Below are 114390 nucleotides of genomic sequence, written 5' to 3' on the forward strand. Positions count from 1 at the left end.
AACAGGCTTGTTAACAATAATTGGTGGTATTCTATTTTAAATATTGAAAAGTAAGGTCACCCTCAGGAGTCAAGATTTTATTTTTCTAAATCTGGTTTTATGCATTTTCGATGATCTAGAACTATGTAAGTGAATACGCTAAAATCTCTTATGCCATAGTTAAGAAATAATAATGATTTGGCGTCGATTTTACAGATTAGGTGATTACATGTTCGCAGCGCTTCCAAAATCCAAAGAGTATGGTGACAAGCTTGTAGATATCCTAACTTCTGGGCAAAAGCTCGAAGAATGGGAGATGCACAGCTGGATTCGCGATATTAAGAAGCTGCACGATCGTAGGGAAGAGTCCTATTTACTGGCTTTAGCGTATGCAGCAGGTGGTAAGAAAGAAAAGGCTATCGTACACTTTGAAGAGTCACTCTATAACGATGATGATGGAGTTAATGCAAGTAATTACATCATTTACATCGGAACAGAAGGCAATGTAGAAGAATATCTTAAGGTTTCTTCTAAACTTGCCGATATGTATGTCTCTAGAGAGATGTATGCCTTTGCATTCTATATGCATCTTCATTGCGGTAAGCTTGAAGATGCTTTGGAGTATGCAAAGAACTACATTAAAGTAAGCCCAGATGGCGAGGATAAGATTATGCAAAACCAGTTAGCATATCTTGAATCGAACTATAAAAAATTTATGGAAGTTTCAAAAATCGGCAAAGCGCAATTCGATATTTTGGCGACTTCAATGGCTCAGGTAATGCGAAAGCATAAGGCGTCATCAGCGCTTCATCATTTCCATAACATTACTGAGGAATCAGTAAATGCATACGTCATTACCATTCCTAATGCCGATTTAGATAAAGTATCACAAATGAATTATGACTTAGCTTTTGAATTAGCCGATCATGATGAGTTATTAGGAGTTCATGTCAGTGCTTGGTTTGAGGTAGGTCCGTCTTCGCAGATGGATGAAGCTTCACTAACTTATATGGATAAAAAATAATGGCCGTTACTAGTCAGGACTTTATAAGTTTTGCCGATGGTTGCATTTTACGCAATGATGAAATCGGATTTCGTAATGCAATCGGTAGAGCTTATTATGGTGCTTACCATCATGCCATTGCAAAGTTAGCTAATGGGCCGAAAGATAGTCACTCAGGTCTAATAAATTATTTGCAGGGTGACGCATGGCGCGTCCCTGCAGAAATTTTTGAAAAAAGAAAAATGGTTGCTTTAAGCCATGTACTGTTAGCGATGAAAGCACAGCGGACACTGAGTGATTACGCACTTAAAGAAGACATTAATAAAAGCAACGCTGACGGTGCCATGAAAAATGCAACGAACGCATTTAGAATCATAGATTCTTTTTAAATTCATTTGACTTCACTAAAGCGCTCATACTAGAGCGCTTTTATAATTTTTATCGTTTGCTATAGATGATAGTACTAGTGATGCGCCTATCACCTAATCTTCAATTAGAAAACACAAACTCTAAGCATTTTTTACCATTACTGATGTTGCTTTTAACTTAAAATTAATTTTTATTTATTTAACTCCGCGAACATAAGTTGCATCTATTAAACTATAATTTAAATCTGAATGGATGACGGCTGAATTAATTAAACTCTTCTATTAACTGGTATGTTTATAATGGGAAAGCTCAATTTTCAACTATAATCTTTCGTGATTAATAATTATTTAAGAACACTTGGTGGTCAAATTCCACTTTAAAAAAATGAATCATTACATTAAGTTCCGCACTAAATTGGCAAAAGCAGCTTTAGAAGCATCTCCAGCAAACACTCAATTATCCAGAGTAGAAGATCTACCTATGGGTGTTAAAAGGTCAATTGAAGGTCTAGCCGATACAAATCAGGCAGCAGCAAAATTTAAGTAAAAAGCAGAACCGCTCTCGGGCGTTTTTTTATTGGAGCAACCATTGATCATAATACCCGATGCCATTGTCATTGGTGGGACCAATATGCCGGGGATATCAGTACCCGGCGCTATCGTGATTGGCGGTCAGGCTAAACAGCCAGCCGACACGATATTCATCCAGAACGACGGTGACAAAACTCCCACGTCGCCATGGTACGTCACTCAGGTAGACGCAACGCATTACACCATGCTGAACGCGACCGCCCCTAAAGGCTGGCAGTATCTGGGGGCGTTTATTGTCAGCGGTGAAACCGGCGCTCAAATCGGGCGCGCGGAGGGTGCCGCCTGGACGATATCCGATCCCGGCGTAGTAAAACATATCAGCACCTCCGCTGGTGGTCAGGCGGCTGTTAGCATCCTCACTGCCGGAACCTGCGCGCTGACGGTAACGCTGCGCGATATGGTTTCTACGCTGGTGATAACCGCAGTCGATGCATCCTGATTGAGAGAGAAAAATGGCTACTGAAAATAAAACGGTGGGAACGTCCTGGACGCTCATTGCGAGTGGTGCCGATTCTATGCTGATCACAGCTATTGCCGGTTACGGGGATATCTGTGAATCAGATGGTGTTCCGCCTGAATCCCTGCTGGGCCACCCGATATTTGCCGGTGGTGAAAAAAATAACTCCTATACAGCGACCGGGGAGATTTACGGGCGGGCAGCGGCGGGATCGTCACAGCTGCAACTGGCACTTACGCCATAAAGAAATATGAAGGTGGGCGACTGCTGGCAGCGGTAACGTTAGCCGACGGTCATAATTACCAGTAAGGACTGATAGTGAGCAAACCCGACTGGAGGGCGCTGCAGTCTCAGTTTGCTGCTGCTCATGCCAGTACGGGTATATCACCCAAAGCGTGGTGTGAGCAGGAGGGATTAAACTATAGCAGCGCTCGCCGCTACATAAAAAAGCCGGTAAGAAAAACTGCGCAAAAAAGCTTTGAGGGAACTGCGCAAAAAACTGCGCAAAAGAAATCTGCGCAAAAATCCTCAAATGCCTCAACCAGCCAGAAGGCCGAGCCTCCAAGGGCTGCGCAGAAGAAAAGTGCGCAGGATCCGAGTACTTCCTCATTTTGCGCAGATTTAAATGCGCAGGAACAAACATTCGTGACCGAGTTTTTAAAGACCCGTGACAAATATGCGGCCTATAAAAAAGCGGGTTACACCGGAGGGGATCGCGCCGCCAGAATGCTCCATCGAAAGCCCAACATAACGCGGGCTATCAATCGCGGCCTGGAGCAGCTGCACAAAGATGCAGTGTTGAGCGGGCAGGAGGTATTGCGGCACTGGCATGAAATCGCTATTGCCGATCCCGGTGAGATTTCACAGATGCGCCGATGCTGTTGCAGGCATTGCTGGGGTGAGCGATTTCTCTATCAGTGGCGCGATATTGATGAATATGACCGCGCCGCAGAAAAAGCCATTGCCGATGGTAAGCCGCAGCCTGAATACGGCGGCCTGGGATTTATTGAGAACGATGATCCCAATCCCGATTGTCCACGTTGTGCCGGTGAAGGGGTGGCAGATGTTTATCTTGCTGATACCCGCGATATAACTGGCCCATCACGCCGCCTGATAGCCGGGGTGAAAAAATCCAAATTCGGCATTGAGATAATGATGCGCGATCAGGACGCAGCACTGAAAAATCTGGCGGCATTTCATCAACTGGCTGTCAGTGAGCAGGAGCGTGAGCTGCGCTTACTCAGGGCAGAACAGACACGTTTGGCGAATGAAAAACTCCAGGCCGAAATTGAGGCTCTGAGAAAACAACTTGCCGCAAAAAATGAGGAGGATGAGGAGCCGTTGCCGGTAGCGATAAACATTAACGTCGTGGATGCACGCGTGAGGGATGACGATGACGGGGATTTCACCGCAACTTAATATTCCTCAGGCGCGATTCCTCGCAATGCCACATAAATTCAAAGCGTATGTCGCCGGATTCGGTTCCGGTAAAACGTGGGTCGGCTGCGGCGGGCTGTGCAAGGGCGCCTGGGAACATCCGAAAATCAATCAGGGGTATTTTGCCCCGACCTATCCGCAGATACGCGACATTTTTTATCCCACGATTGAAGAAGTAGCGTTCGATTGGGGATTGAAGACCAAAATCAACGAGGGCAACAAAGAGGTCCATTTTTATGCTGGACGGCAGTACCGGGGAACCACGCTCTGCCGGTCGATGGAAAAACCGCAGACGATAGTCGGTTTTAAAATCGGTAAAGCGTTGATCGATGAGCTGGACGTTCTGCCGACAAAAAAGGCGCAAATGGCCTGGCGAAAAATAATCGCCCGTATGCGTTATAAAGTTCCAGGACTGCTCAACGGCATAGACGTGACAACGACCCCAGAGGGGTTCAAGTTCGTTTACCAGCAATTTGTTAAGGCTATGAGGGAAAAGCCCTCACTGGCTGGCATGTATGGTCTCATACAGGCGTCCACGTTTGATAATGAGAAAAATCTCCCGGATGACTATATCCCATCCCTGATGGCCAGCTATCCACCTGAGCTGATCAAAGCCTACCTCAAAGGGCAATTTACCAACCTCGTTAGCGGCACCATTTATCACCAGTTTGATCGCGTTCTGAATAACTGCGAGGAGGAAGAGCAGCCAGGGGAGCCGATCTATATCGGGATGGATTTCAACGTGGGGAAAATGACGGGGATCGTTCACGTTCTCCGCCTGGGCCTGCCGTGTGCGGTTACTGAGATAACAAAGGGAATGGATACGCCGGACATGATTCGCATGATCAAAGAGCGTTTCTGGCTGTATGACGGCAATAATTATCGCAAAACGCGCGAAATTTACATCTATCCCGACGCCTCCGGTGATTCCCGAAAATCAGTCAATGCCAGTGCAACGGACATAGCCCAGTTAAAACAGGCTGGGTTTACCGTTGTCGTTAATGCTGCCAATCCGCCCGTAAAAGATCGCGTTAACTCAATGAATGCCATGTTCTGCAACGGGAATGGCGTGCGGCGCTACAAGGTCAACGTTAAACGCTGCCCAGTTTACGCTGAGGCGCTGGAACAGCAAGTATGGGGCGACAACGGCGAGCCTGATAAATCAGATGACAATGACCACCCGAACGATGCTGGTGGCTATTTCATCATTAAACAATTCCCAATAGTTAAACCGACCGGAAAAGTCACAAAATTGCGGATGTAATTTATGCCTGATATTTCTACCCCGAATCTCGACTATAACGACATGCTGGACGCGTGGGATCTTAATGACGCGCTGATGGGCGGCACATTTTATATCCGGCAGCTTGGTGAGATTTATATGCCGCGCTGGATTAATGAGGATAAAGAGGACTACCAGCGGCGCCTGGCTATTTCAACATTACTCCCCGCCTACGAGGAAACGATCAAGCAAAACTGCGGGCGGGTTTTTGCTGACGTTGTTCAACTGAGTGAAAACACACCTGAGCGAATAGTGGAGTATTCAAAAAATATTGATTTGGTCGGGAATCGCCTGGATGTATGGGCACAGGAGTTTTTTAGCCTGGGCTTACAATATGGCCTCGTTCACGCGCTGGTTGATCATCCTCGTATTGATAAAACTGTGGTGCGCACACGAGCAGATGAAATTGCTTCAGGCGCACGTCCCTACGTGACGATGCTTAATCCTAAACAGGTTATCGGCTGGAAGTCGAAGCCGTTAAACGGTCGGGTGGTGCTGACTGAGTTACGTATCCGCGAGGTAGTGGTTATTGATGGCGAGAATTTTGGTCAGAAAAAGATAGAGCAAATCCGCTACATCCTGCCTGGTAAAGTAGAAATCTGGCGCAAAGGTGTTGGGGTAGAGGATAAAAACGTCTGGCTGCTACATGAGGCGTGGGAGACCAGCAGACAGGATATTCCGCTTGTCACTTTCTACACCAAAAGCACTGGATTTATGCGCGGTAAACCGCCGCTGCTTGAACTAGCCCACCTGAATATCAAACACTGGCAGAGTCAGAGCGAGCAGGACAACATCCTGCACGTTGCTCGTGTACCGCTTTTGGTGACGTTCGGGCTTGCTGAGGGTGAAACTTTAAAAATCGGGGCATCCAGTGCAACGAATTTCACAGATCGGGAGCAGCAGGGCGTTGAGTACGTTGAGCATACCGGCACCGCCATCGGTGCGGGGCAAACCTCTCTCGACACCCTGGAGGATCAGATGCGCATGGCGGGTGCAAAATTGCTGCGTGCTGAAAATACCTCAACCAAATCCGTAGACCAGACAGAGCAGGAAACAATGCAGGAAAACTCGCCCCTGTTCACGATGGCGAATTCCCTGGAGGACGCGCTGGATAACATACTGCAGATCATGGCCGAGTACATTGGCGAGCGTGATGGCGGTAATGTCAATGTGCGTACCGAGCTGGACGTTGCAGACCAGTCATTTAACGCCCCTTCAGCGCTGGCTATTCAGAGTCTGCGGCAGGGTGGCGATATACGTCCGATTGATGCGGTACGAGCCTATCAGCGTCTTAAAATCATCGACCCTGACGCTACGCCTGAGAACGTGCTGGATGAGTTACAGAATCTGCCCGTGGTTCTGAGCGGGGGTTAAGGTGGCGACCATTAACGAAACTCTGCGCGATGAGTCGATAGCTCACGCACTATGGATTAGCCGGTACAGCACCGGCGTAGCAAGTCGGATGGTGAAGGTGCTCAATGAAAGTGACGCTGAATTATCTGCACGGCTTATTGTAGCGCTTGAAACACTGGACCCGGTGAGTTTCACAGTTCAGCGCCTTGAAACGATGCTGGTGGGCGTGCGTGAGATTAACAGGCAGGCCACCGCTGCCTATCTCAACGGCATGACGACAGAACTCCGTGATTTTGCAGAGCATGAGGCAGGATTTCAGTTGAGCCTGTTTGATGCCCTGCTGCCTGATGAGGTCAAAACCCGCTATCCACTGCAATCAGTAACGCCTGAAATGGTTTATGCCGCGGCTATGTCGAAACCATTCCAGGGGAAGCTACTCAGGGAATGGGCCTCCGGTCTGGAGGCAGACAGGATGGCTCGCATATCCAACACCATCAGGCAGGGTTTTTTACTCGGCGACACGACAACGCAACTGGCAAAAAAAATACGCGGACACGCGAGCCGGGGTTATCAGGATGGCGCGCTGCAGATGAGCCGCAGCAACGCAGCCAGCATCGCTAAAACTGCGGTCGGCCACGTTGCAGCCACTGCCAGAGAGGAGTTCGCCAGCGTTAACGACGACCTGCTGAGCGGCAAGCAATGGCTCTCTACCCTGGATAATCACACCACGCCAATGTGTCGCATCCGGGATCGCCTGCGCTTTACGCTCGCAAACAAACCTATCGGCCACAAAACCCCTTATCTGCAGGGACCGGGAAAAATCCATTTCTGTTGTCGATCGACGGAAACTTTGATCCTCAAATCTGCTGTAGAGCTGGGGCTGGATATTCGGGAGATTTCAGGCGCAACACGCGCCAGCATGGATGGTCAGGTTCCGGCTGATACTGATTACAGTGGTTGGTTCGCTCGCCAGCCGTATGAGCGTCAAAAGCAGATAGTCGGGCAGCAGCGCGCCAGACTGATGAGAGATGGCGGAATGTCACCGGACCAGTTCTACACCGACAGGGGGGAATGGCTGACGCTGGCGCAGTTACGGGAACGGGATGAACAGGCGTTTATAAGGGCAGGGATCTGATATGCATAATTCAATGAAGCGAAACGGAGCTGAAAGCAATTTTCACTATGTTGGTGACGGGCGGGGCCAGCGAAATGTTTTTGTTAATGGCAATAAAATAAAAAATTGTATATGGGCGGATATTGATCGAGGCGTAGTCGCTTTTTGCCCGTACCCCTTCCGGGCGCATAAAACAAAGAGGGATGAGATTTATTCTCGAAAAATTCGCGGAAAATTAATTATCGAATTTATTTATTTTTTATTTTTTATTTTTCTCATGAGCTGCCTAAGGGCGGCTTTTTTAATGCCGCAATTCGGATGATGCGTGGCGCAACGGTCGGATGACCAGCTAACCAGGTAAAAACATGAAACTCAAAACAGTTGAAGTAAACGGCAAAAGCTATGCAGAAGTAGACGCAAACGGCCTGCCGGTTTACGTGCATGACGATGGCAAAGAAATCGGCTTCGATGCTGCGCAGGCGGTCAATAAAATCTCATCGCTGAACGGAGAAGCAAAAACTCATCGTGAGGGAAAAGAGGCAGCAGAAACCAAGCTGGCTGCATTCGCCAAAATCAGCGACCCGGCAAAAGCGATTGAAGCGCTGGAGCTAATGACGAAAATCGACCAGAAAAAGCTGATCGATGCGGGTGCAGTGGATCAGGTCAGAGCGGAGATCACGAAGACGTTTCAGACCCAGCTCGATGAGGCTACAGCCCAAAGCAAAGCGCTTGAGGGCCAACTATACGAAGCAAAAATTGGGGGCAGCTTTGCCGCATCCAAATTCATCACCGACAAACTGGCAATTCCGTCTGATTTTGTGCAGGCCCGATTCGGTCAGTCTTTCAAACTCGAAGACGGGAAGGTCGTTGCTTATGACCCAAGCGGAAATAAGATTTACTCACGCTCAAAACCCGGCGAACTTGCTAGCTTCGACGAAGCACTGGAACACCTGGTAGAGCAGTATCCGCAGAAAGATCACATCCTCAAGGCCAGCGGTAATAGCGGTGGTGGCTCACAGCAGACCCAGCATTCTGCAGGCCAGAAAACCATGAAACGCGCCGCATTCGATTCGCTGGACCCCTCCGCACGACAGGCGGCGCTGGCCGATAAAATCACCATCGTCGATTAATTTTGCTGCGCCCCCGGATGGGGGCAAGTGCCAGAGCTGGATAGCTCAGATAACCCTCATTTATTTTTTTTCATAGGAAGTTTTCATTTATGTCTAACACCCTCACCGGGTTAATCCCAACTATCTATACCGCTCTTGATATCGTTTCACGCGAACAGGTTGGATTTATTCCTGCCGTTGCACGAAATCCAAAAGCTGACGCAGCTGCAAAAGGTCAGACGGTATCAGCGCCGGTTGCACCTGCGGCCACAACTGTAGACATTGAGCCAGGCCCAACTGCGCCAAACGATGGCAATCAGGCTATCGGTAGCGTTGATGTCGTCATTACTAAATCCAAAATGGCCCCAGTTAAATGGAATGGTGAGGAACAGCTGGCACTTGGCCCAGCAGGCACCTACAACACTATTCTGGCTGACCAGTTCACCCAGGCATTTCGCGCCATTGCAAACGAAGTGGATGCTGATCTTGCATCGCTTTATTACGGCTCATCCCGCGCAATCGGCACCATCGGCACTACACCTTTCGGCATCAAAGAGGATCTGACTGATTTTGCTCAGGCTCGTCAGGTGCTGGAGGACAACGGTTCACCAACAACAAACCTTCAAATGGTGCTGGGTTCGTCAGCCATCGCGAATGTGCGTGGCAAACAGTCTGTATTGTTCAAAGTTAACGAAGCAGGAACGGACGAACTCCTGCGCGAGGGCATCATCGGACGTATTGAGGGCTTCAACCTTCATAACTCAGCCGGTATTAAAAAGGTGCCCGCCACTACAGCGAAAGGTTACCTGGTGAACGGCACCAAAAAAGAAGGTGACGTGATTATTCCTGTCGATAGCGGCACCGGGGAAATCGCGCGGGGTTGTGTCCTTACTTTCGCTGGCGACAGCCACCGCTACGTGGTTCTGGCAGCTACAGCAACAACTATCACGCTTAGCGCGCCGGGTCTGCGTCAGGATCTGGCCGATAATACTGAAATCACGGTGCAGAGCGGGTTCGTGCCAAATATGGCTTTTGATCGCAATGCATTTGTACTCGCCTCCCGTACTCCAGCAATGCCAAAAGATGGGGATTCAGCAGATGACGTGATGAACGTTACTGATCCTGTATCGGGCATCACGTTCCAGGTTGCGCTTTATCGCCAGTATCGCCAGGTGCGTTACGAGGTCGGTCTGGCGTGGGGTGTTGCGTCAGTTAAACCTGCGCATTCAGCGATCATTCTCGGTTAATAGAGGGGCTTCGGCCCCATTTTTATTTCTGGAGGACATATGGCGAATTTAACAAAAGAACAGCGGGCGGCGAGACAGGCGGAAGAGCTGCAAAAGCAGCAGGCGAAGCAACAGCAGCTTGAACAGCAGCGTACCGAGTTAGACCAGTTGCGGCAGGAGCTGGAGCAGCAACAACAGCAGGTGATTTTGCAGCAGGAGCAACTGGCGCAGGCTCAGCAGAAACTGGATCTGGAACGTCAGCAGCTTGCAGATGAACGCCAGAAATTTGACGCTGAACGAAATCAGTCGTTGCTGGCGGCTTCACTGGTGAAGCCTAAAACCGGCGAAGGGGATGGTACGGGTGCAGATGGAGAATCGACGTTTACCCCGGCTGAAATTGCTGCAACCGTTTCGATGGTGCGCCATTACCCTGAATTCCCTGGCGGTCCTACCGAGGCCAGAGTTCACTCAGATAACGTCAGAAAATGGATCGAGCATGGCTGGCTGATGGCTGACGAGGGCTGAATATGCGCACGTTCATCACCATCACTCAAGTGGACATATTACTGGGTTCTGGATGGACAGAAGATAACAAAAAATCGCGGTCTATCCTGGCTGCTAACGCGTGGATGAACGGCCTGAATCTGCACATTAAAGGCGACGGTGTTCCCGATAACGTCGTGCTGGCGGGTGCCTATGCTGCTCAGGCCGCTGCCAATGGTGGACTATTTCAGCAAAAAACTGATTCCGGCGTGCTTACCAGTCGCTCTGTAGAAGTAGACGGGGCCAAGGTTTCAAAAGCCTATTCAGCGCTATCAACCAACAGCACCGCATTACTCGATTCAGACCTTCAACTCGCGCTGGCGCTACTGCGACCGTATGGGGCCAGTTCATCGCAAATACGTGTTAACAGGGGGTAAGGGTGGGTATTCGTGACGAGTTACAGGCAGAGATTGCTGCAGCATTTGATGATGATTTGAAAGACGCGGTTTGCGAGTTCTCCGGTGCGAGTTTTTCAGAAACAAACGTTGACCCGGTAACGGAGCAGGTTATCGGTGAAAAAATCAGTTATTCAGGTCGTGGCGTGCTCTCCAGATACCGGCTGGACAGCATTGATGGCGTCAATATCCTGCGCGGTGACCTGAAACTGACTGCGCTGACAAATGAGGTGAGCGGTAAACCGGGGGTGGATCATCTAATCACTGCGCCAGACCTGCTAACTGGCAATTCTCAGCAATACAAAATCATCAGTGCCGACACGGACCCGGCGCGGGCGGCGTATTCATTGCAACTACGGAGGGCATGAGTGGGAAAATCGTGGGATTTCGATCCCGCTGCGTTTGCGGGACTCGTTGAGGAGGATGTTGGAAAAAAACAGCGTGTGATCGCCATCCAACTGCTCAACAGCATCGTGATGATGTCACCTGTAGGCAACCCCGAACTATGGGCCATTAACAGCGTACAGGCTCGCCAGCGTGACCTTGTAAGCGATATAAATCACGCTCTCAGAGAGAGCAATGAGCACGGCGCTGCAGATAAAAATGGCAACAGGAGGATTAAAAAAGGTCACAAGGTTTTACTCGCAGAGGCGGTTTACAGTGCTAACTCCGGGCCTTTTGGCCCTAAGAGACCACGAAAGCTGAAACGCGGGCAGGGAGAGATTTACCGGCCACCCGATTATCGCGCCGGTACTTTTCGGGCCTCGCATTTTGTAAGCATAGACCAGCCCAGCAATTGGGTTCCTGAAGAGCCTGATCCGGGAGGTTCTAAAACTATCGATGCTGGTGTAGCAACTATTTCAACTGCCCCGAACTTCTCAAAAATTTATATCCAGACAAATCTTCCGTACTCCGTCGCGCTCGAAAACGGGCATTCCAAACAGGCACCAACTGGCGTCTATGCCGTGTCGTTTAACGATATTGTCCAGGCCTACAAATGACGTTCACAGAAATCAGAGAGGCCATCACCAGACGGATGACGGCCCAGACGGCTATTCCTGCTGATGCGGTGACATATCCGAATGGACCAGTGTTTGATCCGTCAGGGAGGGCTATATGGGCGCGACTGAATGACATATCAGGGCTGTCAGGCGCTAATGAAATCGGTGCGGGGGCGGTGGTCCATCGCACAGGTGTGATCATCATTCAGTTGTTCGTTCCTGCGGGTTCTCGCTCGCTCCTTATCACTCAGACCGCTGACAAAATCCGGGAGCTATTCGAGTTTCAGGATGATGGACGCCTGAGCTATTTCTCCGTTTCAACAGTGCCAGCAGGTGAAAACGATGGCTGGTATCAGCTGAATCTGCAAATCCCGTATCGGGCTATTTAACCTAATCACAATGGAGGTGTCCGCATGTCAAGCGGCGCTAAGGTCGTCTCGGCCTTTATTCGAGAAGCTGTCGCAGGTGTTACGCCTGCTGCCGGAACATGGAATCTGCTCAAACGCACTTCCTGGGGCATTGCACCCGACCAGAGCAGTGACGATAACGACGAGATCGGCGGATCACGCATGGCCCAGGGCAAAAGCATGGGGACTGTCGATGTTGGGGGTGATGTCGGAACTAAATTCCGCTGGGGCCAGCATGATGAATTTCTGGCTTCCTGCTTCGGCTCTGAGTGGAAAAATGACGTACTGACGATGGGCAATGATCGTATCGCATTCAGTATGGCCACGTATGCATCAGATATTGGCGTAGCGTCTATTGCGCGTGGTTGTCAGGTCGGCACCTTCAAAATGGAAATCCCCAACGATGGCGATATTACGGCAACGATTACTGTTGCTGGCCTCGATTGGGATTCCAATGCCAGTGACAATAGTTATTTCACTGAACCGAAAGACAATGCTGGCGAGCTGCGCTACTCGTTTAAAAGCGTCTCTAACATCAGTCTGAATGGCGTTGATGGCGGCAGCGGATTCTGTATTGATTCATTCGATATCTCGTTTGATAACAACCTGCAGACTCAGCGCTGTATCGGTACTGGCTCAGCGTTCGCTGGTGCAAATATCCAGACCACATTCACGCCGTCAGGCTCTGTCACTCTGTCATGGTCAAAGGCCGCATGGGAGGTGTGGAGCAAAAGTCTTACCGGGGCCACCGTGCCATTCAGTTTTGCTATCGCAAACGATGAAGGCTCTTACACCTTCGATTTTCCGAAAGTTCAGGTGGCCGGCGACTGGCCGGATGGTGGCAATACGGAAATTATTCAGGTGCAACTGGATATCACCGCAGCCGATGTCTCACCGACGATTACCCGGAAAGCGGCAGCAAGCGCCGATGACGCCAGCCAGCCTGCTTAACAGGCTGACTGAGCATTTATAGGAAAAATTTGTGATGTTACTGATTTCAGAAAAAATTGATTTGAATGGCGAGCGCTGGATTGGTGAGAAAGAAGGGCTGCAGAAGGGATTACGGCTCAAGGTCGGCAGTATTCAAAACCCTGAGTATCGATCCCGTAACGCGTTAATTCGTCGACACATGGAAAAACTGGACGCCACCTATAATGTTGGCACCAGTGAATTCGTTCTGTCCGAAGTGGGGGATATTGATTCCAGTGATGATCTCCTGATCGAGAACTGTGCCCGATTTTTATTACTCGACTGGCAGGGTGTTGGCGAGATGGTCGATGGTAAGGCTCAGGCGATTGACTACACCCCTGAAAAGGGGATTTTGCTGCTGCAGGAAAAGCCCGCTCTTTACTGGATTATCCTGTCTGTTGCCGCTCAGATTGCCGAGGGCAAACAGAAACAGGTCGAGGAAACCGTGGGAAAGTCCTCGAAGCGCAGAAATGGCTCCAGGAGTTCGGCGGCGAGAAATCGGAGAAAGCGCGCTGGCGCCGAGAACAGCTAAAACTCCCTCCCATACCTGAGCCAGATTTCGACAGTGTCTGCTCTGAAATCCTCTCTGCATACTCCGTCATATCACGCCAGCGCCGATATGCCGGTTCCAACGCCATTCCTCTGCCAATCAGCTGTGCTGAGATAGATGCGTTTCTTTCCTCACATCGGCTGATGATTGATCGTGACGAGTTTGAGGCGGGGATATACGCCCTTGATGATGCATTCCGCACAAGCTGGGCTGAGCAACAAGAGAGGATTAGGAGGAATAAAAAAAATAAATAAAAAAATGCCTGCTTTTGCGGGCTTTTTTTATCTGGAGTAAAAAAATGTCTGAAACTGAGTCCAGGCTTGCGGTTGTTATTGACAGTACGGGCGCTGAGAAAAACGCAGTGAACCTCACTACAGCGCTTCAGGGATTAACTGAATGGGGCCAGAAGGCGGCTGCGAGTGCCAATAAAGTAACGAAATCATCTGAAGAAGAAAAAGTCGCATTAGAGAAATTAAAAACTGCTATCGATCCGGTCGGTGCAGCGATCAACACGGTCGGCCGCAGATTTTCAGAATTAAAAAAATATTTCGACAAAGGTTTAATCGACAAAGAAGAATTCGATTTTCTAACCAAAAAATTAAACGAAACCACAGAGGAATTAAGTGGTGTTGCACAGGCTCAGCGCGAGGCTGAAAAAGCAGGCAGAGCAGCGGCAGCGCAACAGCAGGCGCAGGCGCGAGCATTCGACGCGATGCTGGCGAAAATCGATCCTCTGGCGGCTTCACTGAAAAGCCTCGATCAGCAGCAGCGCGCCTTGGCTGAAGCTGCAACTGGCGGCAGGCTGAACCTTGAGGAATTTGATGCTTACTCCGCAAAACTGTCTGAGGCGCGCCGTGAATTAACTGGCGAGGCCCAGGCGGAACGCGATGCTGAGAAAGCGCATAAAGCGCAGGTTGCTGCACTTCAGGCAACACTCGATAAGCTGGATCCGCTGGCGGCGGCGCTGAAAAATCTCGAAGCCCAGCAACGCACACTCTCTGACGCGTTATCGTCCGGCAAAATCAACGCGGAGCAGTACGACAATTACAGCAAAAAACTGGCGGAGGCGCGTCGGGAAGTGACCGGCGAGGCTAAGGCAGAGCGTGAAGCCGTCAAAGCCCACGAAGAGCAGCGCGCTGCACTCCAACGTCTCGTTGCTCAGCTCGATCCTATCAGCGAGAGTTTTCGACGTCTGGAGCAGCAGCAGAAGCAACTGGATAAGGCAAAATCTACGGGTTTGCTGTCAACGGACTCTTACTCGAAATTGTCAGGCACCCTGAGTGAAATGCGCGCTGAGTTGGAGAAATCACAAACTCAACTGGCAAGAACGGGAATGACCGCCAAACAAACCGCGTGGGCCATGCGCATGATACCGGCACAGATGACGGATATTGTAGTCGGCCTCTCAACGGGTCAGTCTCCGTTCATGGTTCTGATGCAGCAGGGTGGTCAGCTCAAAGACATGTTTGGCGGTGTTGGTCCCGCCATAAGGGGTGTGGGGAGTTACGTTGCAGGATTGGTCAATCCGGTTAATCTGGCCGCTGCTGCTGTTGGTGTGTTGGGGCTGGCATATTACAAAGGCCAGCTGGAGCAGGATCGTTTTAATCAGTCTCTGACGTTAACCAATAATCTCGTCGGAAAAACTGCCAGTCAGCTGGTGGCTATGTCCTCGCGTGTAGCCTCGACAGCAAACTCAACTACCGGCGCAGCGTCGGCCGTTATAAACGAACTGGTCAGCACTGGCAAAGTCGCGGGCGACGAACTGGAGCGCGTGGCGGCGGCGATAGTTGAAATCACGCATGAAACGGGTATCTCTACCGATGAACTGGTGGGGAATTTTAATGAGCTGTCAGGTAAACCGCTCAGCGCGCTGGTCAGCCTTAACGATAAATATCATTTCCTTACGCTGGCGACATATAACCAGGTTAAGGCGTTGCAGGAAGAGGGAAACCAGCAGGAGGCCGCACGCGTTGCAACTGAGGCGTATGCCAGCGCCATGCAGCAACGCGCTCAGGATATCCACAACAACCTCGGAACGCTTGAGCGCGCATGGAATTCCCTGGCAAACGCTGCCGATAATGCCTGGGATAAAATGCTGGATATTGGCAGAACTCAGTCACCAGCTGATGCACTCGCCACACTCAACAAAAGCATAGCCGACGCCCAGCAGCGGCAGGCAGAGGGCGGGATCTGGAACAGATTTACGGCCAACGCCAACGGTTACAACCTCCCTGCGATGATCAAACAACGTGATGAGCTGCAGGCACAAATCACAACACAGGATGTTTTAACCGGCGCGATTACTAAACACGATCTGGCAGAGCAAAAACTGGTTAAAACGCAGATTGAGGCGGACAGAGCCAACCAGTTATTTCTCAGCAATGCCGAGCGCCGTAACAAAGCGATAAAAGAGCAGAAAAAATTTCTGGATGCAGGAGCTATTAGCGCGCAGCAATACGCTAACAACGTCTCACGCATCAATGAAATGTATAAAGATCCAAAACCGGCAAAAACTCCCAAAACCCCCAAAACTCCAAAAGCCAAAACGTTCAGAGAGGATGCGGGTGCACAGTTGCTTGATTCTATTCATCAGCAAACTGCCTCTCTGAATGCGCAGCTCGTTTCCGCAGACAAACTCACTTCTGCAACTCAGAAGCGCATCAAATTCGAGCAGCAGATAGCGGAGTTAAAAGGGAAAACCAGACTCACCACCGATCAGAAATCGCTGCTGGCGCAATCAGGCGAAATCATTCAGGCGTATAAAACTCAGGAGGCTTTACAGGCCCAGGTTACGACGCTGAATGATTTTCACAAAATGCAGTTGGCCGTTCGTGATCAGGTTCAGAAAACTAACGACCTGCTAACTACCCGGCTGGAGCTGCTTGAAAAAGCAAAAAATACCGGACAACTCAAACCCGGCGAGTATGACAAAACCAAGGCCGATATTTATAAAAACACCCCTGTAACACTGCCAAAAACTGTAACGCAGGTCACCGGTACACTGGCACCGCAGGGCGGCCAGTTGGCAGGCTCTTATGGAGGCATGCAAATCCAGCTTAATCAGGTGATGCAGGCACAACAGCAACTCCAGCTCTGGTTGCAGCAGCAGGAGGCTGCTTACGCTCAGGCCGCGCTGATCACTTCAGAAGGTGAAGCCAGGATGACGGCTATCAGGCAAAAAGCGGCAGAGGCTAATCAGGCGCTGGAGACGCAGAAAACCACGCTGATTAACACTGCCACACAGAGCATGATGGATAGCAGCCTCTCAATTCTGGCAACGGGATTTGGTGAACAGTCGGGGATCTACAAAGCGGCGTTTGCAGCGAGTAAAGCATTCGCCATCGCTCAGTCTCTCGTTTCCATTCAGCAGGGTATCGCGATGGCCGCTGCAAACCCATTCCCCTATAACCTGGTTGCAATGGCATCTGTTGCTGCAGCGACTGCCGGTATTGTTTCTGATCTCTCATCGGTTGCGGGTGTCGGCTTCAAAAACGGCGGTTTTACCGGTAGTGGTGGGGTTAACGATATTGCCGGGGTTGTTCATGGCAAAGAGTACGTTTTTGATGCAGCGGCCACCAGGAGCATCGGCGTTTCAAACCTGGAGAACATCCGCAAAAACGGACTGGACGCCACTCTGTCACGCGAGGGATATGGTACCGGTGCTACCAACGTGTCTGGAGATACGGTGTCCACTAAACAGAATTTTAATTTTACTGGCTCGCCCATTTCCATTAACGGTAACCCTTCTGATACTACGATTGAGCTCGTCAGACAGGCACAAATTGAGGGGGCTAAACAGGGTTATGAGATGGTCGCCAAACATCTGGCAAACGGCCAGGGTAAGGTCTCGAAGGCATTGGGTAATGGCTGGAATACAAAACGGAGGATCGGCTAATGGCGGATATTTTTTATCCTCATGATTATCTGCCTATGCCTCAGCAGGAGGGCTATGGCTTCGCCCCTATTAGCCCCCTCGCGCGAACCACGATGACCTCAGGCAGGGCACGTCAGCGCCGTCGATATCTTTCAACGCCCACAAACGCCTCGATTACATGGACCTTTACCAATCAGGGGGCCGCTCAGTATTTCGAGTTGTGGTATCGATACATACTGAAAGATGGGGTGAACTGGTTTTATATGAAACTTCAAACCCCCTCAGGAGTGGACACATATAAATGCCGTTTTACAGACATTTATCAGGGGCCGACCCTGATTCCTCCTCGTTACTGGAAATTCACGGCAACGCTGGAACTTTGGGACAGGCCCACCATTGATAGTTCCTGGGGGGATTTCCCGGATTATATTGTCAATGCCGATATTATTGATCTGGCTCTGAATAGAGAGTGGCCCAAAAATGACGATTCTTAACAGACTATATGCCTCTGGCGGAGAGGATGTAATTCTTGAAACGCTGGAAATAAATGTTGATAGCATCACCCACTGGTTGTCGAGGGGATGGACAGATTTTACAGCAACGCTTGAGAATGGAGTTCAACAGTCTTTTACTGCCTGTGGTATTGAAATCGCGCTACCTGCTCGCAATGCTGATGGTACACAGGATCTAAATTTTGCCATATGCAACATTGATGGCGTGATATCGAAGGCTGTTCGTGAAGCAATCGAGGGTGGTAAAAATGCATCGCTGACGTACCGGTGTTTCAGATCATCAGATCGTTCAGCTCCGGCAGAGCGACCGTTTACTCTTGCGATAAAATCTGGTTATTGGACCGCAATTGAGGTCCAATTTACTGCCGGTTATATGAATGTTTTAGACACAGCATGGCCGCGTGCCCGCTACACATTGCCGGAATATCCTGGTCTAAGATATATTTCATAATCAGCAGTAAAATACGTTTCTCAATCACTCCCTGATTCATTCCTTCATTACTTCCACCTTGCAATTTTTTGTTCAAATCTACTTCTGACAGTTGAGAACTTAAATTAACGGCTGAAGTAATTATTTATAAAGGTTTTGTGTGAATTCAATCGATAAATATAGCTTAGTTGTATGGGTAAAGGGTGGCCGAGTTTATCCTCAACTGGATTGTTTTGGGATTATTAATGAAATACGGCGGGATTTAGGTATGTCGCCGTGGCCTGATTTTGCAGGTGTAACCAAGGACGACAACGGACTGGATCGAGAAGCCCGAAAAGCGATGTTGCAGTTGGAAAGATGTGAGCCGCAAGAGGGGGCCGGTGTTGCCTGCTATTCGGGGCATCTGGTAACGCATGTGGCTATAGTCGTGCAGCTAAACGGAATGTTGTATGTAGCCGAGTGTAACCCCGGTTCAAATGTGACTTTTATTCCGTTAAGCCGATTCAAAAGGCGATTTCTGAAAGTGGAGTTTCTGGCGATGACGATCAGAATATACCCGTCGAGGCTACCTGGTGAACCGCTGGAGACCCATCAGCACAAAGAAACTACTTTACATGATTGGCTTACTGAAAATGTTGAGGGCTATGAATCAGGCGAACAACAGCCGATTGCTGCTGAGGTTAATGGTGTATTAATAAAAGCTGTGCAGTGGCCAGATACGGCGATCCATTCTAATGATGAAGTAAGGTTATATCCTGTACCTCACGGTGCGGTGGCTTTAGCCTGGATAGCGGTGGCCGTAGCCGTTGCTTCAGCAGCTTACGCCATCTTTGCTATGCAAGGACTCGATGCCTCAAATCAGAGCATTGGTTCGGGATCTGCTCTGGATCTAAATCCTGCCAAAGCCAACTCTGCTTCTTTAGGCGATCCCATCCGAGAGGTTTTCGGAAAATATCGAATTTACCCTGATTATGTGGTTCCGCCTGTTGGAAGATTTGATAAGAATGACCCTGAGAAATACATAAATTCAATGTTTGTGTGTTTAGGCGTAGGAAAATTCGCTCTGACAAAGGGTGATATCAGGGTGGGTGCCACACCGGTTGCATCACTGGGTGATGATTTTAATTATAAACTTTACGCTCCCGGTGAGGATGTTAGTGGGGATGAGCGTACTGAGGTCTGGTACAACTCAACCGAGGTTGGAGGAACCACCAGTGGCAGCGGTCTGGACATGGGGACGACCGCACCACAGACAGACGATATTCTGGCTGGTTCGGTAACCGTAGCGGGAGGCTCGGCCACCTTCAATAATCTGGAAACTGAGGCCACAGGCGGTAAGACCTCAAATGAACACAAATTGCCTGATAGTTGGGTCGTAGGATCAACAATCACATTTACAGTTCCTGATACATACAATGTCTCTAAAAGCGGCCTTTATAGCGTATTCAGCGGCAATAGCCTGGCTGAGATAGCGCCTTATATCGGTATGCCAGTTTCACTGGTTTATAACAGCATTACGCATTCATTATTCGTGGCGAGCTACACGCCTGCAGAGGCGGATATCGAGGCATCAATAACGCTCGCATACGATAGCGCCGCAGGCACAGCGTTCTCAGGTATAGCAGAAGGTGCTCAACGCCTCTCTATCAGCCATTTAAATAGCCAGTACAGGTTGTTATTGGTTGATGGGGCTACGGTTGGCCTGGCACGCCTCGTTAATGGCGTTAAAGACGATACATGGCCGGGGTTCAATGCGCGCACATCCTCAGATTTTCAGGCAAGCGGCATTAATGATAATGAATCATGGTTAGGGCCGTTTTTAGCCTGCCCCGAAAATGAAACCACTGATTGTTTTGAGGTGAATTTTGCATTCACCTCTGGAATATGCGGTTTCAATGATCAAGGCAAGAAAAAGTATCTTCAGGTCATTCTCGAGTTGCAATACCGCGTATACGGCTCTGGACAGGGCTGGACCACAAAAGTTTTTAGATATGGTAATAAATCAATAAATGGCCTGGGCTATACAGAGAGGATCATGGCAACCAGTCGGGGCTTGATTGAGGTCCGATGCAGACGAGCTAACGAGCAAGGAAAAGACAACGCGCGTGATAGCGCATTCTGGCAGGCGTTACGCTCTCGTTTAGGCAGCAGGCCATCACGTTATGCTGGTGTCACAACAATGGCCGTAGATGTTGTTACCGGCGGTAAACTGGCAGCTCAATCAGACCGGCGAATAAACATGGTTGCAACGCGGCAATATGATCGAGGGGTTGCCAGAACAATATCGGGTGCGCTCTATCACGTTCTGGATGGGTTAGGTATCGCTGCAGATGAGGAGGCGATAAATGAACTCGAAAAAACCTACTGGACACCACGGCAGGAGTTCTTTGATTTTAGTGCTGACTCTGAAGGCGCTTCAGCGCTGGATATCCTTCAAAAAATCACCTACGCAGGAATGGGATATTTTTTATTGTCCGATGGATTAGCCTCTGCGGGGCGAGAGGGCATTAAGCCGTGGACGGGGGCAGTTACTCCTCAGGAAACCTCAGAGGAATTAAAAACGACATTTACGCTGCCATCACAGGATGACTATGACGGCGTTAATGTCACATACATCAATAGCGACACGTGGTCTGAGGAGACTGTGCATTGCCGCCATCCTGGCAATCCAACTCCCCTCAAAATTGAGAGTTTCACGTTGGATGGGGTAATCAACAGACACACTGCCTATCGAATCGGAATGCGGCGATTGATGGGCTATAGATATCAAAAACTATTGCATAGCACGTCAACTGAGATGGATGCGCTCTGTTATCAGTATATGGACCGCATAATACTCACTGATGATATTCCTGGGCATGAAACGCTCAGCTGCCTGATCCTGTCTGCTCGGCTAAACGGCAACTCATTGATCCTTTCGCTGAGCGAGAGTCCAGACTGGAGCTTTAAAAATCCACGCTGTTTGATACGGCTGCAGGATGGATCTGCAACAGGTATTTTAGTGCCGACTCAGGTGGATGAATTTAGTCTGGCAATCACAAATTCTCCATCTCTGATGTTTGATGAATGGGTAATGGATGATCCCGCTGTCGAACCACCCAGGCTGATTTTTTGCAGCTCCGAACGCATGGGCTACGACGCCCTTATAACTGAAATCGTTCCTGCATCGGACGGCACCTGCGAACTGTCTGCCAGGCAATATTCTCCCCAAAAATATCAGTATGACGACGCTAAATACCCTGGCGACGTTTCCTAATTAAACCCGCTTCGGCGGGTTTTTTTTGAGGCAAAAATGACGACCTACAACACCCGTAATCCGCTGGGCTCTTCCGCAGCTAAAGATTTGTATGACAACGCACAAAACCTCGATCATTTTGTTAATGATTTAGATCAGGTGGAATGGGCCGACCGATTTGGCGTGTTGCGTAAAACCTGGTGGGGAATGGAAACCGATTTCCAGAACCAGATGGAAGACCAGGAACACCGATTTGTTGTCCAGCTCGATAGTCAGGCCGACCGGTTCAACATTTTTATTCAGAACTCTGGATATTCAGTTGTCGGTGACTATGAGGATGGACCGCTCACAATTGATGAGTACAACCAGATCATCCGGTATCAGGGCGAGTTTTATAAACTGACCGCTGCAACTAATATTCCTTGGACGACTACGGGCAATAATGCGGCATCCTGGGTAGCTGACTCAGCGCATTTGGTAGCTGTAGGGGACGCAGCCTTACGTCAGGAAATCACCAGCAATGATGGTTTGAAGATGATCGGCCAGTGTCCTGATATTGGAACACTGCGCGCTACAGAGCCGGAGCATGATGGACAGAGAGTTTTTGTTCGCGAGTATGGCATTGGTACAGGCCACGGCGGGGGAACGTTCGTCTACTGGGAAGGGGATACAACGTCTGCAGACGATGGCGGTTACATCATAGTGACTAAAGGGGGCAAGCGCTGGCGCCGCGATTGCACCCCTGAGATGCTCAATGTAACGCATTATGGCGCGGTAATGGATGGCGTAACGGACGATATGCCTGCTGTGATACGCATGTATTACGGCACGGTGGCTTTAAATAGCGGTAATCCTGTTGGTGTGCGTCTGCCGGCAGGAGATATCGCGCTTAGCTCGACGTTTGATCTGTCAGGTGCGGCTGAGCAATCACTTTTCCGATTTCGTGGTCCCGATGTTGAATACGGTGCTATTCCGCTAACCCGCGTTCATTTTGTTGATGCTCAATCAACAACGCCCATTTTTCAGGTCAACGCGCGCCGAATGGAACTTAGTGGTCTGCATTTCATCGGCGCTGGCACAATCACACCGTTTTATAAAAATTTCTGCCCCGCTGGTCAGTATATCCGCGTTAAATCTGTACGCTGCAACGGTAACGGCGGTTTGGTTTTTGATGTTCAGGACACTATTGATACTAAATTTGATCAGATCTATTGCTCTGGTGTATCGGGTGGTTTTTTGCGGGCGGGTTGGTCCAATACTGTTAAAGGTGGGTGGGATCATTCTACTGCTATCGAAATTACTAACAGTAATTTTTCAAGTAACACCACTGTTGATGTGCTGCAATTAATCCGGTGTGGCCAAAGCCTGATGTATAACGTGTGGTTTTCTAATAACGAATACACCTACGATATTTCGCAGGGTGGCTGGCTTTTAAATACCGTCATTGTGGAAAACTCTACTTACCCAGCAAAAACAAAATGGGCAAAAACCATTGAAGTGAACTGCCGCTATGCGCAGGGTGCAACAATCGATAATACGTTATCTGGTTATACCTCAGACATGGATAATGGAAAAAGTATCCCTTCGTGGGTTACTAATGCAATGGATCAGGGGCGAACCATTATTGGAGTAACTGGCTCATCAATGCAATCTGGCCTGGCGGCACTTTTCAGTTATTCCGATACCGTTCTACAAAATTCTAATAATGCTGAGACTTGGTTTTATGTTGGCCGCATAACATTGCCCAGGTTAGGTGATACTGCGATAGTGCGCTTTCAGGGTGCAGCAGGCTGGGATACAACAGCAACGCCTGTCACGCGGCCAGGGGCCACAAATTTTGGCGGAGGCGAGGCCCGTTTATACGTTGAGATGAAGAAGCCTAACGACGCTAGCACCGGCACGGTCGAGGCCCACTGGCATGGCGAGGGCGGAACGCCCATAAAAGAGATCAGGATCGTTCACAGCTGGCAGACCATTCACATTTATGTTCGGGTTGCGCAGTATGCGCGCACAACAGGTGTATTCATAGAAACAAACAGCATTCCGCGCATGAATTCTGGTGCGCCGTTCTATTTCGTTCCGTCAAACTCGCAGTTATCCAATATTGATGAAATCGTCAATAACGTGGTTGTTCCAAGACGTTGGGCGGTGAATTCTGGCTCTTATGACGGTAATGGTTTTGGTATGGATTTAGATGCAGGAAACTTATTGCTGCAATCATCCAATCTGAAGTCAGTAAATGCTACCGAATGGATCCCGATTTTTATCAATGGCGAGCCGCGCTACATACAGTATCAGGAGTTTAATGATGCTATCCGATTCCCTCGTTATACGTATGCTGAATTACCAGACCCGGCTAAAACAACTTATGGGATGTGTTTCTGTACCGATACTACACGCACGCCAAAAATGCAGATGCTCTATGCGTCCAATGACGGATTATGGTATCCGGTTAACAATCCTTCAGAAAAATGGAAACCTATTTAATGACCTTTACCGCTAAATTTATACCTGACGAATCTATTGTTAATGGAGTTGCTGTGCCCGATGCTCGCGGATATTACAACGTTGAGTTTGCATTTCTTGATGTTGTGGAAATTATCGAAACGGAGCCGCAGCAGGTTGTATGCTGCTTCTCACTTACGATTGATGGAACGATACTGAATTATAGATTTCGTTACGCCTATTCCTTTGACGGCGGCAATGCTAATGCAGAGGCGGCTGAATCTGCACTCCAGGCTTATCTTCAGAGAATGTACGACAGCACGGTTATTGAGATAGATGAATAACCATATAGCGCATGCTAACAAGCGATTAGATATAGCCATTTATTTTCAATGAATTACAGCTATTGAACGGTGTTGTCGATCAATCTCATAAAATTGATCGGTATAATCAGTTAGAATCACTTTAAGGCAGGGTATATTTTAATCACAGCCAATGGAGGTCTTATTAAATGAAAAGGAAGACGACATGGATGTTAATGTTTATTGGTTGTGTGATAGCGTGGGTTGTAATAATAGTAATAACACTAGTGATGTTAGAAATAATTAAATATTATTGGGTTTATTTTTGACTTGCCAACACCAGCCCGGCGAATGCCGGGTTTTTTACATATGTGTTGTTTTTAATGAAATGCGTTTCTTAAATATTATGATCGAGCTATTAGCATTTAATAAAAAATAAGATTGCGCTCAGCGCAGTAAATATAAGATGACTTTACGAAAATGCTTACAACGCAGGTTGCAAGTTTATCGGTGAAGCTGCCTGGCACCTGGCGACTATTGGGGAACCAGTAAATCAGGAAACTATAGGCAGCATCATAGTAACGCTTGCACATCGACGTCAAGAACTGGCCGCTACCATTGCAGTGGCAGTTCTTAATAGTATATAAAGCCAACAACGCGGACAGCTTTAAAGTATATCTTAAGAGGCTAACCAGATGTCTGATTTGTATTAGAAGCGAAAATTAAGAGTTTAAATAAATACTTTTGGCTGTTTACTAATAAAAAGACTCAGGCTGGTTAAGCTAGCTTGATGAGAATGGGACGTGATTAGCATCTAATTTTTATACCTTTAAAGCTATATTTCATTAAATTTTAATTTTCATTTTTGGCAAAATTTATTAAAATTTAAACTCAAGTTGAAATCTCTTTTAGTCTATTTTCTAATTTTATTTTATCTATTCCACTTCGGCGTCTGGAACTGATTTGACTATTAGAATCAAAGCAGCTGATCAACTTGTTCAATTGTTCAGAGGTAAACGAGTTAAGCAAGCTTTCATTAAGAATAAGATCAAAACGGTTATCTGCATCATCATAGGTCGAAGAATTTTCGGCATATGAAATCGATATATTTTGCAGTATCTCACGGCAATCCACATCATGAAAAACCTCAGAAATAAAGAGGTGTTCTGCAAGTGTAAATCTTTTAATTATGTTATTGTCTAATTCATTTTTTAAGAAAACAAAGTAATCATCAGGCGTTTTGAATAAAAACATGCTGGCAATTTTAAGGCCATAAAAAACATCATCCTCAGCTTCCTTATCGCGACATGCTCTTAAACGGTCACGCATTTCTTCTGAAAAATTTTCATAGATTTCCCTATTTAAGGAAAGAAAGTGGAAAAGAAAAGTAAGAGTATTTGTTTTGAAAGATACGTTCTCAAAAAAATCTCTTTCTTCTTTCATTTTTAGGATGAGAGAAGGCGTTTTTTTAACTTCTTTGTAAAGGTGAAGGCATGCAGTTCGATTCATCCTTCGATATTTTACGGCGTCTTCGTCATTTAATCTGAAGCTAAATTTATAGAAATCCTTGAATATCTGATAAGTCGCTGGTCGAGTTAGTCTTTGGCAGTACTTAATTATTAGTGGTTTTATGTTCCTTAATTCAGAGTAAAATTCACTGTCTTCTTTTAAAGTGTCTCTCAATATAGGGAAAACATCTTTTCCATAGTAATTATTACGTATTAAAAAATCATCAAGGGCGTTTAATATCATGCTTTTTACAGAATCCCTATTCGGAGTGTATAAGGCATTGTCTTCTGATAATACTGGATGGGCACATAAATGCCTTTTTTTCTGTATGTCTCTAATGTTAGATATTTCACCAATCCCAATAAATTTTTTATTAGTATAGAAGCCTTCGAAAAGATCAAGTTCCCATTCTGATGATTTGCTATTTTCCTGCTGTAGCTTTTCAATGGCAGCTAATTTTTTTTGCGCCCAAATATCGCCTGTAAGTTCAAAAAGTTTTTGCGTTTTGTAAACTGCATCGCAAACTAAAACTGACCAAAGAGATACTACAGCCGCTCGATAATTGCCATTGATATAGCAGCTATAGACTTCACTAAAATAATTACGAGTAGCACTGGATTCGATATACTCAGTCTTTTCCTCTATGCCCATGCTGCGATCAGTGTTCATTTTCTCATCCTAAATTATCCGCAAAGTTCAATAGTAAAAAACATTTAAATGGTTTTCATTATTTAAAAAATTAAATATTTTCAGTAAACCTATGTTGGCACGCTTTTTATCGGTACTGATTTCGATGAAGATTAATGCTTCGATAAAAACTTACCCATGCACATAACAGGCAGGGATAGACTCTATACCATGCCATTCAAACTTCAGGCTGGAGACATAATTTGAGACTAATCATACCGTTCCTCATTTGCCAATAAAGGGATTAGAAAAAACGCCTCATAAAATCGCTAACCAGCAAATCTTCATAAGAATCGTAGCGATGTTCTAGTACAGGAATATCCTCATTTTGCAATGATTTAGCGAAATCCTTATAACGGCTGTGGCATGCACTGAACCATTTTTCCCTGTCGATATCCCCACAGAAAAATGCTGGTACTTGTCCCATTCTGACCGCAGACTCGTGGTTAAATCGCGAACGTTCTGCCGGATAATTAAAATAAATTATACAGTCAGGTTTTCTGTTACTTCTCATATAAGATTCATGTAACTGGTTATGAAGCCCTGTTTGACTTTCACTCAATAGTGATACGTCATTAAGTAGACAACTGAGCATAAAATCTTCCGTAAAAGATCTTTCAATAATTACATTGAATCCGCAATTTAGCCAAGACTTTATAAGAATATCCCGCTGGGCCATCATATAAACTATAAATGAAAAAAAGTTAGAATCTGCTTCTCTGAGGCCGTAAGGATGCTGCCTATGGCGGAAGCTACTTTCATCTATGAGAATCGTAAAACTATCTTGCTGAAACAGTCTTGCTCCCAGCCTGTTCATAAATGCTGACTTACCAAGATTATAGTTTCCGGACACAGTGATTAATAAAGGTTCGTTACCTCTGTTATGCTTCACAGAAGGAATGTTCCAAGGATTAGTCGTCAAGTAATGCAAACTTTCTGTAGTGGTTATGCTGACCATAACATTTTCTCCTCTCGGAAGCTGGCTTCGATGTCAATAGGTATTCAAGCTGATTACGGGCGATACGACTATAGTAAGAGGATAAGACCTTTTACGAAGAAGAAAGAAAGCCTCGTCTCCTGCTTCAATGAACCGTATCACCGAATGAAATGGAATATGCTGTACGGTTTCTTCTGATTTAATTACTATGAATCCCGCATTGGCAGATTTTAGAATTGCCTTTTCGACTTTTCCACACTTGAACGAAACGCCGACTTCAGAGTTGATATATTTTGCAAGAATGTTTTCCATTTAAACCTCACATTGACTGCTTTATTAGAAGGGAACCATAAATTAGAATTAAGATAAATATAAAATTTTTAAGCTTACGGTGGTTAATAAATGGTGTAACCAATTTTTTTGAAAAAAGATAAGCAGGCGCAGCAATGAGGGAATACATTACCGGTGTAATACTGACCCCATGCGTTGAATAAAACATAAGCTGTATTATGCCTAGTGAAAGATATCCTCCTGCTATGAACCGTCGGGCCTCGTCGCTACGCTCATAACGCGCTGTACCCGTCAGTGAAAGAAGAGAGCCACCAAGACTTGAAATAGAATGAATTATGCCAATAGCTGCGTTAGTGAACCATGGGCGCATGTTAAGCGCATTAAGAAAACGCTCTCTAACTGCCGGTAGGAAGCCTATAGCACCTGTAATCAATAGTATTATACCTGCGGTCAGCTTGCTAAAACTTACCCCTATTATCATATTAAGATAAAAAAGAAATGCTATATAGATAAATCCTATGCTTAAATAAGAAATTAAATCTGGTCGATTGTATTTCTTTCGTTCCGCGAATACCTGAAAGATATTTATAATAAGTGAACCGGGCAGGCAAATAGAGAGAGCATGATCAAATGAATAGCCACTCAAGATAAGCGTGGGCAGTCCTATCATGATAAGACCAACTCCAACCACCGATTGACACAATGCACAGAGTATTATCACTGTGCTCAAATAAAGCGTCTCATGGCTCAGCATCGGTGATTGACCCTCTGAAGTAACCAGGTGTCGTCTGTTTTGACAAAGTGCGTTACGGAGCAGTTATCTACTTGAGTACAAAAGGTGTCTGAGCCGCAGTGAAGCCGCAGAATGGTTTTAATGACACCTCCGTGGGTGAAGATCATAACCCGATCATGCCTGGCGAGTACTCCGGCTAACGCAGATTTTATGCCTGCTTTGAATCCAAGATATTCGTCGCTTACCTTTCCGCTAGCTTCCGGATAAAAATCCTCTGGAAGATGAAGACCTCCGCGCACATGGAAAGATGCCTCACGGAAATTTCTGTCAAACAGTACATTTGTGAATAATTCGGGGGATAATGCCAGTCGACACGTTTCAACCGCTCTGTTAAGTGTACTGCTTATTAAGTGGAAACTTGCTACGTCTGTGTAAGCGGGAAGTGCATTATAAAGCTGTCCGGCTTCACATATTCCTTTGCCTGTAAGATGACTATCTCTGTTTTGTGTAGTACCCGCTTGCCATTCAGAATGGCCATGCCTTATTAGGATAAGTTCTTTTTTCATATGGTTTGCGCATTCCTATTAAAGAAGAATTCCATTACTTCCTGGCTTTCTCTTTCTGCATCTTCAGCAGAAGCTGACAAATGGAGGCCATTGGTCGTAGGGGTATACCAGTCGCACTGACTAAGGTATGACCGAATCCCTAAACCGTCTTTTCCAGACTGCACAGGACTACCTTGAAAATGAAGCTTGATATCTGACCATGGCCGATTTCCTTTTTTACTGAGCAGGAAAAGGTGGACAGAGGAATCGCTTTCTATGAAAGCTTTTCTTTGATATGGACAGAATGGGTTAACTACACGAAGCTCCCCTCTCTGCAGATAGTATTGGTCCTCACCAAGCCGGCAAGCTGGATTTTGTGGAGAAATCCATTCACTGAATAGCTGCTCAGCAGTAATTTCAGGTCTGGACGTTAGGTATGTGTATGCACCAATATAGCTGTGTTCAAAACTGCGTCGTGCATTGGCAAGCAATTGGGAATAAACACGATCAAAAAGTTCAGCTTTACTCTTCGAACCTAACACTAGGCATTCATCATTAATTGAGAGCCCGAAAACAGTAAGATATTCTTTGATTAATGGGGCAAATTTTTTACGATCCGATTGAGTAAATTCCGGTTTATAAAACATTACGGCAGTATTAGACATGATCCCCTCCAGGACGCAACCGTGAATCTCTCCGGGATATTTCGTTCAATGTAAGCAGGCTGATACAAGCCGCTAGAAACAGTACTGAAAGAGAGGGGGTGAGTTTACCTAAGTAAAGCGGAAAGAGCGGACCAAGTGTTGCCCCAAGACTACCTGACACAAGATAGCCTGCTTTTACTAGATCAAAATCGGCCCGCATAAAATGCCTGACGAAAAATCCAAAGATGACTCCTTCCATCATGCCCAGAATAAAAACAATAGATGTGGATGCGGGAAGCGATGAGTTCGAAAAGACAGAGAGTTGAAACCAGAGCGCAGCGACAATAAATAGCAGAAAGAAGGTTGCATTCACTTTTCCAGAGGAAATTAGTGCGTTTGTAAAAAGGATTCCCGCCCCGTTGACCAGCATCATCCAAGATAGCGGACTACCTGTAGGATGATTTGATGAATAGGTAAACAAAAAACTGTTATAAATGAATGTAAAAAGAAAGAACGGAATCGCTACCATGCCAATCTTTGTAAGTACACTCAGTGATGGTTTCATGATTGGCGAAGCGCCTAGATGGCCACTTTTAACTGATAACATGACTCGTCGGTTAAACATTATCAGGCATGCAATTAGCATTAGGGAAGGTAAGTTATAAGCTAGAGCATGCGGTATTGGGAGAGAGGCGAGGCTGTTTGAAAAAGCAAAACCCAAGGCGTAAACTAATCCCCACATGCACATGATGAGTTCAGTCTTATCATGAGGTGAATTGCGTGTCAGTGCCACAGGATAAAAATTCATTATAAAAGCAAAAACGAAACCTTCCAACATTCGTTGCAGTAGCATGATGCTATATACGTCACGGAAGAATAGGCTCAGGCCGTAAGCTATGGCCTGAAATAACAGAACTGCAATATGTAAACCTGAGAATTTATTTCTTATGCTTGGGAATGAGAGCATTAAGAATCCGAATGTAAGGCCGCATAAATTTGACAACGAGAATAGAAACGCAATTTCATGCGTGGGGTACCCATACGTGAGATGAAGATAATTACTAAGGGACTGATATTTCGCCCCGTTCAATACCGCAAGAATTCCGGTTAAAAAAATCGCTGCAAGCACGTAATACCCCACATTTTATTTTAGTATTTTCCCAGCAACTTCATGCCGCGCTGGTATTTGATGTCATAAATAACGTGCGTATTAAAGCGCGTTATCAGCGAATCTCTGAGGGCTTCGATGACCTGAACAACACGGGGATCGCTTTTGATTTCGTCAGAAATTCTTGGATAAAGTGACAACTCGACTTCACGGAAACTTTTCCAGTTTTCAGGGGATTCTGCATTACCGTCAGAACGGAAATCAAAAACAGATGAACGGTCAATGGAACAGCGTAGGACGTCGTAACCGTCAATGAGAACGTAAAACGTAGTACGGTGGCCCTTTAGTACCATTGCGGGACTCAGATCATCGGCAGAAATCCCGGTTGCTAAGGCCAAGAATGTTCCAGGCTGGTCAACATCCCTACGAGTAATCAGCTTTTTTACAATGCTGACTGCATCTTTGCTGATAGGGTCACTCTGGATAGTGGCCTTTTCGTTTCCTTCGAATACGTGCCTGCGGTCGAGACGATTTCCAGTCGCGTCTTCTGGCATTTTGAACGCACAAAAAGCATGAGTGAGCTTACTGCAGGAAGTCCTGAGCAGTGCACCAGTAGGGAGAACATCATACCCGGGAGTATCGTAATATACGGCAGTATTTAGAGGGGGATTTGCTCTTACCCAGTCACGTTCTTTAAATTCGACACTAGGGAACTGGGATTGAAGTTCCATAGGTACTTCGTCAAGCCATTTATAATATTTTTCATCATCAATATGGTCCGCAAATACTTTTACTGCCAACTGACGAAAGATATTATATTCACCATGTTTTTCATGAACCGAACCTTCGGTATCTACAACGAGACTCATAATTTTTCCTTAGATTTTATCCAATGTGTAAGAAAGAAGAGTGTGCAACTCATCCGGTGTATACATCGGAACACTGGATTCTGTTCCTTCGCGGGGATAAAATGTGTTATATGTGTGCGTGTAATTTCTTTTCCGTGGCCCCCTTACCAAAAATGAAATAATGGGCTCGTCCCCTTCAGGGAATACAATGCGGTGTATGGATTCATTTTTCATGGTGTAGATATTTCCGCGTGTGACTACTTTTTCTTGAATCTGATCTAGATATACATCTTCTTCAAAAAAACAGTCGTGTATATTTCCCGTAGCGGAAGGAAGATACTTATATTTCTGAAAGCGGACTTTTGTAACCGATTTTACAGGATTTTCGCGAAATATTTCGTGGGTCTGCTTTCCACATAATACATAGGAAGAGAAACTAAACCGATGGTCATGTATAAGTTCTTGGGAAATTTCAGTCTCGGTAAATGGAGGCTTCCAAATATGAAGTGTTAACCTACAGTTATCTTGATTTGCGTCGTTAATTAGCACTACTTTGGAAAAGTGATTTACATGCTTATAAGAATTAGAAGCTACTTCAGCCAAATAATCTGGATCAGAAAGAATCTCTTTGAGCAGAGCGGGGAGTAGTTCTTCATCTTTAATGAATTTGAGGAATTCCGATGAATGTTGAAAAAAACTCTCTTCGTCTTGCCGATAATTATTCAGTGGTGAGAAGCGGCTCTTGATTTCCTGTGTTGCTGGTAACGATAATTTTGTTGCTTGCATAATGAATCCTTAAAATACCGATAAAAGCGGCATTGAATTTGGCGGTTGGCTTGGCACAAAGAAGATAAGTGCACGGCCAATTAGATCAGCAAGTCTTTACTATTACATCTGGGGTGCGTTTTGTTTATATAACTTCAGAAGGATAACATGCAACAATCAGAATGTTTCATAAGGTTTCAAATGTTTATGTTTTGTAAATTAAATTTGATAAGGTATTGATTACATTCATAAAAAATAAGTTAAATTAATGTAATTCTATGTCAAGGTCAATTGGCGCTTATTTTTATGCGTAAATTATGTTTATGTGTAACAGCTTCAGCACTTTTTGTTCTTTTTTTAATGCATAAGGGAAGCTTAACTTAGGCTAAGGCTATTTTTAGTTAGCACACTAATGTTATTTTTGCGCAAAAAAAGTTAATTTCTCAGCTTAAACTTTTGTCAATTGAGCAATAGCTAATTAAATAATCGATTATAAATTGAAAATTTTTTACTGTGACCTAAGTCTGTTTTTGTTTGCTGAGTACTTTATCTGATGTGAAAAGTTACTAAAGAAAACAGGCGATGTAATAAGGCATATCTGTTATAAGAATAAGCTTGATTGCAAAAGGAGTAAGCGATGCGTACACAGAAAAGATGTCTTGGTTATGTAGCTATAGTTGTCGACGATTATGATAGGGCGATTGAATATTATACTGACAAGCTTGGATTTGCCCTTATAGAGGACACTCCACAACCGGGAAAACGTTGGGTAGTGGTGTCACCCGCACCTGGAAGTGACTGCAATTTGCTTCTTGCACGGGCTTCAAATGAGCGACAATCTGGCTTTATCGGCGACCAAGCAGGAGGCCGAGTATTTCTTTTCCTACAGACGGATGACTTTTGGCGCGATTTTACTGCTATGAAAGAGAAGGGGGTTACCTTCTGTGAAGAACCTAGGGAAGAGGAATACGGTACTGTTGTTGTTTTTGAGGATCTTTATGGTAACCGATGGGATCTCTTTCAGAATGCTCATTGACGGTTCGAATGAGAAGGTTCCGAAGACCTGATTTCTTTTCATTACAGCCGCAATGACTGACATTGTGACCTTTTAAGGAGACGGCAATCCGCGTTTAAGACTAACGATTGTCGTCTTTACAGAATCGCTATTTTAGGTCTCATACTTGCAAAGCATGCCATGCGCTTCTAACCACACAGGATGTTCTGCTTGAATGCCTAGTTTCTACTTTTGATAATTCCTTGTACAGCAGTGTAATCAAGCGCTTGTAACGCTAAGTTCTCGCCTGTCGCTCGAAGATGACGAGGTTATAAATGAATCACATCCACTCGGGCAGGCTACGTATTGCGGAATTTGAGATCAGTCACGCGCACTGTTACCCATCAAATTAATACTCCCATTCTGACATAGGCTTTACAATTTTATGAGTCACTCTGGCTTGCTCAAAACCCCTGGCAGATAACACCGTTTATACATACAGATCTTTCAAAGGGAGTTTTATCATGCCACGTTATTACTAGATTAAGGATGCTTTTTGCAGTGCTATCAAGCGAGAGCCATCTGGTCGCTATGTAGTCACCACACAAGATTTTGTCCGGCACCTAAAGCAGGTTAATTGGCACTTCAGCCTGCGTGAGGCCAACCACTGGATAAAGGCACATACGTGTACCTTCCGGGATGTCTCTACTCAAGAAGGCGAGGCTACAGCTTACGCACAATTCAACCCTAACGGGGGAATCTGAATGAGTTTTCAATCTCCAGCCACCTACTATATCGAGCAACACCTCAACCTAAATAGTATCTTCATGCTTAATCCGGTAAACATGATCCACCTTGATACAACTGAAGAGTTTGTGCTGGTAGACCCCTTACTCAATAAGAAGCTTGGAGACATCGATGCATCTCGACTTACAATCCAAAGGTCAACGCTCAGGATGGTGAGAGAATCGACTGAGAAGGGATGGAAGGAATTGTAGTGCTGGGTAAAGTCAGGTCCACAATCGTGCCGGCATACGAACCGTTAAGCCCTGTAATATAAATTTGATAGCTCCCACTATAGATTTTAAAAGTGTACATAGACGTGTACATAATAAAAAACAGTTACTAAATCTCACTACAAAACCCTCTAATTACCAAGCGTGTGGACACAGTACTGTTATAGTTGCGCTTTATATGGGAGGAACCATGAGCGAACTGATTAATATTTTTACAAGTCATAAAAGTGAACGCAGTTTCACTGAGCAACCTGTCGATGAAGCGGTGCTGGATCGTATTATCAGTACTGCATACCACGCACCGACATCAGTAAACTCACAGCAGGTTTCTGTGGTGATCACGCGTGATGCCGGACGTCGCGCAGAGATCGCCGCCATCGCGGGCGGTCAGCCGTGGATTGCCAAAGCACCCGTCTTCATCACTTTCGTGCTGGACATGCATAAATCGGCGGTGGGAATGGCCGCTGTCGATCAGCAGCAGATTGCCCATCAGAGCATTGAGAGCATCGTGTCGGGTTCTACCGATATTGGTATTGCCCTGGGCTCAGTCATGGCCGCTGCGCGTGCAGAAGGTCTGGGCATTGTGCCGATTGGCGGAATCCGTCGCGATCCACAGGCGATGATTTCACTGCTGGAGCTGCCGCCGCTGACCTTCCCGGTTGCGGGTGTGGTCATCGGTCACGTGGACGAGCCTGCTCATCAGAAACCGCGTCTGCCTCTGGCTACTTTCCGCCATGATGAGACCTATCAGACGCAGGGGCTGGAGCAGCAGATTGCAGCTTACAACGATGAAATGGTTCAGCACTGGAAAAACATCGGTCGTCACGACGGTGAGAGCTGGAGCGAAAGCGTCAGCGGTTACTATAAAAATATCTACTTCCCGGCTGTATTGCCCGCACTGCTGAAACAGGGTTTCGGCACGGATAAATAATTCCTTCTGCGCGAAGTGAAAAGTATCAGGCCATCCGTCCATTGTGACGGGTGGCCTTTTTCATTTTGTTACTATAACGAAATGTGACTTTCTTCTTTGTAACACATAATTTCCCTGTTAACCGAAGCGCTACTGCCTTTAACACTTACTTTCCAGGGAAATAACATGTCTCAGCGTTCACTCTATGCGCTCTGTTTAATGAGCTTTTTTCTGGCTGATGTCCGCGACGGGTTGGGACCTTTTCTGGGCATATTTCTGACGGAACGGCACTGGCGTCCTGATGAAATCGGACTGGTGATGACCTGTGGCGGCATCGCCGGACTACTTGCCACGCTGCCTGCTGGGATAGCTGCCGATGCGACCCGCCATAAAAAAATGATTGTGCTGCTGGGTTGTCTGGTGATCACCGTTGCTACGCTGCTGCTGTGGTACAGCAATCAGACCTGGACGGCGATGGTCTCGCAAATTGTGGCGGGAATTGCTGCGGCGTTTATCGGTCCGACCGTGGCGGGGATCACCCTGGGGCTGACCGGTCAGCGCGGCTTCAACCAGCAGATGGGACGCAATGAAGCCTTCAATCATGGTGGTAACACCATTGCAGCGTTGCTGGCGGGTTTTTCTGCCTGGTACTGGGGCATGGGTGCTGTCTTTATTCTGATGACGGTGATGGCGATTTTTGCTGCCTTCGCCACACTTGCGATTCGCGGTGATGAGATTGATAACGAGGTGGCGCGAGGCTTTGAACAGAATGAAGAGCGTCAGCCAGCGCTGAGCTTATCGATGCTGATGCGTAAACCGGCGCTGATGATAGCGGGCGTGACGCTGCTGCTGTTTCACCTTGCCAATGCCGCGCTATTACCAATGCTGAGCATGCGCGTCGCCTCCGCAGGCGGACAGGCGGCGGTTAGTCCCGGTCTGTACGCTGCGGCAACGGTGGTGATTTCCCAGCTGGTGATGATCCCGGTCGCGCTGTGGGTCTCGAAACGGGTGGAAACGCACGGCTATCGCCTGTTCATCATGGTCGCCCTGATGATTTTACCGCTGCGCGCGGTTATTGCAGCAGGCTTTGCCGAACCGCTCTTTGTCATTCCGGTTCAGATTCTGGATGGTATTGCGGCAGGGATTCTGGGCGTGGCGGTGCCGGGCTATATTGTGTCTCTGATGCGGGGGACCGGCCATGTTAATGCCGGGCAGAGCGTCATTATGCTGATGCAGGGCGCAGGCGCTGCGCTGAGTCCGGCCATGACCGGAGCAATCGCCGCGCGTTATTCTTACAGCACTGCGTTTGCAGTTCTCGGGGCGATAGCCCTGCTGGCGCTGATTTTATGGTGGCGAACCGGTAGCTCGCCTGCCACCCGCCTTGCCTGAACAGGCATAAAAAAGACTGCCCATTGGGCAGCCTCTTCTGGCAAATCCATTTGCGACCATCCGTTATTTATACAGTTCTGGGGTCATGTGAACACGGTTATGGGTGTTCGCTTCCGTAATTTTGTACTGCGCACCCTGCTCCTGAGCCTGAGCGGCGATTTTCGATTCTGCCTCATCCTCTAACTACGACCAATTTGGGAATTGGATTAGCCACACTAAATGTATGGGTTAAAGGTTGTTATGTAAACTGACCCGCTCCCCGTATGTGATCCATCCATAATCAGGAATATCCGGGTAACGGATTCATCGTTATGTAAATGGGCCTCAGTGGTGGTGGCCGCCTCCTGCAAAATCGCCTGTGCGGCCTGCAGGGCGGACATTTCGCCGTTTACCATTACAATATGGCAGGTAAGACCGTTCAGCAGAGGGCTGACCGTGAGGCGCGTCAGGTTCCTGCGACTCTCCTTGCTGCCGTCGTATGCATACATCACTCGTGCGGGCGGCGTAAACGTCTCCGGCACAACCATCACCGGCCGTTTCTGCAGGCGAATGATGCTCTCAAGGTGGCTGCCCACCGGGTTATGCACACCACGGCGACCCAGCACCATTAGCCGTGTTCAGCCCGGTTCCGCGAGAATTTCATCCAGGGCACTCGGTTAGTGGCCGCCCATCAGCTTGTCCACTTCTTCGGGCTTATCGTGTACACCGAAGCGGTCAACGAGGGTGCGTGTTGCCTCATTCATGCCGCGGATATCCACTTCTGTGCCTTCGCGGCGGAACTTAATCACCACTTTGTCGAGCGCGCTTATCGATGTGATGTCCCAGAAGTGCGCGTGTGTGACGTCAATCACCACGTGTTCAGCCGCCTCGCGAAAGTCAAAGTGGCTCATAAAGCGATCGGCTGAGGCAAAAAATACCTGCCCGGTGACGATGTAGGTACGGGTCCCATTGTTCAGCCTGGAGTTCACCACCATAAAGCGTGCCACCTTGGTGGCGAAGTTCAGCGAGGCTATCAGCACGCCGGTCAGCACGCCAAAAGCAAGGTTATCTGTCGCCACCACCACCACGACCGTTGCCAGCATTACCACGCTGGTTGAAAGGGGATAGCTGCGCAGATGGGTAATGGATCGCCAGGAGAAGGTGCCGATGGAGACCATGATCATCACGGCCACCAGAGCTGCCATCGGTATCCGGGATACCCAGTCGCGCAGGAATACCACCATCAGCAGCAGCACCACGCCTGCAGTGAGCGTTGAAAGACGCCCGCGTCCGCCCGACTTCACGTTAATCACCGACTGACCGATCATCGCGCATCCCGCCATGCCACCAATAAATGAGGTACAGATATTGGCCGCACCCTGCGCCTTGCACTCGCGGTTTTTATCGCTGGGCGTGTCGGTCATGTCATCGACAATGGTGGCGGTCATCATCGATTCCAGCAGTCCCACCACGGCCAGGCCCGCAGAGTACGGCAGGATGATCATCAGTGTGTCCAGGTTCAGTGGAACATCGGGGATCAGAAAAACCGGCAGGCTGTCAGGCAGTTTGCCCATGTCGCCGACGGTGCGCACGTCCAGGTGGAGCCACATGGAAATGGCCGTCAGCACGATAATACAGACCAGCGGTGAGGGGATGGTTTTGTTGATATACGGGAACAGATAGATAATGGCCAGGCCCGCTGCGGTCAGGGCATATACGTGCCAGGTCACATCGGTGAGTTCCGGCAGTTGCGCCATGAAAATCAGAATGGCCAGCGCGTTAACGAAGCCGGTTACTACCGAGCGCGAAACATAGCGCATCAGGCTACCCAACTTCAGGTAACCGGCCGCCAGTTGCAGGACGCCGGTGAGCGCCGATGCGGCCAGCAGATACTGCAGGCCGTGATCTTTTACAAGCGTGACCATCAGCAGGGCCATAGCGCCAGTAGCCGACGAAATCATCGCCGGACGGCCACCGAGGAAGGCCATAACCAGGGGAATACAGAATGCAGAGTAGAGTCCGACCTGCGGATCCACACCGGCAATAATGGAAAAGGCGATCGCTTCAGGTATAAGCGCGAGCGCGACCACAATACCGGCAAGAACGTCACCACGGACATTACCCAGCCAGTCCTTATGTGTCGAGGACAGCAACATAGTCATTTCTCAGTTTTTGATTGCGGTTAGCCCGTGAGGGCAAAAAATTTACAGACGAAAAAGCACATCCGCAGACGGGATGTTTTTGAGTGCGCGCCGAAGTTTATTCAGTGCGACGGAGAGGGGATGAAACTCAGGGTGGCGTAAGACGCATGGCGGTGTTTATCACTCCTTCACGGCTGACAGAGCAGCGCGAGTAACCAGAAAGACCGTCTGAAGAGCTGTTCAGTACCGGTCATGAATGCCAGCCGTGCAGCTGACGCACGACAAAAAGCGTTTTTTACTCTACACCAATTGTTAACAGGGTCAACGCAGAGGACGAAAATGCCGTTTGCAGAATGGGGGGCGGCGGCACTCTGACAGCCGGTTATTCTGCAGGCCTTTGTAATCAGGAAATGGATATACAAATATGGTTTATTGAATATATTATTAACATACAGAGCTTCTCTGGGAGACTCAGTCAGTAACCATCAGGAGTGACCATGTTGTCAGTAAACCCCCTGCAGCTTTTTAAAAACCTTTCAGATGACACGCGGCTCAGCCTTGTGCTTCTGCTGCGCGAAAAAGGTGAGCTCTGCGTCTGCGAACTCTCAGACATCCTGAAACAAACGCAGCCTAAAATCTCACGACATCTGGCTCTTCTCAGAGCAGGCGGACTGCTTATCGACCGGCGGGATGGAAAATGGATCTATTACCGTTTGTCTCCGCACATGCCAGCCTGGGCAGCAGCAGTGATTGAACAGGCTTACCTTTGCCAGCGGGATGACATTATGCAACTCAGCCAGCAGGCTGAACGCAATAATGCGACAACTAACGGCAAGCCGGTCTGCATGTAAAAATTTTATCGAAACATATCCGAATTTTCGAATATGTTATAAGCAGCACGGATCAATGGGCCATTTTATTCAAAAAGGAGAAGATATGTTTCTGGCGGGTGCGATTTTCGTCCTGACCCTGATACTGGTTATCTGGCAGCCAAAAGGACTCAGTATCGGCTGGAGTGCCGTTATCGGCGCTGCGCTGGCACTGCTGACCGGCGTAGTACACATCGGAGACATCCCTGTGGTCTGGCAGATTGTCTGGAACGCCACGGCCACGTTTATTGCGGTCATAATCATCAGTCTGCTGCTCGATGAGTCAGGCTTTTTTGAATGGGCCGCGCTGCACGTCTCCCGCTGGGGAGGCGGTAAAGGCAGGCTGCTTTTCACGTATATCGTTCTGCTGGGGGCGGCGGTGGCGGCCCTGTTCGCCAATGACGGGGCGGCGCTCATTCTGACGCCGATCGTTATCGCTATGCTGCTGGCGCTGGGCTTCAGCCCCGGTGCCACGCTGGCATATGTGATGGCGGCGGGCTTTATCGCCGATACCTCCAGCCTGCCGCTCATCGTATCGAACCTGGTCAACATCGTCACGGCGGACTTCTTTAAGCTGGGTTTCAGCGAATATGCCTCGGTGATGGTGCCGGTGAATATAGCCTCAGTTGCCGCCACGCTGGTCATGCTGCACCTGTTTTTCCGCAGGGATATCCCCGCCACTTACGACCTTGCGAAGCTTAAATCACCGCGTGAGGCTATTCGCGATGCGCGCACCTATAAAACCGGCTGGATTGTTCTCATTCTGCTGCTGGTCGGCTTCTTTGCCCTCGAACCACTCGGCGTGCCGATCAGCCTGGTGGCAGCGGTGGCGGCTTTTATTCTCTGGCTGGTAGCCCGTAAAGGCCATGTGATTGATACCGGAAAGGTACTGAAAGGTGCGCCCTGGCAGATCGTTATCTTTTCGCTGGGCATGTATCTGGTGGTATACGGACTACGCAATGCCGGGCTGACTGATTACCTTTCCGCCGCGCTGAACCGGTTTGCAGAGCATGGTGTCTGGGGCGCAACGCTCGGCACCGGCTTTCTGACGGCGGCGCTTTCCTCGGTGATGAACAACATGCCTGCCGTGCTGGTTGGGGCGCTTTCGATTGACGGCAGCACCGCGCAGGGCGTGGTGAAGGAGGCGATGATTTACGCCAACATCATCGGCTGCGACCTCGGCCCGAAAATCACCCCTATCGGCAGCCTCGCTACCCTGCTGTGGCTGCACGTCCTGGCACAGAAAAACATTACCGTCAGCTGGGGTTACTACTTCCGCGTGGGCATGGTGATGACCCTGCCGGTACTGTTTGTGACGCTGTCGGCGCTTGCTCTGCGCCTGTCTGTTTAACACTGGCAACGGTGCTGTGACTATGCAGCGCCTTAACGGAGTACCACTTATGACTGACATTACCATTTACCACAACCCGGCCTGCGGGACATCCCGTAACACCCTCGCGCTTATCCGTAACAGCGGCGCCGAACCCACGGTTATTTTGTATCTGAAATCGCCACCGTCGCGCGATGAGCTGAAGAAGCTGATTGCGGACATGGGCATCGGCGTGCGTGCCCTGCTGCGCAAAAATACCGAACCTTACGAACAGCTCTGCCTGGCAGAAGACCGCTTCAGCAATGAAGAATTGCTCGATGCCATGCTGGCTCATCCGATCCTCATTAATCGCCCGGTGGTGGTGACGCCGCTCGGAACGAAGCTGTGCCGTCCCTCCGAAGAGGTTCTGGACATCCTGCCGGACCCGCAGAAGGGCGCATTTACCAAAGAGCAGGGTGAAACAGTTATTGATGAGCACGGGAACCGTGTCAGCCTCTGATTTTTACCAGGCTGCGGGCATAACAGTGTGAAAAAGCCGGCATCAGCCGACTTTTTATATGCTGCGCTGGTTTACCCGCTCAGGGAGCTGCGCGGCGAGTCATGTCTGGCGCTTGAGGAATTTGCACCCACCAGACAGCAGGTTGTCTGCTCACGCTCATTCGGTTCACGTATCACTGAGTACATGGATATGCGGCAGGCGGTATGCGCATTTGCTGAGCATGCCGCCGAAGAGCTGAGAAAAGAAAGGCAGTACTGCAGGCAGATAACCGTTTTTGTGCCGACCAGCCGGCATGCTGACGGTGGGGTGTCTTACGGTAATCAGGCAACCGGCAAACTGCTGACCCCGTCGAACGACACCCGCGATATTATCCAGGTCGCCATAGATGCGCTTTAACGGATATAGGTAGACGGGCATCGTTATATGAATGCGGGCGTAATGCTGGGCGACTTCTATAGCCAGGGCGTGGCTCAGCTCAGTCTGTTTGATGAATACCGTCCACAGGCCAACAGTGAGGTTCTGATGCGGGTGGTTGACGGACTTAACCAGAGCGGCAAGGCCAGCCTGTTTTTTGCAGGGCAGGGGATCCAGAAATCCTGGTCGATGAAGAGAGACATGCTGTCGCCAGCCTATACAAAGCCGGTATGGGACCCGCCCCGGGCAAGATAAGACTCCAGGCAGGCTGTAGCAATACTCCTGCCGGATGGATACTCTCCCGGCATCTGTCCTTGTCAGTAGCTGTTATAAGCGAAACGGAAATATCTGTACAAAGCCATGTTTTTTGTATAATTTGCGCAAAAAAGGTCATTTTCGAATCATACAGTGGGGTCAGTCATGCAACTCAAGCTGAACAGCACAGGTTTCAACAGCGATATCGCTGACTATTTCAGCCGCGCAAAATTACCTTCGCAGCAGGAAATTCTCGGTGCAGTTGTTGCTGAGATTCTCCGCTCAGGTCAGATACTGAACCGCAAAGCTATCTGCTTAAGGCTGATTGTACGTCTTGATAAGGCTTCATCTGATGCAGAAGAGCAGCAGTTGCATGCGCTGATAGAGCTTTTGTTCAGTAAATGAGTTTTACTACGCTGCCGTCTTTTCGGTGTTGTGAGACAGGAGACCAGTTGCGGTAATGACAGAACAGGATATGCAATTGCTGCGTGATGTGTTCATCGGGGAGGCGACCCTCGCCATACTTAATGACAACACACGCGTCTCATGGCCGGGCATACTGAACAAGCTGAACAGTTTTCTCAAAACAGAAAGCGATACTTACAGGATTAATGCCCTGAAACGGGCAATCAATGATGTCAGCGACGAAATCAAAAGGCGCGATGCACTACAGAGAAGTGGCATGGGAGAATTCACCATGAACTCAACCGACAATTACGATGATCTGACCTGGCATTGATCGTCTTTTCATATCCCTTTTTTCCGGATGACAGGGCAGTGCCCTGCGTGCGGTCTCTGCAGAGGTATCCCGACAGGGGCATGTTCTCTCTGATTACTCAAAGGGAGATGTGTATTGACCTTCTCAGTCCTGGTGTACTGCGCGGCTGTAGGGTAATTCTGATGGGCCTCAAAGAGGCAACGGGATCATCCTGATCGGCTTCCGGCGTTCGCCAGATCGGTTTTAATTAATTCACTTCATCTGCTGCTCAATAAATTTCAGACAACTGAAGCGGACTTTACTGTGAATGGTGCTATCACGCAGTCACTGAAATGCACGCGTAATGGTGTCAGCTGTTTCAGTATTGTTCCGCGTCGGCACCCTCGTTCATGCCAGCCATCTTATCTGAAGTAATATGCGCTTTGTTTTTTCAATTTGTCTCAGGATGGTTTTAAGATACCCCGTAGCATCATGTAATACTTCCTTTCCGGGAGTGGAAAAACAGTACTCCTCTCATTATCTTCCCTATTTTTTCATGACTGAAAGGTGATTTTCAGGATGTGAATTTAACCAATAGGTGAGTGTCTGTATGAAAATATAAATCCGCCTCACCCGAAATCCCACATGAAAGCCTCAACCCTCAGTGCCGGGGGCTTCAACCTCATCGTGCTGATGTCCGGCAGCGCCAGAAGCGGAGTTGGATGACCTCACCGCGCATGCATTAACGAAATAAATGAATCTCACTGCCCCTGACCGCACCGGTGTGGAGGAAGAGATGGCATCGGGTCACGCCCGGTTTATCCCGGCCGTTCAGCATTACCCTCCGGGGATATGCCCTTCATGTGATAAGCTTATTCATAAATTATGTTTCAGTTTCAGACTGGATGAGGATATGAATACCTTGGATAACAAAACCGGCAGCTCCGTGCCACCTTATGTGCGCAATTCGCTGGGCCGGACCATGGCCTTTTTCCTGCTGCTGACCGTGCTTGCCGTCGTGGGTGTTAATATATGGACGCTGTGGAACTCCTGGCAGCACAATCAGAAGTTACGCGAGGACGATGCCCGCAACCTGTCGGTTTCGCTGGCAAAACAGGCGGAAGACGCCTTCCTTCAGGTGGATATTACGCTGGCTGATGCGGTCAGGCAGCTCACCCTTAACGGGCTTAACTATGCGGCAACACCCGCCTTTGCCTCGCAGCTTAAAGAGAAGCAGGAGAGGCTGCGTCAGCTGCACGGCCTGTTTATTTATGACGCGCAGGGTAAGTGGATTGCCACATCGGGTAATTACACGCCTGCAAAAGGGAACAATGCTGACAGAGAGTATTTTGCCTGGCACCGCACACACACCGGGACGGGCGTGCACGTGGGGCGTGTTATCCGCAGCCGCTCGACGGGCGACCTGGTCATTCCCGTATCGGTGCGCCTGAATGATGAGGTAGGTCGCTTCGCCGGCATCGCGCTGGCTACGGTAAAGGTTGACTACTTCCGGCAGTTCTACAGCTACTATACGCTGGGTGAACGCGACGTCCTGGCGCTGATACTGGCTGACACTTCTGTGTTGTATATCCGGCCTTTTCCGGACACGGCCATTAACCGCAGTCTTTCATCCAGCCCACTGTTTACAACGGTCCTGAAAACGTCTGCCAGCGGCAGCGCAACGTGGCGTTCAGCTCTGGATGGCGTCGAGCGGGTATATGGCTACGCTCGTCTTGAACAGTATCCCCTGATAGTCACAGCGGGATATGACCGTGATGCAATCAGGACGGCGTGGCTTTCTGCCAATGCTGCCGACGTTGTGCTGAACCTGGTGTTGCTTATGATGATTACCGGCATGGGTATGTTTGTGCTCAGACAGGTAAAGGCTAACGTCAGAAACCAGATTGAACTGACGCAGGTTAGGGATGAACTTACCACCATCAACCACACGCTGCAGACTCTGGCGCTGATTGACGGACTGACCGGGCTGGCGAATCGCCGTCAGTTTGACGCTATGCTGGAAAAGGCCCTGCAGCGCTCGTACACGTCAGGCGAACCTGTATCCCTGATTATGTTTGATATTGATTTCTTCAAGCGCTACAACGACACGTACGGACACGTGGGAGGGGATGCGTGCCTGCAAAAGGTGGGCGTCATTCTGAAGGGGCTCACTCACCGCAGTGGCGACGTGGTGGCACGCTACGGCGGCGAGGAGTTTGCCATTATTCTGCCTTTCACCGGTAAAGCCGATGCAGAAAAAGTGGCACGGCGGGCGGTAGCGGCCGTTATGAGTGCCGGAATAGTTCATGAAAGCTCCGGGCTTCCGGAAGGGGTCGTTACCCTCAGCGCCGGTTACTGCGCTCTGATTTCTGACGGCCAGGCGGATCAGGCTGAGCGTCTGAAGCAGCAGGCTGACAGAGCACTTTATGAGGCGAAAAGCAGCGGTCGCAACCGCGTTCATGGCATGAGGTAATATGGTTTTCCGGGACGAGGCATGTTGTCCGGTACTGGGAGATTCTAGCCCCCACTTATTGATACCGGACTTTCATTGCTGCTGATTTTGTACGCATACTTATCGCCGGTAAATGCGCTACTGGCACAGATCTGACTGCTGCATAAGTCGATGTCCGCTTCTGGCTCATAGCGGACTTTGTCCCGCGCGCATGTCCGCGCTGTGCCAGGAGCGGACATTAGTGATCATTGCTCGGCCACTTGCTGAGTAGCAACATGGCATGCCCTCTATGTCTGTTAGTATGCGCACATTACTAATGTTTCTGGGTAAGAATCACATGTCTCAAATAACCATCCATATTCTGAACGCTCAGGATAAACTCACTGTTCACAGTGAATGGCTGCGAACTAACCTGACCGATACCTACGTACAAGTCACAAGGTTGATGCCGACTCCTTCAGTAGATGTCGTAGTTAAGGCCGGGAAGTTGGTTATCCCTGAAAAAGGGCATGCCGGTTATTGTCCTGAAGCTGGTGTTATCTATATAACCGTGGATCCTGAAAACCCTGCATTCTGCAAAAACGTTGCGCACTCTATTGAGCGTCTATTTGCTCATGAACTTCACCATGCTGCAAGGTGGGCAGGACCGGGATACGGCTCAACGCTGGGAGAAGTGCTTGTCTCTGAAGGACTGGCCGGGCATTTTTCTCTTGAGCTTTTGGGGGGTGAATGTGAGCCCTGGGAAAGCCTCAGGTCTGATATTGTAAAGCCCTACTATCCACTCATGCTTGAAAACTGGCATCGCACTGATTACGACCATAATGCCTGGTTTTTCGGAACAGGAGATTTACCAAGGTGGCTGGGTTATACGGCAGGTTTCAACCTGATATCCAGGTATCTCGCATCATCCCCAAACTTGAAAGCATCAATGCTGGCGAACATAGATGCTGAGGAGTTAAAGGCTTTTATATGACGTACATACTTTTTATTTCCTTTAAGCTTTTATTCAACTTTTAAGCGAAAGTCGCATAGTCCGCTCTTCGCTCATAGCGGACTACGCACTTACCGTTGTCAGCGTTGTCTTCAGTTTAATGCCAGTCTGGTGCAGTCAGGTTGATAGGTTTAATTGAACAAGTTGGCAGTGTGTGAAGTTCGTTCGGCAGACATTCGGGAAAAAGACTGCAAAGGCGGTTAACTCAGCATACTGAGCCAGATTTTATGACCAGAGCCAGCGAGAAAAAGAGAAATCACATCAATCAGCTTTCGGGCTCTGGCGTTTAAATCGATATGGCGTCATCTGAGCACAGAGCACGATTTACATTCAGCGTAATGTGTCGCAAACCGAAGGGGTGATGCTGGAAGCCCTGGAATGAAGGTTGCGGCAAAGCTATACGGTGGCACATTAACAGGAGCTAATAACAGCAAAGTACGCAAAATAATCTATAGTTCGCTCGCTGAGTAAAAATTTGCCTCCTGCAATAGCAGGAGGCATCGGATTAGTGGCTAAAGTGTTGATCAAGCGGTGCGCTGAACCAGCGATTGTTCAGCACGTTTTTGATAACAAAGTTTTTGTCTACAGCTGACAAGGAGTTGTCCTGCTCAATGCGGGTGAGAATATCTTTATAACTATAGGTCTTGTTGCTCATGTAGATGATGGCTTTCTGCCTGTTGGCATCCATCATCAGAAGTGATTCCCCCGCAGCTGCATTTTCCGGAGTCCATTTCTTCCATTCCGGAAGGGTCTGATCGTTTGGTGACCCTGTTGCCAGGAAGTTTTTAATGTAGGTATTAAAAGATTCTCCTAGTGCCCTGGAGCCTTTTAGCTTCAGCGCATCCTGCGTAAATTCAGCATACTTATCTTTATCCCAAAAAGGCATAAACACGCCGTGGAAAGAACCAATGGCGGATAATTTGTCACCAGTAACAAACGCATCCGTGCCATAGCGGAACTCCATGCCATACAGCGGCGCGTGATAATTTTTATACATCACCTCAGCAGACTGATTAACATTAAACAGGCTGTATAGCAGCCCGCCATAGTGATTTGCAAAGGTGTATTTATTCAGCAGGGTGGTGTTGTTTTCAAGCGTACCGTCTTTCACCTGTGTGGCAAACATAGGGTCGTTACGGGCGAAGAAAGAAAACTCCTGTTGCCCTGTGGCCATAATGGCTGGGACGGCATTATATTTTTTGGTCTCAAAGCCATCCTTCGGGATCACCACACCATCGCGGTAGAGATGGGGAAATTGATTCATGCGAATCCCCGCATCGCCAAACAGCATTGCCAGTTCTGCGGCGGGGAGCTGATAGAGAAAATGACGGACCTCTGGCGAGCCTGACAGGAGCCAGATTTTCGCCGCTCCGGCATCTGGTTTAATGCCATGTTTGACTACCAGAGGTGCTAGTCTTTGCGCGAACACGCTTTCCGCTTCATGTTTGTCAGAGGTGGTCATGCCGCCACTGAAAACAATGGCTTTGTCGAAGGTATTTTTAAAATAGGGTGATATAAGCATCGCCATCACGTCTCTGCCGCCAGCCGAAAATCCGGAGACGGTAATATTATTTGTGTCACCACCAAAAGCCTGAATATTATCTTTGATCCACTCCAGTGATTTTTTGATGTCGAGTAAGCTGTAGTTTCCGGAATCATTCAGCGGGTTGCCATCGTTAAGGGCTTTTAATGGATTAAAGCCGAGTGCGCCCAGACGATAATTTACGGTAACAATCACAGCATTGTATTTTTCAGCGATAAACGCCGGAGCAAACTCACTGGAACTGCCCAGCTGATTATTGCCGCCGTGTATATAAACCAGCACCGGAAGCGGGGTGCTGGTCCCAGTTGGGCGATAGATATTGAGATTCAGGCAATCCTCATTACCTTTGACTCCGTTAGGGGATACCTGGATACAGTCGGCGGCGGGCCGGGTCGCATCGAAGACGGTGTTTGATGCGTCCGGAGAAACCGGTTTTTTCCAGCGCAGTTCTCCGACCGGGGCTTTCGCATAAGGAATACCGGTCCATGACAGCGTATTGTGATGGTCTTCGCCTTTGACCTTACCAAATTGCGTCGTAATTTCGGGGGAGATATTTTGTGCGGTGGCTGAAGAGGCAAGCAAAAAGAGTAAAAATGTCGGGGAAAATCTGAACATAGAATTTTTCATGCGTACCGTGCTCTGGGGAAATATTTCTTATACATGAAATGTCGTAATGCCCGGTAATGTCAGGCTCACAAAACAAGATAAAGCCAGCCCCATTATCGCGTGTTGCTGTTCTTTTGCACTCAATGTCCGTTCCTCGCTCATAGCGGACGTTTATCTGATTCCATCCGCTTTGTGCCAAAAGCGGACGTTGCAACTTTCATGTTACGTTAATTGCTGAGCAGCCCTGGCTTCTTTCACCCGCTCATCCAGAAAGGCAATGAAAGCTTATAATTCGCGGCACCGTTGACGCTTTATTACCCACACAGCCGACTACAGCACTTGAAATTATTTCAAGCTGGTTTAATCTAGTGCACTAGAAGATATCAGGCGAATTAATGATGACACAATCCCGCAGCGTTGGTATGGAGCTCTCTTTTGCTCTCTATGGAGCGGCTAACCGTATGGCCAGGATGCACAAGCCCTTCCTGGAGCCGTTAGGCCTGACGTTCCCGCAATACCTGGTGATGCTCAGACTGCTGAACGGATCGCCCTTATCTGTGGGCACGCTTGGTGCCTGTCTCGACATGGACACGGGGACGATCACGCCTCTTGTCAAACGCCTTGAAAGTGCAGGATTTGTTACTCGTACTCGTGACCCAAACGATGAACGACGTGTGCTGGTCGATCTGACCCCTCGCGTCGAGAGCATCCGGGAAGAAATCCTGAGCGTTAGTCAGAAGATCAAGAGCGCCTGTAAACTGGACGAAGCGGGAATGATCGAGCTTCGCGACACCTTGCGCGATCTCAGTAGACCACGACAGGATTAAAGAGACTGTACATGCCCTTTTTGCACCATTTTATCTAGTGCGCTATGGTCTAGTAAGCAAGAGATGTTTGTGCGAAGTGGTAATCACCACTAACTCTCATACAAAGGAAACCTTTATGACTATGACTCCAGTCCATCTCCGAACCGAAACATCATCAGATGAGACACTGCCATTTAGCGAGGCAGCCCACGCGCGTCACTCTATCCGTGGCTTTCTCAACAAGCCCGTACCCTTAAGCCTTATCCGCGAGGTGCTGGAGGATGCCCAGTGCGCGCCGTCCAACTGCAATACGCAGCCCTGGAATACTCACATTGTCCGCGGCGAAAAGCTTAAGCAGCTATCTCAAATCCTGCACGCCAAAAACGACGCCGGAGAATTCACGCCGGATTTCTCTTTCGACCAGAACGACTACTACGGCGAATATCGTAAGCGTAACGACGCGCTGGGCAAGGCCTATTATGAAGCCATGAACGTGATGCGCGAGGACAAGGAGGGGCGGCGTCGCGTGGGCGCGATGAACTACTCGTTCTTTAATGCTCCCCAGGTCGCGTTCCTGTTTATGCCCTCATTTGGTGACAATGTCCGTGTTGCAGGTGACATAGGTATGTATGGCCAAACCTTCCTGCTGTCGCTCGCGGCGCGCGGTCTCGGTGGTATTCCCCAAACTGCGCTTGGTTTTTTTGCCGAGACAATCCGTGAATTCCTCGGCATTCCCGATGAGTTGAAATTGCTCTTTGGCATCTCTTTCGGCTACCCGGACGAAGCGGCACCCGGCAACCGGATCCGTATGGATCGCGTACCGGTGGACACCAGCGTGACTTTCCACGACTGAAACACCAGGGCGGCATCATTTTGCCCGCCCCCAAACGGCAATTGCTCATTACGAGGATGACATCATGAAGATTGGCATACTGGGCACAGGTAACATTGGCATAACGCTGGTTATGAAACTCAGCGCTGCTGGTCATGACGTAAAGGTTGCCAATTCGCGCGGCCCTGACACGATCGAAGGCGACATCCTGACCTACGGCGCTCAGGCCGTTACGTCCACTGAAGCAGTGACGGGGGTCGACGTGGTAATCCTGTCGACGCCGCTCAGCGCCATTACGAAGATCGCTCCGCTGTTCGCGAGCGTGCCTGCCAGCACCGTTGTCATCGACACATCGAACTACTATCCCAAACGTGACGGCGAAATCGCTGACATCGAAGCCGGACAAACCGAGAGTGAGTGGGTTGCAGGGCAGCTGGGTCGTCCCATTGCCAAAGCGTGGAACGCCATCACCTCCGCCTCCTTCGCACAGAAGGGTGTCCCTGCAGGATCGACCGGGCGGATCGCCATTCCCGTTGCAGCCAACGGCGAGCGGGAACGTGATGTGGCGATGAGACTGGTCGACGAGACCGGGCTCGACGCGGTTTATTCGGGACCGCTCAGCGAATCATGGCGCCAGCAGCCCGGCGCACCAGTTTACTGTACGGATCTGGCGCGCGATGAGGTGCCCGATGCCCTGGCCGCAGCCGAGCGGGGCCGCCTGCCGAAACGCCGCGACCTCGCGATCGAGGCGATCATGGAACGGGTTGGCGACAGCACTACCAACCCCGACGCGGACTACGCCGTGCGTCTGACGCGCGCGCTCTTTATGTAGCTGACGTAGCGGGCAAAGTATGCAGCCCGTTGTGGGGGATTCAGACATCTCCTTTCCTGAAACGTGGCGTTGCCCTGACGCTCTATCAACCAACTGAATAAGGTATTGTACTCATGACAATACATCAGAAGCCCGTTGTCCTTGTTCTGGGCGCTACCGGGACTATCGGTAGCCATATCGTCAAAGAACTTGACGATAAAGATGTTCATCTGCGCATCGCTTCACGCAAGCAAGACACGGTAAACCAGCTGCGCAGGGAAGGAAAAGATGGCGTTTATCTCGATCTCGATAAACCGGAGACCTTCGCGCTCGCGATGGCGGGCGTTGATCGCGTCTTCCTCTTAACCGGCTACAGCGTTGCCATGCTCACGCAGAGTAAAACCCTGGTGGATGCAGCCAAGAAGTCAGGTGTGAGCCATATCGTTCATGTGGGTGTGTTTGCTGAATGGGATACCACGGATGCCCACTTTGTATGGCACCAGATGATTGAAAAATATATCGAGGCGAGTGGCATTGCCTGGACGCATCTCCATCCAAATATGTTTATGAATGTATTCATCGGCCTTTATATCCCCAAAAATTTCACCTACACAACTTACTGGGGCGATCGGAGAGTCGGCTATATCGCGCCCGAGGACATTGCCGCCGTCGCTGCAAAAGTGCTCTTCGATGGGCCTGCGCGTCATGCCGGACAGCATTACTGGCTGAGCGTGGAAAGTTTGGACGGTGAAGAAATAGCCGTGCTGATGAGTGAGGTGACCGGGCTTGAAATCAGGTGCGAAGACAAAGGACTGGAAGGCTTCCGTCAGCTGATCGATTCACTTATTTCTCAAGGTGCTGACAGCTGGTATGCCAGTGCAAACATTGATTTCGTTACCCAGATGCTTGATGGCAGGATGTCCTATATGTCGATGGTGCAAAACGATCTTCCTTATATTCTCGGCAGGCCAGCGAAAACGGTGCGGGAATACTTGACTGAAAATAAAAGTGCGCTGATTGCTTCAGCAAAGAACCCCCAATAAAAAAGAATCAAGGCTCTTGAGATGCTGACATTTTCTTCACGAGCACGCTTTTACCCGCCTTACTGATATAAAGATTTTTTGCAGCAGGTTCGCTGCCCTGACACACGTGACTTAACGTGTGTCAGGGCCTTTAAGGCTTTACGTAAAACGTTTCGATGAATAATACCCATCGGCTTTCCTGTCTCAGGCATTCAACAATAGATATGTAATTTTATGATGCTCCGGGGCCAATACAAATGAAAAGTTTTACCCACGATCTCATTGTCTGGATTGAAGAGAATCTTGATAAAAAAATCATCCTCGACGAAGTGGCAGAGAAGTCCGGTTACAGCAAGTGGAATCTCCAGCGACTGTTTCGCCAGGAAACTGGCATGAAACTGGCCACCTACATTCGCGAACGCAGACTGTCTGAATCGGCTATCCTGCTGAAAATGACCGGCGCACCTGTCATCCATGCGGCTGAACAGTTCGGCTTTACCAATCAGCAAGCTTTCACCCGGACCTTTACAAAATATTTTTGTCTGCCCCCGGCGCGTTACAGGCAGACGAAAGAGTGGCATTTTCACGGCCTGCAGCCCAGCCTCTTATCATCCGCTCGCACCATGCCGGAACCGGAAACAGCATGGCTCAGCGCGCCCTCGCTTTCTGATGTGACCTTTAGCTACCAGTGTGAAAGCGCCGACCTCTACTCTATTGCTTTCCACACGGAGCAGCGTGAGCAGGGCCTTAAAAAGGCGGCGCGCCTCCTTCGCGGAGAATCACCCACCTGGTTCGCAGAACGGTTTGAACCTGACAGCTCCTCCAGCAACATCCGACTGATACTGACCTTTGGCTGTCGCGAGGATAAAGATGAGCATGGCGGGCAGAATGCATCCAGTCCGGGCATGTTCCTGCGCTTTCCGTTTGAAGGTAGTGCGGCAGAGTTGACTGAAATGCAGATGAATGTTTATCGGCACATTCTGCCGCGCCGTGCTGAAGCCCGGCGTGAAGGTGACGACCTGTTTATTGTGGGGCCGGACCACGAGGCAAACCTCATGTCATCCCATTTTTGGGGGGATTATTATATACCGGTGACAGCAGGCAAAATGCGTTTTGAACGGTTTCCTGACATCCTTAAGGATATCTAACGTACCTGTGGATAAATTCTCCAGATGAAGTAATAACAGGCCTGGAAAACTTCATTTCCGGCAAAATAACAGGTCGAAATATTGCTCTGTGCACGCATTTTGTTCCAGCAGATGCGCGGATTGCATGTCGATTTTTTCTGATAAACGTGCCGGTAGCAGCATATAGAGTGGCAAAAATTGAGTATATGCAGGTTAACGTTGGTAAACGTCCGCTCCTCGCTCATAGCGTACCTGTCAGCACGCATTTCCACTTTGTGCGAGAAGCTGACGTTCCATCATCCTGCTAAGCTAAATAGCGGGGAGCAGTTCAGCAGGTCATAAAAAGCGCTATTTCATGCCTCATTTTTTTCAATATTTCTGTGAATTTATAAATCTGAATTATTCAGACAGTGCCGACTTCACTCCTTTTTTATCCTTATAAATATCGCGCAGATAATGCTCAATTTGCTCCAGACTTCGGCCGCGGGTTTCCGGGATGAATTTCAGAACAAAAGCGCTGCCTAAAACTCCTACGATGCCATAGATGCCAAATGTGCAGGCAAGCCCGAATGAGGAAAGAAGTACCGGAAAAGACATAGTGATTATGACATTAGAGCACCAGAGCGCACATACTGCGCCGCCCATACATATACCGCGAATTTTACTCGGAAACATTTCTGACAACATTAGCCAGATAACAGGTGAGTAGAAGCCCTGCATGAAGCAGAGGAACAGTAACATTGCCCCAAGAATGAAATAACTGCGTAACAGATTGACATCGTTACCCATATGTTCCGGCATAAAAGCCGATATGGCGGCGAGAAGAAACAGGCAGCAGGTGCACCCTATCTGGCCCATCGCAGCCATGGTCCGACGACCGATATAACCCAGCAAAACAATGCCGATCAGAACCATGATGACTGACACCACACCGTTAGCTATGGTCGCAAACAGTGAGGCATTCGTGCTCATACCGGTATTCTGTAGGATAATGGGGGCATAATACATGATGCTGTTAACGGCCGTTGCTGCGTGGAAAAAGGCAAAGGTGAGACCGATAAAAAAAACTTTGCACATCCAGGGCGTACGTAAATCCTGCAACGAACCTTTTTGCTGCGCTTCTTCCGACAAATTTTCTTCGATTTCCATCATTTCCCAATCTACATCTTCTTTTGCTCGTGTCCGGCTCAGAATACGGCGAGCCTCAGCAAAGCGCCCTTTAAGCGCATACCAGCGGGGAGAGTCAGGCATAAAAAGCATACCCAAAAAGAGAACGACTGCCGGTAGCGTGGCAATGCCCAGCATCCAGCGCCAGGTGTTTTCGCCACCCCAGAGTGCATTGAGCGCGAAATTCGAGATGTAAGCCAGCATCTGACCGGAGACAATCATTAATTCGCTGATGGTGACAAGCTGTCCGCGCCTGTTTGCTGGTGCAATTTCTGCCAGGTAAACAGGCACGGTACTTCCAGCGCCACCGACTGCCAGTCCGAGAACCACGCGGGAAATGAGCATAACTTCCAGGTTAGGCGCAACGGCTGTTCCCAGCGCTCCCAGAGCAAAAATGACAGCAAGGATAAGGATGATATTACGACGGCCAAGGCGATCTGCCAGTCCACCTGAAATCAGCGCGCCTGTAGCCGCGCCCACTAACAGTGAACTGGTTACCAGACCTGTGGTGAAGGGGGTTAGCTGTAGTTCAGGCCCCATAAAAAGTAATGCACCTGAAATCACGCCGGTATCATAACCGAACAACAAACCGCCTAAAGTAGCAATGGCGGTAATGACCTTCACGAGAGGTTCAGTTCGTACTTTACTGTTGGGGCCGGAGGCAGGATTTTTCGAAATATAATGTTCCATCAGGCTACTCCATCTGAAGATTAGGCTATGTGGGGTACATTTTTTAATGGTCTGTTCAGGCATGAACATATTTTTGATAAGGCTGCCGCTTTACGGCAGCCTTAAGGGGAAAAACTACTGACTGATAGTCTGCTGTAACGCAGCAACTGATGAGGTAACACCTGCCTCAACGGACATGGTTAAATCCTCCATCTCCAGTGAAACCCAGTCGTTGTAGCCCATCATGCGTACGACCGAGAAGAACTCTTTCCACCATTGAAGGTCCTGACCACAACCTACAGCCACATAGTTCCAGGCGCGGTTTGCGACGTCCTCAACCGGTTTGGTTTCGAGCAGACCGTTGATGTTAACCAGTCCACGCTCAAGGCGTACGTCTTTACCGTGACAGTGATGTATGGCCGGTCCAAGTGCGCGGGCGGCAGCGATAGGGTCGGCACCCATCCAGATAAGATGACTGGGGTCAAGGTTCAGTCCAACCATAGGTCCCACGGCGTCACGCAGCCGGAACAGGGTTTCCGGATTCCAGACAAGCATTGAACTGAAGTTCTCCAGCGCAAATTTTTCTACGCCGCTGGTCTTCGCCTGCTCGACCAGATCCCGCCAGTATGGAATAGCAACCTCATTCCACTGATAGTCCAGACAGTTTTTCAGCGTGGGTGGCCAGCTGACGGTATAGGTGATCCAGTTCGGGATGGTGTCATGCGGACTGGCCGGAGGCAGGCCGCTCATCATTACAATTTTTTTTACACCCAGTTCCCCGGCCAGCCGCAGTGCATTTTCAGTATCCTGTCTGTGGCATTTCCCCAAATCTCCCGGATCCAGAGGGTTCCCGGAAACGTTCAGAGCCGCGATGGTCATGCCGCGGCTTTCAAGCGCGTGAAGAAACTGCTGACGCTTTGATGCGCTTTCCAGAAGCTCAGCCGTTGGGACATGCGGTGCTGAAGACCAGCCTCCGGTAGTCATTTCAACGCCGTTAACACCCAGCTCAAGCAGCTTGTCCAGCATCTGCTCATAAGGCAGGTGGCCGAGACTGTCCGTACAGAAAGAGAGTTTCATCGTCATTCCTTATTCGTAGTTAACCCAGCTGGAACCGCTATCTGCCGAGCGCACACAGTTTTCAATCCAGCGCACGCCTTCGGCGCCCGCGTTGATGTCCGGATAAACCAGCCCCTCAAGAGTTTTACTGTCGCCGCGCTGAGTCGCGCTGATGGCAATGGCGAACTTGAGATAGATGTTGGCCCATGATTCAGCCAGCCCTTCGGTATGCAATGCCCCAAGGCGCTCATCGGCCAGGGCACTTTCATCAAGGTAGGGCATACCATGATGCAGCATCTGGTTAGGCTGGCCCTGAACCTCAAATTTCAGTTCTCCCGGGTTATAATCGCTCCATTCCAGGCTGGCCCGGGAGCCGATAACGCGAATACTCTGGCTGTCCATTGAGCCTGCATTTATTGCAGAGGCCCACATGCGTCCTACGGCACCGTTTTCATAATGCATCAGCACCATAGCGTTATCTTCCAGTGGTGCCCGGGACGGAATGAAGCTCTGACGATCGCATAACAGACTTTTGATTTTCAGGTCAGGAAGTACAAGCTGAGAGATGTAAAAGGTATGCGTTGAGATGTCACCCAGCACAAATGACGGACCGGCAATTTTAGGGTCTACGCGCCATTTCTGCGCATCGCTGAACTTGTCCGCGTTATCAGTTGCGCTAAATCCATGTGTGTACTGCAGTTCAACCATGCGTACATCACCAATTTCGCCCTTAGCAATCATGGCGCGCATCTGCATCAGTAATGGATGGCCTGAAAAGCCATAGGTAACGCCCACGATCAGGCCTTTTTCCGCCGCCAGTGCTTTAATTTCCTGCGCTTCAGCCGAGGTAAAAAACAGCGGTTTTTCACAGATAACATGAATCCCGGCATTAAGCGCAGCTCTGGTGATTTCAAAATGCGTGCCATTAGGCGTGGCAACAGTAACAACTTCAACACCATCTTCACGCTTAGCTTCTTCAGATAGCAGCTGTCCATAATTCTCATAACAACGTTCGGCCGGTAAGCCAAGGTTGATGCCGAACTCACGGCCCCGGGTGGCATCGACGTCAAATGCGCCAGCAACAAGCCGGAAGGCAGTGTTATCGCGCAGTGCACCCGAACGATGTTTATAGCCAACCTGACTGAGCCGGCCGCCGCCAATCATGGCCCAGCGTAGTGGGCGGGAAATACTTTTTTCACCGTTTAGCATAAATACTCCGAATTAACGCTTTGCACCCGGGTGCAAAGATGGGTTTAATAAAAATCACTTCTGGTTCTGCTGGATAAATTGTTCGTAGTTGGCTCTGGTAACAGTCTGGTAGGGGATCCAGTGGTAATTATCTGTCTTCTGCTTATTAATCAGCGCATTTGCCACTCTTACGGCACCGGTAGCCTGTGCTTTAGCATCCTGGAAAACAGTTACAACCATCTCACCGTTTTTAATAAACTGCAGTCCGTCAGGTGTGCCGTCAATGCCAGCAACCATCACGTCTTTTTTCTTCGCCTGGTTCAGGGCCATAATGGCACCGATGGCCATTTCGTCGTTATTGGCGACGATCGCATTGATTGACCTGCCGTTAAGCAGCCATGAAGAGACCACGTCTACCGCCTCATTTCGCTGCCATTTTGCGGTTTGTTTCTCAATCACCTTCATATTTTTATGCTGCGCAACAAACTCTTCAACAGCGCGTGTACGTTCGCGAGCCTCCTCATTCGAAAGTGCACCCATCAGAATGGCGATGTTGCCTCGGTAATTCATTAGCTTAGCCAGTTCTTCGATCTGCATTTTGCCACTCAGGGCAGAGTCCGATCCCACATAACTCATTGCCCCTGTCAGCGGCACTTCTGGTTTACGATTCACGAAAATCAGCGGGATTCCGGCATTTTTAGCCGCCTGGATCATTGGAAGTACACCCTGAGTGTCGACCGGATTAAGTATGATGGCGTCTACCCCCTGATTAATAAAATCATCAATCTGCTGTACCTGGAGCGCAACATCGCCTTTGGCATCAGAAAACTGGCCTTTCATGCCCTGCGTATCCAGCTCATGCATCATTTGTGTGCGAAGGATCGACACAAAGTTAAGGTCGAAATTTGCCAGCGCGACGCCAACCTGCGCCGTTCTTGCCTGAACCGCCGTAGCCAGTGTCAGGCTTATCAGCATCAGTAAACCGAGAGTCTTTTTCATGATTGAATCCTGTAGCAAATTAGTATGTTCGGTCCCTGACGTGAAGAGCGACAGCTTTATGCTCAGGTTAATTTCCGCTCCTGCGTATGCCGTCTGATAAAGCCATAATCATTTTGCTCTCGGGTGCAAAAATGCATCCAGATGCAAAATCTTTTCACCCTGGCATGATGGCTGAAGAAGATGTAGCGAATGTGTAAGAGCCTGAAAATTTAGTCAACAAGCTTTTAAAAAACACTCACACGGGATCACATTTTTTTTTGCAATCGGGTGCATTAAGTTTGATTACGGTGTAATTTCTAGCCAGACTCTGGATAAACCACACGTCTTTGAAAAAGATTAAATTCTCCTTAATCTCTAAATTGCATGCATGCATTTAACAACCGGATTTTTATGACAAATAAGGCAGCAAAGCGTCAGAAGGTAACGGCACGGGACGTAGCATCCCGCGCTGGAGTGTCTAAATGGACGGTTTCCCGCGCTTTCACACCGGGTGCCTCCATTTCTGATAAGGCCCGCGGAAGAATTCTGGAGATTGCGCAGGAACTGGGATACCGCCCGAATTTGCTTGCCAGGGGGTTATCGCAAAAGCGTACGCACATCGTAGGCGTGGCGATCGATGAATTAAAAAATCCTCACTCAATGCTATTGCTGGACGAGGTGACACGGCAGCTTCAGAGCTTTGGATACATGGCTTTGCTTCTGAATATCACCGGCAATAATTACAGTGCCGTAATGTCGCTGGCCGATCAGCTCCAGGTTGATGGGATTCTTTTTATGGGTACAGCACTGACGCCCGAATTCATTGCCATCGCCCTGGATATGCATTCTATACCGCTGGTGCAGGTAGGCCGCAATACTGAGGGTCAGGGAATAGACGTCGTGAATATTGACGACTACCAGGCCGGACGGGTCATTGCCCGCTTACTTATGGAGCAGGGTCATAAGAAATTTGGCTATATGGCCGGGCCGGGCAGTAATGAGGGGCATCTGCAGCGTAAGGAGGGGTTTCATGATGCATTATCCTCACAGGGATTTGGACTGACACTCGAATTCAGCGCCGAGCATTACGATCGTCGGCTGGGTTATGACCTGATGAAGCATTATTTGCTTGAAACGCCAGTACATGAACGCATTGAGGCACTGTTCTGCGAGAATGACATACTCGCCCTGGGAGCGATGGAGGCGTTGCGCGGTGTTTCGGGAAAAGATTCTGTTGCAGTCGTTGGTTTTGATGACATTGATGAAGCTGCGGCCCCTGCCTGGCAACTTACTACATACAGTCAGCGTCTTGACCTGCTTGTAAAGGAGGCGCTGAACCGGCTTCTGTTGGGAAAATCGGATCCGGACGGTCTCTGGAAAAAAGGAGAGCTTCGCGTTCGCCGTTCACATCTTCATATTTCTGATTGAGGAGATGCAATGAAACTGTCATTACATGGAGTTTCTGTATGGTACAGCAACGCAGTGACGCAATTACGTATTGCTCGTGAGGCCGGTTTTACGGGCTGGAATTACTGCCTGAACATATATTTCGTTATCTGGAAAATGGTGGCAGCTATGCAGAATATCGTCAGCTGATGCAGGATAACGGTATTGATATTACCTGTATTAACGCTCTCAAACGTATCGGTCGCTATCAACCACAGGCCCGTGCTGAACTTATACAGGAGGCCAGGATGATTTGTCATGCTGCTGCTGAGCTTGCCTGTCCTGTCGTTCAGATCATGGCGCTTGATGAAATCAATGAACTTACTGAAACAAACCGCAACACCATCCTGCACGATAACATCTGTGCCATAGCCGATATTGGTAAACCTCTTGGCATCAGATTTCAGATTGAAGTTGTTGCCTTCACACCCTTTAATTCATTACAGCAAGGTCTGGACATAATTGCCGCATGCGGCAGGGATAATGTGGGGCTGGTTATTGACTTCTGGCACTTGCACGCAGGCGGTAAGACTCATCCGGACGAAGTTGCCAAAATGGATCCCAGCCTGATTTACGGTGTCCATTTCTGCGATGGTCGCGCTGCTCGTAAGGACGAGGCATGGGATGAGTGGGTACTTCGTGATTACGCACCGGGCCAGGGTGAAGTGAACATTGATAGCTGGGTCAGAGCCTTACGTAAAACGGGCTACAACGGTGTATGGTCTCCTGAATGGCTCAGCCCACATGCCTGGGAACACGACGTATTTGAAGCAGGAAAGCTGAGCATGCAAAGCCTGAAGCACTATGGCATAAGTGATTGAATCCGGCCTGACTGAATTCTAAACGTTTACGCCTGAGCTTCTGCTTTCACGCATAGCGGACTTTAAAGCACCAATAATTTCAGTAGATTTCCCATTCCACATAAACGGCGACATGTCAGCACGCATGATGGCCATACTGGGGTAGATGGCTGCGGGTCAGGACGTTTACTCCATTGATGAGTCTTTTCTGGACGTTATCGGGATTGGCGGCATTATCCCGCTCGAGACATTCGGCCAGCAGATGCGCGAGCGTATCTGAAAGGAAACCGGGCTGATAATCGGCGTGGGATTTGCACCGACCAAAGCGCTGGCCAGACTTGCCAATCACGCGGCCAGGAAGTTGACACAGACGAACGGCGTTGTGGACCTGTCTGACAGAATACGCGTGACCTGCACGCCTGAAATCCGGAAGGCAACAGTGACCGTCAGGCATTCCTTTGTGAAATCGTCCACCCAGGTCAGGCACTTGTTCCTGCGACCGGTGGCGAGCGCGTCCATGACAAAATCCATCGACCAGGTCAGGTTGGGCGCCGCCGGGCGGAGCAGCGGCAGATGTTCTGTTGCCAGCCCTTTACGACGTTGTCTGCGTTTTACGCCCAGCCCTCTCAGATGATAAAGGCGGTACACGCGCTTGTGATTAACCAGAAGCCCTTCACGGCGCAGTAACTGCCATATGCGGCGGTAGCCAAAACGCCTGCGCTCCAGTGCCAGTTCAGTAATGCGCCCTGATAAATGCGCATCAGCCGCCGGACGCTGGGATGAATAACGGCAGGTCAACAGGGACAAACCTGTCAGCCTGCAGGCACGACGTTGCGACAGACCGGTCGCATCACACATAAACTCAACGGCTTCCCGTTTCTGATCTGTCGTCAGTACTTTCGCCCCAGAGCCACCTGAAGCGCCTCCTTATCCAGCATGGCTTGGGCAAGCCGCTTCTTTAGGCGGGCGTTCTCGTCTACAGGTGACTAAGCCGCTTAACCCCGGGCACTTCAATAGCGCCATACTTCCTGAGTCAGGTATAAAAGGTGGCGTCGGAAATGGCGTGCTTGCGGCAGAGCTCACGGGCAGAAATCCCGGCTTCAGCTTCGCGGAGGATACTGATGATCTGTTCGCAGGAAAAACGCTTCTTCATGGGGATGTCCTCATGTGGCTTATGAAGACATTACTGACATTGGTGTGTACTCATCAACGGGGAGCAGGTCAAGGGTATTAGCCTCCGATGGGGACAGTAGTAACCCCTGTTAACCCTATCAAAATTAACTATTAGTCAGGAAGCGGTGAGCGTGCTAACTCTTTATTTGAGGGTCGGCCAGCGCGTGGGCTGTTTCTGCAATTAAACCCCTGAACCAGCGATGTGCAGGATCGTCGCGATAGCGCGCATGCCACCCCATTTCAACCGGAAAAATGCCGAGATCAACAGGCGCGGGAACAATTCTGAGCCGCTGATCTCGGGAAAGATGCTGACAGATCAGGCGAGGCAGGGTCGCGCAGTAGTCCGTGACCGCAATCATCTCCGGTACAGCCAGAAAATGTGTCACTGACACGGCAACCTGCCGACGCAGGCCGCGCTTTTCAAGTGCCTGATATAAACCTGCGCGCATGCGGCCAGGCGGCAGGACATTAACGTGTTTGAGCTGCTCATACTGTTCTGCGCTGAGGTTTTCGCCTACCAGCGGATGATCTGCGCGTATCACACATGCCAGACCTTCATTCATCAGGTGCTGCACAACCAGATTATCAGGAGGTTCAACGATACGACCCAGCACCATATCAGTATTGCCTGAAATTACGCCGGTTTCCGTTACGTCGTTGCCAAAAGGGGTAAGGCGAAGCCTGATACCGGGTGCGCAGTCATGAAGACGCGCCACAATGGCAGGCATCATGATGAATTCAACATAGCTGTTAGGTGCGAGGGTAAAGAGTCGGGTGGCGTGCAGCGGATCAAAGTCCTGCTGACCAAGGATCACCTTGTCGATGGATGACAGGGCAGTACCGACCACCTGGGCCAGCTGTTCCGCTTTCGGTGTCGGGCGCATACCGTAGCGCTCGCGGATAAACAGGGGATCGTTGAGCGTTTCCCGCAGCCGGTTTAATGCATTAGAAAGTGCCGGCTGGGTAATACCCAGCCGCTCTGCGGCGCGAGTGACGTTGCGCTCTTCTATCATAACCAGCAAAACTGGCAGTAAATTCAGATCATATTTCATTAAGTTATAATTCTATGTGAATATCTAAAATTAAAGAAATAAATTTCATAAATATTCTGAAACGCGCCATGATTAACGGGTCAACACAGAAGATAGCGGTTCACGCGCTGGTTCTGACTATCTTTACACGTGAGACCGACTGACTGTTATACGGAGCATAAATGAAAATTTTAATGGTTTTGACCTCGCATGATGAGTTGGGCACCACTGGCAAGAAGACCGGTTTCTGGCTGGAAGAACTTGCGGCACCTTATTATGCATTCCTGGATGCGGGCGCTGAAATTACCCTGGCTTCACCGAAGGGCGGACAGCCGCCACTCGATCCAAAAAGTGATGAGCCGGATTCTCAGACTGATGAAACTCGCCGTTTTCATGCGGACTCTGCAGCTCAGGCCGCGCTGGCTTCGACCGTGAGGCTTGATACGGTTAATCAGGAAACGTTTGATGCTGTTTTCTATCCGGGCGGTCATGGTCCTTTATGGGATCTGGCAAACGACAAACACTCCATTTCGCTGATTGAGCAAACCCTGCAGGCTGGTAAGCCGGTGGCGCTGGTTTGTCACGCGCCAGGTGTTCTGCGTGATGTGAATAACGCCGATGGCACACCGCTGGTAAAAGGCAGGAAAGTAACCGGGTTTACTAATAGCGAAGAAGAGGGCGTTGGCCTGACTGACGTCGTACCTTTCCTGGTGGAAGATGTGCTGAAACAGAATGGCGGTCTTTACTCACGTGGTGATGACTGGCAATCCTACACTGTGCAGGACGGTTTGCTGATTACCGGACAGAACCCAGGTTCTTCAGCCGAGACTGCCACAGTTTTACTGGCAAAACTGGCGAAATAAGCGTTTTACAGCATGCTGTGTTCTGAGGGCGCCTGCGGGCGCCTTTCTTTATTGCGGGTATTAAGTGAGAAGATTGATAGTGACGGTGTAAATTATTTGTATTTAATAAATCAGGGTTTTATTTTTCTTAACATTGATAATAAATTTGAGATACGTTTTCAGACGAAAATATAAGTCCTCGAGTTCCACTGAAAATATAAACATGTTTTTAAAACCAGTGTTGACATCATTTTTCATATCCGTAAAGTAGGACTCATCAGCGGCAAGCAGTTGCCCTGATAGACTGAAAAACCAAAGGCGTTATGAGTAAAGGTGCCGACAAATGTTTCAGTTGAAGTTGTCGGTGGTTCTGTTAAACACTGTTCTTTGAAACTGTTCGTTAGTTAATGATAACCCTGTTAAATGGAGTCCAAGTAAGTCTTTAAGAAGTCTGTAGTTGGATGTTAGTAGCAAAAAGCATGCAACAGGACGCTTGTAGTATCGCGTCGCGATGATGTAAGGCCTCGTAGTTCTGAACGTTACGTTACGACAGGATACGATTGCGGTTTAAACGTCGTAATGAAAGTAAGGCAACGCATCAAAGAGTCTATATCGCGATGGGGGTGTGCAGATTTATACGGGCCTGACCTGTCTTTGTCTCCTGAAAGACTATCAGGTGGTTGAAACCGCTAATAATAGTGACATTTCTGTATCGTGATCATTATTATCCGCAGGATCTGTTCATAAATAGCAGTACCGAAGCAGTACCTATCAATTAAGTTAGTTAATGTTAAATGCTAAATCTGTAGTACCTTAAAAGCCCTGACTATTTCAGTCAGGGCTTTTATCATTTGAGCCTGTCTGTCAGATTTTTCAGGGGTCTCATTATTCGTTGTCATTTTCGAATTCTTTCCCGTTAACCACTACCTGCCGCATTCGCGCATGCTTAATTTTACTCCAATTCATGCATCCTCTCCATCGCTTCGCATCAGGGCTCCTTGCTCTGCTGAGAGTATTCACAAGGTGTGGCTTTAGCACTGTCATCTGGAATGACTGCGGGCATTTACTCGGCGCAACACCCTCATCGCTGAGATCAGCAATGAACATCACGTTGACCCATCACAAGACATATCCACTATATGGCAGAGCAGATGCGGCTGTACCATCGCAAGGCGTTCTTTGACGAATACCGTCCAGCGCTGATCCGTAAAAATCAAAAATAATTCACAACATTAATAATTCAGTCAGTAAATGGAATGTACTCGCTTCTGATCCCGGTTCTGCTCATCACTCAATGTTTAAAATCAGAAATGTGTCATGGCAGGGTAAGCCATTTTCAACATTTCCCACTGACAGTGACGTCAGCGAACCTGGTGGTACCCCCGATAGCGTCTCTCCGGCGGGCATGGCGGACTTTCGCTGCGGGTATGCTGACCATGCTGGTTCTGGGTGCGGGCGGTCTGTGGAGCTGCTAAAAGTCGCCCCGCAGCCGCTCAGTCCCGTACCGGCTATCGTCGATGCGCACGTACTGACAACGCTGGCGCAGCTGCCGCCATTGTGGCGACAGGTGTATGGCTTTGTGCTCGCCGCCAGAGCTGGATCTGTCCAAATAGAGACGCTTAAAGCGCAGTGGCAGCAGCACCTTATGGGAAATGCACACCCACAGAATCATTATCCGGCTGGCATCAGGGGATGGAAGATTGCAGGCACTGACATACCGCCTGAATATGCTTGATGAGCGCAAAGGCAGGTATCCACCGGCTCGGAACTGAAATCGATGGTGTTCACGATAACACAGGACTTCAGCCGTTCAGTTCCACTCGAAGAGCAGCTTTATCAGCTGGGGCAGTCAGAAAGTACGACATCAGGAAGAGCAGCACAGCTGGCGCAGGTCGATATGCAGTTTACTCAGTTGCAGAACCGCTATGCGCTGATTAAAAACCAGTCAGAGTGATGACGGACAGCGATAAGCACTGGGACGATCAAATGTCTGCCGGGTCGCTTATGGCAAAATCGATAATCTGCGCCATAGTCAATATTCACCGATTAATTGCGCTTTAGCTTTTATTAAATCCATCGGCGCATAGGTTATGCGCTATTTAACAGAGGTTAAAATGTCTACAGAATCTTTAGAAGATATCTCCGGCGATCTCTCCCAGTTCGTTGGCACACATTTTGTCTATACCTACGATAATGGCTGGAAATATGAGTGGTACGCCCGCAATGAAACGACCTGCGACTATCGTATTCATCAGGGGCTGGTGGGCGGTCGTTGGGTGACTAACCAGAAAATGCACGCAGTGCAGTTTGCACCCGGCATTTATAAAGTAGACTGGCATGAACCCACCGGCACCTGCGTCAGCCTGCTGTTTGATCTCAATCGTACCCTGCTTCACGGGACAATTTTCTTCCCGCAGTGGATTGCCGGAGAAGGTCAGCATCCGGAAAAAACCATCTGCTATCAGAATGACTTCATTGAAGATATGCACCGATTCCGCGACGAAGGCCCGGCCTATCCTTATGTGATCATTCCTGAGTTTGCGAAAGTGACTTACATGAAAAACGAAGGGCCGGATAATGATGAAGTCATTAATCAGGCACCGGGGCAGATGCCTGCTGACTATTTTGATGGTAAGTAACTGATAGCACGACCCGCCGCTATGGGCGGGTCGCTTCTGCCTGGCGTGCCAGCGTGCGGGCCAGTATGGATGAATAGAGTGGTTTCCCCCCCAGAAACTGCGCCAGCAGCGTAGCCCCAAGGCAGGTAATAATCATCGGCAATATCAGCTGATAGTTATCGGTCATCTCCAGCACCAGCACAATCCCGGTTAGCGGTGCCCTTACCGAAGCCGCAAACAGTGCGCCCATCCCGGCGATAGCAAAGGTTCCCGCGTCCAGATGATATAACGGGAACAGATCCGTCATCGCTACCCCAAAAGCTGTCCCGAGCAGCGTTCCCAGTGCCAGCATCGGCGCAAAGATACCGCCCGGCGCACCTGAGCCAAAACAGAGCAGGGTAGTGACCAGCCTGACCATGAAGATGAGCAGCAGCAGGGTGAACGGAAATACACCATGAACCGCCTGTGGAATCAGTTCTGAGCCGCCGCCTGCGCCAGGCGCGAACAGCAGCGCCAGAACACCGCAGCCACCACCCAGTAATGCACCCGCCAGCACTACGCGTGCCGTTTTGCCGGCATAAAAGCGAGCAAAGAGGTCCTGCGTAATAAATATCAGGCGGTTAAACAGCACGCCTACCATGCCGATGATCATACCCAGCACCAGATACATCCACAGCGTCTGTACTGGCGCATCAGCCAGTTTGCCAACGGAGATCACCGCCTGTTCGCCGTTGAAACAGCGAAACACGATGCTTGCCATAATCACACCGGTAAACACCGCTTTAATCGAAATCAGGTTATAACGAAACTGAGGACGCATCTCCTCGATGATAAACAGTATGCCTGCCAGCGGCGCATTAAACGCGGCGGCCAGGCCTGCTGCCGCACCCGTTGCCAGCAACGTATGACGCGCTTCGTTGCTGCGCATCCCCAGAACATCAATCACCATGCGGCCGATATTGCCACCCAGTTGCACTGTCGGGCCTTCACGTCCCAGTACCATCCCGGCACCCAGCGTGCCCATGCCGCCAAAAAATTTTACCGGAATCACCCGCCACCAGCGCACAGGTCTTAGCTCTTCCAGCGCCCCTTCAATTTCAGGAATGCCGGAACCACCCGCTTCGGGCGCAAAACGTCTGACGAGAAAATAGCCGACCATCGCGAGCAAGGCCGAAATGGCAAAAGCGGCGGCGTAGAGCAGCCAGCCCTGAAACTGTGCGGGGATAAGCGTAGCGGCGCGCCACTGCTGTATTGTTTCAACGGCCCGGGCAAACGCCACGCCCGCCAGACCGACCAGCGTACCGACCAGCGCGGCGCAAAACAGCATCGCCAGCGGCGTTTTGTCACGATAGAGCAGGGCGCGAAACATCCGGCTGCGCGCCGCGATAGAACGGGGAACGTAAACCGGCTGCGGTGATTCTTCATTCATTGAGAGGCATCTTTGTTCAATCAGACCAGCGTGCCAGTTTACTGAGTGATAAGGTGAAAACAAACGTCAGGATCAATTTCAGCCGGGAAATGAGTTATTCGGTCTGCGGTGGACAAACCACTTGTGCCATGCGTTCGCGGTAGGCTGGATTGTCCTGGTTTTTCAGCGCCTGAGCCGCGGCGGTCAGCGTGAGCTGATTTTGTTTCAGGTTATGCTTGTCATTGAGAAATGTCTGGCGCAGTTTTTCATCGGAGAAGGCTGGCGGTAGCTGACACGTCTGGCGCAGATTGTCGGTTATCTGCTACTGACGCAGTGTAAACTGCAGCCTTTGATAAGGCCCGGCGGCCTCAAGCATGGGACAGACTGAAAGCAGTATAAATAACGTATTGCGAATCACGTTCATGATGATCTCCTGACTGCTGAGGACAGGAAAGGCTCTTCGGCAGTTTTCAGTTGAGTGTAATCGCATTGAGTGATTAGCCTGAGCACAGCACCATCGACCGGGTGCAGCAATGTCGCCACGGTTGACGCAATAATCATAGTAATACTGGCGCGACAGGGAGCTGACATGCAGTCACATTCCACTGAAATTCTTACCGCTGACTGCTGTATCGTCGGCGGTGGCCCGGCCGGGTTAATGCTGGGTTATCTGTTTGCCCGCGCGGGAGTGCGTGTAGTCGTCATCGAAAAGCATGCTGACTTTCTTCACGACTTTCGCGGAGACACCATCCACCCTTCGACGCTGGAAATCATGCATCAGCTCGGACTGCTGGAATCTTTCCTGACGCTGCCGCATCAGCGTGCCGAAAAGCTGGAAGCGGAAATTGCAGGACAAAGCATTACGATGGCCGACTTCTCACGTCTGCCTGTTCAGTGTCGTTTTATTGCCTTCATGCCGCAGTGGGATTTCCTGAACTATATGGCAGAGCAGAGTGCCCGCTATCCGGGCTTCAGTCTGCTGCAGTCGACTGCCTTCGGGTCGCTGATTGAAGAAAATGGCACGGTCATCGGCGTGACGGCTTCACGCGGCAATCAGCAGTTGCATATCCGCTGCAAACTGGTGGTCGGTGCTGACGGTCGCCATTCGCGCGTACGCGACGCGGCCGGGCTGATCGGACAGGAATTTGGCGCCGCGCGCGATGTCATCTGGTTCCGCTTAAGTAAGCAGGCGCAGGATCCCGATTTGGGCATGGGGCATAAAGGGCCGAAGCAGAACTTTATTGTTATCGATCGTGGCGATTACTGGCAGTGCGGTCTGACCATTCCGAAAGGGGAGTTTGAGGCGAAACAGTCCGCCGGTCTCGACGCGTTTAAAGCAGAGGTGGCGGCGGTGTCGCCTTTTGAGGCGGCGCGCATGACGGAAATCGAGAGCTGGGAGGCGTTCAAACTGTTGTCGATACGTATCGACCGCCTGAGCAAGTGGGCGAAACCCGGTGTGCTCTGCATTGGTGATGCGGCGCATGCCATGTCGCCGATTGGCGGGGTTGGCGTCAATCTGGCGATTCAGGATGCGGTGGCGACGGCGAATCTTTTGACCGATCCTCTGAAGCGGGGAGAACTGCAGCTGCGCGACCTGGAAAAAGTGCAGAAGCGCCGTCAGTTCCCTACCGTTGCCACGCAGTTTTTGCAGATCAAGATGAGCCGTAATAAAGCCAGAAGAAAACCTGCGGGAAGCAGCAAGGTTCCCGCGATTATCCAACGCCTGCCGTTTCTGCGTTTTGTGCTGGGTCGTCTGATTGGTCTGGGCTTCCGAACGGAGTCGCCACAGGTTGCGCGTATGAAGTAAGTGCGTTAAATGATTTCGACAGCAATCAGATATCGTGCGACACTGTTTCACTGTGAAAGTACTGTCAGATTGAGCCGCTATTTATCTGATAATTGGGCGCTAATTGAGCATTATTAAGCTAAATTATTTTCGATTTTTGCGCCTGCAAAGGAGAGGTTTCAGTGCATAACGAGCAAAACGGCAGCGACGTAAAACGCCTGAGTGCAATTAAGGCACTTTTGTCGCCGGATGAAATCCGGGATAAGGTGCTGGAGAGATTCGTGAATCTCGCCAGTCAGGTGCTGGGTATTTCAGGCAGCTTCATTTCGATTATTGACGATAATAATCAATACATAAGAGCGTCACGGAACTTCGATCTTAAACAATCGACCCGTGATGAATCTCTTTGCCGCCACGTCGTTGATGGTGAGGGACATCTGGTGGTGGTTGACACCTTACTGGATGAGCGCTTTGTCACGCACCCGTTTGTGAAAGGCGATCCGCATATTCGTTTCTATGCCGGTGTCTCGCTGCAGAACCTCGACGGTGCGGTGCTGGGCACGCTCTGCGTCACCGATACCCAGCCACATCCCTTTACGGATGAGAAACTCGCCACGCTGCGCTCACTGGCTACGCTGGTCACCTCTTTTCTGGATGCCTGGAACAACGCGGGTTTTGCCGACGTCATTACGCACCTGCCGAATCGCCCACGCCTGATTCGTGATATTCAGCAACTTACCCTTGTCGCACCGCAGAGCCGCTTTCGCCTGATTCTTATCGACTGCCTCGACATCATTCGTGCCTATGAGCTTTCCCGTGCGGTGGGTATTGCGCCGATGGAGAAATTACTCAGGCAGATGGCGCAGGATGTGGCACACCGGCTCAATCTTCCGGAGAATGAGACGCTCTATACTTTCGCCCCAGGCCGTTTCGCCCTTGTTCAGCCCTACTCAGGCCGTTATTCAGCGCATAACATAAGCGATCTGTTCAAAGGCATGCGGGCCGATCTGGCGGAAAATATCACGCTCGATCTGGATGTCTTTACCGGCGAAACAGAGTTTGTACCGGGACAGATGGATGCCAACGAAACGGTACGTCAGGCCGTTAGCGCGCTACATGAAGCGATTGATGAGAACATCAGTGCGATGTCGTTTGATGAGAGTTACGACTCGCGGCGCACCGAAGACTTTTTGATCATGAATGATCTGGCTCAGGCGCTGAATAAAGATGAAGAGTTGTATCTCGCCTGGCAGCCTAAAGTGTGTCTCAAAACCGGTAAAACGGTCGGGCTGGAGGCCCTGATCCGCTGGAATCACCCTGAGCGGGGTGAGCTTTTCCCATCAGAATTTATTCCGTTAGCCGGTAAAACCAACCTGATCTCCGATCTGACCAACTGGGTTATCGATCACGCTGTTGAGCAGCTGGCGCGCTGGAATCGCGAGTACGACCTGATTCCGGTCTCGATCAACGTCAGTGAACGCGACTTTGCCAGGCCCGATTTTGCCGATCAGCTGGTGGCGAAATTAGCGGCAGCGCAGTTACCTAACTCGATTATGGGTATTGAGTGTCTTGAGAATGAGCTGATCACCAAAAGTGATGTGGCGATCAAAGGGCTGGAAGCGCTGAAGTCGCACGGCTTTATGGTCTCTCTGGATGATTTCGGCACCGGCTACAGCAATATCAGCTACCTGCAGGATATCCCGCTGGATGTGATTAAGATCGACCGATCGCTGATCTCGCGTATGGGCGAAGACGACGCATCTAAAATCATCGTCAGATGCATTATCCAAATGCTGAAAGAGCTGAATTACACCGTGCTGGCCGAGGGTGTGGAAGCAGAAGCCACGCTGGGACTGCTTAAAACCTACGGCTGCGATCAGATTCAGGGCTACTTCTTTTCAAAACCGCTGCCAGCCAGCGACATTGAACACTGGCTTTATCAGAAGTCACGCTAGTCAACCCGCCCGCAGCACTCGCTGCGGGCGCGCTTATCACTCACTGCCGATAGCGTAACGCTCAACCGGAGTGATGTGTTTAATCAGCTTATTATCAAACAAAAACTGCTCATAAGTCTGATAGCGTGCGCGATCCAGTTTTGCCGGATCGGCGGCGAACAGCGGCAGCGTAGCCTGCCATGCCTGATGGTTTAGCGGTGTATTCAGCTCAGGATGCGCCTGTGCAAATGCCTGCCAGCTCTCTTCAGGGTGAGCCTGCAACTGTGCATTCCCCTTTTTCAGTGCCCGCAGAAACTTTTTAATTTTTTCTGCATGCGCCTCATCACGGTTAGCAACGATAATCAGCTCATCATAGGCCGGCACGCCGTAATCCTCGACGTTTAACACCACCGGATCTTTGCCAGCAAGTTTCATCTCCAGAGCTTCGATATTGCGATAGCCACCTATCACCGCATCAACCTGCCCGGTCATCAGGGCGCTGGTGAGCTGAAAATTGACGTTAACCCGCTTTACCTGATCGGCCTTAATGCCGTCATGGCTCAGCATGGTCGCCAGCGTTGCTTCTTCAATGCCGCTGACGGAATAACCGATACGTTTTCCTTTCAAATCCGCTGGTTTTTTCACCGTTTTGTCCAGCGTCATCAGCGTATTCAGTGGCGTATTAATCAGCGTGCCCACACGCATCAGCGGCAGGCCCTGGTCGGCGAAAAAATGCAGCTGCGTCTGATACGTTATCGCTAAGTCCGCCTGCTTAGCGGCGACCAGACGCGGCGGCAGCGCAGGGTCGGAAGGCGGCACAATGTTAACCTCCAGACCCTCTGCCGCAAACGCACCGGTTTGCTGAGCCACCATAATGGGTGCATGGTCGGGGTTGATATACCAGTCGAGCACCAGCGTCAGTTTTTCCATCGCCTGAACCTGCGAGGCTAAGGAGGCGCTGAACAGCAGGACAAACAGGGGCATTTTAGTCATAGGTTGTCTCATCAGTAGGGTCGTCAGTGTGGCTCGGGAATCCAGGTAATCAGGCGGCGAAGCAGAAGGTCGATGATCAGCCAGAGGGTCAGCGTCATCAGCACCAGAATAAACAGGGCAGCGAAACAGAGGTCGCTCTGCATCCGGGCGTTGGCATTCAGCATCACGTAGCCCAGCCCTTCAGCCGATCCGACCCATTCACCAATGATGGCACCGATCGGCGCGACGGCCGCTGCCATCCGTAAGCCCGAACCCAGGGCGGGCAGTGCGGCTAACAGCCGGACATGACGCAGTTGTGCTATGTGTGAAGCGCCCATCGTGCGAGCCAGATCGAGATAGCCAGGCGTGACGCGACGCAGGCCATCAAAAAAAGCGGAGGTAACAGGAAAGAAGATCACCAGTACCGCCATCGCGACTTTGGCGCTCATGCCAAAGCCAAACCAGAGCACCAATAGCGGTGCCAGGGCAAATACCGGAATCGCCTGGCTGGTGATCACCAGCGGCATCATCCAGCGCTGTAACCACGGCGAAAAGGTCATGCCCAGTGCCAGCACCGCGCCCAGCAGCACGCCGAGCGCCATACCGATGAGGATTTCAGTCAGGGTGATCAGGCTGTGATGGCCGAGATAGCCAGCGTTGTCCCACAGTGCGGTAGCAACCGCAGCGGGCGAGGGCAGCAGAAAGGCCGGAACGGAAGTGAGTGTGGCGAGCCACCACAGCGTAATCAATCCGGCAGAGAGCATGACTCCACGGCGAAGCGCGGCGAAACGTAATCTCATCCGCCCAGCCTGCTTAGCTGTTTCAGCAAGGTGGCCTGACTCTGGATCACGCTGGTATCGTCTGCTGCCCGTGGTGGCTGGCCCTGGAGTGGCGGGCAGGTTTCAATGCCTGCTGAACCCATTACCAGCAGGTGATGACCGAGGCGACAGGCTTCCGCGGCATCATGAGTGATCAGCAGCACGGTATGTCCGGCCAGCACTTCTGCCGCCAGAGTCTGAATCTGTGTCCGGGTCAGTGCATCCAGCGCCGAGAAGGGCTCATCCATCAGTACAATGGGCTGACGGGTATAGAGGGTACGCGCCAGCGCTACCCGCTGACGCATACCGCCCGAAAGTGTCGCAGGTCGCGCACGGGCACAGTGGCTCAGGCCAACCCGCGCCAGCAGATGCTGCACCAGATCACGATCGGCTTTCTCACCTTTCAAGCGGCTGGCGAGGCAGACGTTCTGTTCCACCGTCAGCCAGGGATAGAGCAAATCCTGTTGCCCCATCCAGGCGATGCGCCCGGCCAGCGGCAGACCATCGCTGCCCTTAATTTGTCCCGAAGTGGGCGGCGTCAGACCGGCAATCACTCGCATCAGGCTGCTTTTACCTACGCCGCTGGCACCCAGCAAAGCGGTAAATGCACCACCCGCGATCTCCAGATTAAGCTCGCTGAACAATGGCTGCTGATCCAGCGTCAGGCAGAGCTGGCGAACGGAAATACCCGGCGGCACGGCATCGTTCAGCGGCTTCATGAGCTGCCCCGCAGACCGTCAGCATGATTAAGACCCATCTGCCAGAACGCCGCTTCCAGCCGGGTTGCGGTCGTAAAAATCTCCGACAGTGAGTTAATACGTTGTTCACCGGCGCGCTGCTGAGCCAAAGTTTCAAACAGCAACAGTGAGGAACCGACGCCCGTCAGGTAGGACTCATCGCCGTAATTCTCAATCCATGCCGCGTAAGGATTCCCCTCAAAGCAGGTCGCAGGATTGTCCAGCAGCCTCAGGCCGATTTCCGCATAACCGGCGACGCAGGGCATCAGCGCCGTCATCAGCGCCAGCGCATCTCCGGTGTGACCCACGTCCAGCACGTAGCGGGTATAATTGATTGTTTCCATTGCCTCAGGTTCGCTCGCCACCGCCTCTTCGCTGATGCCCCATTGCTGGCAGTAAGCCAGATGCAGCGGCAGTTCGCTGATAATGGCGTTCAGCGATGCCGTCGCGCTGCGTAAAGCAGCCGGTTCAGAGAGCTTACTGATCAACAGGCCCCACGCACGGGCGAAGTGCAGCAGGAACAAATAATCCTGGGTGAGATAGTGGCGGAAAGCGGCGGGTGGCAGCGTACCCTGACCGAGCTGCTGCACAAAATTGTGCCTGACATAATCGTGCCATTGCGTGCCCGCCTGCTGGCGCAGACGACCATAAAAACCGGTTTCGAAAAGCGGATGTGACATAGGATCTCCAGTAACAGGGAGATCCGGGCATAAGGTCTGGAACAGGGGATGAAGCAGGAGATGAGGCAGAACATCTGCCGACCCGTCCCTTCGCTGGCATGACCCAGATCAGGTTCAAAGGGTTCGGCTTGCGCCATCTCAGCCCATGACAGGACACCCCTCGGAGACATTCGTTATACGATATTTATTGCTGGAGTACAACGACACCAGTACGCGTTATTCAGTGACAATGTCACTCAAGATTGGCCCCGTTGCTGGCAATCACTTTCTTATACCACCAGAAAGACTTTTTGCGCGTGCGCGCCAGCGTGCCGTTACCCAGGTCGTCGCGGTCAACGTAGACGAAACCGTAGCGCTTGCTCATTTCACCGGTTGAGGCGGCAACCAGATCGATGCAGCCCCAGCTGGTGTAACCCATCACCGGCACGCCATCTTCAATGGCATCGCCCATGGCGCGGATGTGTTCACGCAGATAGCTGATACGATAATCATCATTGATCTCGCCATTCGCGTCGATTTCATCGCGCGCCCCCAGGCCATTCTCTACCAGGAAAAGTGGCTTCTGGTAACGGTCATACATCATATTCATAGTAATGCGTAAGCCCAGTGGATCGATGCCCCAGCCCCACTCACTGCGTGGCACATGGGGGTTGGTCAGGGATTTCACCACATTGGCTGCGCTGCTGTTCTGTTCGTTCATTTCCGCCGAGGCGCAGCGAGAGGCGTAATAACTGAACGAAACAAAGTCGACGCTATTTTTCAGGATATCGGCATCGCCATCAGCGATCTCAAGCGTAACGCCTTTTTCCCGGAACACGCGGGCGGCGTAAGCCGGATAGGCACCGCGTGCCTGCACATCAATGAAGAACAGGTTTTCACGATCCTTCTCCAGCGCCGCCCAGACATCCTCTGGTTTACTGGACCACGGATAAAAGTTGCCGCCTGCCAGCATACAGCCGATCTGATTTGCTGGATTTACTTCATGCGCGATCCGCGTAACCAGCGCGCTGGCAACCAGTTCGTGATGCGCCGCCTGATACTTCACCTGCTCCTTATTCTCACCCGGTTCGAACACCAGACCCGCACCGGAAAACGGGCTGTGCAGCAGGATATTGATCTCGTTAAAGGTTAGCCAGTATTTCACCAGGCCATCAAACGCCTCGAAACAACTGCGGGCATAGCGGGCAAAGAAGTCGACCATTTTGCGATTGCGCCATGAGCCATATTCGGTCACCAGATGCATCGGCACATCGAAATGACAGAGCGTAACCAGCGGTTCGATATTATATTTCCGGCACTCCTCAAAGACGGCACGGTAAAAAGCGATGCCTTCTGGATTGGGCGTCAGTTCATCACCGTTTGGATAGAGGCGGCTCCAGGCAATTGACGTACGAAATACGCTGAATCCCATTTCCGCCATCAGCGCAATATCTTCCGGATAGCGATGATAGAAATCAATGGCATCATGGCTGGGATAAAATTCATCATCCCGCAGCGTAAAGCGCTTTTCCAGACCCAGTTTGACCGCCAGTCGGTGTGGGCCATGCGGGATCATATCGACGGTGGTTGCGCCCTTTCCGCCCTCACGAAAACCGCCTTCACTCTGATTGGCGGCTAACGCGCCGCCCCATAAAAATCCTTGCGGGAACCTTGAATCAGACATGCAATCCTCTTTTCCGGGTCAGAATGACCCTTTCCTTTAGTGGCTATTAATCGCGTTGGTGCGTTCGGTAAGCGGCGCGGGATGCGCGGCGGTAGCGGATTCGGATTTCGTTTCAGTTTCCGCTTCAGGAATATCTTCAAACCCTAACAGCAGCGTCAGCACAAACGACAGCACCACCGACAACACCATAACCGCACCGACCCAGACGATACTGATGGGATTGCTGGGGTCAAAAAACTGAACGCTGGTGAAAAGGCCCGGTGAGGCCATTGAGTGGCTGGCCAGCCCGCCAATGCCCGCGACCGCGCCGCAGATAAAACCGCTGATCAGACAGGCGATCAGCGGACGTTTCAGACGAACCGCCACACCATACAGCGCCGGTTCAGAAATGCCGGCAATGATGGCAGACGCTGCTGCTGCCAGTGCCGTCTGACGCAGTTCGCGGTTTTTAGTGCGGAACGCCACTGCCAGCGACGATCCGCCCAGCGAGAGATTGGCACCAATTTCTGACGGCATCACCATGCCCTCTTTGCCGGTTTCAGCAATGGTCTGGATGATGGTCGGTGTGAACACACGATGCATCCCGGTCATCACCAGCAGCGGCCAGATGGCACCCATAATCGCGACGGAAAGCCAGCCAAGATAGCCATGCACGGTGTAAACCAGCGCAGAGATGCCGCTGCCGATCCAGATGCCAATCGGGCCAATCAGCACAATCGCGATAGGGGCAGCAATCAGCACAATCAACATCGGTTTCAGAAAGTTTTTGGTAACGGCCGGGGTAATACGGTCCACGCCGCGCTCGATGTGCGACAGAATCCAGGTCATCACCAGTGCCGGGATCACCGTGTAGGTATATTTCACCGCCGTCACCGGAATGAAAGCGAATTCAACGTGCTGACCCTGCGCCGCTTTTGCCATCAGCTCAACAAAATTGGGATGCACCAGTACGCCAGCAATCGCGATCGCCAGCGACATATTGGTTTTGAATTTCAGCGCCGCAGAGGCTGCCACCATGACAGGCAGAAAGAAGAATGCGCCGTCGCCAATCACGTTGAGGATCACCAGCGTTGACGAACCTTTCTCAAACACGCCAGCCATATCCAGAATCATCGCCAGCAGCTTAACCATCGACCCGCCAATAATCGCCGGGATGAGTGGTGACATGGTGCCCACCAGCGCATCCAGAATGCCCGCGCCGATGCTTCGCAGGGTGATTTTGCGCTTCACCGGTTCAGGGGCTACCGCACCGGGCGATCCCAGTGCCAGTACCGCCTGGTAAGCCTGAGAGACGTTATTGCCAATGATCACCTGGCACTGCGTGTCGTTGTGCACCACACCCATGACACCTTTAATCGCTTTGAGGCGGGGATAGTCGACCCGAGTTTCATCTTTCACCACAAACCGCAGACGCGTCATGCAGTGAGTGACAGCTTCGATATTGGTGAGGCCGCCTAGCGCATCGACAATGGCGCGTGACACCTCGGCATAGTTCATGGGCATGATCGTTCTTCTCTGTAGGGTAAATCGGTTAGCATTTTTATGTTTTTAGCGGCTGCTATCAGGTAAATAGGAAACCGGTTTCACAAAATCATGAAGTGCTTTCTTTGAGACGACAAGGTGATAAATCAGCCAGATTTCTTTTTTGTGAACTTCATCACACCCAGCGAATCAGGTATTTGCGCCAGCGGACAGGGTAAATATTTCCAATATTGAGAGGCTTGGGTAGACTGCAGAGCGACGCAGCGAGGGAAATTCACCATGGCAACGATTCAGGAAGTGGCAGAGAGAGCAGGCGTCTCAAAAGCGACAGTGTCACGTGTGCTTTCTGGCAATGGCTATGTCGGGCAGGAGAAGCGTGAAAGGGTGTTAAAAGCGATTGCCGAAACCGGCTACCGTCCCAATCTGCTGGCCCGCAACCTGGCGACTAAAACGTCTCAGACCATCGGACTGGTGATCACCAATACGCTCTATAGCGGCAGCTATTTCACTGAGTTGATGGCGCACTCCGCACGCATCATGGAGCAGCAGGGCCGCCAGCTGATTCTGGCAGATGGTAAACACACCGCTGAGCAGGAAGAAGCGGCGATTCAGTTTTTGCTCGACCTGCGCTGTGACGGCATCATTATCTACCCGCGCTTTCTGAGTATCGACGCGCTGGATGCTATTATCTCCCGCCATAAACAGCCGATACTGGTCATTAACCGGCGGCTACGCGTCAACCAGAGCTACTGCATTTACAGCGATCAGCATACCAGCAGCGCGAAAGCGGTGAGCCATCTGCTGAGTCAGGGACATCGCGATATCGCGTTTATCACCGGTTCGCTGGATTCGCCGACCGGCGTCGAGCGTCTTTCCGGCTATCGCGCTGCGCTGGCTGCTAAAGGTATTGAAGCCGACGACCGCCGTATTGTGGCTGGGAAATGGACGGCGCAAAGCGGCATGGCGGCAATGGACTGTCTGCTGGACCGCAACGTCCCCTTTACTGCGCTGGTGGCGAGTAATGATGAGATGGCGATTGGTGCCATCAAGCGGTTGACCGAATGTGGCATCGCGGTGCCCGATCGGGTATCGGTGATAGGCTTCGATGATATTCCGCTGGCACCTTATATCACGCCGTCTTTATCCAGTATGAAGCTGCCGGTGACGGAGATGATCGATGAAACGATTAACCGCCTGCTGACCATGCTGGATGGCGGTGACTGGCACAGTCAGGCGCCTTTTACGGCCAGCCTGATGCTGCGCGATTCCGTTACTAAAGGCCCCTGGTCCGCTTAATTTGACGCGATTTGTATCACCTCAATGGCCTGTTCCCTGAGGTGTGCGATGGTTCCGGCATCCAGCGTCTCATCGGTAATCACATGGCCGACCTGGTAACCGGATGAGAGCGGATAAGGGTGAATCTGCCCGAATTTAGAGGAATCGGTCAGGGCATAGCTTTCAGCACCTTTCGCCAGCACGGCATCCACCACATCACAGCGCAGCATATTGCGGCCGGTGAAACCGGTCTCCGGGTGCCAGCCATCCACACCCACAAACGCTCTGTGAAAATGGACCTGCTGAATAGAGTAACGCGTCAGCGGGCCTACCACCGACTCACTGCTTTTCTGCAGCAATCCACCCAGCACAATCACTTCACAGGTGGCGTCCCGCAGAAGCTGGGCGATATAGTGGCTGACGGTAATCAGTGTGAGATCGGCACGGTCAGCCAGCGCACGTGCCAGCAGCGCATTGGTACTGCCCCCTTCGATGAACACCGATTCACCCGGCTGCACCAGGCTGGCGGCGTGTTGCGCCAGCGCCTGCTTAGTGGCATAGCGGGTATTCATGCGGGTGCCGACATTGTCACTGTCCAGCGCCAGCGCGGAGCCATGCACCCGGCGCAGCAGCCGGTCGCGTTCCAGCAGCGTGAGATCCTGGCGCACCGTCACTTCAGAAACACCGGTCAGCTGCGCCAGTTCACTAACCGTTACGCTGCCCCGGCTGTTAACCATTTGAATAATCTGGTGATGTCGCGGATTCATAATTGGGTTTCGTCAGGAATAAAAGGAGCAGTGTATCAGGGAATCTCCCGCGCCGGTGCACAACGCGGGGTCAGGGTCAGTCTAAATCCAGTGAACAACGTCCGTTACTATTCAGATCTTCCGGCTTAAAACGTTGCTTCCACCCGGCTTCATAATCTTCCGGCGGAAAATCATCCGGCGAACGTCCCTGTTCCAGTGCCTGCGCAACCCGCCGGGCATAGGCGCGGTTTTTATCGCACATCGGCGCAGCGGGGATATACATCACATTGCCCCAGCCATGCTGATCCTTCACCGGTGCAACAGAATGGATCACATCACAGTGCCACCATACTGAATCGCCCGCCTCCAGAGCCGGGATTGAACAGAGTCCTGCGATCAGGTGCGGATGCCACTGCGCATTGACAGGTAATACCCGACCCGGCGCGACGCCACAGAGTTCATCTTCAGGTACATCGGAAAGCAGCGGTCGCAGCAGAATATACGCCATCGCCTGGGGCACCGGCACCACATGCAGCAGACCCTGACCGGGGATCATATCGGAGAGTGCCGTCCAACCCTGAAACGTGCGGAACACAGAACACTTAGTCGTGCCAGGCAGATCATACTCATCAACGTCGGTACGATGTGCCGCATCCCAGGGATCGTAAGCGGCAAAATCACCGTGAAACAGCTTGCTGAAAACCTGCTGATAAGCCGGCAGTAACCAGCGTTCCAGCGCACCGGAGTCGGTATGGGCACCTAATCCTTTCGACGTGGTGCCCGGCAAACGGCGACGGATGCGATCGGGATAGATGACGCTGATATTGGGATCAAACCACTGTTTGCCCTGAGAGTTAACTGTCCATAACCGGTTCAGAAAAGATTGCGCATCAGCCATTGCCGCACTCTGCCGCGCTTCCATCTGCGCCTGTGACCAGTAAATCGGATAGATTTCGGGACGTGAGGCAGCGAGCGTGCCGAAAAAGTCATCACCGGGACCGCGGTACTGCTCATCAAAACGGTTGTGATCCAGATAGTCGAGCATCGACTTATCCCACGCCAGCGCCTGGTCACGATCGAAGTGCTGCCTGATCACGACACAGCCGCGACGTTTAATCAGTGAACGGGTTTCATCCGAAACCTTTCCTTCTGTAATGTCCTGCATCGGCACGATCGGCCAGGCAGTGCCGGTTCGCGTCTCGTCCGCTTTTGCTTCAGCAATTGCAGCAGTGATGTTATCGCACACCTGCTGGAAAAGGGCGTCCACGTCACCGATTTGCTGGCGTAGCTGCTGTTTCATCTCGCGGATAGCGCGCTTAACGTCATCAGGCAAAGGTGTTGCTCGGGATTCATTACGCATTTCACACTCCTCACAATTTGGGGTTGAGTTACGAATGTAATTAAAATAACCTTCATTCGTAATTTGCGGTCGAGGTTAACATCCTTTTAACGATAAAAAACGTGCGTTGTAACACAACTTCTTAACCGGAACGCTCTGAAAGCCGTTAGCAAAGTCACTATTTGCATTCTCATTAATCCACACAGCGAGTAAGCTTTATGAATCAAATCAATCAGCCGACAGGACAGAACGGCGAACGTAAAGGGGCAGGCGAGATGGCGGTTAAGATGATTGCGGTGGATATGGATGGCACCTTTCTGGACGATAATAAGCAGTACAACGTTCAGCGGTTTTCACGTCAGTATGCGCTGCTGAAGCAGAAGGGCATCCGTTTTGTGGTGGCCAGTGGTAATCAGTATTACCAGCTGCAGCGCTATTTTCCCGACATCAAAGATGAGATCGCTTTCGTGGCAGAAAATGGCGCCTGGGTCTCTGACTGCAATGAAGAGATTTTCTGTGGTGAGTTAGCGCAGGAGAAGGTGCACAAGATTCTCGATATTCTGGCACATGAACCGGACATCGCGGTGGTGGTGTGTGGACGGAAGGGTGCCTATATGCATTCTTCTGCCTCTGACGAGGTGATGGACCAGCTGGCAAACCACTATCATCGTCTGGAAAAGCGGGATGACCTCTATGCCATTGACGACACCATTTTCAAGTTTTCGCTTAAGCTGGAACATGAAGGGGTAGAGGCACTGCTGCAACGCCTGCATGCCCGTCTGGGCGAGCTGGAAAATATCATGCATCCGGTTTCCAGCGGATTTGGTTTTATTGACCTCATCATTCCCGGTTGCCATAAAGCCCACGGCATCGCGCTGTTACAGGAAAAATGGGGCATCAGTGATTGTGAAGTGCTGGCGATTGGTGACAGCGCGAATGATATCGAGATGCTGCGCCAGGCCTGCTTCAGTTTCTCAATGGCCAATGCGGCCGACGCTGTCGCCGCCGTGGCACGCTACCAGACGCAGAGCAACAATGATGAAGGCGCGCTGAATGTGATTGCGCGCGTGCTGGCGCGTGAATTCCCGTTCGACTAAGAGGCGGTAACCTGCATAACGGACGGCGTGTTATCCGCCACTCTCCTGATGGCTGCGCGCATGATTTTCCATTTCATCCAGCGCAGCCTGATTCTCCAGTCCCCACTGATACATCTGCTCAATCGGCTGTGCGAAGGTATGGCCCAGCGCGGTGAGGCTGTATTCCACCTTTGGCGGCACCACCTGCCAGACATGGCGTGACACGAGGCCGCGTTGTTCCAGTTCACGCAGCGTCTGAATCAGCATCTTCTTCGAGATGCCCTGCAGACTACGCTCCAGTTCGCCCGTGCGCGCCCGATTGTCCGGCCAGTGAAAAAGCGCATGCAGCACCATTGTGCTCCACTTCACCGAAAACAGTTCCAGCAGGCGGCGCGGCGGTGAGTCCGCATAAAAACAGAGTTTCCCGTCAACCCAGACTGGCATAATCGCCATCCCATTTCATGGTAACCAAAAGGTAACTACTATCAAAAGCGGTTCCGTGTGTCTATAGTGTGCCGCTTTCTTTTACGACCATCAGGTAAGAAGAGGCAACAGATGAAAATTAATGCGCTGGTCGCTACTCAGGCAGATCAACCGCTCCGGACAGGTGAGGTTGAGTTACGCGATCTGCAGGCTGATGATGTAAAAATTGAGATTCTCTACTGCGGCGTCTGCCACTCTGACCTCCATATGGCGCGCAATGAATGGGGCGTCAGCCGTTATCCGCTGGTGCCCGGTCACGAGATTGTGGGTCGCGTGATAGCAATAGGTGACAACGTCACTAAATTCTCTGTTGGAGAGACGGTTGGCGTTGGCGTGATGGTCGATTCCTGCCGGACGTGTCACTTTTGCCAGCAGCACGAAGAGCAGTACTGCGAGGCGGGTTTCACGCCGACCTACAACGGCACCGATAAATATACCGGCAACACGACGTTTGGCGGCTATGCGCAGCACGTTATCGCCGACCAGCATTTTGTGGTCACAGTGCCGGATAATCTGGCGCTGAACGCGGTGGCTCCACTGCTGTGCGCTGGCGTGACCGTCTGGTCACCCTTACAGCACTTCAATGTTAAAGCAGGCGATCGTGTAGGGGTGGTCGGTCTGGGCGGACTGGGCCATATGGCGGTTAAGCTGGCCAGCGCGCTGGGTGCAGAAGTGACCCTGTTTACGACCTCTCCGGCGAAAGGCGCAGATGCGCGTCGGCTGGGTGCCAAAAACGTCGTGATCTCGCGAGACGCAGCCCAGATGGCAGGATGTCAGGCGTCGCTGGATATTATCCTCGACTGTGTTGCTGCCCCTCATGACCTCGATCCTTATCTCAGCACGCTGAAAACCAACGGTCAGCTGGTGCTGGTGGGGATACCCGATCAACCGCATCCGTCACCCAATGTCACGCCAATGGTGTTCCGCCGACTGAGTATTACGGGCACCTCGATCGGCAGCATTCAGGAGACGCAGCAGATGCTCGACTTCTGTGGCATACACAACATCACGGCTGACGTAGAGATGATCACCGGTGAAGAGGTGGAGTCTGCTTTTGAACGCATGCTGACCAGCGATGTGAAATATCGTTTCGTTATCGATATGCAGAAAACCCGCTGGTAACTCGCCTGGCCCGCCGTAAAAGCGGGTCATTTTCTTTCAAGCGGCAGAGGTGAACACGAAAAAAGTAAGGTTTATAGTTACAACATACTTTTAATTGTAAGCTTAACAGCGTGCCTGCATCAGCCCCGATACTCAGTTAGTCTGACAGCAAAAGCCGGGCAAAAAAATACCCGGCTCGATGACCGGGTATCTGCATTGCTACCTGACGCTGTCAGCTAATCCTGCTTTTTATCCGCGTTACTCTTTTCGGGTTGATCCTGCTCAACTACATGAATAAACGGCTTGAGCAGCTGGATATCCAGAATGACATAAACCATCGTGCTGATGAAAAGCGAAATCACACTGCCAAAAACGCCGCTGGTGGTAAACGTCAGATAGTTATAAATCACCAGCCAGGTTACACAGATAAACAGTGCGAGCGAAATTGAAAGACTGGACACAGAGTAATTGCTGGTGCCGCCACCCTGAGTATGCGTTGCTTTAAACAGGTTACCGATGGCGTACTTCTCCAGCACCAGAATACTTTTTTCCCAGTTACGCTGCTTCCGCGCGCTGGCGCGAGTGAGGAAGAGATAAAGAATGGAGATGAAGAAGCCCGAGAAGGCGATGAGCACCGGAATGGCTTCCAGCGCATATTCGATACTCTTATGCGCAGCGCCTCTGGTGCTAAGATCCAGCGTCAGCGAGGCACCCAGCGCAGCATATAAAAAGAGAAACAACAGCAGAAAAGTCAGGCTGCGCTTCCAGTCGCTGTCTGCCTCTGCATTCTTCTGCTGGATGGCCAGCTGAAGCGATTGCTGAATGTGTTGTGCCTCAAGTGAGTCTGTATCAAAGGTATCGCAGGGTGCAGCAAAGAAGTTGTGCATAAACAGCTCATCTTCTTTGTGAATAGTGATTTTCATCAGAAACCTGTGTACGGGAAATTTTCTCTATTCTAATCAGCACAGCATGAATTAACAGTAACTTCGCCCGTAAACCTGCAGCCCCATGCTGACTCAGCGGGATATCAGACCCAGAAGAGAGCTGAACAGCGAATCCGTTGCAAAGTTCTGCGCAGCGTTACCCTCATCGTGACGCAACTGCTGATAGCGCAAAAGCGCCGCATCAGCGTTATCAGCATTGACCACGTCCCATACTTCTTTATAGCCTTCCGCTACTAACCGGTCCTGCTGATCCTGGCTGACATGATTCACGGCCCTGACTGTCTGGTTTTTCTGGAACAGACGGTAAGCTGGCATGCTTATTTCTCCGCAGGGTTGTCCAGCGCTTTAAACTGCTTAATCGCGTCATTGATATTATTCGTTTCAACGGTCGCGATACAGCGATCGCCATTGAAAACTTCATAGCGGGCATTATGCAGTTGAAACAATAAATCCCTGCCACGAAAGTGTATACGTTTCTGCTTGACGCCAATCCCATGCCGCCGTAATAACGCCTGTGACAGACGATCGGTCTCTTTAATCATTCCTTCAGCTCCTCGGCAGTACGTGGTCACTACCAGTAAACCTGATGAACATTAGTTTTATATTAAGAGATAACCTTATTTTTAACAGGGCTAAGGCGCGCCTTTCAGAGAAATTACCTGATAGCAGGGACGTGAGGGAATATGAGCCTGCCATTTGCTGCGTTAATGGGGCCTGGATGCGGTACACTTGAGCGGACAATTTGCCACAGGACACGCCGCTATGAGCGATAAGAAGATGATTTCCATTGATCAGTTCAATGCTGATGAACGTCTGGCCGTCGAACAAACCTATAAAGGGCTGGCTGAAAAGTACCGTCAGCGAACCGGTAAAGAACCGGATAGTAAAAAAGAGAAAGAATTCAACAGCGAAGCCCGGCAGATGGTGATGACCAGCAAGCTGGAAAAGGAGAGAGCAAAGGCAGAAAAGGAGAAGAAAAAACCGGTTCGCAAAAAGAAACCTGAGTCTCTCACCGCCAGTGAAGTCAGTGATTTCAGCTGGTCTGCCTCGATTGTCAAAGGCCGCAGATAGTCTGCTACCGCGCGCAACAAGTCGCGCGGCATTTTTTCGCCACAACTTCGCTCCAAAGAAATATTATTACGATCTGGTAATTTAACAGACAGGCAATAAGAACATTCTGTAAAAAGGTTTATCTTATTTTACTTAATGCCGATAAAATGCCTTACCTGTCGCTGCTTCAGTTCACCTATGAATTATTACACTCCTGATGATGTTCAACTGAAGCACCGCTCGATGCGATTTGTGCGTCGTATGTTCATGATGCGCCAGCTCGGCACCGTTCTCTGTTTTTTGCCTATTCTGTCTGTTCTGATGGAGATGGGAAAAAGCACGGCACTTTGTGCTCTTCTGTGTACCAATGCCTTTATCTGGCCGTATATCGCTTACAGAATGGCGTTACGATCACGCGACTCTACCGGCTTTGAGCGTAAGAATCTGACACTGGATGCCGCTTTTGGCGGCGTCTGGGTTGCTGCGATGGCCCTGAGTCCATTGCCCTCAATTATTATCATGGCGGTGCTGATCTCCGATCGTTACTCGGCAGGCGGCTGGGTTCAACTGAAATCTGCGCTGCAGGCCTTTCTGTTTGCCTTTGTGCTGGTCTGGTCAGCGGAAAAGGCTCCGCTGGTGCTGACGTTCAGTACCCGAACCGTCTGGCTGACACTGCCGCTGGCCAGCCTGTATCTGCTGGCACTCAGCGTGGTGTCATATAATCTGACGCTGAGTCTGCGCCAGAAGAACCGCGAGCTGGAACGCATTGCGCTAATGGATCCGGGCCTGAAAATCCCTAATCGTCGGCTGTTTGAGCGCCGGCTTGAAAGTGAGTTTTTGCGCACGCAGCGAGGCGAGGGCAAAGCCTGGTTAATGCTGCTGGATGTCGACCACTTCAAACAGGTTAATGATACCTATGGGCATGAAGCGGGTGACTTTCTGCTGACAGAGATTTCGGCACTGCTGCGTGACAGCGTCGGCCTGAAAGATGTGCCCGCCCGCTTTGGCGGTGATGAGTTGTGTGTGATCGTACGGGATGCGGATGAAACCAGCATCCTGCTGCTGGCAGAGCAGATCAGGCAGGGGATTGCCCTGTTGCGGCTGCCAGCGTCATCCACATTTCAGTGTTCGGTGAGTATTGGGATTGCAGCAGCACATGATGCGGCATCGATTCATGAGTGGCTGAGATGTGCTGATGAGGTGCTTTATCAGGTTAAGCGCGCCGGCCGCAACAATGTGAAGATATGGCATTCAGACTCGCTGAACATACTCAGTGCAGTCAGGAGCAAATGAAGAAGTCAGCCTGGAACGCGTCCTCAGGCTGAGTGATCAAATTGTCGGGTAGTCGCCAGTGCCTTCAGGCCACGGCGTCAGCAGATCGAAACCCTCTTCAGTGACGGCGATGGTATGTTCCCACTGCGCCGAGAGCGAGCGATCCCTGGTAACGACCGTCCAGCCATCTGACAGCACGCTGGTTCCGGCTTTACCGGCATTAATCATCGGTTCAATGGTAAAGATCATTCCTGCCTTCAGTGGCATCCCTTCGCCTGGCGTGCCGTAATGCAGCACCTGTGGATCAGTGTGATAAATCTCACCCACGCCGTGACCGCAATATTCTCGCACTACAGAGAAACCAGCAGCTTCTGCAACACGCTGGATTGCCGCACCTACATCACCCAGTGTCGCGCCTGGACGGACCGTTTTGATCCCCGCAACCATCGATTGATAGGTAATCTCTACCAGACGTTTTGCACGTACTGACGGCGTGCCGACAAAATACATCCGGCTGGTATCGCCATACCAGCCATCTTTAATAACCGCCACATCGATATTAACGATATCGCCATCCTTAAGCTTTTTGCTGGCTGGTATACCGTGGCACACCACGTGATTGACCGACGTGCAGGTCGTGCGGGTATAGCCGTGGTAGCCGATGTTCGCGGGTGTCACCTTCAGTTCATTCACAATGAAGTCGTGACAGATATCATCCAGCTCTTCGGTGGTAATGCCGGGTCGAACGTGCGATGTAATCATCGCCAGTACCTGAGCGGCAGCCTGTCCGGCTGCCCGCGCCATCTCAATCTCTGCGGCGGTATGAATTTTAACGGTGTTCATAACACGTCTCCTTGTGTGGTGAGGCGCTCTTTTTGGAGCATAGTGCGGATATCAGCGCCGCCGTCCAGTTCAAGCCGGACCAGCATCTGTGCCAGCTGGTGTTGGGTCTGCTGAGGATAGAGTTCAGCCAGCATACCGAGTTTGAGCCAGTGTTCTGCCTGTGCATTGATCGAACGGCTCATCGCCTGACTGGCGATGCGCAAATTTTCATGCATCAGGTCGGAGATCTTTACGATACCCATATGAGTCTTATATGAAACGTATATGTTTCGTATATAGTAACGCTAACGCAGTGGTTTGAAAAGAGTGGAAGATTCTTGCTCGCAGGAAATGTGGTACAACGTTTTTAACTACGACCGCTTATTTGATTTTAGGATAGAAAAATTTACTGTTTATACAGAGATGCGTTTGATCGGGTAACCGCAGTGCAGGCGCTCGACAAACTGTGTCTTTTCTTGAAGGTTCGCCGATGACTGATTAGATGAAATCAGCATTTTTATCAGCCGGTTGTGGATATAAAGTCTTTAGCCTTGATGGGACAAAATTTGATCAAACAACAGGGATGTAATGATGAAAAAATAATTGCGTTGACTGCGGTATTAGCCGTTTCCGGATGCCACATGAGTACAAATCACATCCGACAGCAGGGAATCAAGACTCCAGATGTGTCAGAGATTAAAAGTCAGTGCGAAGCTCAGACACCACAGCATATTCAGGAGCGTGAAACGCAGCTCTGGCTCTGCCAGGCTGTAACAGCCATACAATATCGTTTTTTTGATGCAGATTCTTATCGAGGTAAAACATGTGATGTAAGGATCAGGCAGCCGGCAGGCGAGCCTTCGGTAAGCATCGACGTTCAGGCCGGAGATCCCGCTCTGTGTACGGCTGCTATTGAATCAATTAAACAAGCTGTAGAGGCTCAGACTTTTCCAATGAGACTCGCCTTTCTGAAAGACGAATTTCCGATACATTTCGCCCCGCAGTAAGCCTATACGACTATCGAAAGCGTTGAATATCAGATCGATATGCAGTAAGCCGTCGGCCAGCCAGAACTGATGCTATCACTATGTCGATCTCTGAAGTACTGCGATCAGATGCGGACCCGTAAAACGTGAGGTGCAGAGGTTTATCGCGATGCAGTTATCATTTGTCGCCAGTAGAATCTAAACCCTTCTTCCTGAACACTCGCCATTCATCCCAGCATTTTTCAGGGTTGATATCAAAATATCCGCGGCATTCTGCCATTGTAAAAGCAATATCGCTTGCCACTTCGATACAGGTGGCGCTATCCCTGATACTGCTGACTTCCTCTTCTGTAAGCGGGCTTCCTTTCTCATTCTCTTTTTTTAATAAGAGTGGAATGAGGGCAGGTATATAAACGAGGCTCATTTGTTATTTTCCTGATGGTTAAATATCACGCTGTGACTAAGAGCTGAAATCACACAGCGCCTTAATGATGTGCTGTACAGTGCAGTCGCCGGGTAACATCGATTCAGCGCCCTTCTTCTGTCGGCAGGGTCAGCAATCAATAATTATGTCCGGGGCAGAGAGGCAAGTTTGCTTAACCTGGCTTGCCATCAGAAAAGGTGAACACGGATCCGCTCAGGTTATTCCGTTCTCTGCATTCCCTTTACTATATTCTCGACAGCTGGCGCGATATCTTCAGCCAGAAAGTTGATATTTTGATCATGACTTAATCAACACCGGTCTATCCTTATGCCAGGAGGTACCTATGTGTGGACGGTTTGCGCAGTACAGTAGCAGAGACGATTACTTTGACTCTCTGGGACTGAAGCCCGATGAAATCATTTATGATCCGGAACCTATAGGGCGTTTCAATGTTGCGCCAGGCACCAACGTGCTGCTGCTCAATGAGCGGGATGATGAACTTCACCTGGACCCGGTTTACTGGGGCTACGATCCTGAGTGGTGGAATAAGCAGCCGCTAATCAATGCCCGGAGTGAAACAGCCCCAACCGGCCGTATGTTTAAGCCGTTATGGGAGCAGGGACGAGCCATTGTACCTGCCGATGGCTGGTACGAGTGGAAGCGTGAGGGTGACAGGAAACAGCCATATTTTATCCACCACAAAGCGAAGGAACCGCTGTTTTTCGCCGCGATCGGCAGGGCGCCTTACGGTAAAGACCATGGACATGAGGGATTTGTTATCGTCACAGCGGCGAGCAACAAAGGCATGGTCGATATTCATGACCGCCGTCCACTGGTTTTACGGGCGGACGCGGTACGCGAATGGCTCGGTGCTGAAACCACACCCGGTCGGGCACAGGACATTGCACATGAGGCCGCCTTACCCGAGCAGGATTTCACCTGGCACCCTGTTTCAGCCAAAGTCGGTAATATCCATAATCAGGGCGAGATGCTTATTGAAGAGATAAATCCTGAAGGCACATGAAGCGCAGGTGAGATAGGCACACCGCAATCTGCCATGTTGATCGTTAATGAGTGTCATCACGCTGAAAAAAACGTTCAGCTTAATGGCGCTTGCGGTCACTCATTTTCACACCAAATACACAAAAGCCCAGTAAATCCTTGGCCTCATCTTCCACCCGGGTCACCATGACCAGATCGGACGAACCGTCAGGCAGCACAACCTCATAAGGGGGATAGGGAAGTCCTTTCAATCGGAATTCCTGCAGCCAGAGTAGTTTTTCAGCCTGAGACGGAATAACTTCATAAATATATTTATGGATAAGATCCTGCGGAGCCCAGTCGACCCGTTCGGCAAACGTGTCACTTGCATCAACGATCACCAGTTCCGGATTAAGAAAACAAATAGACGTGCCGGGAATCGCATACATGGATGAAATCTGATGCGCTCGCTGATCGAGGGAAAGGCGCGCAACCCGCCGCAGCGATCCTTTATCTGGTACTGCATTAAGCATCCGGCAGCTTTCCGCTCCTGAGACAGGTTTCCCGAACAAATAGCCCTGCGCATAGAGGCAACCTATACCCCGGAGCATTTCAGCCTGTTCTTCGGTTTCAACGCCCTCCGCGATCACATCCATATCAAGGCTTCGGCCCAGACCGGCGACGCTGGAAATGATTTTGCGGCTGTCTTTTTTGTGCAGCATGGAGCGAATAAAACTGCTGTCAATTTTAAGCGTGTTAACCGGTAACTGAATCAGCCAGGCGAGGCTGGAATAGCCTGTTCCAAAATCATCCATTGCAATCTTACAACCCATACGTGACAGGGCTTCAATCTCTGTCCGGGCGGTATTGATATCATTTAACAGGGCTGTTTCAGTTATCTCAATCTTCAACCTTGCAAGATCGAGCTGAAATTCACTGGCTGTATTCCTTATAATTTCAGTAAGATACCTGCCATCAAGCTGCGAAGGAGAAACATTCATCGATATAAACTGCTGTTCTGGCCATGTGGCAGCAACTTTGAAACCCTGTGCCATAAGGCTGAGCATCAGCTCGTCGAGCAGACCACTTCGCTCCATAGCCGGAATGAAGTCTGAAGGAGGCGTAACGATACCCTCCGGGGATATGTGCCGCGCGAGCATCTCAAACCCCATCACGCGCAAATCTTCCAGAGAAACTATCGGCTGAAAAAACGGGCGAAACTCGCCCAGCTTAATACGCTGTTGCAAACGTTCGCGCGTTTCATCATTTTCTACACCAGGTTTCATTTCATTCCCGTAAATACATAATTTTCAGCCTGTTAACGAAAATTTTTCTGCAATTCAGGCTTTATAAACTCAGCGAACTCTGTCGACAATCGCATACTGGTTTAATCTTTTTTTCAGCATAATCATTAAGATAAACAGCTTCATATGACGGCTTATCTCAATACTGGCTTACTGTTTAATTGGGCAATATTTTATTACATTTGCTGTGTGTTCATATCTTATGCTGGTGAGTAAGACTACTAATTCACTATCGTTATCGGCTTCGACTTACTTTTCATTATATCGTAATAGCATGACACCGACGTGGGTATTAACCCACATTCAAAATGGTCGCTTAGCTCAGAGCAGATGAATAAGGATAGGTGGGGGAAAGTTACCTGTAATGTTCGTGGTCATAAAAGGATAAATAACGATACAGGCTGACAATGAATATTAGCAAAGGTAATGAGTCCCAAAGTTGTAAAACTGATAAAGCTTTTAATCATTAACGTTTAAATGTGTGCACAGCTGTCGAATAATGATGTTTCTTAATGACCATTCATATCGTCATCCCAGATGATTATCAGTTTGCCACTCAAAAACTGGATTTTCTACATAGTGATAACAGCTTTCATTGCGCTGCTCTGGGCAATGTCAGCATGGACCCGATGGCAGAGAAATAGCTGTTATCGGCTGAAGCTTTGATATTTATCCGCGAAAGGACGGTTATTGACGAAGCCTTTCTGCGACGCACGCCACCTCTTAAATTGATCAGTCAGACGGGTAAGCTGACGAGAAATGTCGATAGTGATGCCTGCACGCGATCGGGTGTTGCCATTGTGGAAGGGAGTGCCTCACCGGTTGCGCCTGCTGAGCTAACCTGGTTGTTAATCATGGCTTCCCGCCGAAAATTTGTCTCGTCGGTGAATGCAATAGCCGAAGGGCACTGGCAGACAGAAATCGGATCTGCGATTCACAATCAGGTCATCGGCATTCTGGGCTATGGAAAATTGGTAAACGGCTTGCGTCCTATGCTGCCGTTTTTGGGATGCAGGTGCAGGTGCAGGTGCAGGTATGGGGAAGTTCGCGTGCGCAGGAAGAGTCACGAGCAGACGGATGGACGGTTCCCGAAAGTCGGGAGCAATTTTTCGCCACGCGCGATGTGTTAACCGTGCACCAGCGGCTGGTGGCTGCGACGCAAGGCAACATCACGCCAGCCGATCTAGCGCTGATGAAAACTGATGCGTTATTCGTCAATATCAGCCGGGCTGAACTGGTTCATGACGGCGCGTTGCACACTGCCCTGACACAGGGGCGGCCTGGATTTGCGGCGTTGGATGTTTACGAAGAGGAACCGCTTTACAACACCCGGCATCCTTACCTGCAGATGCCCAATGTACTGTGTACGCGGCACCTGGGATATGTTGAAAAGGCCAGCTATGCGCTCTATTTCAGAACGGCATTTGATAATGTTGCGCGTTATTTTAGCGGTGACAGGTCGCATGTGATTAATTTCTGACTCCTTTGCGAAACTTCAGGGTGTGACTCTTTGAAAAAAATTGCCAGTTCAGGGCCAGATAATTAAGCAAGTAACAGAATCAAATGCACAACGCGCCAGAGCGCCATTCTCACGCTTTCCATACACCTTTTGGGCAAAAACTGCATAATTTACTTCGTAAAAAGAGGTGAAAGATCTTTCACATCTCTGGCGCTCAGTCTTACTAAAACTCACTCTCTTATGGCATCCCTCTTCTATTAATAGTCTCTTCCCCAGAAATTATTGCGCCTCGCATGCTTCCTTACTGCAATTTTCATGCTCGCTGCCGATAAAGACGGAAGGGACCAGCGAGCCACAGGTGCGGAACGTCGGTAATAACTTAATAAATCAGACGTCGGAGTGTTCAGCGATGAGCAACAAAAAAACAAAATTAAGCGTTATGCTCACCGCAGCATTTCTCACTGTCATCTTAGCGGGCGTTTTTGTAACAGGTTTTGCCGGGTTTAAACTTAATACCGCCAGCGAACAGCAGGCGTTGACCCGCGCGCGCCTTGGCGATCTTCAGGCACTTCAAACGCTAAAAGATAACCTGACTCAGCAGGCGCTTCTTTTAGTCTCTGCGGCTGCAGACACTCAGCCCCAGACAGAAGAAAAACTTAAAACGCAGTTTTTTGTCTTACAGACCACGAATGACAATACCACTGCGCATTTCCGGCAGCTGATCAACGGTGCTAAAAGCATTCCTGGAATTAATCTTGCTGAAGTTGAAGAGGCTTCCACGCAACTCAATAAAATTGAAGTAGCATCAGGTCCGCTTCGTCAGGCTGAGCAGAATGTGTTTACGCCAGATGCTATTGCGTTCCGGGATAAGCTTCGGAGCGAACTGATTCCTGCGCTTACTCAATATCGTATCGCAGTGGACGGAATGGTGAATTATCAGGCGCGGGTTACAGGTAAAACGGCGGAAACCTCAACGCAGGCGCTCTCGGGTGTTTATGTAACGCTGGCGTTTCTGACGACCCTGTTTGTCATTTTGGGGTTTGTGATGAGTGGCCTGATTACCCGCTGGCTCAAGGTTCAACTGGGTGGCGAACCTTCTCATGCGCAGGGCCTGGCCGCCGCGATTGCTGCAGGGGATCTGACAACGACGGTGACACTTCGTCAGGGGGATACCGTCAGCATGATGGCGTCCCTGGATAGCATGCAAAATAATCTGCGCAAGTTGGTCTCCCATATCAAAGACTCCTCCGCTTCGGTAGCCATGGCTGCTGATGAAATTTCCCAGGGCAATACCGAACTTTCCTCCCGTACAGAACAGCAGGCTGCCGCGTTACAGGAAACTGCCGCCAGTATCGAACAGCTCACCGTCACGGTAAAAAGCAATGCAGCGGGTGCGCAGCAGACTGCGGACTCTGCACGCGAAACCGCTACCCTGGCGCGGTCGGGCGAGCACGATATGCAGCGGATGTCAGAGACGATGAATGATATTTCCAAAAGCGCAGTGAAAGTCCGGGATATTACTGCCGTTATCGAAGGAATCGCCTTCCAGACCAATATTCTGGCGCTCAACGCTGCGGTAGAAGCCGCTCGTGCGGGCGAACAGGGGCGGGGTTTTGCCGTCGTTGCCGGTGAAGTCAGGACGCTTGCTCAGCGCAGCGCCACGGCTGCCAGAGATATCAAACATCTGATTGAAGAAGCCGTAGCACAGGTTGAAAGTGGTGTTGTTGTCGCAACCGGAACAGGCAAGAGCATCCTTGATATCAATGCTATGGTCGGAAAACTGGCCGACGCGATGGACAACATCTCACTTGCCTCAGCAGAGCAGATGCAGGGCATTTCTCAGGTCAGTATTGCGGTCAATGAGATGGATGGCGTCACGCAGAATAATGCTGCACTGGTTGAGGAATCCTCTTCGGCATCGCAGTCACTTTCAGCCCAGGCACATTCGTTACGTGAAGCAGTGAATGCCTTTCGTCTGTAAGCGTCATGGTTTGAGTGCACACTAATTAAAGCCCTCTGACCGAGGGCTTTTCTCCGTGAGCATATTCAGGGCCGCTCAGAGAACTAAGGATCACGGTTAAGTAGAGTTATGTTCCCCGACGCATTTCCGCCAGCAGCCATAGCCTGAAAGCCTTTAGCGCCTTTTGTTTATGCCCGTTTAAACAGGTTTCTCTGAACAATACTTTTGCTGAGAGAGGCAGATCCAGGCCAGTTTCCCGGTTAGCTCACCACCATCCAGCGCTGACTTTCACGCCGTACTCGCCCGCTAATGCCATGGCGGCAGTTGTTTTGCAGCGTTTTTACACTTCACCAGCCTCTTTTTACGCCATTTTTACGGGCCTCCCGGTTTAATTGACGGCACCGGGCGCTTGTGCGCCTCTTATCGGAAAGCCGTGAATGAAATGCATTAATAAGCCCTGGTCCATACCGGGCTGCCGCGAGGCGGCATTAGCCGATCTTGCTGAGCAGCAGCGCCTTCGCCTCATTTCGCCCCGCAAGTGGTTCCGGGATGCTATTGAGGCCAGTACCGATCCGTCACTGCTGAACTATCGTCTGGTTGCGCAATGGCTGGGCACAACGATACCCGACAGCCGCGCGCTGATTCTGGCCCTCAACAACAGCCTGTGCTTCGGGCTTTATCGTAATGGCCGACAAATCGGTTTTGCCCGGGTTGTAACTGACATGGCTGAAACCTGGGTAATCCGGAATCTGTTTATCTCGCCGGAGTATCGCTTTGTCGGGCTTGGATCCTGGCTGCTGCACTGCTGTGTTTCTCATCCGGGCACCAGAGGCTGCCGCCGTATTATTGCAATGGGTGAACCCGTGCCGGATTTTTTTGAGCGTAACGGATTCATCGCCTTTCCCTCACTGCCTGGCGTCTGGGTGACGACTCTGCACGATGGGATTAATGATTCAATCTGCGCCAGAAGCGCCAGCAGGCATTAAGCGGACAGGGCGCGCACTCATGAGCGGTTTTCTCCAGTTTATCCTCCGACCTCAGCTTAACAGCCGCAGGCTGCCAGGCTTGATCGCCTGTCCACAGCCTTCAATCAGGGAACACACCATGTCAGGCCTTATCCTTGTTTCTCATAATCAATCGCAACGCTCGACGCTTACTGCAGTTTATGACGGGATACTCTCCCGGCTGGGCGGCCTCTGGATTAGCTGGAATGGTGAAAGCACGGTTATCTCTCAGGATGCGTCAAGAGCCGATGTTGCGAAGCAGCACGATCGGTATGAAACCGTGACCTTCCCCTATACGCCGGGCGAGCTTAATGAGGGATACCATAATTACATTCATAAAGGGCTATGGCCTGTTTTCCACCAGCGTCCGGACATGGCCCGTTTTTCCACCAATGGTTTTCAGGAATATAAAAACATTAATAAAGCCTATGCGCGGGCCATCTGTGAAAATGCCACACCAGACGATGTTATCTGGATTCAGGATTATCACCTGCTGGGCTGTGCCCGCTACATCCGCGAAGAGGGCCTGCCCAATTCAGTCGGCATCTTTCTGCATCAGCCTTTCCCGGCTGGCAGAATGTTTGAAACCATACCCGAGTGGCGCTGGTTTACAGAGTCGCTGTTGTGTTGTGACCTGATTGGCTTTCAGACCGTGCAGGATATGAATAACTTCCTCGTCTGGCTGGAGAGCGAATTCCGGCTGGAATGGCTGGAAGCGCACAGCTTTCGCATTCATGGCCGGATCATCAACGTTGGTGTGTTCCCGGTCGGGATCGACCTCGACGATGTTGAGTCTCTGCGTGAGAGTAACAGCTGCGCCTATATGGAAATGCAGTGCCGCGAAAGTCTGCCCGAAAATAGCGTACTGAGCGGCGGCCATCTTGATGAGAGTTCAGGACTACCTTATCGAATCAGCACGCTGGAGGTGCTGCTGCGGAGGCATGATTGCTACCAGAAAAATATCACGCTGTTGCAGCTTGCGCCGCCAGCAGCCGGACACGCACATGATGCGTCACAACTCGGTCACGCTCTGGAAGCGCAATGTGGAGAACTCAATGGTGTGCATGGCACCATGAACTGGTATCCGGTGAACTATCTGACTCACGCTTACAGCCGGGAAGAGCAGGCCGGTATCTATCGTGCCTCACGCGTTGCGCTGGTTACGCCGCTCATGGCGGGCATGAGCCTGATGGCCAAAATGTACGTCGCGCTGCAGGACCCGAAAAATCCAGGGGTACTTATCCTGTCGCAGTTTGCCGGTGCCGCCGGGCAGATGGAAGGTGCCATCATCGTCAATCCTTATGATCCTGATGCCATGGCCAGTGCGGTCCATCGCGCCCTGCAGATGCCGTTACACGAACGGCGCTGTCTGCACGCCCGTCTGATGAAAGGCCTGCATATGCACAACAGCCATCACTGGGCTGCGTCATTTTTGCGGATGCTGAACAACGTGCCTGCTGACCCGGAAGCGTTGCCGCCGCCCGCGGCTTTTCCACGACTGAGTAGTAGCCGCGCGAGGTACTGAGTTGTCAGATTTCATAAAAACCAGCACTTCAGTAACCCGATCTTCGGACGTCAAAAAGTGAGCGTCACCGATGACAGCCAAAAGGTGATGTCCTTAGAACTTTTCCTGAAATAAAAGTGACCTGTTTTGTTAGTCCGTTTCAGGCAAGGTTCCTCATCGCAATGCGATGCAGGAACGCCATTTTGCTCAGCATCTTCAGGCGGACATCCGTGTCGCAGATTGCAAAGCAAATTAGAGAAATGTGTGGTTTCAGACAATTTACGTGGCTACGACTTCCCTGAACCGCCTCTGACGCCAGGCCTGAAGGCGTGCTTTTTCGCACGCCAGGCGATGACAAACGCAACAGCCATAAAGGCCAGAAGCGCCCAGGGGAATGACTCAGCACCGGCATTATTGAGCAGCAGCCCGCCAACGACCCCGCCGCTGGCAATGGCCAGATTCCATGCGGTAGTCACCATCGCCTGAACGACATCGACATAATTGCCCGCCGAGTCGGCAGCGGCCGTCTGCATCTGAGTTGACGCGCCGCCAAACGACCATCCCCAGACGATGACGGCCAGAAAGACGAGAACCTGTTGCCGCATGCCTGCGGCGAGCACCACAGAGACAACCGCCAGGGCCGCAAGGCTGAGCAGAACCAGATTGCGCAGATAGCGATCTACCAGCATTCCGGTAATCCAGATGCCGATAAGTGCCGCAATGCCAAAAACCAGCAGGATAAGTCCGACGTTTGCAGCCAGTCCCGACAGCTGCAGGAACGGGCCAATAAAGGTGTAAAGAATGTTGTGTGCCGTCATCCACAGAAAGATAACCGCCAGAACGGGTGTGACGCCGGGCATCAGGAAAACGTTCCACACAGGGAGGCCACGGCCTGACTGCTGCCCCGGCAGATCAGGAACCACGATCCATGTCCAGATAAACAGAATCACGGCCAGGGCTGCCATGATCCCAAAGGGCACTCTCCATCCTATCAGGCTGCCCAGCCATGCGCCTGCCGGCGTACCTAGCGACAGAGCCACCGGTATGCCAACCATAGCAATAGCCAGTGCGCGACCCTGTAACGCAGCAGGAACGAGGCGGCGTGCATAGCCTGCCAGGATCCCCCATGCCAGTCCGGCTGCCACACCCGACATAAAACGGGCCGCCATCGTCAGCCAGTAACTGGACGAAAGGGTGGTAATGGTGTTGAAAATCAGAAAGGTGCCGACGGCAAGCAGCAGAACTTTTTTACGCCGCCATGCACCGGTCAGCACTGTTAACGGGATCGCCGCAAGCAGCGATCCCAGCGCATAAATACTGACCAGCTGGCCCGCCATCACCTGAGTAACACCCAGGCCTTCGCCGATTTCCGGAAGCAGACCTGCCGGTAGTGTCTCTGTCAGGATGGCAATAAAGCCCGTCATGGCAAAGGCCAGCAGGGAAGCCAGAGGCAGACCCCGCTGGGGGGTGGTTTCATGGAATTCTGAAGTGGTGTGCACGTGAGCCCCTTTTTAAATCGTTGATAGCGTGAAAACCCTTGTGGCAGAAAATTTTCTGATTAATGTATCGATTGGTATATATCTGAAGCTATAGACCGGCCTGAGCCTTGTCAAGCACATATGTATCGATTAGTATTTAAATCTGACAGGTAAAAACAGGAGCGGATATGGCTCAGATGGGACGTCCACGGACATTTGATCGTGATGAGGCAATTCGTCAGGCGATGACCCTTTTCTGGCAGTATGGCTACGAGTCCACCTCGCTTGCCATGCTTAAGTCGAACCTCGGTAACGGTATTACCGCACCGAGTTTTTACGCTGCGTTTGGATCAAAAGAGGCGCTGTTTGAGGAGGTGGTTGAATGCTATGCGTCGACTTACGGCCAGGTTAACGATTGCCTGTGGGATGACACGTTTGAGCCTCGCGAAGCTGTCGAACTGGCATTGCGCCGTTCGGCAAAAATGCAGACAGAACCGGGGCATCCCAGCGGCTGCCTGATTGCGCTGTCCGTGAATACCTGTTCACCCGCTAATGATCACATCCGTGAAATTCTGACTGTGCAGCGCGAACGGACAAGGGCGGGATTTTTGCGATGTGTCACGAGAGCGAAAGAGGCGGGACAGCTGGCTGCCAGTACAGACGTGCGGGCGCTGGCGGTAACGCTCCACAGTTTTGAACTCGGCCTGTCAACGGAAGCCCGGGATGGGGCAAGCGGTAAAGAACTGGATGCGGCGGTATCCGCCGTGATGAAAGTCTGGGATGCGAATATCTCTGATGCTAAGAATTGATGAGTAAGATCGTTTTTAGCACGCAGCACGCGTGTAAAAGGTGCAGCTATACAGATGCGTAAAGCCGTTTCCCCCATCGACTTGATCTCCACTTCATTCCGATTATTGGCTATCTCGATGACCTGATCATCGTGCCATCAGGCATCATGCTGGTGGTGCATCTCATTCCAGCCGAAGTCACGCATGAGCATCGGGAAAGCGCAGTGCCGGCCAGCAGAGGTCCTGTCAGTCGCATAACGGCGGGAGTATTTATCGTGATTTGGGTGATTTGCGGCATTTTGCTGGCCAGCAGCGGGTACGATTTTATGCCGCTAATCAGTCAGGCCATTGCAGAGATTAAGGCATGTTTTTTCTGAAAGCACGGTAATCGATTTCCCAGCCATTCAGCTTGTTGTATAACGCTGTTCGTGAAATGCCCAGCAACTGGGCCGACTGACGCAGATTCCCGTGTTGATCACTTACAACCTGTAAAATATGCATACGCTCAAGATTTTGCAGTGAGGATGGCATATCTTCGGACACATCACTGGGTAAATTCTCCTGCAGCGATTCCGGCAAATCGGATCGGGTAATTTCAAATCCTTCACTCAGGTTAACGACACGCTCAATAACATTTTCGAGTTCGCGCACATTTCCAGGCCAATCCCAGGATTGCAGACATGTCATTGCCTCGGGCGCGACCACCGGTGGAATACGCTTCAGACGCGTGCAGAGTGCCTGAATGAAAATGTTCACCAGTTCCGGAATGTCTTCACGACGATCGCGCAATGGTGGGATTTCCAGTGAAATCACATTCAGACGATAATAGAGATCGCGCCGGAACGCGTTTTTCTCTACGGCTTCAGGTAAGTTGCAGTGGGTTGCTACGATAATGCGCACATTAACTTTCACCGGCTGCGCAGCGCCAATACGCAGCACTTCGCTCTCCTGTAAAACACGCAATAAGCTGGTTTGCGCTTCAAGTGGCATCTCACCAATCTCATCCAAAAAAAGGGTTCCGCCGTCAGCCAGTTCAAATTTGCCCGGTGAACCGCCACGACGTGAACCGGTAAAGGCGCCATCGGCATAGCCAAACAGCTCGCTTTGCACCAGATCACGCGGGAGTGCGCCGCAGTTCAGAGCGATAAAGGCTTCCTGATGGCGTGGACTCGCATTATGAATGGCCTGAGCAAACAACTCTTTACCGGTGCCGCTTTCGCCGCTGAGCAGCACTGTGCTGTCGGTACGGCTGCTGACGCGTGCCTTATGGATCGCCTGCTGCAGGCGTGATGAGTGGCCGCGGATCATTTCAAACGTGTAACTGGCGTTCACACCCATTACACGTCGTGTAATCGCGCGGATACGCTGATTTTCACGCAGTGACAGCACGCGTCCGCCATCCGGAGCGGGCATTAGCGATATCAGGCAGGAGAGGGGAGCGAGGCCTGCTGGCCTGAACTGCAGCTCAAGGTCATTACAGAAAGGCATGGTCAGCAGCGATCCGGCCTGCGGTCGCAGCAGTTCATCAATCGGAGTATCGCGTGGTTCCAGCCCGCTGAAAATCTGGCGCGCATAGCGGTTAAGCGTTTTGATGCGTCCCTGTTTATCACAGACAATAACGCCTTCATTCAGCGTCTCCAGAATGGACTGTTGTTCAGCCAGCAGGCGTCGTAACATCAGTTGCTGCCCGACAGCTTCCGCCGCCGCCTGAACCGTACCCAGCGTGTGGGCGTTAAAATTATCCGGCGTGGCGGTCAGGGTCAGCACACCAATCAACTCTCCATTTTCATTGCGGACCGGTGCCGCAGCGCACTGTCGGCGACGTTTGCGCAGATCAAACTTCCAGTTCTCACCGCTCAGCACGTACACCAGCCGCTGTTCAATGAGGCAGCGCGCGGTACAGTTAGTGCCCAATACCTCTTCACGCAGAATACTGCCGACCGGTGTCAGGTCGGCCCCGCAAAAATGGAGCGTTACCCCCTGTGCGTCGGTGAGGTTAATGTGCCCATCCGGATTATAGGCGAGCAAATTTTCCATGATGCTGCGCGCAACAAGAATCAGTTCTGCATTGTTTTCGAGAATTGCCGTCAGCTCACTGGCTGGCGGGGCGGTATAGATAAAGCAGTGCGGATCGATAGCGTACTGCTGCGAACGCTGCCAGGAATGCAGAATAGTTTGTCGCAGCGCAGGTGGCTGTTCGCCTTGAATGAAACGCTGCCAGCTCTGCCATAACAGCGCATCCCAGCTGTCAGCGTCTTCCCTGTCCGGCAGGCTGAAAATTGCTTCGCTCTCATCGCGTAATAACAGTTGCTGACTCACACGCCACCTCACGGGATCAAATGCCCATTTTATGGACATGTTAAGTTGACATGTAAATTTTGTTGCAAATTTGTGAGGTGGGGCTGTGGCAGCGCTCACAAAATTTCCCGGATTTCGGTTGGCATCACCTTTGCAACTGTGGATGCAGTTACCTGAACCAAACAAGCGAAGGAAAATAAGTTGTTATGTGCAAACATAATTTACGGCTGATTCTGTTTATCTGCGCCATTGCTTCACTCAGTGGCGTCATTCTGGGTTATGACGCTTCCGTTATCTCCGGCGTTATCGAGCCGCTGACAGAACATCTGTACTTAACCCCGTGGGAGAGTGGCTGGGCAGTATCGAATGTCATTACTGGCTGCATCGTTGGCGCATGGGGCGCGGGCTTCATTTCAGATCGTATTGGCCGCAAATCAACACTGATCCTCACCGCCATACTTTTTTTGCTCTTCGCAGTAGGTGCTGCGCTGGCGAGTTCTCTGACCGGGTTTGTTCTCTGGCGGCTGACAGGTGGGCTGGCAGTCGGGATGGCATCAGCGATTACGCCGCTTTATATCGCGAAGGTTTCACCGAAAGACTGGCGGGGCCGCATGCTCGGCCTGCAGCAGATGCTGATGGTCGGTGGACAGGTAACGGTCTATATCGTGAATTACCTGATTGCACGCGGTATGCCGCATCAGTGGATTGTCAGTGAAGGCTGGCGCTGGATGCTGGCCTCCGGCGTGGTGCCCTGTGCGCTATTCCTGCTGCTGGTGCCATTTATGCCGGAGTCGCCGCGCTGGCTGGCGCTGAACGGTAAAAAAGATCGCGCCCTCGACGTGCTGACCCGTCTTTCAAATGCCCGGCACGCCGAGCGACTGTTACAGGAGATCCTGACGTCACATCAGCATGACAACGCCCGGGCCAGCCAGCCCGGCATTCTGCGGGATGCACGGGCACGCTATATCCTGCTGATTGGCTGTGCCATTGCCATTTTGCAGCAGATCTCCGGTATCAACATCCTGCTCTATTACGCGCCGTCACTCTTACAAAACATCACCGGCAGTACCCAGTCTTCCCTGTTTCACAGCATTTTCCCTGGACTTGCGCTGCTGGCTGGTGTGGCCGTTTGTCTGAGTACCATCGATCGTCTGGGCCGGACGCTGCTGCTGCGCTGGGGGGCACTGGGATGTGTGCTCTCTATGGTCTTCACCGCCTGGGCATTTATCGCCGATGCTGGAGGGATGTTGCCAGTGATGGGGCTGTTAGCCTTTGTGCTGATATTTGGCCTTTCATGGAGCCTGGGTGCCTGGCTGCTGATCTCTGAAATCTTTCCTAATCGTATCCGCGCCGTAGCGATGGGCTTTGCGTTTGCCTCAATGTACGTCGCGAATTTTATCGTTACGCAAAGCTTCCCGATGATGAACCGCAGCCGGGTGCTGATGGAACACTTTCATGGTGCCTTCCCGCTGATGCTGTGTGCGGTGGGATGCCTTATCGCGTTCTGGTTTATCCGTCGTTTTTTACCGGAAACCCGCGGCGTTTCGCTTGAGCATATTGAGCCGCTGATGCTCTCCAAATCCCGTCGTTTCGCCGCTGATGCGCAACGATCTCATCAACACCCGTCCTCGCCCGCCTGGGCTAAAGCAAAATAATAAGGAGTTTATATGAACCATCAAACAGTGCGCGTGGGTTTAATTGGCGCAGGTCGCATGGGCAGCTTCCATGCGGAAAATCTGGCCTGGCGTGTACCTGGCGCTACTCTTGCAGCTGTAGCCGATCCGTTTCCTGGCGCGGCGGAAAAGCTCGCCAGCCGGCTAGGAATCAACAAAGCCTACAGCGATCTGCATGCGCTGCTGCAGGATGATGAAATTGACGCCATTGCGATTGCGGCGCCGGCCAGGACGCATGCTGAGTGGGTGATTGCGGCGGCCAATGCCGGCAAACATGTGTTCTGTGAAAAGCCGATGGCTGTCACGCTGGAGGAGGCCGATCGCGCTATCGCGGCGGCAAAACAGGCCAGCGTGGTGTTACAGGTAGGCTTTAATCGCCGCTTTGATTCCGGCTTTGCTGCGGCGATTGCGGCGGTGAAAAACGGCGAGAATGGTACGACGCAGCTCAGCCGATCGGTAACCCGTGACCCGGGCCTGAACGATCCCGCCCCGATTCCGCAGTGGACAATTTTCCTTGAAACCCTCATTCACGATTTTGACACCCTGCTGCACTTCAATCACGGCGCGAAGCCGGTTGAAGTCTATGCGCTGGCCGATGCACTGGTGCGGCCAGACTTTAAAGATAAAGGCCTGCTGGATACCTCGGTTGTCACTATTCGCTTCGACAACGGCGCCATCGCGATTGCTGAGGCAAACTTTCAGGCGGTGTACGGCTACGACGTGCGTGGCGAGGTTTTTGGCAGCAAAGGCATGCTTCAGGCGGGCCACATCAATGCCAATCACTGCGTGCGTTATACCGCCAGCGGAATTTCGGTCGATACGTCAAGACTGGATTCAGATCTGCTGCGCGAAGCGTACGTGGCAGAAATGAGTGAGTTTGCTCACTGTATCCGCAGCGGTGAAACGCCCCGCGCCACCGGCGAAGACGCGCGAAACGCGCTGGAAATCGCGCTGGCCTGTATCGAATCTGTGCAGCGCAACCTGCCGGTTAAGCTGGGAGCTCGCTGATGGCCGTTTATCAACTTTCCGTATGCGCTGAAATGGTATTTCTGGAACTGCCGTTTGTTGAGCGCGTAAAACGCATTCACGAACTGGGTTTTGGCGTCGAAATCTGGGGATGGGCCAGCAAGGATATCGATGCGCTGGTCGCGACCGGTGCGCGCTTTACCTCTATGACCGGTTATCTGAGCGGTAATCTGACGGATGAGACGGAAATCCAGCAACTGCTGCAAAGCGCTGAAGCGTCGCTGGCCGTAGCTGCACGTCTCGGCTGTCCGGTACTGAATCTGCATGGCACCGGGCTTGACGATCGCGGTCTGCCGGTAAAACCCGTGACAACGGTAACCGGCGCAATGTGGCTGAAGGCCGCCGATACGCTGCGGCAGGTTGCGCTTCTTGGCGAACGAGCCGGACGGGTTTTCACACTCGAGAACCTTAACCTGCCGGTCGATCATCCAGGCACACCCTTTGCCCTGGCGTCTGAGACGCTGGCGCTGGTCGAGGCGGTCAATAGCCCGGCGCTGAAGATGAATCTGGATCTCTACCATGCGCAAATTGGCGAAGGCAATCTGATTGAACTGCTGCGGCGCTGCGGTTCCGCCATCGGAGAAATTCAGGTTGCCGATGTACCTGGCCGCCAGCAGCCGGGCACCGGGGAGATCAATTACCGTACTATCGCCCGAACGCTGCAGGAGATGGGTTACAGCGGCACAGTGGCTATGGAGGGCTGGGCCAGTGGCGATAGTACAGCGGCTATCCAGCAGTTCCGCGATCACTTTACGTTGTAAGCGCAGTGCGTCGGATATCTGCCTGTTGCCCGACGCAAAATAAAGTTAATGAAAACAATAACAACCTCAACCCTACAGGAACACACTATGAACATCAGAAACCTCCTTCTTTGCCTATGCGTCCTGCTGTTTAGTGTCAGTGGCAACGCCAAAACCCTTACCGTTGGCGTCGCACTGGCTAACTTCGACCTTAACTTTGTCTCTATACTTCGTACCCGCATGCAACAGGAGCTGAAAGCCAGCCAGCTCAACAGCCAGTTTGTCGATGCCAAAGGTGATGTCGCGCTGCAGGTGCAGCAGGTAGATGACTTTATCAACCAGGGCGTAGACGCCATTATTCTTAATCCGGTCGATACCCAGGGCGTCTTGCCGATGATTAATGCGGCAAAAAAGGCCGGTATTCCGCTGGTTTTTGTGAACCGAAAACCGGAAGTGAAATTGCCCGAAAACATGGCGTATGTCGGCTCTGATTCGGCGCTGGGCGGCGAAATGCAGATGGAAGCACTGGCAAAAAAAATGAACTACACAGGCAATGTGGCCATTCTTATGGGGGCGCTGTCGAATGAAGAGGCTCGGGAACGTACCCGCGCGGTAGAAGCCGTTATCAGCAAATATAAGAACATGAAAGTCATTGAGAAGCAGACGGCGAAATGGCAGCGCAATGAAGCGGTAGATGTCGTGTCAGGCTGGCTGCTGAATCAGCGTCCGATTGATGCCATCGCCGCAAATAACGATGAGATGGCAATCGGTGCCATCATGGCGTTAAGCCAGGCGAAGAATGAAAAAATTCTCGTGGCCGGTATCGACGGAACACCGGACGGTCAGCAGTTCATTAAAAACGGCAAGATGGCGCTGACTATTTTTCAGGATGCCAGAGGCCAGGCCACAGGTGCGGTCCAGGTGACCAAAGCGCTGCTGGATAAGAAGAAAGTTGAGACGCTTAACTGGGTGCCTTATCAGCTGATTACACCCGAAAATTACCTGACGTTTTCTGCTGAGCATGCCGGGTAGTTTTTCATCCAACGTAGCTGTACACCTTTGGTGCTGACGAGAACTTAATCACTCTTTATAACCAAAAATCATGATGCGCGCGAGTTCAGAACGCTTTCAGTAAAATGGGGGAAAACGGATTGTAATAAGCGCGCATATAGTCTTTGTTTGCGGTTCCCGTATTTATTTGCACTTATTTATCTCTGATAGCATTGCTGATCAGATTTGGTCCTCTATGAATATTTCCCACAGTGCTTCAACAGCCCAGGACATTCTTGCCGCGTGTCTGAACAGCCTGAGCTCCAGGGGAACTCAACGCGCGCGCTCCTTATTAGCCTGATTTACAATCCCACCAGCGTAATATGTTTTTTCAGTGTCAGCGCTTTATATAACGCGTTCGCCAGGCTGCCTGACGCTATTTCAGGGTGAGCACCGTCTGAATCGGTCCAGAATGATTTAATACGCAGTAGGGTATTAATGCTGGTGACGCGCTCCATCTCAAGCACAGCCAGCACAGGGTAGCGCATTTCGCCAAGTTGCTCTGTTGTATCTGCCTCGATCACCGCGGCGCGGGACGCCTGACTATCAAAGATAACGTGGCATCGTGCGCCGTTCAGGTTGAGTATGTCGATAACTTCGTAAAGGCACTCAACAGCCTCTGCACTGTAGGTTGCGGGTACGTTAAACATAGCAAATCCCTCTGACGCAAAATGTCGTGAGCAGCCAGCATAGGCGAACTCTAATGAGAGGAGAAGTTACTGTTTTTGCATGAGAAATGTAGAGTTCTAAGGTTACGGTAACGCGCGTTATTTTTACTCTTATTTACGCTGGTACTAAAGTTAAGCGAGGCGCAAGCGGGTCATGGCGGCAGGGCGCGGATTTGACTTAAAGAAACATTCGCACAGGGCGGGCTAATCGTTCCAGTGCGGAGTGTATTTATGGCGGCACGCAGCGCGTCAGCTGCATGCTTTCGCCATTTTACAGGATGAACATCAGGTTAAGTTTAAGATTTATCGCTGTGTTAAATCATAAACTTCTTATACCCGCAGCGCTGAATGTTAAAGGCGTAATGAACTAAAAAGCCTGATTAGCCTTAGGGATTAACGGGATATTCATACGCATGAATTTGCTCAGTGGGTCTGCAGGACAAGAGGAAATCGAATGCTGAGCGCCGCAGGCAATATGTCAGCGGCAGGCACTTTTAACCACAGGCTATCTCTGTGGCACGTAGCTGATCCTGCGTTGCGTTTGAGGCAGATTGATCCTTATCAGCCTGTATCATTAAGCCGTGTGGCCTGTCATAACGCGCCAGTAATCGCCTAATAAAGATTTAATAATTAGCTGGTATAGTGACGCAAAAAAATAGTGACGGAAGTTTATCTATGCTGAAGAAATACCGGGGTTCGCAAATTCTTTTCCACTGGCTGACGGTTTTACTGATTATCGTCGCCTATGCCACCATCGAACTGCGCTGGATGGCAGAGAAGGGAACCTGGCAGCGAAATGCAGTGATGATCACCCACTTTTCCGCAGGCTTCTGTGTCATGATCCTGATGATAGCCCGCCTCTGGCTGCGTACCCGTGCTGTAACGCCGCCGATTACGCCGCCCGTGGCACGCTGGCAGATCGGTCTTTCACATCTGGTGCACACACTGATTTATGCGCTGTTTGTGGTCTTACCGATTCTCGGGCTGAGCTCGCGTTACCTGCGTGGCAAAGAGTGGGCCCTGTTTGGGATCAATATGCCTGTGGCGACATCGCCCGATCCCGCCACGGCCAGTATGCTGATTGGCTGGCACGAGACTCTTGCCCCGCTGGGATACTGGTTAATCGGTCTGCATGCGCTGGCGGCGCTGTTCCATCACTATTTTCTGAAAGATGACACGCTGCGCAGGATGATGCCGTAACTGCGTCTGCTGACATCCCGGAGCGGGACGATTGTAAACGGTCCGGCACTCAGGTGTCGGATGAACAGGAATATTGAGAACAATCAGGCTCTGGCTGATATCGAAATATGCTATCACGGCTTTTATGGTCGTGCTGATTTCAGAAGCGGCTAAACGTAGCGATCGCCTGGGCGGCTTACTTGCGGCCTGACCTCTGGTTACCGTGCTGGTGCTTATCTGGATGAAGGTACAAGGACAGACGCAGGCAAAAATTAGTGCTCATGCCTGGTACACCTTCTGGTACGTGGTGCCGACACTGCCCATGTTTATTCTGTTCCCTTTTCTCTATCAGCGCACCGGCTTCTGGCTGACGCTGCTCATCTCCTGCGCTATCACTCTCCTGCTTTTCGCACTCTGGGCTTTGCTTCTGAAACGCTTTGGTATCGTGCTGATGTAGCGCTAAAGCCGCTAAGGTAAGCAAGTCGTCCTTATTCCATGCAAGCAGGCTAAAAACCGCCTCAGAGGGCGGTTAATAGCGTCTCACCGTGCGCTAAGCGGGCCGGACTCTGGCCTTTGTTGGATGCCCGTCACGCCCGTCATCATGGGTGTGGTCCGGGTCAGGCTCAATGATAACAATATAATCTTTGCCAACCCCGTCACGCGTTAACGTCACTAAATCGCCGGCAACAGGTTTGGAATCAAAATCATGTTCCTCTTCGACGCCAGTATCTTCAAATATCACACCGAATTTCATATTTCCGTCCTCTTTGTGATGAGTCGCGCCGTTAACTCGGTTTTATGCTGACGCTTACCTATTGAATTCTAGCCTGGACTGAAAATGCCACTGAGCTCATTGGATTAGCGTGTCGCGATCTGGAATGTAAAAACGGGCGGGAGTCAGGAGACGCAAGGCCACCCGACGGTCACGTTATGCCGTCATTAATGCCAGGGGCTTCGCGATTTTTCACTGTGGCTGGTTTGCCTGACTCTCTTTATGATGGATTTCTCCCGGGTGATTATCGGGAAAGATCAATGACTTAGGGAAGTACTCTTGCTATGACCTTATTAAATGACCTCAATCTGCGTCAGCTGGAAGTCTTCCCGGCCGTAATTTCTGCGGACAGCGTCACTGCGGCGGCCAAAGCACGGAACCGCTCGCAGCCCGCCGTCTCTCGCCTGATTCAGGAATTAGAGCAGTCGCTGGGTTATCCGCTGTTTATTCGCAATGGCCCGCGTATCCATCCGTCAGAAGAGGCGTTGCAACTGCATCAGTATGTGCAGAAATCGCGGCTGTCATTGCACCAGATTCGCTTACGCGCACAGGCGATCGCGCATCAGCAGCATCGTCCACTCAGCATTGCTGCGACGCCCGCACTGGCTGCTGGTTTATTGCCGCAGGCACTGGCTGCGCTGAATGTGCAGAATAAAGTACAAATCATCAGTGAATCCGCCGTACAGACGGCGCATGCGGTGATCACCGCAGAGGCTGTCATCAGATTATGCAGCTCGCTGCTGGAGCATCACGCGGTCGGATGCCGGCATCAAACTGCTGCCACAATATCCGTCAGCGAATAATCGACACTCAGTTCTATCTGAATGTCCGGAAAGCGTTTCAGCAGAGGCTTTAGTCGGGGCCAGAGAATGGAATCAATAGCGTGATCGTGCGCGGTCAGGATTTGAGCTGTCATTGTTGCATGCCCTGCACATAAGCATTCAGTTTTACCTGGCTTATCAACCAATCCTGCCAGGCCTACACTTAAAAAGTGCCGGGCGTGATGTCCGCGTCCGGCTTTTCCAGCTCTGGAAAACGGATCCTGCATGAAGAGACTTGCCGTTGCTGCAGTGTCCCTGGCACTGTCTGTTTCAGTCACCTACGCAAAGGAGATCACCCCGATGATTACGATTATGCAAAGCGGAGCAAAACCCTCCGTAAAAGGTTCGCCAGACTATTTCACCGGAACGGTTCGTATCGATTCCCCTTTTCAGGGCACTGAGCCTGCGCGTATCGGCGGGGCTACCGTGACGTTCGAGCCTTCTGCCCGCACGGCCTGGCATACGCATCCGCTTGGTCAGACGCTGATCGTGACGGCTGGTGCTGGCCTGGTGCAGGAGTGGGGTGGTCCCGTGCGTGAAATCCGGCCCGGCGACGTGGTGTGGATACCGACCGGCGTTAAGCACTGGCACGGGGCCGCACCGGAGACTGCCATGACCCATATTGCCATCGCCGAAGCCCAGGACGGCAAGGGCGTTGACTGGATGGAGCAGGTCACGGATGAGCAGTACGCCTCAGCAGACAGGTCATGAACGTAACCTGATGAAACGGGGTCTCTGCTCCGTTGTCGTGCTGTGCGCTGCGCTGGCTGGAAAGGCGGTCAGCGGCCCCCTGTTCGGGTTTGCTCCGGCTGCCGACGCGTATCTGAAGACGTATCTTTTCGGTGATATTTTCAATCGCAACAACCTGGACTTGAAAAGCCGCGAGCTGGCTACCGTAGGGATGCTGGCCGCCATGTCCGGCACTGAGCCGCAGCTGAAAGCGCACCTGAATATGAGCATGAATGTCGGAGTCACGCCGTCTCAGCTTGCTGAACTGGTGGCTTTCTTTATGGAGAATGACGAGCAGGCAAGCGCTGACCGGCTGCAGGCCGCTCTCGATTCAGTCCCTGCCGGTTGAGTTCTTCCGTGTTACAGACATTTTGTTTTTGTCCGGATCCCCGGCCGGAAAGTGTTACAGGCGGTGTTACGCAGGCCAAAAGAACTGCTGATCGTGAAGGATGCAACGCATGTCGATTTATACGATCGTATGGGTAAAATTCCATTTGCGAAGATGACCGACTTCTTCAATCAATACCTGAGTAAGTAATCAGTGAGGCATGCAGTGTCTGCATGCCTTCACCACCGGGAATTAGCATCAACACCGGTCTCTTTTCTGCCCTCTGAAAAGGTCCTGCCGACAGTTACGGCAAAAACATGCAGCCTGACATAACAACGATGACCTTACGGATAACGGGCAAGGCACCCTGTCGGGTTAAGGACAGAGATGTGATCAGTGCTAATTTGAGCATGTCTCACTCAGGAATATCAGCTAATACGCTGACTCTGCTCACGGCGATACTTATGATAATCCTCGTCGCATTCAGCTGAGCAAAAAGCCGTTTCGGCCACGACAGCTTCATCTTTGCACCAGACGCATAAACCGTTGGGACTTATAAGTTTGGTCTTACGGGCTGCCAGAGAAGCGGCGAGATGCGCTTCTTCGCGCTCCTGGGCCAGATCAACATCATCCATAAAATTTCAGAGCCTCATCAACTTTCAAGGATTAAAACACAAACCGTTATGTACAGAGAACGCGTTTGTGTAAACGAATACGTAATTATACAGCAAATCAGACTCATACTTAATCACAGCGCTATATTTCCAACATCTTACACTGACTTTCAGAATTATCAGGAAACAGTACGCCTGAGCCCGCCATTTCTTACTTACTTCCATTAGAGGAAAATATTAATAGCTTCTGCTGAGACAGCTGGCTTCACAGAAATAATGTTTCAGAGATGACTGTTAAAGCATTCAGTATTTTATTTGCGAGTTGACTCACTGATTCCGGATTATTAATTGTTGTGTAACTATGCAAATAGCCTGAAAGAGTCGCTTAAAAAGCGCGTCAGAGACAACGCTATAATTTGTTGATTTCAGCATCAGGTGACGACTGTCTGCATTACACCTTGCGCTGACCTGTTTGACACTTTTCATGATTCAGCATTGAACCCACACCGGTACATTAAAAGTGTAAGAATTAATGCTTAGTGCAGGATTTTCACCTGATTTTAACTACAGTTGTTATCACTCCGATTAAACCACCATGGTTTTACGATGCCGACATCTTTAACCTCCACGCTTTATGCTCGTTTGAGACTGCTGATCTCCATCACTGCCGGACTGATCTGTTATTTTCTGCTCTCTGATCATCCCGGGCAGATGCAGCGGTTACTGATTAGCTGGAATGTCTGGGCCTGGCTCTATCTTGGTATTCTCTGGTTTCGCATGCTGCGTACCGATGCAACGGGCATCAGGCGCATTGCTCAACAGCAGGATCAGAGTGCTGCACTGGTGCTGGGCATTGTGATCGTGGCCTGTATCGTCAGCATTGTGGCCATACTGAGTGAACTCCCCACGCTTAAAGGTCTCACCGGTACGCCGAGACTGCTGCATTTATTGCTGACGGCACTGACGCTGATTGCATCCTGGGCCATGTTACCCAGCGCCTTTGCGATGCATTATGCCCATCAGCACTATCTTTACCGGGATAACAGCGTGAGTCCGCTGAGATTTCCGGATAAAACAAAAAATCCTGGCTACTGGGATTTTCTCTACTTTTCATTCACCATTGCGGTTGCCTCGCAAACGGCGGACGTCGCCACCGGAACAACAGAGATGCGTAAGCTGACGTTATTGCAGTCTGTTATCTCATTTATTTTTAACCTGGCTATTTTGGGTTTATCGGTCAATGTCGGTGCCAGTTTGCTTAATTAGGCTGTTGTCATCAATCGACAGCCGGGCAACGTTTATCCGACGTGAGCTTCTGAAATAATCTGGTCACCTGTCGTGATTATAACAATGTGTAATAAGGTGTTAGCTGCCTCTTCACCAGACACCCGCTGCCGTGTAAGTTCGTGGGTGATTTACGCTATTGGCCCCCAAATCCGATAAGGAGAAATAGAGTGAAAGCCACCGCCATGATCACTACAAGCCTGTTAATGCTGATGAGCAGTGCTCACGCTAAAGGTCTGACGACATCAGCAGAAGGTAACAAGCTTTCCGTCAGCTTTGGTCAGCCCACCATCAAACAGGTTCTGCACTATCGAAAAATGTATGACAAAAAACCATTTCCGGATGCGGAGATTTATTACTACGATAACGGCACCTATAAGATCATTTCTCAGGGTGAAAACCATTACGGCGTTTATGTCATGCAGGGCAGGTTTGAGGATGAAACCTTCACCGTACGCTTTATCTCACTGCCTTCATCCGACTGGGGCAATAAAACGGCCTTTCACCAGTTAACCTTTATCAGAAATGAAAAGCAGAACGTTTTTATTCAGAACGCGATTGTGGATACCGGCGAGGCTATCGCGCAGCAGAACGGCACCTATACGCAGGAAAAAAACAGCGTAACCAATCCGGTTTCAACAAGCTGGGAAAAAAAATAAGTCTCGCCTGGCAGGTCTGTCACGCTTCCAGTTTTGACCGGCTGCAGCCGGGCCGGTCACAATTGTTCTCAAAAGATGAACAGCCGCAGCGTAATGCCCTATGCTTTTCCTCTCAGTAGATGCCCCTGATGCGCTATTCCGGTTGTGTTTAAGGGCAGGGAAGTACACTACCGGTAATCAGTCTGTGAGTCATAACGCCCGCTTTTTACGGATACTAAACTCCAGTCATTCTGAATTTTGTCAGGCCCCGAGGCGTAAATATGGACAGAGCTTTGCCCCTGCTGGCTGTGCAGGATGTGACTTTTTCGGTCGGGGACCGCCAGTTACTGCGACCGGTATCTTTGCAGTTAAATCAGGGCGGTTATGTGTTACTGACCGGTCCATCCGGCAGCGGAAAAAGCACGCTTCTGAAAATCCTTGCTTCACTTATTACCCCAACGACAGGTCAAATCCTTTTCAGGAACAGTGACATCACCACGCTAAAAGCCGAGACCTATCGTCAGCAGGTTTCGTACTGTTTTCAGACGCCACAACTGTTCGGCCAGACAGTTTATGACAATCTTGCGCTGCCCTGGGAGATTCGCCGTCAGAATCCACAGCGGGACAAGCTCGTTGCTGCGCTGGAAAGCGTTAAACTTTCTCCTGACATGCTGGAAAAATCGGTTGAACAACTTTCAGGCGGAGAAAAGCAGCGTGTCGGACTGCTCCGCAATCTGCAGTTTATGCCTGACGTACTGTTACTGGATGAAGTGACCAGCGCCCTTGATGAGGAG

At 50.6% G+C, this 114390-nt stretch carries 105 protein-coding genes, 12 pseudogenes and 1 riboswitch (1 of these 118 running past the window's edge); of the genes and pseudogenes, 75 read left to right on the forward strand and 42 right to left on the reverse strand.

Annotated elements, in window-relative coordinates; translation table 11 throughout:
• The first annotated feature begins 208 nt into the window (after positions 1-208).
• The 25 genes and pseudogenes from AC6I8J_RS19230 to AC6I8J_RS19350 all read left to right on the forward strand — a co-directional run bounded on the left by AC6I8J_RS19230 (position 209) and on the right by AC6I8J_RS19350 (position 24624).
• Positions 209-1003 carry a hypothetical protein gene (locus AC6I8J_RS19230; protein ID WP_497825698.1) on the forward strand — a complete coding sequence of 265 codons (795 nt, stop codon included), beginning with the start codon at positions 209-211 and terminating at the stop codon, positions 1001-1003.
• The gene (locus tag AC6I8J_RS19235; RefSeq protein WP_497825699.1) at positions 1003-1371 is read left to right on the forward strand and encodes a hypothetical protein; all 369 of its coding nucleotides are present in this window, start codon (positions 1003-1005) and stop codon (positions 1369-1371) included. The genes AC6I8J_RS19230 and AC6I8J_RS19235 overlap by 1 nt, the downstream gene beginning before the upstream one ends.
• A gap of 610 nt (positions 1372-1981) precedes the next feature.
• Positions 1982-2380, forward strand: coding sequence for a hypothetical protein (locus tag AC6I8J_RS19240; protein ID WP_497825700.1), 399 nt, complete (start codon positions 1982-1984; stop codon positions 2378-2380).
• Positions 2381-2393: 13 nt separating this feature from the next.
• Positions 2394-2642 (forward strand): hypothetical protein, encoded by a 249-nt coding sequence (locus tag AC6I8J_RS19245; RefSeq protein WP_497825701.1) that lies wholly within the window; start codon positions 2394-2396, stop codon positions 2640-2642.
• A gap of 74 nt (positions 2643-2716) precedes the next feature.
• The gene (locus AC6I8J_RS19250; protein WP_497825702.1) at positions 2717-3817 is read left to right on the forward strand and encodes a terminase small subunit; all 1101 of its coding nucleotides are present in this window, start codon (positions 2717-2719) and stop codon (positions 3815-3817) included.
• Positions 3792-5099: a terminase large subunit domain-containing protein gene (locus AC6I8J_RS19255; RefSeq protein WP_425035101.1), complete on the forward strand. Its 1308-nt coding sequence runs from the start codon at positions 3792-3794 to the stop codon at positions 5097-5099. Before AC6I8J_RS19250 ends, AC6I8J_RS19255 begins: the two co-directional genes overlap by 26 nt.
• A gap of 3 nt (positions 5100-5102) precedes the next feature.
• Complete coding sequence (locus AC6I8J_RS19260; protein ID WP_497825703.1) at positions 5103-6491, forward strand: DUF4055 domain-containing protein; 1389 nt, start codon at positions 5103-5105, stop codon at positions 6489-6491.
• Between the two features lies 1 nt (position 6492).
• A complete protein-coding gene (locus AC6I8J_RS19265) occupies positions 6493-7605 on the forward strand; it encodes a structural protein (protein ID WP_497825704.1) in 1113 nt (370 codons plus the stop codon).
• A gap of 1 nt (position 7606) precedes the next feature.
• Positions 7607-7906 carry a hypothetical protein gene (locus tag AC6I8J_RS19270; protein WP_497825705.1) on the forward strand — a complete coding sequence of 100 codons (300 nt, stop codon included), beginning with the start codon at positions 7607-7609 and terminating at the stop codon, positions 7904-7906.
• 43 nt (positions 7907-7949) lie between these two features.
• Complete coding sequence (locus AC6I8J_RS19275) at positions 7950-8714, forward strand: DUF6651 domain-containing protein (protein ID WP_497825706.1); 765 nt, start codon at positions 7950-7952, stop codon at positions 8712-8714.
• 89 nt (positions 8715-8803) lie between these two features.
• On the forward strand, positions 8804-9940 hold the full coding sequence (locus AC6I8J_RS19280) for a major capsid protein (protein WP_497825707.1): 1137 nt from the start codon (positions 8804-8806) through the stop codon (positions 9938-9940).
• Positions 9941-9979: 39 nt separating this feature from the next.
• Positions 9980-10444 carry a hypothetical protein gene (locus AC6I8J_RS19285; RefSeq protein WP_497825708.1) on the forward strand — a complete coding sequence of 155 codons (465 nt, stop codon included), beginning with the start codon at positions 9980-9982 and terminating at the stop codon, positions 10442-10444.
• Positions 10445-10446: 2 nt separating this feature from the next.
• On the forward strand, positions 10447-10839 hold the full coding sequence (locus AC6I8J_RS19290) for a protein singed (protein ID WP_497825709.1): 393 nt from the start codon (positions 10447-10449) through the stop codon (positions 10837-10839).
• Positions 10840-10841: 2 nt separating this feature from the next.
• Positions 10842-11225, forward strand: coding sequence for a glutamate 5-kinase (locus AC6I8J_RS19295; RefSeq protein ID WP_497825710.1), 384 nt, complete (start codon positions 10842-10844; stop codon positions 11223-11225).
• Positions 11226-11858, forward strand: a complete 633-nt coding sequence (locus tag AC6I8J_RS19300; protein WP_497825711.1) for a hypothetical protein — start codon at positions 11226-11228, stop codon at positions 11856-11858.
• A complete protein-coding gene (locus AC6I8J_RS19305) occupies positions 11855-12247 on the forward strand; it encodes a phage tail terminator-like protein (protein ID WP_497825712.1) in 393 nt (130 codons plus the stop codon). Before AC6I8J_RS19300 ends, AC6I8J_RS19305 begins: the two co-directional genes overlap by 4 nt.
• A 24-nt stretch (positions 12248-12271) precedes the next feature.
• Positions 12272-13216 carry a phage tail tube protein gene (locus tag AC6I8J_RS19310; RefSeq protein WP_406549092.1) on the forward strand — a complete coding sequence of 315 codons (945 nt, stop codon included), beginning with the start codon at positions 12272-12274 and terminating at the stop codon, positions 13214-13216.
• 34 nt (positions 13217-13250) lie between these two features.
• Positions 13251-13688, forward strand: a pseudogene (locus tag AC6I8J_RS19315) (phage-derived protein YdaY family protein); the annotation flags it as partial.
• Positions 13689-14082: 394 nt separating this feature from the next.
• Positions 14083-17679, forward strand: a complete 3597-nt coding sequence (locus AC6I8J_RS19320) for a phage tail length tape measure family protein (RefSeq protein ID WP_497825713.1) — start codon at positions 14083-14085, stop codon at positions 17677-17679.
• Entirely contained in the window at positions 17679-18152 is a 474-nt protein-coding gene (locus AC6I8J_RS19325; protein WP_497825714.1) for a hypothetical protein, read from the forward strand. The genes AC6I8J_RS19320 and AC6I8J_RS19325 overlap by 1 nt, the downstream gene beginning before the upstream one ends.
• Positions 18139-18621, forward strand: coding sequence for a DUF1833 family protein (locus tag AC6I8J_RS19330; protein WP_497825715.1), 483 nt, complete (start codon positions 18139-18141; stop codon positions 18619-18621). Before AC6I8J_RS19325 ends, AC6I8J_RS19330 begins: the two co-directional genes overlap by 14 nt.
• Before the next feature lie 139 nt (positions 18622-18760).
• Positions 18761-19132, forward strand: a pseudogene (locus AC6I8J_RS19335) (nitrite transporter); the annotation flags it as partial.
• Positions 19133-19138: 6 nt separating this feature from the next.
• Positions 19139-21856, forward strand: a complete 2718-nt coding sequence (locus tag AC6I8J_RS19340) for a host specificity factor TipJ family phage tail protein (RefSeq protein ID WP_497825846.1) — start codon at positions 19139-19141, stop codon at positions 21854-21856.
• A gap of 36 nt (positions 21857-21892) precedes the next feature.
• The gene (locus AC6I8J_RS19345; RefSeq protein WP_497825716.1) at positions 21893-24322 is read left to right on the forward strand and encodes a putative phage tail protein; all 2430 of its coding nucleotides are present in this window, start codon (positions 21893-21895) and stop codon (positions 24320-24322) included.
• On the forward strand, positions 24322-24624 hold the full coding sequence (locus AC6I8J_RS19350) for a hypothetical protein (RefSeq protein ID WP_222925582.1): 303 nt from the start codon (positions 24322-24324) through the stop codon (positions 24622-24624). Before AC6I8J_RS19345 ends, AC6I8J_RS19350 begins: the two co-directional genes overlap by 1 nt.
• Positions 24625-25473: 849 nt before the next feature.
• On the opposite strand, the gene AC6I8J_RS19355 is transcribed toward AC6I8J_RS19350, so the two are convergent.
• The 8 genes from AC6I8J_RS19355 to AC6I8J_RS19390 form a co-directional block, all read right to left on the reverse strand.
• Positions 25474-26760, reverse strand: a complete 1287-nt coding sequence (locus tag AC6I8J_RS19355) for a hypothetical protein (RefSeq protein ID WP_222925581.1) — start codon at positions 26758-26760, stop codon at positions 25474-25476.
• Positions 26761-27022: 262 nt separating this feature from the next.
• On the reverse strand, positions 27023-27736 hold the full coding sequence (locus tag AC6I8J_RS19360) for a nucleoside/nucleotide kinase family protein (RefSeq protein WP_222925580.1): 714 nt from the start codon (positions 27734-27736) through the stop codon (positions 27023-27025).
• 298 nt (positions 27737-28034) lie between these two features.
• The gene (locus AC6I8J_RS19365; RefSeq protein ID WP_287061126.1) at positions 28035-28676 is read right to left on the reverse strand and encodes a hypothetical protein; all 642 of its coding nucleotides are present in this window, start codon (positions 28674-28676) and stop codon (positions 28035-28037) included.
• 77 nt (positions 28677-28753) lie between these two features.
• Positions 28754-29305, reverse strand: coding sequence for a histidine phosphatase family protein (locus tag AC6I8J_RS19370; protein WP_222925578.1), 552 nt, complete (start codon positions 29303-29305; stop codon positions 28754-28756).
• Entirely contained in the window at positions 29302-29949 is a 648-nt protein-coding gene (locus tag AC6I8J_RS19375; protein WP_222925577.1) for a hypothetical protein, read from the reverse strand. The genes AC6I8J_RS19370 and AC6I8J_RS19375 overlap by 4 nt, the downstream gene beginning before the upstream one ends.
• Positions 29942-31057 carry a hypothetical protein gene (locus AC6I8J_RS19380; RefSeq protein ID WP_222925576.1) on the reverse strand — a complete coding sequence of 372 codons (1116 nt, stop codon included), beginning with the start codon at positions 31055-31057 and terminating at the stop codon, positions 29942-29944. The genes AC6I8J_RS19375 and AC6I8J_RS19380 overlap by 8 nt, the downstream gene beginning before the upstream one ends.
• Positions 31058-31077: 20 nt before the next feature.
• Complete coding sequence (locus AC6I8J_RS19385) at positions 31078-31905, reverse strand: hypothetical protein (protein ID WP_222925575.1); 828 nt, start codon at positions 31903-31905, stop codon at positions 31078-31080.
• Positions 31906-31914: 9 nt separating this feature from the next.
• Positions 31915-32670 carry a hypothetical protein gene (locus AC6I8J_RS19390; protein ID WP_222925574.1) on the reverse strand — a complete coding sequence of 252 codons (756 nt, stop codon included), beginning with the start codon at positions 32668-32670 and terminating at the stop codon, positions 31915-31917.
• Between the two features lie 616 nt (positions 32671-33286).
• Here AC6I8J_RS19390 and AC6I8J_RS19395 point away from each other — a divergent pair.
• The 3 genes from AC6I8J_RS19395 (at position 33287) to AC6I8J_RS19405 (ending at position 36958) form a co-directional block, all read left to right on the forward strand.
• Positions 33287-33685: a VOC family protein gene (locus tag AC6I8J_RS19395; RefSeq protein ID WP_222925573.1), complete on the forward strand. Its 399-nt coding sequence runs from the start codon at positions 33287-33289 to the stop codon at positions 33683-33685.
• A gap of 1164 nt (positions 33686-34849) precedes the next feature.
• Positions 34850-35590, forward strand: coding sequence for a nitroreductase family protein (locus AC6I8J_RS19400; RefSeq protein WP_161735734.1), 741 nt, complete (start codon positions 34850-34852; stop codon positions 35588-35590).
• Between the two features lie 165 nt (positions 35591-35755).
• Complete coding sequence (locus tag AC6I8J_RS19405; RefSeq protein ID WP_161735736.1) at positions 35756-36958, forward strand: MFS transporter; 1203 nt, start codon at positions 35756-35758, stop codon at positions 36956-36958.
• Between the two features lie 63 nt (positions 36959-37021).
• On the opposite strand, the pseudogene AC6I8J_RS19410 reads toward AC6I8J_RS19405, so the two are convergent.
• The 3 genes and pseudogenes from AC6I8J_RS19410 to AC6I8J_RS19420 form a co-directional block, all read right to left on the reverse strand.
• A pseudogene (locus AC6I8J_RS19410) lies at positions 37022-37135 on the reverse strand (YdgH/BhsA/McbA-like domain containing protein); the annotation flags it as partial.
• A 119-nt stretch (positions 37136-37254) separates the two neighbouring features.
• Positions 37255-37608 (reverse strand): annotated as a pseudogene (locus AC6I8J_RS19415) (universal stress protein); the annotation flags it as partial.
• A 6-nt stretch (positions 37609-37614) separates the two neighbouring features.
• Positions 37615-39093, reverse strand: a complete 1479-nt coding sequence (locus tag AC6I8J_RS19420; protein WP_161735760.1) for a SulP family inorganic anion transporter — start codon at positions 39091-39093, stop codon at positions 37615-37617.
• Between the two features lie 482 nt (positions 39094-39575).
• Between AC6I8J_RS19420 and AC6I8J_RS19425 the strand changes: the two genes are divergently transcribed.
• The 8 genes and pseudogenes from AC6I8J_RS19425 (at position 39576) to AC6I8J_RS19460 (ending at position 46567) form a co-directional block, all read left to right on the forward strand.
• Entirely contained in the window at positions 39576-39929 is a 354-nt protein-coding gene (locus AC6I8J_RS19425) for a metalloregulator ArsR/SmtB family transcription factor (protein WP_161735738.1), read from the forward strand.
• Between the two features lie 85 nt (positions 39930-40014).
• A complete protein-coding gene (locus AC6I8J_RS19430) occupies positions 40015-41298 on the forward strand; it encodes an arsenic transporter (RefSeq protein ID WP_497825717.1) in 1284 nt (427 codons plus the stop codon).
• 49 nt (positions 41299-41347) lie between these two features.
• Entirely contained in the window at positions 41348-41776 is a 429-nt protein-coding gene (gene arsC / locus AC6I8J_RS19435) for a glutaredoxin-dependent arsenate reductase (RefSeq protein ID WP_222925570.1), read from the forward strand.
• 78 nt (positions 41777-41854) lie between these two features.
• Positions 41855-42445 (forward strand): annotated as a pseudogene (locus tag AC6I8J_RS19440) (DinB/UmuC family translesion DNA polymerase); the annotation flags it as partial.
• Positions 42446-42610: 165 nt separating this feature from the next.
• The gene (ycgZ, locus tag AC6I8J_RS19445) at positions 42611-42850 is read left to right on the forward strand and encodes a regulatory protein YcgZ (RefSeq protein WP_253418014.1); all 240 of its coding nucleotides are present in this window, start codon (positions 42611-42613) and stop codon (positions 42848-42850) included.
• Positions 42851-42905: 55 nt separating this feature from the next.
• Complete coding sequence (locus AC6I8J_RS19450; protein ID WP_285088531.1) at positions 42906-43184, forward strand: hypothetical protein; 279 nt, start codon at positions 42906-42908, stop codon at positions 43182-43184.
• Positions 43185-44055: 871 nt separating this feature from the next.
• Positions 44056-45615, forward strand: coding sequence for a sensor domain-containing diguanylate cyclase (locus AC6I8J_RS19455; protein WP_161735752.1), 1560 nt, complete (start codon positions 44056-44058; stop codon positions 45613-45615).
• 316 nt (positions 45616-45931) lie between these two features.
• Positions 45932-46567, forward strand: coding sequence for a DUF2268 domain-containing putative Zn-dependent protease (locus AC6I8J_RS19460; RefSeq protein WP_497825718.1), 636 nt, complete (start codon positions 45932-45934; stop codon positions 46565-46567).
• Between the two features lie 523 nt (positions 46568-47090).
• Here the strand turns inward: AC6I8J_RS19460 and AC6I8J_RS19465 are convergent.
• A complete protein-coding gene (locus AC6I8J_RS19465) occupies positions 47091-48755 on the reverse strand; it encodes a carboxylesterase family protein (protein WP_222925763.1) in 1665 nt (554 codons plus the stop codon).
• Positions 48756-49129: 374 nt separating this feature from the next.
• On the opposite strand from AC6I8J_RS19465, the gene AC6I8J_RS19470 reads away from it, so the two are divergent.
• The 5 genes from AC6I8J_RS19470 (at position 49130) to AC6I8J_RS19490 (ending at position 53353) form a co-directional block, all read left to right on the forward strand.
• Entirely contained in the window at positions 49130-49561 is a 432-nt protein-coding gene (locus AC6I8J_RS19470; protein ID WP_161736038.1) for a MarR family winged helix-turn-helix transcriptional regulator, read from the forward strand.
• Between the two features lie 115 nt (positions 49562-49676).
• Entirely contained in the window at positions 49677-50393 is a 717-nt protein-coding gene (locus AC6I8J_RS19475; protein ID WP_497825719.1) for a nitroreductase, read from the forward strand.
• Between the two features lie 61 nt (positions 50394-50454).
• On the forward strand, positions 50455-51204 hold the full coding sequence (locus tag AC6I8J_RS19480; protein WP_480344025.1) for an NADPH-dependent F420 reductase: 750 nt from the start codon (positions 50455-50457) through the stop codon (positions 51202-51204).
• Between the two features lie 113 nt (positions 51205-51317).
• Entirely contained in the window at positions 51318-52226 is a 909-nt protein-coding gene (locus AC6I8J_RS19485) for an NmrA family NAD(P)-binding protein (protein ID WP_497825720.1), read from the forward strand.
• 236 nt (positions 52227-52462) lie between these two features.
• Positions 52463-53353 carry a helix-turn-helix domain-containing protein gene (locus AC6I8J_RS19490; RefSeq protein WP_497825721.1) on the forward strand — a complete coding sequence of 297 codons (891 nt, stop codon included), beginning with the start codon at positions 52463-52465 and terminating at the stop codon, positions 53351-53353.
• Between the two features lie 378 nt (positions 53354-53731).
• Here the strand turns inward: AC6I8J_RS19490 and AC6I8J_RS19495 are convergent, their stop codons facing one another.
• From AC6I8J_RS19495 to AC6I8J_RS19510, 4 genes are all read right to left on the reverse strand, one after another.
• Positions 53732-55189, reverse strand: coding sequence for a sugar porter family MFS transporter (locus AC6I8J_RS19495; RefSeq protein WP_161736042.1), 1458 nt, complete (start codon positions 55187-55189; stop codon positions 53732-53734).
• A 114-nt stretch (positions 55190-55303) separates the two neighbouring features.
• Positions 55304-56245, reverse strand: coding sequence for a sugar phosphate isomerase/epimerase family protein (locus AC6I8J_RS19500; protein WP_161736043.1), 942 nt, complete (start codon positions 56243-56245; stop codon positions 55304-55306).
• Positions 56246-56254: 9 nt separating this feature from the next.
• A complete protein-coding gene (locus tag AC6I8J_RS19505; RefSeq protein ID WP_122889439.1) occupies positions 56255-57433 on the reverse strand; it encodes a Gfo/Idh/MocA family protein in 1179 nt (392 codons plus the stop codon).
• A gap of 54 nt (positions 57434-57487) precedes the next feature.
• A complete protein-coding gene (locus AC6I8J_RS19510) occupies positions 57488-58411 on the reverse strand; it encodes a substrate-binding domain-containing protein (RefSeq protein WP_122889438.1) in 924 nt (307 codons plus the stop codon).
• A gap of 390 nt (positions 58412-58801) precedes the next feature.
• On the opposite strand from AC6I8J_RS19510, the gene AC6I8J_RS19515 reads away from it, so the two are divergent.
• The 3 genes from AC6I8J_RS19515 to AC6I8J_RS19525 are packed head-to-tail and all read left to right on the forward strand — an operon-like array spanning position 58802 to position 60657.
• Positions 58802-59818 carry a LacI family DNA-binding transcriptional regulator gene (locus AC6I8J_RS19515; protein ID WP_161736044.1) on the forward strand — a complete coding sequence of 339 codons (1017 nt, stop codon included), beginning with the start codon at positions 58802-58804 and terminating at the stop codon, positions 59816-59818.
• Positions 59819-59827: 9 nt separating this feature from the next.
• A complete protein-coding gene (locus tag AC6I8J_RS19520; protein WP_497825722.1) occupies positions 59828-59986 on the forward strand; it encodes a hypothetical protein in 159 nt (52 codons plus the stop codon).
• A complete protein-coding gene (locus AC6I8J_RS19525) occupies positions 59986-60657 on the forward strand; it encodes a sugar phosphate isomerase/epimerase family protein (protein ID WP_497825723.1) in 672 nt (223 codons plus the stop codon). Before AC6I8J_RS19520 ends, AC6I8J_RS19525 begins: the two co-directional genes overlap by 1 nt.
• Positions 60658-61032: 375 nt before the next feature.
• Here the strand turns inward: AC6I8J_RS19525 and AC6I8J_RS19530 are convergent.
• A pseudogene (locus tag AC6I8J_RS19530) lies at positions 61033-61789 on the reverse strand (transposase); the annotation flags it as partial.
• Between the two features lie 154 nt (positions 61790-61943).
• Entirely contained in the window at positions 61944-62861 is a 918-nt protein-coding gene (locus tag AC6I8J_RS19535; RefSeq protein ID WP_161736045.1) for a LysR family transcriptional regulator, read from the reverse strand.
• Positions 62862-63022: 161 nt separating this feature from the next.
• Here AC6I8J_RS19535 and AC6I8J_RS19540 point away from each other — a divergent pair, with 161 nt between their 5' ends.
• The 4 genes and pseudogenes from AC6I8J_RS19540 to AC6I8J_RS19555 all read left to right on the forward strand — a co-directional run bounded on the left by AC6I8J_RS19540 (position 63023) and on the right by AC6I8J_RS19555 (position 66321).
• Positions 63023-63703, forward strand: coding sequence for a type 1 glutamine amidotransferase domain-containing protein (locus AC6I8J_RS19540; RefSeq protein WP_497825724.1), 681 nt, complete (start codon positions 63023-63025; stop codon positions 63701-63703).
• Between the two features lie 1441 nt (positions 63704-65144).
• Positions 65145-65417: a hypothetical protein gene (locus tag AC6I8J_RS19545; protein ID WP_497825725.1), complete on the forward strand. Its 273-nt coding sequence runs from the start codon at positions 65145-65147 to the stop codon at positions 65415-65417.
• Positions 65418-65435: 18 nt separating this feature from the next.
• A pseudogene (locus AC6I8J_RS19550) lies at positions 65436-65636 on the forward strand (VasL domain-containing protein); the annotation flags it as partial.
• Between the two features lie 160 nt (positions 65637-65796).
• Positions 65797-66321 (forward strand): phenolic acid decarboxylase, encoded by a 525-nt coding sequence (locus AC6I8J_RS19555; RefSeq protein ID WP_161736048.1) that lies wholly within the window; start codon positions 65797-65799, stop codon positions 66319-66321.
• A 19-nt stretch (positions 66322-66340) separates the two neighbouring features.
• On the opposite strand, the gene clcA is transcribed toward AC6I8J_RS19555, so the two are convergent.
• Together clcA and AC6I8J_RS19565 are read right to left on the reverse strand one after the other, a co-directional pair.
• Positions 66341-67669 carry a H(+)/Cl(-) exchange transporter ClcA gene (gene clcA, locus AC6I8J_RS19560; RefSeq protein ID WP_237566735.1) on the reverse strand — a complete coding sequence of 443 codons (1329 nt, stop codon included), beginning with the start codon at positions 67667-67669 and terminating at the stop codon, positions 66341-66343.
• 154 nt (positions 67670-67823) lie between these two features.
• Positions 67824-68027, reverse strand: coding sequence for a YicS family protein (locus AC6I8J_RS19565; protein WP_497825847.1), 204 nt, complete (start codon positions 68025-68027; stop codon positions 67824-67826).
• Between the two features lie 270 nt (positions 68028-68297).
• Here AC6I8J_RS19565 and AC6I8J_RS19570 point away from each other — a divergent pair, with 270 nt between their 5' ends.
• Positions 68298-69515 carry an FAD-dependent oxidoreductase gene (locus AC6I8J_RS19570; protein ID WP_497825726.1) on the forward strand — a complete coding sequence of 406 codons (1218 nt, stop codon included), beginning with the start codon at positions 68298-68300 and terminating at the stop codon, positions 69513-69515.
• Positions 69516-69676: 161 nt separating this feature from the next.
• Positions 69677-71449, forward strand: coding sequence for a sensor domain-containing phosphodiesterase (locus AC6I8J_RS19575; protein ID WP_497825727.1), 1773 nt, complete (start codon positions 69677-69679; stop codon positions 71447-71449).
• Positions 71450-71485: 36 nt separating this feature from the next.
• Here AC6I8J_RS19575 and AC6I8J_RS19580 read toward each other — a convergent pair whose 3' ends face one another.
• The 6 genes from AC6I8J_RS19580 to ascF all read right to left on the reverse strand — a co-directional run bounded on the left by AC6I8J_RS19580 (position 71486) and on the right by ascF (position 77801).
• On the reverse strand, positions 71486-72421 hold the full coding sequence (locus tag AC6I8J_RS19580; protein ID WP_222925765.1) for an ABC transporter substrate-binding protein: 936 nt from the start codon (positions 72419-72421) through the stop codon (positions 71486-71488).
• A 23-nt stretch (positions 72422-72444) separates the two neighbouring features.
• Positions 72445-73200 carry an ABC transporter permease gene (locus AC6I8J_RS19585; RefSeq protein WP_497825728.1) on the reverse strand — a complete coding sequence of 252 codons (756 nt, stop codon included), beginning with the start codon at positions 73198-73200 and terminating at the stop codon, positions 72445-72447.
• Positions 73197-73937, reverse strand: a complete 741-nt coding sequence (locus AC6I8J_RS19590) for an ABC transporter ATP-binding protein (protein WP_161736054.1) — start codon at positions 73935-73937, stop codon at positions 73197-73199. Before AC6I8J_RS19590 ends, AC6I8J_RS19585 begins: the two co-directional genes overlap by 4 nt.
• Positions 73934-74635, reverse strand: a complete 702-nt coding sequence (locus AC6I8J_RS19595; protein WP_222925767.1) for a TenA family protein — start codon at positions 74633-74635, stop codon at positions 73934-73936. The genes AC6I8J_RS19590 and AC6I8J_RS19595 overlap by 4 nt, the downstream gene beginning before the upstream one ends.
• 68 nt (positions 74636-74703) lie before the next feature.
• A riboswitch (TPP riboswitch) is annotated at positions 74704-74806 on the reverse strand.
• A 61-nt stretch (positions 74807-74867) separates the two neighbouring features.
• On the reverse strand, positions 74868-76298 hold the full coding sequence (locus AC6I8J_RS19600; protein WP_222925768.1) for a 6-phospho-beta-glucosidase: 1431 nt from the start codon (positions 76296-76298) through the stop codon (positions 74868-74870).
• Between the two features lie 36 nt (positions 76299-76334).
• Positions 76335-77801: a PTS cellobiose/arbutin/salicin transporter subunit IIBC gene (ascF, locus tag AC6I8J_RS19605; RefSeq protein ID WP_161736710.1), complete on the reverse strand. Its 1467-nt coding sequence runs from the start codon at positions 77799-77801 to the stop codon at positions 76335-76337.
• Positions 77802-78059: 258 nt separating this feature from the next.
• Between ascF and AC6I8J_RS19610 the strand changes: the two genes are divergently transcribed.
• Positions 78060-79076, forward strand: coding sequence for a LacI family DNA-binding transcriptional regulator (locus tag AC6I8J_RS19610; RefSeq protein WP_222925769.1), 1017 nt, complete (start codon positions 78060-78062; stop codon positions 79074-79076).
• Here AC6I8J_RS19610 and AC6I8J_RS19615 read toward each other — a convergent pair.
• The gene (locus AC6I8J_RS19615; protein WP_285088585.1) at positions 79073-79822 is read right to left on the reverse strand and encodes a DeoR/GlpR family DNA-binding transcription regulator; all 750 of its coding nucleotides are present in this window, start codon (positions 79820-79822) and stop codon (positions 79073-79075) included. The two genes, AC6I8J_RS19610 and AC6I8J_RS19615, sit on opposite strands and share 4 nt — an antisense overlap.
• A 76-nt stretch (positions 79823-79898) precedes the next feature.
• A complete protein-coding gene (locus AC6I8J_RS19620) occupies positions 79899-81161 on the reverse strand; it encodes a DUF1479 domain-containing protein (protein WP_497825729.1) in 1263 nt (420 codons plus the stop codon).
• A 254-nt stretch (positions 81162-81415) separates the two neighbouring features.
• Here AC6I8J_RS19620 and AC6I8J_RS19625 point away from each other — a divergent pair, with 254 nt between their 5' ends.
• Positions 81416-82237: a Cof-type HAD-IIB family hydrolase gene (locus tag AC6I8J_RS19625; protein ID WP_222925796.1), complete on the forward strand. Its 822-nt coding sequence runs from the start codon at positions 81416-81418 to the stop codon at positions 82235-82237.
• A gap of 30 nt (positions 82238-82267) precedes the next feature.
• On the opposite strand, the gene AC6I8J_RS19630 is transcribed toward AC6I8J_RS19625, so the two are convergent.
• Positions 82268-82660: a winged helix-turn-helix transcriptional regulator gene (locus AC6I8J_RS19630; protein WP_150037431.1), complete on the reverse strand. Its 393-nt coding sequence runs from the start codon at positions 82658-82660 to the stop codon at positions 82268-82270.
• A 111-nt stretch (positions 82661-82771) separates the two neighbouring features.
• Between AC6I8J_RS19630 and AC6I8J_RS19635 the strand changes: the two genes are divergently transcribed.
• Positions 82772-83821, forward strand: a complete 1050-nt coding sequence (locus AC6I8J_RS19635; RefSeq protein WP_497825730.1) for an NAD(P)-dependent alcohol dehydrogenase — start codon at positions 82772-82774, stop codon at positions 83819-83821.
• A gap of 215 nt (positions 83822-84036) precedes the next feature.
• Here the strand turns inward: AC6I8J_RS19635 and AC6I8J_RS19640 are convergent, their stop codons facing one another.
• From AC6I8J_RS19640 to AC6I8J_RS19650, 3 genes are all read right to left on the reverse strand, one after another.
• Positions 84037-84723, reverse strand: a complete 687-nt coding sequence (locus AC6I8J_RS19640) for a RipA family octameric membrane protein (RefSeq protein WP_497825731.1) — start codon at positions 84721-84723, stop codon at positions 84037-84039.
• Positions 84724-84816: 93 nt separating this feature from the next.
• Positions 84817-85059, reverse strand: coding sequence for a hypothetical protein (locus AC6I8J_RS19645; protein ID WP_161736704.1), 243 nt, complete (start codon positions 85057-85059; stop codon positions 84817-84819).
• 2 nt (positions 85060-85061) lie between these two features.
• The gene (locus AC6I8J_RS19650) at positions 85062-85286 is read right to left on the reverse strand and encodes a hypothetical protein (RefSeq protein WP_161736703.1); all 225 of its coding nucleotides are present in this window, start codon (positions 85284-85286) and stop codon (positions 85062-85064) included.
• A gap of 220 nt (positions 85287-85506) precedes the next feature.
• Here AC6I8J_RS19650 and AC6I8J_RS19655 point away from each other — a divergent pair, with 220 nt between their 5' ends.
• Entirely contained in the window at positions 85507-85815 is a 309-nt protein-coding gene (locus tag AC6I8J_RS19655) for a hypothetical protein (protein ID WP_161736702.1), read from the forward strand.
• Between the two features lie 177 nt (positions 85816-85992).
• A complete protein-coding gene (locus AC6I8J_RS19660; RefSeq protein WP_161736701.1) occupies positions 85993-87087 on the forward strand; it encodes a sensor domain-containing diguanylate cyclase in 1095 nt (364 codons plus the stop codon).
• A gap of 36 nt (positions 87088-87123) precedes the next feature.
• Here the strand turns inward: AC6I8J_RS19660 and map are convergent, their stop codons facing one another.
• Together map and AC6I8J_RS19670 are read right to left on the reverse strand one after the other, a co-directional pair.
• Positions 87124-87909, reverse strand: a complete 786-nt coding sequence (gene map / locus AC6I8J_RS19665) for a type I methionyl aminopeptidase (RefSeq protein WP_497825732.1) — start codon at positions 87907-87909, stop codon at positions 87124-87126.
• Entirely contained in the window at positions 87906-88151 is a 246-nt protein-coding gene (locus AC6I8J_RS19670) for a ParD-like family protein (protein WP_161736699.1), read from the reverse strand. The genes map and AC6I8J_RS19670 overlap by 4 nt, the downstream gene beginning before the upstream one ends.
• 303 nt (positions 88152-88454) lie before the next feature.
• Between AC6I8J_RS19670 and AC6I8J_RS19675 the strand changes: the two genes are divergently transcribed.
• The gene (locus AC6I8J_RS19675; protein ID WP_497825733.1) at positions 88455-88895 is read left to right on the forward strand and encodes a cell envelope integrity TolA C-terminal domain-containing protein; all 441 of its coding nucleotides are present in this window, start codon (positions 88455-88457) and stop codon (positions 88893-88895) included.
• Between the two features lie 157 nt (positions 88896-89052).
• Here AC6I8J_RS19675 and AC6I8J_RS19680 read toward each other — a convergent pair whose 3' ends face one another.
• Positions 89053-89298 carry a hypothetical protein gene (locus AC6I8J_RS19680; protein ID WP_161736698.1) on the reverse strand — a complete coding sequence of 82 codons (246 nt, stop codon included), beginning with the start codon at positions 89296-89298 and terminating at the stop codon, positions 89053-89055.
• Positions 89299-89641: 343 nt separating this feature from the next.
• Here AC6I8J_RS19680 and AC6I8J_RS19685 point away from each other — a divergent pair, with 343 nt between their 5' ends.
• Positions 89642-90322 (forward strand): SOS response-associated peptidase family protein, encoded by a 681-nt coding sequence (locus tag AC6I8J_RS19685; RefSeq protein WP_161736697.1) that lies wholly within the window; start codon positions 89642-89644, stop codon positions 90320-90322.
• Between the two features lie 79 nt (positions 90323-90401).
• Here AC6I8J_RS19685 and AC6I8J_RS19690 read toward each other — a convergent pair whose 3' ends face one another.
• Positions 90402-91565 carry an EAL domain-containing protein gene (locus AC6I8J_RS19690; protein WP_497825734.1) on the reverse strand — a complete coding sequence of 388 codons (1164 nt, stop codon included), beginning with the start codon at positions 91563-91565 and terminating at the stop codon, positions 90402-90404.
• Positions 91566-92095: 530 nt separating this feature from the next.
• Between AC6I8J_RS19690 and AC6I8J_RS19695 the strand changes: the two are divergent.
• The 4 genes and pseudogenes from AC6I8J_RS19695 (at position 92096) to AC6I8J_RS19710 (ending at position 97531) form a co-directional block, all read left to right on the forward strand.
• Positions 92096-93063, forward strand: a pseudogene (locus AC6I8J_RS19695) (D-2-hydroxyacid dehydrogenase family protein).
• A gap of 388 nt (positions 93064-93451) precedes the next feature.
• On the forward strand, positions 93452-95023 hold the full coding sequence (locus AC6I8J_RS19700; protein ID WP_497825735.1) for a methyl-accepting chemotaxis protein: 1572 nt from the start codon (positions 93452-93454) through the stop codon (positions 95021-95023).
• Between the two features lie 416 nt (positions 95024-95439).
• Positions 95440-95988, forward strand: a complete 549-nt coding sequence (locus tag AC6I8J_RS19705) for a GNAT family N-acetyltransferase (RefSeq protein ID WP_161736483.1) — start codon at positions 95440-95442, stop codon at positions 95986-95988.
• Positions 95989-96106: 118 nt separating this feature from the next.
• Entirely contained in the window at positions 96107-97531 is a 1425-nt protein-coding gene (locus AC6I8J_RS19710) for an alpha,alpha-trehalose-phosphate synthase (UDP-forming) (protein ID WP_161736484.1), read from the forward strand.
• A gap of 266 nt (positions 97532-97797) precedes the next feature.
• On the opposite strand, the gene AC6I8J_RS19715 is transcribed toward AC6I8J_RS19710, so the two are convergent.
• A complete protein-coding gene (locus AC6I8J_RS19715) occupies positions 97798-98934 on the reverse strand; it encodes an MFS transporter (protein ID WP_237566754.1) in 1137 nt (378 codons plus the stop codon).
• Between the two features lie 242 nt (positions 98935-99176).
• Between AC6I8J_RS19715 and AC6I8J_RS19720 the strand changes: the two genes are divergently transcribed.
• Complete coding sequence (locus tag AC6I8J_RS19720; RefSeq protein ID WP_222925779.1) at positions 99177-99797, forward strand: TetR/AcrR family transcriptional regulator; 621 nt, start codon at positions 99177-99179, stop codon at positions 99795-99797.
• A 336-nt stretch (positions 99798-100133) separates the two neighbouring features.
• Here the strand turns inward: AC6I8J_RS19720 and AC6I8J_RS19725 are convergent, their stop codons facing one another.
• Positions 100134-102095 (reverse strand): sigma-54-dependent Fis family transcriptional regulator, encoded by a 1962-nt coding sequence (locus AC6I8J_RS19725; RefSeq protein ID WP_497825736.1) that lies wholly within the window; start codon positions 102093-102095, stop codon positions 100134-100136.
• Positions 102096-102280: 185 nt separating this feature from the next.
• On the opposite strand from AC6I8J_RS19725, the gene AC6I8J_RS19730 reads away from it, so the two are divergent.
• From AC6I8J_RS19730 to AC6I8J_RS19745, 4 genes are all read left to right on the forward strand, one after another.
• Positions 102281-103729 carry a sugar porter family MFS transporter gene (locus AC6I8J_RS19730; protein ID WP_497825737.1) on the forward strand — a complete coding sequence of 483 codons (1449 nt, stop codon included), beginning with the start codon at positions 102281-102283 and terminating at the stop codon, positions 103727-103729.
• A gap of 12 nt (positions 103730-103741) precedes the next feature.
• Positions 103742-104755 (forward strand): Gfo/Idh/MocA family oxidoreductase, encoded by a 1014-nt coding sequence (locus AC6I8J_RS19735; RefSeq protein ID WP_497825738.1) that lies wholly within the window; start codon positions 103742-103744, stop codon positions 104753-104755.
• Positions 104755-105534: a TIM barrel protein gene (locus AC6I8J_RS19740; protein ID WP_497825739.1), complete on the forward strand. Its 780-nt coding sequence runs from the start codon at positions 104755-104757 to the stop codon at positions 105532-105534. Before AC6I8J_RS19735 ends, AC6I8J_RS19740 begins: the two co-directional genes overlap by 1 nt.
• Positions 105535-105621: 87 nt before the next feature.
• The gene (locus AC6I8J_RS19745) at positions 105622-106545 is read left to right on the forward strand and encodes a substrate-binding domain-containing protein (RefSeq protein ID WP_161736491.1); all 924 of its coding nucleotides are present in this window, start codon (positions 105622-105624) and stop codon (positions 106543-106545) included.
• Between the two features lie 320 nt (positions 106546-106865).
• On the opposite strand, the gene AC6I8J_RS19750 is transcribed toward AC6I8J_RS19745, so the two are convergent.
• Positions 106866-107213: a hypothetical protein gene (locus tag AC6I8J_RS19750; protein ID WP_161736492.1), complete on the reverse strand. Its 348-nt coding sequence runs from the start codon at positions 107211-107213 to the stop codon at positions 106866-106868.
• A 693-nt stretch (positions 107214-107906) separates the two neighbouring features.
• Between AC6I8J_RS19750 and cybB the strand changes: the two genes are divergently transcribed.
• Together cybB and AC6I8J_RS19760 are read left to right on the forward strand one after the other, a co-directional pair.
• Positions 107907-108431 (forward strand): cytochrome b561, encoded by a 525-nt coding sequence (cybB, locus tag AC6I8J_RS19755; RefSeq protein WP_222925784.1) that lies wholly within the window; start codon positions 107907-107909, stop codon positions 108429-108431.
• 124 nt (positions 108432-108555) lie between these two features.
• Positions 108556-108867 (forward strand): annotated as a pseudogene (locus tag AC6I8J_RS19760) (DUF3147 family protein).
• Between the two features lie 93 nt (positions 108868-108960).
• On the opposite strand, the gene AC6I8J_RS19765 reads toward AC6I8J_RS19760, so the two are convergent.
• Entirely contained in the window at positions 108961-109164 is a 204-nt protein-coding gene (locus AC6I8J_RS19765; protein WP_013196355.1) for a hypothetical protein, read from the reverse strand.
• A 302-nt stretch (positions 109165-109466) separates the two neighbouring features.
• Here AC6I8J_RS19765 and AC6I8J_RS19770 point away from each other — a divergent pair.
• Positions 109467-109940 (forward strand): annotated as a pseudogene (locus AC6I8J_RS19770) (LysR family transcriptional regulator); the annotation flags it as partial.
• Here AC6I8J_RS19770 and AC6I8J_RS19775 read toward each other — a convergent pair.
• Positions 109930-110230 (reverse strand): annotated as a pseudogene (locus tag AC6I8J_RS19775) (LysR family transcriptional regulator); the annotation flags it as partial. The pseudogenes AC6I8J_RS19770 and AC6I8J_RS19775 overlap by 11 nt on opposite strands.
• On the opposite strand from AC6I8J_RS19775, the gene AC6I8J_RS19780 reads away from it, so the two are divergent.
• The 3 genes and pseudogenes from AC6I8J_RS19780 to AC6I8J_RS19790 form a co-directional block, all read left to right on the forward strand.
• Complete coding sequence (locus AC6I8J_RS19780; protein ID WP_260058576.1) at positions 110229-110714, forward strand: (R)-mandelonitrile lyase; 486 nt, start codon at positions 110229-110231, stop codon at positions 110712-110714. The pseudogene AC6I8J_RS19775 and the gene AC6I8J_RS19780 overlap by 2 nt on opposite strands.
• Positions 110683-111081, forward strand: a complete 399-nt coding sequence (locus tag AC6I8J_RS19785; RefSeq protein ID WP_260058574.1) for a carboxymuconolactone decarboxylase family protein — start codon at positions 110683-110685, stop codon at positions 111079-111081. The genes AC6I8J_RS19780 and AC6I8J_RS19785 overlap by 32 nt, the downstream gene beginning before the upstream one ends.
• A 72-nt stretch (positions 111082-111153) precedes the next feature.
• Positions 111154-111270 (forward strand): annotated as a pseudogene (locus AC6I8J_RS19790) (alpha/beta hydrolase); the annotation flags it as partial.
• 218 nt (positions 111271-111488) lie between these two features.
• On the opposite strand, the gene AC6I8J_RS19795 reads toward AC6I8J_RS19790, so the two are convergent.
• The gene (locus AC6I8J_RS19795; protein WP_222925786.1) at positions 111489-111695 is read right to left on the reverse strand and encodes a TraR/DksA C4-type zinc finger protein; all 207 of its coding nucleotides are present in this window, start codon (positions 111693-111695) and stop codon (positions 111489-111491) included.
• A gap of 585 nt (positions 111696-112280) precedes the next feature.
• Between AC6I8J_RS19795 and AC6I8J_RS19800 the strand changes: the two genes are divergently transcribed.
• The 3 genes from AC6I8J_RS19800 to fetA all read left to right on the forward strand — a co-directional run.
• Entirely contained in the window at positions 112281-112940 is a 660-nt protein-coding gene (locus AC6I8J_RS19800) for a DUF1345 domain-containing protein (protein WP_161736497.1), read from the forward strand.
• 188 nt (positions 112941-113128) lie between these two features.
• On the forward strand, positions 113129-113617 hold the full coding sequence (locus AC6I8J_RS19805) for a hypothetical protein (protein WP_222925787.1): 489 nt from the start codon (positions 113129-113131) through the stop codon (positions 113615-113617).
• Positions 113618-113877: 260 nt separating this feature from the next.
• A protein-coding gene (gene fetA / locus AC6I8J_RS19810; RefSeq protein ID WP_222925788.1) for an iron efflux ABC transporter ATP-binding subunit FetA crosses the window boundary here: on the forward strand, positions 113878-114390 show its 5' portion. 156 nt of this gene lie beyond the right edge of the window; 513 of the gene's 669 nt are visible here — the first part of the coding sequence; its start codon is at positions 113878-113880; its stop codon lies off the right edge, out of view.

Source organism: Pantoea sp. X-Soil-ISGK-355 (genome assembly GCF_059730805.1).

Excerpts from the sequence above, each read along its gene's own strand:
- AC6I8J_RS19230 (WP_497825698.1), top strand. The coding sequence starts at position 209 with ATGTTCGCAGCGCTTCCAAAATCCAAAGAGTATGGTGACAAGCTTGTA.
- AC6I8J_RS19235 (WP_497825699.1), top strand. The coding sequence starts at position 1,003 with ATGGCCGTTACTAGTCAGGACTTTATAAGTTTTGCCGATGGTTGCATT.
- AC6I8J_RS19240 (WP_497825700.1), top strand. The coding sequence starts at position 1,982 with ATGCCGGGGATATCAGTACCCGGCGCTATCGTGATTGGCGGTCAGGCT.
- AC6I8J_RS19245 (WP_497825701.1), top strand. The coding sequence starts at position 2,394 with ATGGCTACTGAAAATAAAACGGTGGGAACGTCCTGGACGCTCATTGCG.
- AC6I8J_RS19255 (WP_425035101.1), top strand. The coding sequence starts at position 3,792 with ATGACGGGGATTTCACCGCAACTTAATATTCCTCAGGCGCGATTCCTC.
- AC6I8J_RS19260 (WP_497825703.1), top strand. The coding sequence starts at position 5,103 with ATGCCTGATATTTCTACCCCGAATCTCGACTATAACGACATGCTGGAC.
- AC6I8J_RS19270 (WP_497825705.1), top strand. The coding sequence starts at position 7,607 with ATGCATAATTCAATGAAGCGAAACGGAGCTGAAAGCAATTTTCACTAT.
- AC6I8J_RS19275 (WP_497825706.1), top strand. The coding sequence starts at position 7,950 with ATGAAACTCAAAACAGTTGAAGTAAACGGCAAAAGCTATGCAGAAGTA.
- AC6I8J_RS19280 (WP_497825707.1), top strand. The coding sequence starts at position 8,804 with ATGTCTAACACCCTCACCGGGTTAATCCCAACTATCTATACCGCTCTT.
- AC6I8J_RS19285 (WP_497825708.1), top strand. The coding sequence starts at position 9,980 with ATGGCGAATTTAACAAAAGAACAGCGGGCGGCGAGACAGGCGGAAGAG.
- AC6I8J_RS19290 (WP_497825709.1), top strand. The coding sequence starts at position 10,447 with ATGCGCACGTTCATCACCATCACTCAAGTGGACATATTACTGGGTTCT.
- AC6I8J_RS19305 (WP_497825712.1), top strand. The coding sequence starts at position 11,855 with ATGACGTTCACAGAAATCAGAGAGGCCATCACCAGACGGATGACGGCC.
- AC6I8J_RS19310 (WP_406549092.1), top strand. The coding sequence starts at position 12,272 with ATGTCAAGCGGCGCTAAGGTCGTCTCGGCCTTTATTCGAGAAGCTGTC.
- AC6I8J_RS19320 (WP_497825713.1), top strand. The coding sequence starts at position 14,083 with ATGTCTGAAACTGAGTCCAGGCTTGCGGTTGTTATTGACAGTACGGGC.
- AC6I8J_RS19325 (WP_497825714.1), top strand. The coding sequence starts at position 17,679 with ATGGCGGATATTTTTTATCCTCATGATTATCTGCCTATGCCTCAGCAG.
- AC6I8J_RS19330 (WP_497825715.1), top strand. The coding sequence starts at position 18,139 with ATGACGATTCTTAACAGACTATATGCCTCTGGCGGAGAGGATGTAATT.
- AC6I8J_RS19340 (WP_497825846.1), top strand. The coding sequence starts at position 19,139 with ATGACGATCAGAATATACCCGTCGAGGCTACCTGGTGAACCGCTGGAG.
- AC6I8J_RS19345 (WP_497825716.1), top strand. The coding sequence starts at position 21,893 with ATGACGACCTACAACACCCGTAATCCGCTGGGCTCTTCCGCAGCTAAA.
- AC6I8J_RS19350 (WP_222925582.1), top strand. The coding sequence starts at position 24,322 with ATGACCTTTACCGCTAAATTTATACCTGACGAATCTATTGTTAATGGA.
- AC6I8J_RS19355 (WP_222925581.1), bottom strand. The coding sequence starts at position 26,760 with ATGAACACTGATCGCAGCATGGGCATAGAGGAAAAGACTGAGTATATC.
- AC6I8J_RS19360 (WP_222925580.1), bottom strand. The coding sequence starts at position 27,736 with ATGGTCAGCATAACCACTACAGAAAGTTTGCATTACTTGACGACTAAT.
- AC6I8J_RS19365 (WP_287061126.1), bottom strand. The coding sequence starts at position 28,676 with ATGATAGGACTGCCCACGCTTATCTTGAGTGGCTATTCATTTGATCAT.
- AC6I8J_RS19370 (WP_222925578.1), bottom strand. The coding sequence starts at position 29,305 with ATGAAAAAAGAACTTATCCTAATAAGGCATGGCCATTCTGAATGGCAA.
- AC6I8J_RS19375 (WP_222925577.1), bottom strand. The coding sequence starts at position 29,949 with ATGTCTAATACTGCCGTAATGTTTTATAAACCGGAATTTACTCAATCG.
- AC6I8J_RS19385 (WP_222925575.1), bottom strand. The coding sequence starts at position 31,905 with ATGAGTCTCGTTGTAGATACCGAAGGTTCGGTTCATGAAAAACATGGT.
- AC6I8J_RS19390 (WP_222925574.1), bottom strand. The coding sequence starts at position 32,670 with ATGCAAGCAACAAAATTATCGTTACCAGCAACACAGGAAATCAAGAGC.
- AC6I8J_RS19395 (WP_222925573.1), top strand. The coding sequence starts at position 33,287 with ATGCGTACACAGAAAAGATGTCTTGGTTATGTAGCTATAGTTGTCGAC.
- AC6I8J_RS19400 (WP_161735734.1), top strand. The coding sequence starts at position 34,850 with ATGAGCGAACTGATTAATATTTTTACAAGTCATAAAAGTGAACGCAGT.
- AC6I8J_RS19405 (WP_161735736.1), top strand. The coding sequence starts at position 35,756 with ATGTCTCAGCGTTCACTCTATGCGCTCTGTTTAATGAGCTTTTTTCTG.
- AC6I8J_RS19420 (WP_161735760.1), bottom strand. The coding sequence starts at position 39,093 with ATGTTGCTGTCCTCGACACATAAGGACTGGCTGGGTAATGTCCGTGGT.
- AC6I8J_RS19425 (WP_161735738.1), top strand. The coding sequence starts at position 39,576 with ATGTTGTCAGTAAACCCCCTGCAGCTTTTTAAAAACCTTTCAGATGAC.
- AC6I8J_RS19430 (WP_497825717.1), top strand. The coding sequence starts at position 40,015 with ATGTTTCTGGCGGGTGCGATTTTCGTCCTGACCCTGATACTGGTTATC.
- arsC (WP_222925570.1), top strand. The coding sequence starts at position 41,348 with ATGACTGACATTACCATTTACCACAACCCGGCCTGCGGGACATCCCGT.
- ycgZ (WP_253418014.1), top strand. The coding sequence starts at position 42,611 with ATGCAACTCAAGCTGAACAGCACAGGTTTCAACAGCGATATCGCTGAC.
- AC6I8J_RS19450 (WP_285088531.1), top strand. The coding sequence starts at position 42,906 with ATGACAGAACAGGATATGCAATTGCTGCGTGATGTGTTCATCGGGGAG.
- AC6I8J_RS19455 (WP_161735752.1), top strand. The coding sequence starts at position 44,056 with ATGAATACCTTGGATAACAAAACCGGCAGCTCCGTGCCACCTTATGTG.
- AC6I8J_RS19460 (WP_497825718.1), top strand. The coding sequence starts at position 45,932 with ATGTCTCAAATAACCATCCATATTCTGAACGCTCAGGATAAACTCACT.
- AC6I8J_RS19465 (WP_222925763.1), bottom strand. The coding sequence starts at position 48,755 with ATGAAAAATTCTATGTTCAGATTTTCCCCGACATTTTTACTCTTTTTG.
- AC6I8J_RS19470 (WP_161736038.1), top strand. The coding sequence starts at position 49,130 with ATGATGACACAATCCCGCAGCGTTGGTATGGAGCTCTCTTTTGCTCTC.
- AC6I8J_RS19475 (WP_497825719.1), top strand. The coding sequence starts at position 49,677 with ATGACTATGACTCCAGTCCATCTCCGAACCGAAACATCATCAGATGAG.
- AC6I8J_RS19485 (WP_497825720.1), top strand. The coding sequence starts at position 51,318 with ATGACAATACATCAGAAGCCCGTTGTCCTTGTTCTGGGCGCTACCGGG.
- AC6I8J_RS19490 (WP_497825721.1), top strand. The coding sequence starts at position 52,463 with ATGAAAAGTTTTACCCACGATCTCATTGTCTGGATTGAAGAGAATCTT.
- AC6I8J_RS19495 (WP_161736042.1), bottom strand. The coding sequence starts at position 55,189 with ATGGAACATTATATTTCGAAAAATCCTGCCTCCGGCCCCAACAGTAAA.
- AC6I8J_RS19500 (WP_161736043.1), bottom strand. The coding sequence starts at position 56,245 with ATGAAACTCTCTTTCTGTACGGACAGTCTCGGCCACCTGCCTTATGAG.
- AC6I8J_RS19505 (WP_122889439.1), bottom strand. The coding sequence starts at position 57,433 with ATGCTAAACGGTGAAAAAAGTATTTCCCGCCCACTACGCTGGGCCATG.
- AC6I8J_RS19510 (WP_122889438.1), bottom strand. The coding sequence starts at position 58,411 with ATGAAAAAGACTCTCGGTTTACTGATGCTGATAAGCCTGACACTGGCT.
- AC6I8J_RS19515 (WP_161736044.1), top strand. The coding sequence starts at position 58,802 with ATGACAAATAAGGCAGCAAAGCGTCAGAAGGTAACGGCACGGGACGTA.
- AC6I8J_RS19520 (WP_497825722.1), top strand. The coding sequence starts at position 59,828 with ATGAAACTGTCATTACATGGAGTTTCTGTATGGTACAGCAACGCAGTG.
- AC6I8J_RS19525 (WP_497825723.1), top strand. The coding sequence starts at position 59,986 with ATGCAGGATAACGGTATTGATATTACCTGTATTAACGCTCTCAAACGT.
- AC6I8J_RS19535 (WP_161736045.1), bottom strand. The coding sequence starts at position 62,861 with ATGAAATATGATCTGAATTTACTGCCAGTTTTGCTGGTTATGATAGAA.
- AC6I8J_RS19540 (WP_497825724.1), top strand. The coding sequence starts at position 63,023 with ATGAAAATTTTAATGGTTTTGACCTCGCATGATGAGTTGGGCACCACT.
- AC6I8J_RS19555 (WP_161736048.1), top strand. The coding sequence starts at position 65,797 with ATGTCTACAGAATCTTTAGAAGATATCTCCGGCGATCTCTCCCAGTTC.
- clcA (WP_237566735.1), bottom strand. The coding sequence starts at position 67,669 with ATGTTTCGCGCCCTGCTCTATCGTGACAAAACGCCGCTGGCGATGCTG.
- AC6I8J_RS19570 (WP_497825726.1), top strand. The coding sequence starts at position 68,298 with ATGCAGTCACATTCCACTGAAATTCTTACCGCTGACTGCTGTATCGTC.
- AC6I8J_RS19580 (WP_222925765.1), bottom strand. The coding sequence starts at position 72,421 with ATGACTAAAATGCCCCTGTTTGTCCTGCTGTTCAGCGCCTCCTTAGCC.
- AC6I8J_RS19585 (WP_497825728.1), bottom strand. The coding sequence starts at position 73,200 with ATGAGATTACGTTTCGCCGCGCTTCGCCGTGGAGTCATGCTCTCTGCC.
- AC6I8J_RS19590 (WP_161736054.1), bottom strand. The coding sequence starts at position 73,937 with ATGAAGCCGCTGAACGATGCCGTGCCGCCGGGTATTTCCGTTCGCCAG.
- AC6I8J_RS19595 (WP_222925767.1), bottom strand. The coding sequence starts at position 74,635 with ATGTCACATCCGCTTTTCGAAACCGGTTTTTATGGTCGTCTGCGCCAG.
- AC6I8J_RS19600 (WP_222925768.1), bottom strand. The coding sequence starts at position 76,298 with ATGTCTGATTCAAGGTTCCCGCAAGGATTTTTATGGGGCGGCGCGTTA.
- ascF (WP_161736710.1), bottom strand. The coding sequence starts at position 77,801 with ATGCCCATGAACTATGCCGAGGTGTCACGCGCCATTGTCGATGCGCTA.
- AC6I8J_RS19610 (WP_222925769.1), top strand. The coding sequence starts at position 78,060 with ATGGCAACGATTCAGGAAGTGGCAGAGAGAGCAGGCGTCTCAAAAGCG.
- AC6I8J_RS19615 (WP_285088585.1), bottom strand. The coding sequence starts at position 79,822 with ATGAATCCGCGACATCACCAGATTATTCAAATGGTTAACAGCCGGGGC.
- AC6I8J_RS19620 (WP_497825729.1), bottom strand. The coding sequence starts at position 81,161 with ATGCGTAATGAATCCCGAGCAACACCTTTGCCTGATGACGTTAAGCGC.
- AC6I8J_RS19625 (WP_222925796.1), top strand. The coding sequence starts at position 81,416 with ATGGCGGTTAAGATGATTGCGGTGGATATGGATGGCACCTTTCTGGAC.
- AC6I8J_RS19630 (WP_150037431.1), bottom strand. The coding sequence starts at position 82,660 with ATGCCAGTCTGGGTTGACGGGAAACTCTGTTTTTATGCGGACTCACCG.
- AC6I8J_RS19635 (WP_497825730.1), top strand. The coding sequence starts at position 82,772 with ATGAAAATTAATGCGCTGGTCGCTACTCAGGCAGATCAACCGCTCCGG.
- AC6I8J_RS19640 (WP_497825731.1), bottom strand. The coding sequence starts at position 84,723 with ATGAAAATCACTATTCACAAAGAAGATGAGCTGTTTATGCACAACTTC.
- AC6I8J_RS19645 (WP_161736704.1), bottom strand. The coding sequence starts at position 85,059 with ATGCCAGCTTACCGTCTGTTCCAGAAAAACCAGACAGTCAGGGCCGTG.
- AC6I8J_RS19650 (WP_161736703.1), bottom strand. The coding sequence starts at position 85,286 with ATGATTAAAGAGACCGATCGTCTGTCACAGGCGTTATTACGGCGGCAT.
- AC6I8J_RS19655 (WP_161736702.1), top strand. The coding sequence starts at position 85,507 with ATGAGCGATAAGAAGATGATTTCCATTGATCAGTTCAATGCTGATGAA.
- AC6I8J_RS19660 (WP_161736701.1), top strand. The coding sequence starts at position 85,993 with ATGAATTATTACACTCCTGATGATGTTCAACTGAAGCACCGCTCGATG.
- map (WP_497825732.1), bottom strand. The coding sequence starts at position 87,909 with ATGAACACCGTTAAAATTCATACCGCCGCAGAGATTGAGATGGCGCGG.
- AC6I8J_RS19670 (WP_161736699.1), bottom strand. The coding sequence starts at position 88,151 with ATGGGTATCGTAAAGATCTCCGACCTGATGCATGAAAATTTGCGCATC.
- AC6I8J_RS19680 (WP_161736698.1), bottom strand. The coding sequence starts at position 89,298 with ATGAGCCTCGTTTATATACCTGCCCTCATTCCACTCTTATTAAAAAAA.
- AC6I8J_RS19685 (WP_161736697.1), top strand. The coding sequence starts at position 89,642 with ATGTGTGGACGGTTTGCGCAGTACAGTAGCAGAGACGATTACTTTGAC.
- AC6I8J_RS19690 (WP_497825734.1), bottom strand. The coding sequence starts at position 91,565 with ATGAAACCTGGTGTAGAAAATGATGAAACGCGCGAACGTTTGCAACAG.
- AC6I8J_RS19700 (WP_497825735.1), top strand. The coding sequence starts at position 93,452 with ATGAGCAACAAAAAAACAAAATTAAGCGTTATGCTCACCGCAGCATTT.
- AC6I8J_RS19705 (WP_161736483.1), top strand. The coding sequence starts at position 95,440 with ATGAAATGCATTAATAAGCCCTGGTCCATACCGGGCTGCCGCGAGGCG.
- AC6I8J_RS19710 (WP_161736484.1), top strand. The coding sequence starts at position 96,107 with ATGTCAGGCCTTATCCTTGTTTCTCATAATCAATCGCAACGCTCGACG.
- AC6I8J_RS19715 (WP_237566754.1), bottom strand. The coding sequence starts at position 98,934 with ATGACGGGCTTTATTGCCATCCTGACAGAGACACTACCGGCAGGTCTG.
- AC6I8J_RS19720 (WP_222925779.1), top strand. The coding sequence starts at position 99,177 with ATGGCTCAGATGGGACGTCCACGGACATTTGATCGTGATGAGGCAATT.
- AC6I8J_RS19730 (WP_497825737.1), top strand. The coding sequence starts at position 102,281 with ATGTGCAAACATAATTTACGGCTGATTCTGTTTATCTGCGCCATTGCT.
- AC6I8J_RS19735 (WP_497825738.1), top strand. The coding sequence starts at position 103,742 with ATGAACCATCAAACAGTGCGCGTGGGTTTAATTGGCGCAGGTCGCATG.
- AC6I8J_RS19740 (WP_497825739.1), top strand. The coding sequence starts at position 104,755 with ATGGCCGTTTATCAACTTTCCGTATGCGCTGAAATGGTATTTCTGGAA.
- AC6I8J_RS19745 (WP_161736491.1), top strand. The coding sequence starts at position 105,622 with ATGAACATCAGAAACCTCCTTCTTTGCCTATGCGTCCTGCTGTTTAGT.
- AC6I8J_RS19750 (WP_161736492.1), bottom strand. The coding sequence starts at position 107,213 with ATGTTTAACGTACCCGCAACCTACAGTGCAGAGGCTGTTGAGTGCCTT.
- cybB (WP_222925784.1), top strand. The coding sequence starts at position 107,907 with ATGCTGAAGAAATACCGGGGTTCGCAAATTCTTTTCCACTGGCTGACG.
- AC6I8J_RS19765 (WP_013196355.1), bottom strand. The coding sequence starts at position 109,164 with ATGAAATTCGGTGTGATATTTGAAGATACTGGCGTCGAAGAGGAACAT.
- AC6I8J_RS19780 (WP_260058576.1), top strand. The coding sequence starts at position 110,229 with ATGAAGAGACTTGCCGTTGCTGCAGTGTCCCTGGCACTGTCTGTTTCA.
- AC6I8J_RS19785 (WP_260058574.1), top strand. The coding sequence starts at position 110,683 with ATGAGCAGTACGCCTCAGCAGACAGGTCATGAACGTAACCTGATGAAA.
- AC6I8J_RS19795 (WP_222925786.1), bottom strand. The coding sequence starts at position 111,695 with ATGGATGATGTTGATCTGGCCCAGGAGCGCGAAGAAGCGCATCTCGCC.
- AC6I8J_RS19800 (WP_161736497.1), top strand. The coding sequence starts at position 112,281 with ATGCCGACATCTTTAACCTCCACGCTTTATGCTCGTTTGAGACTGCTG.